This window comes from Caballeronia sp. LjRoot29, from assembly GCF_964252755.1.
Classification (GTDB): domain Bacteria; phylum Pseudomonadota; class Gammaproteobacteria; order Burkholderiales; family Burkholderiaceae; genus Caballeronia.
In genome coordinates, this window is the sequence record NZ_CAXUPU020000009.1 from 57,477 (window position 1) to 169,253 (window position 111,777).

The 111,777-nt window shown below is 60.0% G+C and carries 115 protein-coding genes, 2 tRNA genes, 3 pseudogenes and 1 riboswitch (1 of these 121 cut by a window edge); of the genes and pseudogenes, 60 read left to right on the plus strand and 60 right to left on the minus strand.

Going from position 1 to position 111,777, the window contains the following annotated elements; genetic code table 11:
- Positions 1-95 precede the first annotated feature (95 nt).
- Both ACSQ83_RS12850 and trxA read left to right on the plus strand, forming a co-directional pair.
- Positions 96-992, plus strand: a complete 897-nt coding sequence (locus ACSQ83_RS12850) for a pirin family protein (protein ID WP_436228382.1) — start codon at positions 96-98, stop codon at positions 990-992.
- A 150-nt stretch (positions 993-1,142) separates the two neighbouring features.
- Positions 1,143-1,991, plus strand: coding sequence for a thioredoxin (gene trxA / locus ACSQ83_RS12855; RefSeq protein WP_414949517.1), 849 nt, complete (start codon positions 1,143-1,145; stop codon positions 1,989-1,991).
- Positions 1,992-2,126: 135 nt separating this feature from the next.
- Here the strand turns inward: trxA and ACSQ83_RS12860 are convergent, their stop codons facing one another.
- Positions 2,127-2,987, minus strand: coding sequence for a tRNA threonylcarbamoyladenosine dehydratase (locus ACSQ83_RS12860; RefSeq protein WP_436228383.1), 861 nt, complete (start codon positions 2,985-2,987; stop codon positions 2,127-2,129).
- A gap of 341 nt (positions 2,988-3,328) precedes the next feature.
- Here ACSQ83_RS12860 and pdxH point away from each other — a divergent pair, with 341 nt between their 5' ends.
- The 3 genes from pdxH (at position 3,329) to ACSQ83_RS12875 (ending at position 6,549) form a co-directional block, all read left to right on the plus strand.
- Positions 3,329-3,985, plus strand: a complete 657-nt coding sequence (pdxH, locus tag ACSQ83_RS12865; RefSeq protein ID WP_436228384.1) for a pyridoxamine 5'-phosphate oxidase — start codon at positions 3,329-3,331, stop codon at positions 3,983-3,985.
- 204 nt (positions 3,986-4,189) lie between these two features.
- Positions 4,190-5,404 carry a class I SAM-dependent methyltransferase gene (locus ACSQ83_RS12870; RefSeq protein ID WP_436228385.1) on the plus strand — a complete coding sequence of 405 codons (1,215 nt, stop codon included), beginning with the start codon at positions 4,190-4,192 and terminating at the stop codon, positions 5,402-5,404.
- A 62-nt stretch (positions 5,405-5,466) separates the two neighbouring features.
- Entirely contained in the window at positions 5,467-6,549 is a 1,083-nt protein-coding gene (locus ACSQ83_RS12875; RefSeq protein ID WP_436228386.1) for a DUF72 domain-containing protein, read from the plus strand.
- Positions 6,550-6,603: 54 nt separating this feature from the next.
- Here ACSQ83_RS12875 and msrA read toward each other — a convergent pair whose 3' ends face one another.
- A complete protein-coding gene (msrA, locus tag ACSQ83_RS12880; protein ID WP_436228387.1) occupies positions 6,604-7,164 on the minus strand; it encodes a peptide-methionine (S)-S-oxide reductase MsrA in 561 nt (186 codons plus the stop codon).
- Between the two features lie 254 nt (positions 7,165-7,418).
- Here msrA and ACSQ83_RS12885 point away from each other — a divergent pair, with 254 nt between their 5' ends.
- Positions 7,419-7,928: a flavin reductase family protein gene (locus tag ACSQ83_RS12885; RefSeq protein WP_436228388.1), complete on the plus strand. Its 510-nt coding sequence runs from the start codon at positions 7,419-7,421 to the stop codon at positions 7,926-7,928.
- Positions 7,929-7,942: 14 nt separating this feature from the next.
- Here the strand turns inward: ACSQ83_RS12885 and ACSQ83_RS12890 are convergent, their stop codons facing one another.
- Both ACSQ83_RS12890 and ACSQ83_RS12895 read right to left on the minus strand, forming a co-directional pair.
- A complete protein-coding gene (locus tag ACSQ83_RS12890) occupies positions 7,943-8,449 on the minus strand; it encodes an Lrp/AsnC family transcriptional regulator (protein ID WP_414949525.1) in 507 nt (168 codons plus the stop codon).
- A gap of 141 nt (positions 8,450-8,590) precedes the next feature.
- Positions 8,591-9,427, minus strand: a complete 837-nt coding sequence (locus ACSQ83_RS12895) for an IclR family transcriptional regulator (protein WP_436228389.1) — start codon at positions 9,425-9,427, stop codon at positions 8,591-8,593.
- 99 nt (positions 9,428-9,526) lie between these two features.
- Here ACSQ83_RS12895 and ACSQ83_RS12900 point away from each other — a divergent pair, with 99 nt between their 5' ends.
- Positions 9,527-10,717: an acyl-CoA dehydrogenase gene (locus ACSQ83_RS12900; RefSeq protein ID WP_436228390.1), complete on the plus strand. Its 1,191-nt coding sequence runs from the start codon at positions 9,527-9,529 to the stop codon at positions 10,715-10,717.
- Positions 10,718-10,826: 109 nt separating this feature from the next.
- Here the strand turns inward: ACSQ83_RS12900 and ACSQ83_RS12905 are convergent, their stop codons facing one another.
- A complete protein-coding gene (locus tag ACSQ83_RS12905) occupies positions 10,827-11,468 on the minus strand; it encodes a peroxiredoxin (protein WP_436228391.1) in 642 nt (213 codons plus the stop codon).
- Positions 11,469-11,867: 399 nt separating this feature from the next.
- Here ACSQ83_RS12905 and ACSQ83_RS12910 point away from each other — a divergent pair, with 399 nt between their 5' ends.
- The 3 genes from ACSQ83_RS12910 to ACSQ83_RS12920 all read left to right on the plus strand — a co-directional run bounded on the left by ACSQ83_RS12910 (position 11,868) and on the right by ACSQ83_RS12920 (position 13,382).
- Complete coding sequence (locus tag ACSQ83_RS12910) at positions 11,868-12,170, plus strand: DUF883 family protein (RefSeq protein WP_436228392.1); 303 nt, start codon at positions 11,868-11,870, stop codon at positions 12,168-12,170.
- Between the two features lie 234 nt (positions 12,171-12,404).
- A complete protein-coding gene (locus ACSQ83_RS12915; protein ID WP_436228393.1) occupies positions 12,405-12,785 on the plus strand; it encodes a phage holin family protein in 381 nt (126 codons plus the stop codon).
- 87 nt (positions 12,786-12,872) lie between these two features.
- Positions 12,873-13,382: a DUF3318 domain-containing protein gene (locus ACSQ83_RS12920; RefSeq protein ID WP_436228394.1), complete on the plus strand. Its 510-nt coding sequence runs from the start codon at positions 12,873-12,875 to the stop codon at positions 13,380-13,382.
- A gap of 15 nt (positions 13,383-13,397) precedes the next feature.
- Here the strand turns inward: ACSQ83_RS12920 and ACSQ83_RS12925 are convergent, their stop codons facing one another.
- The 3 genes from ACSQ83_RS12925 to glyA form a co-directional block, all read right to left on the minus strand.
- Positions 13,398-13,589 (minus strand): hypothetical protein, encoded by a 192-nt coding sequence (locus ACSQ83_RS12925; RefSeq protein WP_436228395.1) that lies wholly within the window; start codon positions 13,587-13,589, stop codon positions 13,398-13,400.
- A 419-nt stretch (positions 13,590-14,008) separates the two neighbouring features.
- Positions 14,009-14,491, minus strand: coding sequence for a transcriptional regulator NrdR (nrdR, locus tag ACSQ83_RS12930; RefSeq protein ID WP_414949532.1), 483 nt, complete (start codon positions 14,489-14,491; stop codon positions 14,009-14,011).
- Between the two features lie 3 nt (positions 14,492-14,494).
- Positions 14,495-15,742 carry a serine hydroxymethyltransferase gene (gene glyA, locus ACSQ83_RS12935; protein ID WP_436228396.1) on the minus strand — a complete coding sequence of 416 codons (1,248 nt, stop codon included), beginning with the start codon at positions 15,740-15,742 and terminating at the stop codon, positions 14,495-14,497.
- A gap of 163 nt (positions 15,743-15,905) precedes the next feature.
- Positions 15,906-16,005: riboswitch (ZMP/ZTP riboswitch) on the minus strand.
- Between the two features lie 336 nt (positions 16,006-16,341).
- On the opposite strand from glyA, the gene ydfG reads away from it, so the two are divergent.
- The 9 genes from ydfG (at position 16,342) to ACSQ83_RS12980 (ending at position 23,097) form a co-directional block, all read left to right on the plus strand.
- A complete protein-coding gene (gene ydfG / locus ACSQ83_RS12940) occupies positions 16,342-17,088 on the plus strand; it encodes a bifunctional NADP-dependent 3-hydroxy acid dehydrogenase/3-hydroxypropionate dehydrogenase YdfG (RefSeq protein WP_414949535.1) in 747 nt (248 codons plus the stop codon).
- A gap of 112 nt (positions 17,089-17,200) precedes the next feature.
- Positions 17,201-17,716, plus strand: a complete 516-nt coding sequence (gene ybgC / locus ACSQ83_RS12945) for a tol-pal system-associated acyl-CoA thioesterase (RefSeq protein ID WP_436228397.1) — start codon at positions 17,201-17,203, stop codon at positions 17,714-17,716.
- Positions 17,717-17,906: 190 nt separating this feature from the next.
- A complete protein-coding gene (tolQ, locus tag ACSQ83_RS12950) occupies positions 17,907-18,584 on the plus strand; it encodes a protein TolQ (RefSeq protein WP_299705389.1) in 678 nt (225 codons plus the stop codon).
- Between the two features lie 10 nt (positions 18,585-18,594).
- The gene (gene tolR, locus ACSQ83_RS12955) at positions 18,595-19,041 is read left to right on the plus strand and encodes a protein TolR (protein ID WP_299705386.1); all 447 of its coding nucleotides are present in this window, start codon (positions 18,595-18,597) and stop codon (positions 19,039-19,041) included.
- Positions 19,038-20,135, plus strand: a complete 1,098-nt coding sequence (tolA, locus tag ACSQ83_RS12960) for a cell envelope integrity protein TolA (RefSeq protein ID WP_436228398.1) — start codon at positions 19,038-19,040, stop codon at positions 20,133-20,135. The genes tolR and tolA overlap by 4 nt, the downstream gene beginning before the upstream one ends.
- A gap of 115 nt (positions 20,136-20,250) precedes the next feature.
- On the plus strand, positions 20,251-21,543 hold the full coding sequence (tolB, locus tag ACSQ83_RS12965) for a Tol-Pal system beta propeller repeat protein TolB (protein ID WP_436228399.1): 1,293 nt from the start codon (positions 20,251-20,253) through the stop codon (positions 21,541-21,543).
- A gap of 44 nt (positions 21,544-21,587) precedes the next feature.
- Positions 21,588-22,094 carry a peptidoglycan-associated lipoprotein Pal gene (pal, locus tag ACSQ83_RS12970; protein WP_299705380.1) on the plus strand — a complete coding sequence of 169 codons (507 nt, stop codon included), beginning with the start codon at positions 21,588-21,590 and terminating at the stop codon, positions 22,092-22,094.
- A 27-nt stretch (positions 22,095-22,121) separates the two neighbouring features.
- Positions 22,122-22,871 (plus strand): tol-pal system protein YbgF, encoded by a 750-nt coding sequence (ybgF, locus tag ACSQ83_RS12975; protein WP_414949540.1) that lies wholly within the window; start codon positions 22,122-22,124, stop codon positions 22,869-22,871.
- Positions 22,872-23,021: 150 nt separating this feature from the next.
- A tRNA-Lys gene (locus ACSQ83_RS12980) sits at positions 23,022-23,097 on the plus strand.
- Positions 23,098-23,187: 90 nt separating this feature from the next.
- Here the strand turns inward: ACSQ83_RS12980 and ACSQ83_RS12985 are convergent.
- The 6 genes and pseudogenes from ACSQ83_RS12985 to ACSQ83_RS13010 form a co-directional block, all read right to left on the minus strand.
- Positions 23,188-23,502, minus strand: a pseudogene (locus ACSQ83_RS12985) (ATP-binding protein); the annotation flags it as partial.
- A gap of 282 nt (positions 23,503-23,784) precedes the next feature.
- Complete coding sequence (locus ACSQ83_RS12990) at positions 23,785-24,054, minus strand: hypothetical protein (protein ID WP_436228400.1); 270 nt, start codon at positions 24,052-24,054, stop codon at positions 23,785-23,787.
- A 471-nt stretch (positions 24,055-24,525) separates the two neighbouring features.
- Positions 24,526-25,200 carry a hypothetical protein gene (locus ACSQ83_RS12995; RefSeq protein ID WP_436228401.1) on the minus strand — a complete coding sequence of 225 codons (675 nt, stop codon included), beginning with the start codon at positions 25,198-25,200 and terminating at the stop codon, positions 24,526-24,528.
- Positions 25,197-25,637 carry a hypothetical protein gene (locus ACSQ83_RS13000; RefSeq protein WP_436228402.1) on the minus strand — a complete coding sequence of 147 codons (441 nt, stop codon included), beginning with the start codon at positions 25,635-25,637 and terminating at the stop codon, positions 25,197-25,199. Before ACSQ83_RS13000 ends, ACSQ83_RS12995 begins: the two co-directional genes overlap by 4 nt.
- A 220-nt stretch (positions 25,638-25,857) precedes the next feature.
- Complete coding sequence (locus tag ACSQ83_RS13005) at positions 25,858-26,043, minus strand: hypothetical protein (protein WP_436228403.1); 186 nt, start codon at positions 26,041-26,043, stop codon at positions 25,858-25,860.
- Positions 26,044-26,208: 165 nt separating this feature from the next.
- Positions 26,209-26,688, minus strand: coding sequence for a helix-turn-helix transcriptional regulator (locus ACSQ83_RS13010; RefSeq protein ID WP_436228404.1), 480 nt, complete (start codon positions 26,686-26,688; stop codon positions 26,209-26,211).
- 264 nt (positions 26,689-26,952) lie between these two features.
- Between ACSQ83_RS13010 and ACSQ83_RS13015 the strand changes: the two genes are divergently transcribed.
- Positions 26,953-27,351 (plus strand): DUF3293 domain-containing protein, encoded by a 399-nt coding sequence (locus tag ACSQ83_RS13015; protein WP_436228487.1) that lies wholly within the window; start codon positions 26,953-26,955, stop codon positions 27,349-27,351.
- Positions 27,352-27,405: 54 nt separating this feature from the next.
- Here ACSQ83_RS13015 and ACSQ83_RS13020 read toward each other — a convergent pair whose 3' ends face one another.
- The 6 genes from ACSQ83_RS13020 to ACSQ83_RS13045 all read right to left on the minus strand — a co-directional run bounded on the left by ACSQ83_RS13020 (position 27,406) and on the right by ACSQ83_RS13045 (position 30,999).
- Positions 27,406-27,738 (minus strand): DUF4148 domain-containing protein, encoded by a 333-nt coding sequence (locus ACSQ83_RS13020; protein ID WP_436228405.1) that lies wholly within the window; start codon positions 27,736-27,738, stop codon positions 27,406-27,408.
- A gap of 145 nt (positions 27,739-27,883) precedes the next feature.
- The gene (locus ACSQ83_RS13025; RefSeq protein ID WP_436228406.1) at positions 27,884-28,228 is read right to left on the minus strand and encodes a hypothetical protein; all 345 of its coding nucleotides are present in this window, start codon (positions 28,226-28,228) and stop codon (positions 27,884-27,886) included.
- A 147-nt stretch (positions 28,229-28,375) separates the two neighbouring features.
- On the minus strand, positions 28,376-28,930 hold the full coding sequence (gene bamE, locus ACSQ83_RS13030) for an outer membrane protein assembly factor BamE domain-containing protein (protein ID WP_436228407.1): 555 nt from the start codon (positions 28,928-28,930) through the stop codon (positions 28,376-28,378).
- A gap of 43 nt (positions 28,931-28,973) precedes the next feature.
- The gene (locus tag ACSQ83_RS13035) at positions 28,974-29,894 is read right to left on the minus strand and encodes a peptidoglycan DD-metalloendopeptidase family protein (RefSeq protein ID WP_436228408.1); all 921 of its coding nucleotides are present in this window, start codon (positions 29,892-29,894) and stop codon (positions 28,974-28,976) included.
- 56 nt (positions 29,895-29,950) lie between these two features.
- Positions 29,951-30,127: a hypothetical protein gene (locus ACSQ83_RS13040; protein ID WP_436228409.1), complete on the minus strand. Its 177-nt coding sequence runs from the start codon at positions 30,125-30,127 to the stop codon at positions 29,951-29,953.
- Between the two features lie 212 nt (positions 30,128-30,339).
- Complete coding sequence (locus tag ACSQ83_RS13045; RefSeq protein ID WP_436228410.1) at positions 30,340-30,999, minus strand: VTT domain-containing protein; 660 nt, start codon at positions 30,997-30,999, stop codon at positions 30,340-30,342.
- 292 nt (positions 31,000-31,291) lie between these two features.
- On the opposite strand from ACSQ83_RS13045, the gene mutL reads away from it, so the two are divergent.
- Both mutL and miaA read left to right on the plus strand, forming a co-directional pair.
- Positions 31,292-33,292 carry a DNA mismatch repair endonuclease MutL gene (mutL, locus tag ACSQ83_RS13050; protein ID WP_436228488.1) on the plus strand — a complete coding sequence of 667 codons (2,001 nt, stop codon included), beginning with the start codon at positions 31,292-31,294 and terminating at the stop codon, positions 33,290-33,292.
- Positions 33,289-34,227, plus strand: coding sequence for a tRNA (adenosine(37)-N6)-dimethylallyltransferase MiaA (gene miaA / locus ACSQ83_RS13055; RefSeq protein WP_436228411.1), 939 nt, complete (start codon positions 33,289-33,291; stop codon positions 34,225-34,227). Before mutL ends, miaA begins: the two co-directional genes overlap by 4 nt.
- Before the next feature lie 21 nt (positions 34,228-34,248).
- On the opposite strand, the gene pyrF is transcribed toward miaA, so the two are convergent.
- The 18 genes and pseudogenes from pyrF to mpl all read right to left on the minus strand — a co-directional run bounded on the left by pyrF (position 34,249) and on the right by mpl (position 52,319).
- Positions 34,249-35,064 (minus strand): orotidine-5'-phosphate decarboxylase, encoded by an 816-nt coding sequence (pyrF, locus tag ACSQ83_RS13060; protein WP_436228412.1) that lies wholly within the window; start codon positions 35,062-35,064, stop codon positions 34,249-34,251.
- 99 nt (positions 35,065-35,163) lie between these two features.
- Positions 35,164-36,273 carry an aldose 1-epimerase gene (locus tag ACSQ83_RS13065; protein ID WP_436228413.1) on the minus strand — a complete coding sequence of 370 codons (1,110 nt, stop codon included), beginning with the start codon at positions 36,271-36,273 and terminating at the stop codon, positions 35,164-35,166.
- Positions 36,274-36,432: 159 nt separating this feature from the next.
- A complete protein-coding gene (locus ACSQ83_RS13070; protein WP_436228414.1) occupies positions 36,433-37,311 on the minus strand; it encodes an SMP-30/gluconolactonase/LRE family protein in 879 nt (292 codons plus the stop codon).
- Positions 37,308-38,099 (minus strand): SDR family NAD(P)-dependent oxidoreductase, encoded by a 792-nt coding sequence (locus tag ACSQ83_RS13075; RefSeq protein WP_436228489.1) that lies wholly within the window; start codon positions 38,097-38,099, stop codon positions 37,308-37,310. The genes ACSQ83_RS13070 and ACSQ83_RS13075 overlap by 4 nt, the downstream gene beginning before the upstream one ends.
- A gap of 17 nt (positions 38,100-38,116) precedes the next feature.
- Positions 38,117-39,109, minus strand: coding sequence for an L-arabinose ABC transporter permease AraH (gene araH / locus ACSQ83_RS13080; protein ID WP_436228415.1), 993 nt, complete (start codon positions 39,107-39,109; stop codon positions 38,117-38,119).
- A 26-nt stretch (positions 39,110-39,135) separates the two neighbouring features.
- Positions 39,136-40,653, minus strand: coding sequence for an L-arabinose ABC transporter ATP-binding protein AraG (gene araG, locus ACSQ83_RS13085; RefSeq protein ID WP_436228416.1), 1,518 nt, complete (start codon positions 40,651-40,653; stop codon positions 39,136-39,138).
- A gap of 88 nt (positions 40,654-40,741) precedes the next feature.
- Positions 40,742-41,752: an arabinose ABC transporter substrate-binding protein gene (locus ACSQ83_RS13090; protein WP_299709134.1), complete on the minus strand. Its 1,011-nt coding sequence runs from the start codon at positions 41,750-41,752 to the stop codon at positions 40,742-40,744.
- Between the two features lie 108 nt (positions 41,753-41,860).
- A complete protein-coding gene (locus ACSQ83_RS13095; RefSeq protein WP_414967453.1) occupies positions 41,861-42,631 on the minus strand; it encodes an SDR family oxidoreductase in 771 nt (256 codons plus the stop codon).
- A complete protein-coding gene (locus tag ACSQ83_RS13100) occupies positions 42,628-43,305 on the minus strand; it encodes a 2-dehydro-3-deoxy-6-phosphogalactonate aldolase (RefSeq protein ID WP_436228417.1) in 678 nt (225 codons plus the stop codon). Before ACSQ83_RS13100 ends, ACSQ83_RS13095 begins: the two co-directional genes overlap by 4 nt.
- Before the next feature lie 10 nt (positions 43,306-43,315).
- Positions 43,316-44,344, minus strand: coding sequence for a 2-dehydro-3-deoxygalactonokinase (locus ACSQ83_RS13105; protein WP_436228418.1), 1,029 nt, complete (start codon positions 44,342-44,344; stop codon positions 43,316-43,318).
- On the minus strand, positions 44,341-45,294 hold the full coding sequence (locus ACSQ83_RS13110) for an IclR family transcriptional regulator (RefSeq protein ID WP_436228419.1): 954 nt from the start codon (positions 45,292-45,294) through the stop codon (positions 44,341-44,343). The genes ACSQ83_RS13105 and ACSQ83_RS13110 overlap by 4 nt, the downstream gene beginning before the upstream one ends.
- Before the next feature lie 324 nt (positions 45,295-45,618).
- Complete coding sequence (locus ACSQ83_RS13115; RefSeq protein ID WP_436228420.1) at positions 45,619-46,143, minus strand: type II toxin-antitoxin system HicB family antitoxin; 525 nt, start codon at positions 46,141-46,143, stop codon at positions 45,619-45,621.
- 60 nt (positions 46,144-46,203) lie between these two features.
- Positions 46,204-46,381: pseudogene (locus ACSQ83_RS13120) on the minus strand (type II toxin-antitoxin system HicA family toxin).
- 128 nt (positions 46,382-46,509) lie between these two features.
- Positions 46,510-47,232, minus strand: a complete 723-nt coding sequence (gene mtgA, locus ACSQ83_RS13125) for a monofunctional biosynthetic peptidoglycan transglycosylase (RefSeq protein ID WP_436228421.1) — start codon at positions 47,230-47,232, stop codon at positions 46,510-46,512.
- 49 nt (positions 47,233-47,281) lie between these two features.
- Complete coding sequence (gene aroE / locus ACSQ83_RS13130) at positions 47,282-48,142, minus strand: shikimate dehydrogenase (protein WP_436228422.1); 861 nt, start codon at positions 48,140-48,142, stop codon at positions 47,282-47,284.
- The gene (locus tag ACSQ83_RS13135; protein ID WP_436228423.1) at positions 48,139-50,238 is read right to left on the minus strand and encodes a ribonuclease catalytic domain-containing protein; all 2,100 of its coding nucleotides are present in this window, start codon (positions 50,236-50,238) and stop codon (positions 48,139-48,141) included. The genes aroE and ACSQ83_RS13135 overlap by 4 nt, the downstream gene beginning before the upstream one ends.
- Before the next feature lie 96 nt (positions 50,239-50,334).
- A complete protein-coding gene (locus ACSQ83_RS13140) occupies positions 50,335-50,922 on the minus strand; it encodes a YqiA/YcfP family alpha/beta fold hydrolase (RefSeq protein ID WP_436228424.1) in 588 nt (195 codons plus the stop codon).
- Positions 50,919-52,319 (minus strand): UDP-N-acetylmuramate:L-alanyl-gamma-D-glutamyl-meso-diaminopimelate ligase, encoded by a 1,401-nt coding sequence (gene mpl, locus ACSQ83_RS13145; protein WP_436228425.1) that lies wholly within the window; start codon positions 52,317-52,319, stop codon positions 50,919-50,921. Before mpl ends, ACSQ83_RS13140 begins: the two co-directional genes overlap by 4 nt.
- A gap of 181 nt (positions 52,320-52,500) precedes the next feature.
- Between mpl and ACSQ83_RS13150 the strand changes: the two genes are divergently transcribed.
- The 10 genes from ACSQ83_RS13150 (at position 52,501) to ACSQ83_RS13195 (ending at position 61,439) form a co-directional block, all read left to right on the plus strand.
- Positions 52,501-53,151: a UDP-N-acetylmuramate--alanine ligase gene (locus tag ACSQ83_RS13150; RefSeq protein ID WP_436228426.1), complete on the plus strand. Its 651-nt coding sequence runs from the start codon at positions 52,501-52,503 to the stop codon at positions 53,149-53,151.
- Positions 53,148-53,699 carry a TlpA family protein disulfide reductase gene (locus ACSQ83_RS13155; RefSeq protein ID WP_436228427.1) on the plus strand — a complete coding sequence of 184 codons (552 nt, stop codon included), beginning with the start codon at positions 53,148-53,150 and terminating at the stop codon, positions 53,697-53,699. Before ACSQ83_RS13150 ends, ACSQ83_RS13155 begins: the two co-directional genes overlap by 4 nt.
- A gap of 203 nt (positions 53,700-53,902) precedes the next feature.
- A complete protein-coding gene (gene aroQ / locus ACSQ83_RS13160; RefSeq protein WP_436228428.1) occupies positions 53,903-54,391 on the plus strand; it encodes a type II 3-dehydroquinate dehydratase in 489 nt (162 codons plus the stop codon).
- 155 nt (positions 54,392-54,546) lie between these two features.
- Complete coding sequence (accB, locus tag ACSQ83_RS13165; protein ID WP_436228429.1) at positions 54,547-55,029, plus strand: acetyl-CoA carboxylase biotin carboxyl carrier protein; 483 nt, start codon at positions 54,547-54,549, stop codon at positions 55,027-55,029.
- A 186-nt stretch (positions 55,030-55,215) separates the two neighbouring features.
- A complete protein-coding gene (accC, locus tag ACSQ83_RS13170; RefSeq protein WP_299713772.1) occupies positions 55,216-56,598 on the plus strand; it encodes an acetyl-CoA carboxylase biotin carboxylase subunit in 1,383 nt (460 codons plus the stop codon).
- Between the two features lie 24 nt (positions 56,599-56,622).
- Positions 56,623-57,525 (plus strand): 50S ribosomal protein L11 methyltransferase, encoded by a 903-nt coding sequence (gene prmA, locus ACSQ83_RS13175; RefSeq protein ID WP_436228430.1) that lies wholly within the window; start codon positions 56,623-56,625, stop codon positions 57,523-57,525.
- Between the two features lie 45 nt (positions 57,526-57,570).
- Positions 57,571-58,896: a zinc-ribbon and DUF3426 domain-containing protein gene (locus ACSQ83_RS13180; protein ID WP_436228431.1), complete on the plus strand. Its 1,326-nt coding sequence runs from the start codon at positions 57,571-57,573 to the stop codon at positions 58,894-58,896.
- A gap of 186 nt (positions 58,897-59,082) precedes the next feature.
- Positions 59,083-59,583: a thiol peroxidase gene (tpx, locus tag ACSQ83_RS13185; protein ID WP_436228432.1), complete on the plus strand. Its 501-nt coding sequence runs from the start codon at positions 59,083-59,085 to the stop codon at positions 59,581-59,583.
- A 291-nt stretch (positions 59,584-59,874) separates the two neighbouring features.
- Positions 59,875-60,810, plus strand: a complete 936-nt coding sequence (locus tag ACSQ83_RS13190; protein ID WP_436228433.1) for a carbohydrate kinase family protein — start codon at positions 59,875-59,877, stop codon at positions 60,808-60,810.
- 152 nt (positions 60,811-60,962) lie between these two features.
- The gene (locus ACSQ83_RS13195; RefSeq protein ID WP_436228434.1) at positions 60,963-61,439 is read left to right on the plus strand and encodes a glycine zipper 2TM domain-containing protein; all 477 of its coding nucleotides are present in this window, start codon (positions 60,963-60,965) and stop codon (positions 61,437-61,439) included.
- Positions 61,440-61,736: 297 nt separating this feature from the next.
- On the opposite strand, the gene ACSQ83_RS13200 is transcribed toward ACSQ83_RS13195, so the two are convergent.
- The 4 genes from ACSQ83_RS13200 to ACSQ83_RS13215 form a co-directional block, all read right to left on the minus strand.
- Entirely contained in the window at positions 61,737-62,450 is a 714-nt protein-coding gene (locus tag ACSQ83_RS13200) for a histone H1-like repetitive region-containing protein (RefSeq protein ID WP_436228490.1), read from the minus strand.
- Positions 62,451-62,480: 30 nt separating this feature from the next.
- Complete coding sequence (locus ACSQ83_RS13205) at positions 62,481-62,795, minus strand: hypothetical protein (RefSeq protein WP_436228435.1); 315 nt, start codon at positions 62,793-62,795, stop codon at positions 62,481-62,483.
- Positions 62,796-63,022: 227 nt separating this feature from the next.
- A complete protein-coding gene (locus ACSQ83_RS13210) occupies positions 63,023-64,318 on the minus strand; it encodes a ribonucleotide-diphosphate reductase subunit beta (RefSeq protein WP_299717101.1) in 1,296 nt (431 codons plus the stop codon).
- 804 nt (positions 64,319-65,122) lie between these two features.
- A complete protein-coding gene (locus ACSQ83_RS13215; protein ID WP_436228436.1) occupies positions 65,123-65,341 on the minus strand; it encodes a DUF3820 family protein in 219 nt (72 codons plus the stop codon).
- A 135-nt stretch (positions 65,342-65,476) separates the two neighbouring features.
- Here ACSQ83_RS13215 and ACSQ83_RS13220 point away from each other — a divergent pair, with 135 nt between their 5' ends.
- Positions 65,477-66,874, plus strand: a complete 1,398-nt coding sequence (locus ACSQ83_RS13220; RefSeq protein WP_414967444.1) for an MFS transporter — start codon at positions 65,477-65,479, stop codon at positions 66,872-66,874.
- Between the two features lie 272 nt (positions 66,875-67,146).
- On the opposite strand, the gene ACSQ83_RS13225 is transcribed toward ACSQ83_RS13220, so the two are convergent.
- The 4 genes from ACSQ83_RS13225 to ACSQ83_RS13240 form a co-directional block, all read right to left on the minus strand.
- On the minus strand, positions 67,147-70,161 hold the full coding sequence (locus ACSQ83_RS13225; RefSeq protein WP_436228437.1) for a ribonucleoside-diphosphate reductase subunit alpha: 3,015 nt from the start codon (positions 70,159-70,161) through the stop codon (positions 67,147-67,149).
- 708 nt (positions 70,162-70,869) lie between these two features.
- Positions 70,870-71,454, minus strand: a complete 585-nt coding sequence (ampD, locus tag ACSQ83_RS13230; protein WP_436228438.1) for a 1,6-anhydro-N-acetylmuramyl-L-alanine amidase AmpD — start codon at positions 71,452-71,454, stop codon at positions 70,870-70,872.
- Positions 71,451-71,756, minus strand: a complete 306-nt coding sequence (locus ACSQ83_RS13235; protein ID WP_436228439.1) for a PP0621 family protein — start codon at positions 71,754-71,756, stop codon at positions 71,451-71,453. The genes ampD and ACSQ83_RS13235 overlap by 4 nt, the downstream gene beginning before the upstream one ends.
- Positions 71,757-71,807: 51 nt before the next feature.
- A complete protein-coding gene (locus ACSQ83_RS13240) occupies positions 71,808-72,767 on the minus strand; it encodes a cytochrome C assembly family protein (protein ID WP_414949600.1) in 960 nt (319 codons plus the stop codon).
- 111 nt (positions 72,768-72,878) lie between these two features.
- Between ACSQ83_RS13240 and ffh the strand changes: the two genes are divergently transcribed.
- On the plus strand, positions 72,879-74,246 hold the full coding sequence (ffh, locus tag ACSQ83_RS13245; RefSeq protein WP_414949601.1) for a signal recognition particle protein: 1,368 nt from the start codon (positions 72,879-72,881) through the stop codon (positions 74,244-74,246).
- A 131-nt stretch (positions 74,247-74,377) separates the two neighbouring features.
- Complete coding sequence (locus ACSQ83_RS13250; protein ID WP_299713931.1) at positions 74,378-74,929, plus strand: hypoxanthine-guanine phosphoribosyltransferase; 552 nt, start codon at positions 74,378-74,380, stop codon at positions 74,927-74,929.
- Between the two features lie 142 nt (positions 74,930-75,071).
- On the opposite strand, the gene ACSQ83_RS13255 is transcribed toward ACSQ83_RS13250, so the two are convergent.
- Positions 75,072-75,683: a MarC family protein gene (locus tag ACSQ83_RS13255; protein ID WP_414949681.1), complete on the minus strand. Its 612-nt coding sequence runs from the start codon at positions 75,681-75,683 to the stop codon at positions 75,072-75,074.
- Position 75,684: 1 nt separating this feature from the next.
- Positions 75,685-77,433: a proline--tRNA ligase gene (locus ACSQ83_RS13260; RefSeq protein ID WP_436228440.1), complete on the minus strand. Its 1,749-nt coding sequence runs from the start codon at positions 77,431-77,433 to the stop codon at positions 75,685-75,687.
- Between the two features lie 240 nt (positions 77,434-77,673).
- Between ACSQ83_RS13260 and ACSQ83_RS13265 the strand changes: the two genes are divergently transcribed.
- Entirely contained in the window at positions 77,674-78,324 is a 651-nt protein-coding gene (locus ACSQ83_RS13265; RefSeq protein ID WP_436228441.1) for an RNA pyrophosphohydrolase, read from the plus strand.
- A 179-nt stretch (positions 78,325-78,503) separates the two neighbouring features.
- Complete coding sequence (locus ACSQ83_RS13270; RefSeq protein WP_436228442.1) at positions 78,504-79,058, plus strand: CNP1-like family protein; 555 nt, start codon at positions 78,504-78,506, stop codon at positions 79,056-79,058.
- A 147-nt stretch (positions 79,059-79,205) separates the two neighbouring features.
- Here ACSQ83_RS13270 and proB read toward each other — a convergent pair whose 3' ends face one another.
- The 4 genes from proB to rplU all read right to left on the minus strand — a co-directional run bounded on the left by proB (position 79,206) and on the right by rplU (position 82,297).
- The gene (gene proB, locus ACSQ83_RS13275; RefSeq protein ID WP_436228443.1) at positions 79,206-80,324 is read right to left on the minus strand and encodes a glutamate 5-kinase; all 1,119 of its coding nucleotides are present in this window, start codon (positions 80,322-80,324) and stop codon (positions 79,206-79,208) included.
- A gap of 48 nt (positions 80,325-80,372) precedes the next feature.
- Positions 80,373-81,497 carry a GTPase ObgE gene (gene obgE / locus ACSQ83_RS13280; RefSeq protein ID WP_436228444.1) on the minus strand — a complete coding sequence of 375 codons (1,125 nt, stop codon included), beginning with the start codon at positions 81,495-81,497 and terminating at the stop codon, positions 80,373-80,375.
- Between the two features lie 181 nt (positions 81,498-81,678).
- A complete protein-coding gene (gene rpmA / locus ACSQ83_RS13285) occupies positions 81,679-81,939 on the minus strand; it encodes a 50S ribosomal protein L27 (protein ID WP_031360734.1) in 261 nt (86 codons plus the stop codon).
- A 43-nt stretch (positions 81,940-81,982) separates the two neighbouring features.
- Complete coding sequence (gene rplU / locus ACSQ83_RS13290; RefSeq protein ID WP_056354755.1) at positions 81,983-82,297, minus strand: 50S ribosomal protein L21; 315 nt, start codon at positions 82,295-82,297, stop codon at positions 81,983-81,985.
- 288 nt (positions 82,298-82,585) lie between these two features.
- On the opposite strand from rplU, the gene ACSQ83_RS13295 reads away from it, so the two are divergent.
- The 5 genes from ACSQ83_RS13295 (at position 82,586) to ACSQ83_RS13315 (ending at position 86,210) form a co-directional block, all read left to right on the plus strand.
- Complete coding sequence (locus tag ACSQ83_RS13295) at positions 82,586-83,578, plus strand: polyprenyl synthetase family protein (protein ID WP_089162438.1); 993 nt, start codon at positions 82,586-82,588, stop codon at positions 83,576-83,578.
- A 31-nt stretch (positions 83,579-83,609) separates the two neighbouring features.
- Positions 83,610-83,686 (plus strand) — tRNA-Pro (locus ACSQ83_RS13300).
- Between the two features lie 224 nt (positions 83,687-83,910).
- A complete protein-coding gene (locus tag ACSQ83_RS13305; RefSeq protein WP_436228445.1) occupies positions 83,911-84,663 on the plus strand; it encodes an integrase in 753 nt (250 codons plus the stop codon).
- On the plus strand, positions 84,621-85,526 hold the full coding sequence (locus ACSQ83_RS13310; RefSeq protein ID WP_436228446.1) for a site-specific integrase: 906 nt from the start codon (positions 84,621-84,623) through the stop codon (positions 85,524-85,526). The genes ACSQ83_RS13305 and ACSQ83_RS13310 overlap by 43 nt, the downstream gene beginning before the upstream one ends.
- Positions 85,527-85,943: 417 nt before the next feature.
- Complete coding sequence (locus ACSQ83_RS13315) at positions 85,944-86,210, plus strand: hypothetical protein (RefSeq protein ID WP_436228447.1); 267 nt, start codon at positions 85,944-85,946, stop codon at positions 86,208-86,210.
- An 8-nt stretch (positions 86,211-86,218) separates the two neighbouring features.
- Here the strand turns inward: ACSQ83_RS13315 and ACSQ83_RS13320 are convergent, their stop codons facing one another.
- Positions 86,219-86,554 carry a hypothetical protein gene (locus tag ACSQ83_RS13320; protein WP_436228448.1) on the minus strand — a complete coding sequence of 112 codons (336 nt, stop codon included), beginning with the start codon at positions 86,552-86,554 and terminating at the stop codon, positions 86,219-86,221.
- A 679-nt stretch (positions 86,555-87,233) separates the two neighbouring features.
- On the opposite strand from ACSQ83_RS13320, the gene ACSQ83_RS13325 reads away from it, so the two are divergent.
- From ACSQ83_RS13325 to ACSQ83_RS13340, 4 genes are all read left to right on the plus strand, one after another.
- Positions 87,234-88,274 (plus strand): hypothetical protein, encoded by a 1,041-nt coding sequence (locus ACSQ83_RS13325; RefSeq protein ID WP_436228449.1) that lies wholly within the window; start codon positions 87,234-87,236, stop codon positions 88,272-88,274.
- Between the two features lie 25 nt (positions 88,275-88,299).
- Entirely contained in the window at positions 88,300-88,587 is a 288-nt protein-coding gene (locus ACSQ83_RS13330; RefSeq protein WP_436228450.1) for a hypothetical protein, read from the plus strand.
- 1,023 nt (positions 88,588-89,610) lie between these two features.
- Positions 89,611-89,982: a DoxX family protein gene (locus ACSQ83_RS13335; protein ID WP_436228451.1), complete on the plus strand. Its 372-nt coding sequence runs from the start codon at positions 89,611-89,613 to the stop codon at positions 89,980-89,982.
- Positions 89,983-90,083: 101 nt separating this feature from the next.
- A complete protein-coding gene (locus ACSQ83_RS13340; RefSeq protein ID WP_436228452.1) occupies positions 90,084-90,611 on the plus strand; it encodes a M48 metallopeptidase family protein in 528 nt (175 codons plus the stop codon).
- A gap of 5 nt (positions 90,612-90,616) precedes the next feature.
- On the opposite strand, the gene ACSQ83_RS13345 is transcribed toward ACSQ83_RS13340, so the two are convergent.
- A complete protein-coding gene (locus ACSQ83_RS13345; RefSeq protein ID WP_436228453.1) occupies positions 90,617-92,158 on the minus strand; it encodes a DHA2 family efflux MFS transporter permease subunit in 1,542 nt (513 codons plus the stop codon).
- A 154-nt stretch (positions 92,159-92,312) separates the two neighbouring features.
- On the opposite strand from ACSQ83_RS13345, the gene ACSQ83_RS13350 reads away from it, so the two are divergent.
- Both ACSQ83_RS13350 and cls read left to right on the plus strand, forming a co-directional pair.
- The gene (locus ACSQ83_RS13350) at positions 92,313-92,756 is read left to right on the plus strand and encodes a MarR family winged helix-turn-helix transcriptional regulator (RefSeq protein ID WP_436228454.1); all 444 of its coding nucleotides are present in this window, start codon (positions 92,313-92,315) and stop codon (positions 92,754-92,756) included.
- A gap of 217 nt (positions 92,757-92,973) precedes the next feature.
- Complete coding sequence (gene cls / locus ACSQ83_RS13355; protein ID WP_436228491.1) at positions 92,974-94,251, plus strand: cardiolipin synthase; 1,278 nt, start codon at positions 92,974-92,976, stop codon at positions 94,249-94,251.
- A 41-nt stretch (positions 94,252-94,292) separates the two neighbouring features.
- Here cls and ACSQ83_RS13360 read toward each other — a convergent pair whose 3' ends face one another.
- The 3 genes from ACSQ83_RS13360 to ACSQ83_RS13370 form a co-directional block, all read right to left on the minus strand.
- A complete protein-coding gene (locus ACSQ83_RS13360) occupies positions 94,293-95,081 on the minus strand; it encodes a hypothetical protein (RefSeq protein WP_436228455.1) in 789 nt (262 codons plus the stop codon).
- On the minus strand, positions 95,078-95,536 hold the full coding sequence (locus ACSQ83_RS13365) for a hypothetical protein (protein ID WP_436228456.1): 459 nt from the start codon (positions 95,534-95,536) through the stop codon (positions 95,078-95,080). Before ACSQ83_RS13365 ends, ACSQ83_RS13360 begins: the two co-directional genes overlap by 4 nt.
- Before the next feature lie 149 nt (positions 95,537-95,685).
- The gene (locus tag ACSQ83_RS13370) at positions 95,686-96,933 is read right to left on the minus strand and encodes a CaiB/BaiF CoA transferase family protein (protein ID WP_436228457.1); all 1,248 of its coding nucleotides are present in this window, start codon (positions 96,931-96,933) and stop codon (positions 95,686-95,688) included.
- Between the two features lie 242 nt (positions 96,934-97,175).
- On the opposite strand from ACSQ83_RS13370, the gene ACSQ83_RS13375 reads away from it, so the two are divergent.
- The 4 genes from ACSQ83_RS13375 to ACSQ83_RS13390 all read left to right on the plus strand — a co-directional run bounded on the left by ACSQ83_RS13375 (position 97,176) and on the right by ACSQ83_RS13390 (position 99,636).
- A complete protein-coding gene (locus ACSQ83_RS13375; RefSeq protein ID WP_436228458.1) occupies positions 97,176-97,544 on the plus strand; it encodes a COG4315 family predicted lipoprotein in 369 nt (122 codons plus the stop codon).
- A gap of 138 nt (positions 97,545-97,682) precedes the next feature.
- Entirely contained in the window at positions 97,683-98,201 is a 519-nt protein-coding gene (locus tag ACSQ83_RS13380) for a sigma-70 family RNA polymerase sigma factor (RefSeq protein WP_031360721.1), read from the plus strand.
- Positions 98,198-98,992, plus strand: coding sequence for an anti-sigma factor family protein (locus tag ACSQ83_RS13385; RefSeq protein WP_436228459.1), 795 nt, complete (start codon positions 98,198-98,200; stop codon positions 98,990-98,992). The genes ACSQ83_RS13380 and ACSQ83_RS13385 overlap by 4 nt, the downstream gene beginning before the upstream one ends.
- 74 nt (positions 98,993-99,066) lie before the next feature.
- Positions 99,067-99,636, plus strand: a complete 570-nt coding sequence (locus ACSQ83_RS13390) for a YbhB/YbcL family Raf kinase inhibitor-like protein (RefSeq protein ID WP_436228460.1) — start codon at positions 99,067-99,069, stop codon at positions 99,634-99,636.
- A gap of 24 nt (positions 99,637-99,660) precedes the next feature.
- Here the strand turns inward: ACSQ83_RS13390 and ACSQ83_RS13395 are convergent, their stop codons facing one another.
- The 3 genes from ACSQ83_RS13395 to ACSQ83_RS13405 form a co-directional block, all read right to left on the minus strand.
- Entirely contained in the window at positions 99,661-101,112 is a 1,452-nt protein-coding gene (locus ACSQ83_RS13395) for a glycosyltransferase family 2 protein (RefSeq protein ID WP_436228492.1), read from the minus strand.
- A gap of 65 nt (positions 101,113-101,177) precedes the next feature.
- Positions 101,178-101,780 carry a cytochrome b gene (locus ACSQ83_RS13400; protein WP_414949631.1) on the minus strand — a complete coding sequence of 201 codons (603 nt, stop codon included), beginning with the start codon at positions 101,778-101,780 and terminating at the stop codon, positions 101,178-101,180.
- Between the two features lie 177 nt (positions 101,781-101,957).
- The gene (locus tag ACSQ83_RS13405; protein WP_436228461.1) at positions 101,958-102,926 is read right to left on the minus strand and encodes a LysR family transcriptional regulator; all 969 of its coding nucleotides are present in this window, start codon (positions 102,924-102,926) and stop codon (positions 101,958-101,960) included.
- A 118-nt stretch (positions 102,927-103,044) separates the two neighbouring features.
- On the opposite strand from ACSQ83_RS13405, the gene ACSQ83_RS13410 reads away from it, so the two are divergent.
- From ACSQ83_RS13410 to zapD, 8 genes and pseudogenes are all read left to right on the plus strand, one after another.
- Entirely contained in the window at positions 103,045-104,397 is a 1,353-nt protein-coding gene (locus ACSQ83_RS13410) for an MFS transporter (RefSeq protein ID WP_436228462.1), read from the plus strand.
- 1 nt (position 104,398) lies between these two features.
- Positions 104,399-105,409: a hypothetical protein gene (locus tag ACSQ83_RS13415; RefSeq protein ID WP_436228463.1), complete on the plus strand. Its 1,011-nt coding sequence runs from the start codon at positions 104,399-104,401 to the stop codon at positions 105,407-105,409.
- Positions 105,410-105,595: 186 nt separating this feature from the next.
- A complete protein-coding gene (locus ACSQ83_RS13420; RefSeq protein WP_436228493.1) occupies positions 105,596-107,266 on the plus strand; it encodes a tannase/feruloyl esterase family alpha/beta hydrolase in 1,671 nt (556 codons plus the stop codon).
- 115 nt (positions 107,267-107,381) lie between these two features.
- A complete protein-coding gene (locus ACSQ83_RS13425; protein WP_436228464.1) occupies positions 107,382-108,671 on the plus strand; it encodes an HlyC/CorC family transporter in 1,290 nt (429 codons plus the stop codon).
- A 210-nt stretch (positions 108,672-108,881) separates the two neighbouring features.
- Positions 108,882-109,435 (plus strand): annotated as a pseudogene (locus ACSQ83_RS13430) (ATPase, T2SS/T4P/T4SS family); the annotation flags it as partial.
- Between the two features lie 54 nt (positions 109,436-109,489).
- Positions 109,490-110,404: a prepilin peptidase gene (locus ACSQ83_RS13435; RefSeq protein WP_436228465.1), complete on the plus strand. Its 915-nt coding sequence runs from the start codon at positions 109,490-109,492 to the stop codon at positions 110,402-110,404.
- 26 nt (positions 110,405-110,430) lie between these two features.
- A complete protein-coding gene (coaE, locus tag ACSQ83_RS13440) occupies positions 110,431-111,054 on the plus strand; it encodes a dephospho-CoA kinase (protein WP_436228466.1) in 624 nt (207 codons plus the stop codon).
- A gap of 156 nt (positions 111,055-111,210) precedes the next feature.
- On the plus strand, positions 111,211-111,777 hold the 5' portion of the coding sequence (gene zapD, locus ACSQ83_RS13445; RefSeq protein ID WP_031360708.1) for a cell division protein ZapD. It continues 189 nt past the right edge of the window; 567 of the gene's 756 nt are visible here — the first part of the coding sequence; its start codon is at positions 111,211-111,213; the stop codon falls past the right edge of the window.

Sequence of the window (111,777 nt, forward strand, 5' to 3'; positions counted from 1 at the left end):
CCCTGCCGAATGGCCTATCGCGCGGATACCGCTTGCGTACTTCCACACGGTGCCCAGTAGAATTGCAGTTCCGAGCACGCAACCCGGACGTCCTTATGTCTTCCACAATCCAAGCGTTCCTCAAGCCGCATCAGCACGACGTCGGTAACCTCATGGTGCGTCGGGTACTGCCTGCACCGGCTGCCCGTACTATCGGACCATTCATATTCTTCGACCATATCGGCCCTGCAACGCTCGTGCCCGGCGTCGGGCTGGACGTGCGCCCCCACCCGCACATAGGCCTCGCGACGGTCACGTATCTCTTCGAGGGGGCGATCATGCATCGCGACAGCGTCGGCTCGGTCCAGAAGATCTCGCCCGGCGACGTGAACTGGATGACGGCCGGCGGTGGCATCGTGCATTCCGAGCGCACGCCCGACGAGGAACGCGCCGCCGGGCAGACCATGCATGGCATCCAGACGTGGGTTGCGTTGCCCGTCGCGGAAGAGGAGTGCGCGCCGTCATTCGAGCACCATCCGGCCGCGACGCTCCCTCAGATCGAAAGTAATGGCGTGATCTTGCGGGTGATTGCCGGCAGCGCCTTCGGCGAAACGGCGCCGACCACCACGTTCTCTCCCACCCTCTATGTCGCGGCGCGATTTTCGGCGAACAGCGCCGTGACACTCGACACGGAGCATGAGGAGCGCGGGGTGTATCTGCTGGAAGGCGATCTCTCCATTGACGCAGACGTGCTCCCCGCCGGACAGATGGCCGTTTTGAAGCCGGGGATGTCCGCCGATCTGCGCAGTACGGAAGGCGCCATCGCAATGCTACTGGGCGGCGCGCCGCTGGACGGCCCGCGCTTCATCGAGTGGAATTTCGTCTCGAGTTCGAGGGAGAAAATCGAGGCAGCAAAACTGGCGTGGAGCGAACAGCGGATGGGCCAGGTCCCCGGTGAAACCGAATTCATCCCGTTGCCGCCGCCGCGCCGCCAAGCCAATCCGCCTGAATAGACGTGAAGCTTGGGACTGGTGAGGCCTAGAATCCGCACCCCAAGCCTTCAACTGAATCAGGCACGCACCCGGTTGAACTTGGCCGGCTTGCCCCAAGATAATCGTTCATCTCGAATTGTTCATCGTTTAAGCGTTTTTTGGAGGAACACCATGGATACAACACTCGCCACGTTCGAACAGGACGTAATCGCCGCGTCCACGCTTGCACCGGTGCTCGTCGATTTCTGGGCGCCGTGGTGCGGTCCATGCAAGACGCTCGGCCCAATGCTCGAACGGCTGGAAGCAGAAGGCGCGGGCAAGTGGAAGCTGGTGAAGGTCAACGTGGACGAAAATCCGGAACTGGCGCAGCACTTCCAGGTGCGCAGCATTCCGCACGTGGTCGCGTTCGCGGACGGCCATGCCGTTGACCAGTTCATCGGCGTGCTGCCGGAAGGCCAGTTGCGCGAGTTCATCGACAAGCTGGTTCCGGACGGTGCGGAAGCCGAGCGGCGTGCCGCCCATGCGGCGTACGAGGCCGGCGACGCCGATCTCGCTATCGACCATATCAAGGCAACGCTGGCGCTGGACCCCGGGTATGACGACGCGCGGCTGGACTTGATCGAGTGGCTGCTTGCCGCGAGCCGCACAGACGAAGCACGCGATGAAGAGAAGCTGCTGTCGCCGAAAACCACGCAAGGAATCGACGCTCGTTACAACGCGCTAAAGACCGAACTGGACGCCGCCGATGCTGCGGAGAGTCTGCCGCCCGCCGACGCCCTGATCGACGCTGTAAACGCCAATCCGGACGATCTGGAGGCCCGTTTCGCGCTGGCCAACCGGCTGATTGCCGGCCGCGACTACAACGGCGCGCTGGAGCAATTGTTCGCGATCGTGACACGCGACCGCAAGTTCATGGACGACGTGGGCCGCAAAACCATGCTGTCGGTATTCGGCCTGGCGGCGCATCAGCCGGAAGTGGTTTCGCAATGGCGGCGTAAATTGAGCGCGGCGATTAATTAACGGAAACCGATGCGAATTAACGCATTAAGCGTCTGAAGCCAGAAACCTTTCAAATAGTTTAATTTGATATAGACGAGCAGGGCACCGTAAAAAATGGCGGCTTGAAAGCGGCCATTTTTTTAACTGAAGCGACATTCAAGCCCGGCCCGCGATCTTTCTTAATACATAGGCCGCGGCGGCGAATCCGAAACTCGCCGTCACGCAGACACTCGATCCAAACCCCGCGCAATTCAATCCAACCGGTCCCGCGACGGCAGGTAGCGCATCGTCCGATCCGGCCGCTTCGCCGGCATCGGGAACGGGTACTTCCGGGTAGATCAGCGGCTCGTCGGAATAGACCGCGTTCACCTTGAACTTCGCTTTTGGACCACGCGGAAAGCCGTGCGATTTGCGCAGTTGGCCGCGCACTTTCGAGAGCAGCGGGTCCTGAATCGTGAGCGCCAGATCGTCGATACGAATCCGCGTCGGATCGAGCTGCCCACCCGCTCCGCCAACAGTGATCAATGGTTGCCCATGCTCGACGCACCACGCAATTAGCGCGGTTTTCGTACGCACGCTGTCGATTGCATCGATGACGAAATCGAAACCGCCGCCGAGCACCGAATCAAAATTCGCGGGCTCGATAAAATCCTCAACCTGCTCCACGCGGCACGCCGGATCGATCAGGTGGATACGCTCGGCCATCGCGCTGACCTTGGCCTTGCCGTAGTTGCCATCCAGCGCGTGGACCTGGCGGTTCGTATTGCTTTCAGCCACGTTGTCGAGATCGATCAGAGTCAAACGCCCGATCGCATTGCGCGCGAGCGCTTCGACCGTCCAGGAGCCCACGCCGCCAATCCCGATCACCGCAACATGCGCGCGTTCGAACGCCGCGAGCCCGGCCGGGCCATACAAGCGCGCCACGCCGCCAAAGCGCCGGGCGCGGTCGGCGGCTTCAAACTCCGGCGCGGTGGAGGTAAGATTTAAAGTGTCGGCGGAGGCAGGAAAAGCGGTCATGATCAGGTAGCCGGCAGGGTAGCAGAACAAGCAAAAACAAGGCAAGGAAGCATCGGGAAATCGGCAAACGGCGCCGGTTCGCGCTGACGCGCTATCACAACGATAGAACCGGATATCAGCAAGAATCCGCCGAATTGCGTATTCTGCCTTATCGAAGATTGGGCGTAAGAAACCACCGGCCAATTTTTGAAAGCAAAATGAAAATAATTGCCGAGTTGAGTCAAATTCTGTCGCCCGGGAAACATGATCTAAATCATTCAAGATCAAAGGGACGTTGGCAGTAAAGCGCAGAATTTGACGAGCTTGGCTATACTAATGCGATTGAAGCGTTTGCATAAAAAATGACGACCCTCGCTGATCTTCGAAAGAATTATTCCGTCGGATCGCTGGAAACATCCGACGTGGATCCCAACCCGATTCGACAATTCGAAGCGTGGTTCGCGCAGGCGCTCGACGCACAATTACCCGAACCCAATACCATGACGCTCGCGACTGTCGACGAGCATGGCCGCCCATCGGCACGCATCGTACTGATCAAGGGCGTAGACGACCGGGGTTTCGTTTTCTTCACGAATTACCTCAGCCGCAAGGGTCATGAACTCGCGAGCAACCCCGCCGCGAGCCTGCTGTTTTACTGGATTGAACTCGAACGTCAAGTGCGTATCGAGGGCTCCGTCGTCAAGACAAGTCCGGAAGATAGCGATGCGTATTTCGCGTCGCGCCCGCTTGGATCGCGAATAGGCGCGTGGGCGTCGGAGCAAAGTGAAGTGATCGAAAGCCGCGCGGTGCTTGAAACCCGCGAGCGCGAATTGATTGCGAAATACGGTGACAACCCGCCGCGTCCGCCACATTGGGGCGGCTACCGGCTCGTCCCCGACACCATCGAATTCTGGCAGGGCCGTCCGTCACGGTTGCATGACCGTGTCGTCTATAAACGTGCTGCACACACGCTTGGGGCGAACGGCCAGCAATGGCAAATCGTCCGCCTATCGCCTTAGCCTTAGCAAGACTTCGACTTTCACCGGGTTCCTCGTGGACCCGTATTGACTGAACCCGCATTCATCCGCGTCTCGTTGCGGCGTGTGCGGGCGGTGAGGGTGAGAGAGAAAGGCAAGACAGAAAGGCATCGCGAGCAATGTGGAAAACGTGCAGTGCAATCGACCCGGTTTAGCTTCATTTTCATCTGAGCGCGGAGAACGAGCATGTTTTGGGAGAAAAAGCTGACGCAGTGGGTACAGGAAATTCGGGACCGGGCGAACCTGCCCGCCCGCTTGGTTCTGTGGGATGGACAGCAACATGACTTCGGAAGTTTCGCGGCGCCGCAAGTCACACTACATGTGAAGAGCGCGACCGCCCTGCCCTATCTGCTCGAACCGAGTCTCGACAATCTCGGTGAAGCCTATGTGAAGGGCAAGATCGACATCGAAGGCAAGCTGTCGGACATCATCAACATTGGCTACGGCTTGGCCAAGAACACGGTCACGAGCGCGAGCAAGCTGGCGCGCGTGCGGCGCTACTTCAATCATACGAAGGCGTCGGACAAGAAGGCCATTCAGTACCACTACGATGTATCGAACGAGTTCTACGAGCTGTGGCTCGACAAGAACATGGTCTACTCGTGCGCGTATTTCGAGAATGGCGATGAAGACCTCGCGACCGCACAGATCAAGAAGATCGACCACATCCTCACGAAGATCCAGTTGCAGCCAGGCCAGCGTCTCTTGGACATCGGCTGTGGCTGGGGAGCGCTTGTCTTGCGCGCCGCCCAGAAATTCGGGGCGAAATGCGTGGGCGTCACGCTCTCGCAGAACCAGTTCGACCTCGCCACGAAGCGCGTGAAAGACGCCGGGCTGGAAGGCCAGATCGAGATCCGCCTGCAGGATTATCGCGACGTGCAAGGCCAGTTCGACCGGATCACCAGCGTCGGCATGTTCGAGCACGTCGGCCGCAAGAACCTGCCCGGCTACTTTGCCAAGGTGCGCGATCTGCTGGTCGACGACGGCATTGCGATGAACCACGGCATCACGTCGACTGACTTCGATAGCGGCGAAACAGCGCTTGGCGGCGGCGAGTTCATCGACCGCTACGTATTCCCGGACGGCGAGCTGCCGCACATCGGGCTTGCGCTCGAAGCGCTGCAGGAAGGCGGCCTGGAAGCCGTCGACGTGGAAAGCCTGCGCCGCCACTACGCGCGCACGCTCGACATCTGGGCGGAGAATTTCGAGGCGAAGGCGGAGCAGGCGAAGGCGCTCGTCGACGATGAAAAATTCCGCATCTGGCGCGTGTATCTTGCGGGTTGCGCGTACGCGTTCGAGAACGACGACGTGTCGATTTATCAGATCGTGTGCCGCAAGGCCGGGCGCAGCGCGAAAACGCTGCCGTGGTCGCGCCGTTATATCTACGATAAACCGCTCTGAGTTCAACGCCTGATCCTGCCGCTCCTCAAGAACCCGCATCCGACGACGAACCGGATGCGGGTTTGGAACCGCACCTGCAATCCGCGCCGCAGGTCGATTTATTCGGCGCGGTGGAAGAGCCGGAAACGTGCGCAAGCAAACCTGCTTCTGCTGCCCCATCTCCCACCAAACCGAAATCACGCGCCGGAGTTTTGCCCGCTGCCGCCGCGCCTGAACATCACGCGTTAGCTCAACGTCTTCCGGACACCGTTCATATCGGCCCATCGACGTGGTCGTTTCCCGGCTGGCGTGACATCGTCTATGGCGACGAATACTCGTCCCAGAAACTGTCTCGCGATGGCCTCAACGCGCTCGGCGCGCATCCGTTGCTGCGATGTGTATCGATAGACCGCTCGTTCTATGGGCCGCTGTCGGTAGCCGACTACGCGCGCTATGCGAACCAGGTGCCGGCGCACTTCCGCTTCATCGTCAAGGCGCCCGCTTCCGTCACCGATGCCACCGTCCGTGGCGACAAAGGCGCCCCCGCCGGCGACAACCCCGCGTTCCTGAACGCGCAAATTGCCATCGATGAATTCGTGCAGCCGTGCATCGCCGGTCTGGGTGAAAAAGCCGGCGCGCTCGTGTTCCAGATTCCGCCGTTGCCGGATGCGCTGATCGTCGATCCAACCGCATTCCTCGAGCGCTTGTCCGCGTTCCTCAACGCGTTGCCGGCGTTGCCGGGTGAAAGTTGCTATGCGGTTGAATTGCGCGACGCCATCATGCTGACGCCGCGGTTTATCCGCGTGCTGCGCGATGCAAGGGTCCGATATTGCGTCGGCATTCATGCACGCATGCCCGATCCACGGCGTCAGGCAAAAGCGCTCGCGCTGCTGGACGAAGGTGGGCTCGGGCCGCTGATCGTGCGCTGGAGTTTGCACGGCGGATTCAAATACGAGCAGGCGAAAGCGAAGTACGAGCCGTTCGATAAACTCGTCGATGAAGATCCGGACACGCACGAAGCACTCGCCGAACTCGCGCTGCGCTACGCGCTCGCCGGACAGCCGGTGGTGATCGCGGTGAACAACAAGGCGGAGGGTTCGGCGCCGCTGACTTGCTTCAAGATCGCGATGTACCTGGCGGCTGGAATGCCGCTCCCGCGAGAATAAAAAACGGGCTTCGATTTCGCGAAGCCCGCTTTGACTCTACGTGGCACCAAACGCTCAGCGTTTCAGCCGATGCGCGAACTTCTGTCTGAACTTCGCCACCTTCGGCGCGACCACGAACGCGCAATATCCCTGATTCGGGTGCTGCTCGAAGTAGTTCTGGTGATAGTCCTCGGCCGGAAAATAATTGCCGTTCAACGGCGTGACTTCGGTGACGATCTTGCCATCGAAAACGCCTTCCTTCTGCAATTCGTCGATCACGTCCAGCGCGATCTTCCGCTGTTCGTCGGAGTGCGTGAAGATGGACGACCGATACTGCGTGCCAACGTCATTACCTTGCCGGTTGAGTTGCGTTGGATCGTGAGTCGCAAAGAAAATCTCCAGCACGTTGCGATACCCAATCACCGCCGGATCGAATTCGACCTTGATGACTTCGGCGTGGCCGGTCGTCCCGTCGCAGACTTGCTCATACGTTGGGTCTTTCACCTGGCCGCCGGCATAACCCGATTCCACCGACAGCACGCCTTTCACGCCTAAAAAAACCGCTTCGGTACACCAAAAACATCCGCCGCCAATGGTGGCGGTTTCGCGCTTTGCCTGCTCGTCATGTTGCGTCATGCTGGCTCCTGGTTCGTGTCCCGCGAGAGCTTTCAAATGCGTGCGGAAGCCTGTGAATCAACCCTGCCAGCTTACTGGTTTTCGGTTGTCCGCGTTGGCTGTACGGCCTTTAGCACAGAGGCGAACGAGTCGATTCCGATAGAATCGTAACAATCGCAATCCTCCGATGACTTCGAAAACTTCATCCGGCTTATTGTTCAGCTATTGTTTGCCGCCTGGATTCCGCCGATACCGTCGAACCTGAACCTATCCCGATGAAACGCGCCAATCCACCGAATTTCGACGCCGCCGCTTTCCGCGACGCTCTCAGCCAGTTTGCCACCGGCGTCACCGTGATCACCACGCGCACCGAGTCCGGCCAGTTGATCGGCATTACCGCCAGCTCGTTCAATTCTGTCTCGCTCGATCCGCCACTGGTGCTGTGGAGCCTCGCGACCAAATCCGCATCGATGCCAGTCTTCCAGGCCAATAGTCACTACGTGGTCAACGTTCTGGCCGCGACCCAAGTCGATCTTTGCAAACGCTTTGCGACGGTCAAGGGCGACCGTTTTGCCGGCGTGTCACACGCCGCGGGCGACACCGGCATGCCGGTACTCGATGGCGCGCTCGCCTGGTTCGAATGCCACAATCGCAGCCGTTATCAGGAAGGCGATCACGTGATCTTCGTGGGCCAGGTCGAGCGATGCGGCGTGCATGAGAATGCAGCGGAGATTGCCCCGCTCGTGTTTCAGGCGGGGCAGTTTCATACACTTGGATCGTTGTAACCGGCGCAGTCAGCCTAGGCGGAACCGGACACGCTGCCCGTTCTGTCGATCAGGGCGACCGGCACGCCCGCTTCGTCCTTCATGGTCTGAAGCACGATGTTCGAACGGATATCGATCACACCCGGTGCCTTGTACAGCTTGCTCAGGATGAAGTCCGAGTAGTGCTTGAGATTGTGTGCAAGCACCCGAAGCACGTAATGCGTGTCGCCGGTTACAACAAACGCGCCTACCACTTCCGGCCATTCCCGCACCGCGGCGGCGAATTTCTCGTGCCAGTTTTCCTGGTCGTTACGCATGGAAACGTGGACGAACGCCTCCAGTTCCACGCCGAGCCGTTCCCGGTCCAGACAGGCGCGATAGCTCGCGATTACCCCTTCTTCCTCGAGCAGCCGCATGCGCCGCAGACATGCCGACGGCGAAAGCGAAATACGCTCAGCCAGATCGAGGTTGCTGATACGTCCATCTTCTTGCAGCACCGACAAAATACGGCAATCCGTTGCGTCCAGTGAGAACCCGGTCATTTTTTAGTCTCCCTGCGGCTGTTTCATCGAATTATGTTCTAAGAGCCATGTTTTTGGGATGTTATTTCTAAATCACTTTTTGAACAATTTCGACCCGATTTCACTATTAAGCGGCTTTATTCGGGCTCAATCAGGCGTCCTTCACGCCAGTCGCGCCGCTAACGTCCGTAGCTTGGGCGCAACAATATTGCGGAAATAGGCTTCATCCATCGACGATGCCGGCCCGCTGCTGCTCAGAACCAGCCATCGCCCGTTGCGAATATCGCGTAAAGGCGCGGCGATCGCGTTCACATCGGCATGCCAGTCGCGAAACGAATAACAACAGCCATCGCGGGCGTAATCGTCGATCGCCTCTTTCGCCGCCTTCACCAGCCGCGCGCCGTCTTCGCCGTTTTTCACCGCTGCCGCGCCGAGTTCTTTGAGCAAAGCCGCCCGCTGATCCGGTTCCTGCACCGCCAGATACGCGCGCCCCATTGAGCTGGTCAGCATCGACAGCCGTGAACCGGGAGTCAGACCCAGTGTCAGCGCCGTCTCGCTGCGGATGGTCTCCAGATAGATCATGTCGAGCCCATCGCGGCATCCTAGCGACACCGCCGCTCCAATTTCCCGCGCCAGAACCCGCATGTGCGGACGCGCCAGTTCCAGCGCATCGGCGCCGGCCAGCAACGCGAAGCCCAGCGACAGCACGCCCGTGTCGAGCGCGTATTTGCCGGCCGGTTCGTCGAAACGCAGATAACCCAGCGTGGTCAACGTGTATGCAAGCCGGTTGACGGTGGCTTTGGGCAGGCCGGTTCTATCGACGAAATCGCGGTTGCCCAGCAAGGTCTCGCCCGGACGGAACGCTCGCAGCATTTCCAGGCCGCGAGCGAGCGCGACGACAAACTTGCGTTCATCGATTCCTTCTGATGAATTGGCAGACTCCGCGGACGATTCGGAAGACGTCGGCGACTCGGAATTCCGGATGGAAGTGATCGGCATTGGATGCTAGACTCAGTTCTAATTTGCAAAACATTGTTCCGCCTAGCGGAACTAGAGTCAAGTCCGAAAATCGGGAATAGAGGAAACAGGAGAAAGAACATGGCCGATGACGCCCGCTTCAGTTGGGAAGATCCGTTGCTGCTCAACCAGCAACTCAACGACGAAGAACGCATGATCCGCGACGCGGCGCACGCCTATGCGCAGGACAAGCTGCAGCCGCGCGTGCTCGACGCGTTCCGCAACGAACACACGGACGTGGCGATCTTCCGTGAGATGGGCGAACTTGGCCTGCTTGGCCCGACCATTCCCGAACAGTACGGCGGTCCGGGTCTCAACTACGTCAGCTATGGGCTGATCGCGCGCGAAGTTGAACGCGTGGATTCGGGTTACCGGTCGATGATGTCGGTGCAATCGTCACTCGTCATGGTGCCGATCAACGCATTCGGCACTGAAGCGCAGAAGCAAAAGTACCTGCCGAAGCTGGCGACCGGTGAATGGATCGGCTGCTTCGGGCTCACCGAGCCGAACGCCGGCTCCGATCCGGCCAGCATGACAACGCGCGCTAAAAAGGTGGACGGCGGTTTTTCGATCTCCGGCCAGAAGATGTGGATCTCGAATTCGCCTATTGCCGATGTGTTCGTCGTGTGGGCGAAGCTGGAAGAGGATGGCCGCGACCTGATTCGCGGTTTCATCCTGGAGAAAGGCTGGAAGGGCTTGAGCGCGCCGGCCATTCACGGCAAGGTCGGCTTGCGGGCATCGATTACCGGCGAGATCGTGATGGACGAAGTCTTCGTGCCGGAAGAAAACCTGATGCCGAACGTGAGCGGGCTCAAAGGACCGTTCACCTGCCTGAATTCGGCGCGCTATGGAATCGCGTGGGGTGCGCTGGGCGCGGCCGAAGCGTGCTGGCACATGGCTCGTGAATACACGCTCGATCGCAAGCAGTTTGGCCGTCCGCTTGCCGCGAATCAGTTGATTCAAAAGAAACTCGCCGACATGCAGACAGAAATCACCCTCGGGCTTCAAGGCGTGCTGCGTCTGGGCCGCATGAAGGACGAAGGCACGGCGGCGGTCGAAATCACGTCGATCATGAAACGCAATTCGTGCGGCAAGGCGCTGGATATCGCGCGACTGGCGCGTGACATGCTCGGTGGCAATGGAATTTCAGACGAATTCGGCGTGGCGCGTCACCTGGTGAATCTTGAAGTGGTGAACACGTACGAAGGCACGCACGATATCCACGCGCTGATCCTGGGGCGTGCTCAGACAGGGATTCAGGCGTTTTTCTGAATTCGTTCCTATCGGGGTCTTGAAGGTTTCTCAAGGCGGCCGAAAAGCAAAAAAGCCAACGTGTTTCATGCGCTGGCTTTTTTGCGTCTTTACGTTTTCCAGCTGGCGCTTACTTTTTGTCCGGCTGCGGCGTCAGGCGCAAATACGGGCGCACAGCCTTGAAACCCTTCGGGAACTTGCGCTTGATTTCCTCCGGATCTTGTAGCGACGGAACGATGATCACGTCGTCGCCCTGCTTCCAGTTACCCGGCGTTGCGACCGAATGGCTATCGGTCAGCTGCAGGGAATCGATCACGCGCAGGACTTCATCGAAGTTCCGGCCGGTGCTCGCCGGATATGTAATGGTCAGGCGAACCTTCTTTTTCGGATCGATGACAAAAAGCGAGCGCACTGTCAGCGTGGCATTCGCGTTCGGGTGAATCATGTCGTAGAGCTCCGACACTTTGCGGTCACCGTCGGCCAGGATCGGAAAGCCGACATTCGCCGCCTGCGTCTCGTTGATGTCCTTGATCCACTCCTTATGCGACTCCACGGTATCGACTGACAACGCAATCGCCTTCACATTGCGTTTCTCGAACTCGCCCGCCAGCTTCGCGGTCAGGCCCAGTTCCGTGGTGCAGACCGGCGTGAAATCGGCCGGATGTGAAAACAGCACGCCCCAGCTATCACCCAGCCACTCGTGAAACTTGATTCGGCCAACGCTTGAATCCTGTTCGAAATCGGGCGCCGTGTCGCCTAGACGCAAGCTCATGATGTGTCTCTCCTCGAAGTAATGCACCGCGTTAGTCGTCGCGCCGTGCAGGTCTGGTGCAGGTTGATTGCAGGGAGCCCGGCAAAATTAAAGCATACGGGAGTAGACCTGCACAACGAACGAACATTCCGTCACATCGTCATGCATTTTTGTAATTTTTCGGCCTCGGCCAGAATGTCCCTGGCTGCAGCATTCACTGATCGATGCGACATTACACGCCCCGTTCACGCAATGGCTGGCGTGTAAGCGGTGACGCAATGCCCTTTTGAAAATCCTTATGATGCATTTTGTGACAGCAGGAACAAATCCTGCATGACTTGTTTCAGGGGCCGGATGGACGCTAATTAGCACCCGCTTCTTTGGTACGATTGGCGTTGCCTCACCTGTTTGGAGCCATCAATGTCACAAACCAATAAGGAGCGATTCATGTCGGATATTAAAACCGTTCTCGCAGACGCCGAAGACCTGTTGAAACAGGCCGCAAGCGCCACAGGCGAGCGTGCATCCGAGTTGCGCGAGACCGCTCTGACCCGCTTGAAACAAGCGAAGGAAAAGGCTGCCGACGCGCAGGTCGTGGTGATCGAAAAAGGCAAGAAAGCTGCTCGTGCCACCGACGACTTCGTTCACGAACGCCCGTGGGCATCAATCGGGATTGCTGCAGGATTAGGCGTGGTCGTTGGTTTGCTGATCAATCGCCGCTAACTTTCACAATTCCAGAGGTCAGGTTAGCCATGGGCCTGGTGCGGTTCGCTATTTGCTGCATTTGCTGCCATCAGGGCTAACTTCGCATGGCTGACTTCGCCGGTAAAAATCGTAATCGCCTGGGACCGTCGGGGCCTTGCTGACCGGCGTCCAGCTTATCAGACCGGCCGGCGCTGCTATGCGACCCGGCCGGAACCTTCGCGCCAAAAATAACGCGCTCCTCGCGCTCAAGCCATGACGACAGAAAGGCAATCTCAGCACGATACGCAAGGGCCGTTGCGCCGCATTGTCACTTCCGTGTTCGCCATATTCGAAACTCGCCTGGAGCTGATCGGCATCGAGCTCGCGGAAGAAAAGGAGCGGCTGATCGGCGTACTGTTCCTCGGTCTTGCCGCCATGATGCTCACCATGATGGCGCTCATCACGCTCACGGTGCTGGTCGCCATCGCGTTCTGGGACACCTACCGGTGGCAGTCGCTAGCGGGGATCACGATTGCGTACGCGCTGGTTGCCGTGTTTTGCGCCATTCGGGCGCGCGCCGGCCTGCTCAATGCCCCGAACGTCTTCGACAGTACGATCGCCGAGTTCAAGAAGGACCGCGACACCTTCAATTGACATGCGCTAAGGGCTCACCTCATGGCGACGCCCGCGCAGTATGAGAAAACAATATTCATCGACGACTTTCCTAGAGCCCGCCACGCCATGAGTCACTACGACGACACCTTCAAAGCCCAGAAGCGAGCGACCGCGCACAAGCTGAGTACGCCTCACATGCGCGCCTTGCGTAAGGAATTGCTGATCGCGCGGGCGGACGTCGAGCGCATGGAACTTGCGCAAGCCAGCGCCGATTTACGTTACAAGTTCTCTCATTTCAGCGTCCTGAGTTTGCTGATGCCGGGGCGCCGCAAACGCGGCCGGGCATCGAGTGGCAACGGCTTTATGAGCCGCTTGGGTGGGGTCAGCGGCCTGTTCAGCGGCGGCGGAGGCGGAGGCCTCGGCCTGTTGCTTAAGCAATACCCTGTTGTGAGTTCGCTCGCTTCGCTGGTGCTCACCAAACCTGTGCGCTCCCGGCTGCTCGCGAGCGCGAAGCCGATACTCAAGTGGGGCGGGTTGGGCCTGGTGGGGTGGGAGGCGTATCGCGTGTGGCAGCAGATCAAGTCGAATCCGGACAAGCCAGTGGCGCCCGACGTTGTTGTCGATCCGGACGCTTGAAGCGCTAGGCCTAGTTCATTTTCCACTCCAGAACGCCGCCACTTTGGGCGGCGTGAGTTTTTCCGCCGACCGATTTGACCTGACACCCGTCGCATCCAGCGAATAGATTCCGCACACGTCGTTTGCGTCGATCGGCTGCGCTTCAATCGAATACCCGCCGTTCTGCTCTGTCTCGCCGCGCATCCGCAACACGTAAATTGGCGGCACCCCACGCCGGCGCCTGGTTCCAAGCCAAGCGGCAGCTTGGCAGCAACGTCATTGCCCGAACCCGTTCGCGCACTCTCCACGTATTGAGCGGCGCGATACAACGTGCTCACCGCGTCCAGTCGATGCCCTCTTGCCACCTGTTCCCGATAAACCGGCATCGCAAACGCAGCGATGATCGCCGCCATGCCGAGCGTGATCATCCGTTCAAGCAGCGTGAAGCTCGACCAGCGTGAAGCCTGACGGACATCTTCAATTCATCTGCATCCCTTATTGATTGGACTGAATCAACGCTCAATCTACAGAGAATTTTCGATGTCCGCCATTAGCCGATCGGTCGAGTATCGGACGTGCGAAAGCTTCGACATACTATCGAAACGATCCCAGGCTAGCGAGAGAGGACCATCGAAATGCAGAAACGCTCAGCGTTTGCGGGGACTGGTTTTGCGCGGCGCGGCGCGCCGGAATTCCTCGAGCACGTCCTCGAATTCGGACACGTCTTCAAAGCGTTTGTAGACCGAAGCAAAACGCACGTACGCAATGGTGTCCAACTGGCGCAGCTCGTTCATCACGAGTTCACCCAGACGGTCGCTGCGAACTTCGCGTTCGCCGCTGCCAAGCAATTGGTATTCGACCCGCGCAACGGCGGCGTCGACTGCGTCAGCCGCAACCGGACGCTTGCGCAGCGCCAGTTGCATGCTCGCTACAATTTTCGCGCGATCAAATTCGGTGCGGCTGCCATCCTTCTTTACGACCGACGGCAACGCGAGTTCCACGCGCTCATACGTGGTGAAGCGTTTGTCGCAAGCGGGGCAACGCCGCCGCCGGCGAATTGCCGCCCCGTCTTCCGACACGCGCGAATCCGCCACTTGCGTGTCTTCATGCCGGCAAAAGGGGCAGCGCATGGCTTAGCCGTAGACCGGGAATTGCTTGGTCAACGCGGCGACCTTCGCGCGCACGCGCTCGAGGTTGGCTTCGTCTTCCGGCGCATCCAGCACGTCGGCAAACAGGTTGCCCACCTGCTCGGCCTCAGCCACGCCAAAGCCGCGGGTGGTCATGGCCGGCGAGCCGATACGCACGCCGCTCGTGACGAACGGCTTTTCCGGATCGTTCGGAATCGCGTTCTTGTTCACGGTGATATGCGCCTTGCCGAGCGCAGCTTCCGCTGCCTTGCCGGTAGTGTGCTTGGCGCGCAGGTCGACGAGCATCACGTGGCTTTCGGTGCGGCCCGAGACAATTCGCAGGCCACGCTTCACCAGCGTTTCGGCGAGCACCCGCGCGTTGTCCACGACTTGCTGCTGATACGCCTTGAATTCCGGCGACAACGCTTCCTTGAACGCAACGGCCTTACCGGCGATCACGTGCATCAGCGGACCACCTTGAATGCCCGGGAAAATGGCCGAGTTGATTTGTTTCTCGTACTCGGCCTTCATCAGGATCACGCCGCCACGCGGACCGCGCAGGCTCTTATGAGTCGTGGTCGTGACGAAATCCGCGAACGGCACCGGGTTCGGATAAACGCCGGCTGCGATCAGACCGGCGTAATGCGCCATGTCGACCATGAAATACGCCCCAACGCTCTTCGCAATCTTCGACAATCGCTCGAAATCGATCTTCAGCGCGAATGCCGAAGCGCCCGCCACGATCAGCTTCGGCTTGTGCGTTTTGGCGAGCTCTTCGGTCTTGTCGTAGTCAATGTCTTCAGCTTCGTTCAGGCCGTAGCTGACCACGTTGAACCATTTGCCCGACATGTTCACCGGCGAGCCGTGCGTGAGGTGACCACCTTCGGCCAGGCTCATGCCCATGATGGTATCGCCCGGCTTGAGCATGGCGAAAAACACGCCTTGATTGGCTTGCGAGCCGGAATTGGGCTGCACGTTGGCGGCTTCGGCGCCAAACAGTTGTTTCACGCGGTCGATAGCCAATTGCTCGACAATATCGACGTACTCGCAGCCGCCGTAATAGCGCTTGCCCGGGTAGCCTTCCGCGTATTTATTGGTGAGTTGCGAACCCTGAGCGGCCATGACAGCCGGGCTCGTGTAGTTTTCCGAGGCGATCAGTTCGATGTGATCTTCCTGGCGCTGGTTTTCCTGTTCGATCGCCGCGAACAATTCCGGATCGACTTGAGCGATAGTACTTTGGGCTTTATCAAACATACGTTTTCCGTTGAATGGATGCCAGTTGACCGGATCGCGCGTGCGCATATGCACCGCGTTCGCCTACAGCGCGAAGCACGATGGGTCCCAAGCGAGGCGGAAGAGAGAAGCTCCGGTTACGCGAGACGGACAGCCACCGGCAACGCAACGAGCGCGTGCGGATCTCAGCTGCCCAGGCGAACGGCAAAACGACACCCTGCGCTTCCCGGTGGGTTAGTCCACCTTGAATCCGAAGATCCTTGTCGCCAGTTACGCAGGGCTGGAGCGCCCTAGTTTAATGGGCTGCCTGAGAATAGGCAACTGCCGGAAAACGCCTTAAACAGGTGCTTTCAAGGCCATAAAGTACCGTCGGCCGCGGCGTGCGAGGTGACAAAGGGGCTAAAATTGCCGGCCGGGAGCGGAATTTGCGCTGCTTGGCGGTCCCGTGCAGTCGTCCCGTGCAGTCGAATTGAATGATTCACTGGCATAAAAACTGGCAACTTGTCGCGTCGCAGCAATGGAAGTACGCTGTCCGGCTTTCCCGCACGCGCCCAGGCGCCGCCGCGCGAAACACTCGCTTTCCATAACCTGAACAGCAACCTTACAACCGGAATCCGCACATGATCGTATTTGTCACTGGCGCGTCCGCCGGCTTCGGCGCAGCTATCGCCCGCACGTTTGTAAAAGGTGGCCATCGCGTGATTGCAACCGCGCGCCGCAAAGACCGTCTGTTGGCGCTATCGCAGGAACTTGGCGACGCGCTGCTGCCCGTCGAACTCGACGTTCGCGATGAAGCCGCGATCAAATCGGCTGTCGCGGCGCTCCCGGAAGCCTTTTCGCAGATCGACGTGCTCGTCAACAATGCCGGCCTGGCGCTCGGCCTGGAACCGGCACAGCGCGCGAGCCTCGACGACTGGAACAACATGATCGATACCAATTGCAAGGGACTCGTCACGGTCACGCACGCGTTGTTGCCGGGCATGGTCGAACGCAATCGCGGGCACGTGTTCAATTTGAGTTCGGTCGCGGCGACGTATCCCTATCCGGGTGGCAACGTCTACGGCGCGACCAAGGCGTTCGTGCGCCAGTTCAGCCTGAACCTGCGTGCAGACCTGAACGGCACGGCGCTGCGCGTAACCGATATCGAACCGGGCCTGTGCGGCGGCACTGAATTCTCGAACGTGCGCTTCAAAGGTGACGACTCGAAGGCGGCGAACGTCTACAAGGACGTGCAACCGCTGACGGCCGAAGACATTGCCGACTCCATCTATTGGATCGCCACCCGCCCGGCACACGTGAATATCAACACGATCGAGCTGATGCCGGTCGCGCAGTCGTTCGGGCCGCTGAACGTGCATCGCGGCTGATCCAGGTATCCGTGAATACGACCGGCGCTCAGTCGATGGTTGCCGGAAAGCAGCAACCGGCAGCACGATTCGACGGACGTTTCGCGGCTTCCGGTAAAATGCGCGGATGAACATGTCCACCAGCGAGCCTCAGCAGGCGAAAGGCCTCTTGACCTTCGATTGGCCGCTCCGGGTCTATTACGAAGACACCGACGCTGGCGGCATCGTCTTCTACGCGAACTACCTGAAGTTTTTCGAACGGGCGCGCACTGAATGGCTGCGCGCGTGCGGCATCGATCAGCGTGTATTGGCCGCGTCAGACGGCGTATTGTTCGTCGTCAAGCGCACGGCGGTGGAATACTCGGCGCCGGCGCGCCTTGACGATGTCGTTCACGTGATGAGCCGGATCGAGCGTATTGGCCGGGCATCGGTGGATTTCCATCAGGAAGCCTGGCGAGACGGCATCTTGCTCGCGTCCGGCAACATCAAGGTGGCGTCGGTCAGTCTCGGCGCCATCCGCCCGGTCGGCATTCCCGCCTGCGTGCTCAACGGGTTGCGTCGCGGACCGCAAGAGTCTGTCTCAATTAACGCGTCAACCGTGCCGATGTCAGCACCGTTTAAAACATCTTGTTCAGAAAAACCCATGTAGACAAAGACCCTTTGACTCCACAAGACCTGAACTGAACCGAATCGAGCCCGCGTGCCATCAGGCATGCGGGCACAGAAGTACCGAGCATCTGCTGGCAGGCCTGCCTACGCTTTCAGTCATTTATCGAAAGCCTGACAGTTCCCGGCCAGCGCGCCTCGGACGCCCCTTTGGGACGTAACAGCGGACTTTTATGAACACTACACAAGACCTGTCGATCATTTCTCTCGTCATCCATGCCAGCCTGTTGGCGCAGGCCGTCATGGCGCTGTTGCTGATACTGTCGTTGTTGTCGTGGACCTACATCATCCGCAAGTGGTTTGCCATTCGGCGTGCGCGCAATCAGACCGAGCGCTTCGAACGGGACTTCTGGTCGGGCGGGGACCTGCAGGCGCTTTATCAAAGCGCTGCCAACAACCGCCACACCATTGGCGCGCTCGAGCGGATCTTCGAATCGGGCATGCGTGAGTTCCTCAAGGGCAAAGAGCGCCGAATGAACGATCCGGCGGCCATTCTCGACGGGTCCCGCCGCGCCATGCGTGCCGCGTTCCAGCGTGAAATGGATGTGCTTGAAGTGAACCTCGCGTTTCTCGCGTCGGTGGGGTCGGTCAGTCCGTATATTGGTTTGTTCGGCACAGTCTGGGGGATCATGAATTCGTTCCGCGGCCTCGCAAACGTGCAGCAGGCAACGCTTGCGAACGTGGCGCCGGGTATTGCCGAAGCACTTGTTGCAACGGCAATCGGCCTGTTCGCAGCAATTCCGGCGGTGGTGGCGTACAACCGATACGCACACGATATCGACCGCCTGGCCATCCGCTTCGAAACGTTTATCGAAGAGTTCTCGAACATCTTGCAGCGTCAGGCTCACTAAGGAGTTCAGAATGGCCGGAGGTCCAATGCGTTCCAGCATGCGCGGCAGTTCACGGCGCGCCATGTCCGACATCAACGTCGTGCCGTACATCGACGTCATGCTCGTGTTGCTCGTTATTTTCATGGTGACCGCTCCGCTCGTCTCGCCGTCCATCATCAACCTGCCAACGGTCGGTAATGCAGCGCCGCAGGAGCAAACGCCCCCCGTCGTGGTCAATATCAAGGCCGACGGCAGCATGAACGTGCGCTACAAGGACGACGGCGGCGCGGCGCAGCAGCAGAACATGACCGAAGGCGACCTCAAGACTTTCGTGCTGAATCGGCAAGAGTCGCATCCCGACCAGCCGGTCGTGATTGCCGCCGACAAGACCGTGAAATATGAAGTCGTCATGAACGTAATGTCCGATATGAAGGCGCGAGGCGTCAAACGAGTCGGATTGTTAGTTAAATCGCAATGATGAATCAGCAGCCCAGCGGGCACCCAGGCGCGCGGACCAGCGCGCGCCCCATCCGTCCGCCGCGTGAACGCGGGACATGGAAGGCGTTCGCGCTCGCCGCGCTGATGCACGTGCTGCTTGGCATCCTCCTGTATCACGGCGTCAACTGGCAAAACAACACCCCGGCGGGCGCCGAGGCGGAGCTGTGGACCGAGATCCCGGATCTGTCGGTGCCTACGCCCCGCGTTACGCCGCCGCCCGCCCCGCCGATCAAGGTGCAGCCCGCGCCGCCGCCGGCGAAGGACGAGGACGCTGACATCGCCTTGCAGGAAAAGAAGCGTAAACAGCAGGAGGCGACAGCGCGCGCCGCGCAACTCGCCGAACAGCAGCGGGCGCAACAGCTGGCCGATCAGGAAGCCGAAGCGAAGCGCCAGCAGCAGCTCGCAGCACAGCAGGCCGCGCAGCAAGCTGCTTTAGCCGCGCAAAAGGTGGTTCAGGACAAGCAAAAGCAAGCCGATAAGCAAAAGCAGCTCGCTCAACAAAAGCTCGAGCAGCAGAAGACGCAACAGGCTAAAGAGAAGGAAGCTGACGCAGCGAAAGCCGCGGCGCAGCAGAAGGAAGCCGAAGCGAAGGCACAAGAACAGGCAGACGCCAAGGCCAAGGCTCAGGCGGATGCGAAGGCTAAAGCCAAGGCCCAGGCCGACGCGCAGGCGAAGGCCAAGCTTGATAAGGAACGTAACGCCCGTTTGGCAGCGCTGCAAGGTCAGGCTGGCGGGGGCACGAGTTCAAGCGGTGACGGGCTCGCCAAGAGTGGCACGGGTCACGGCGCGGGTGGGACGGCAACGTCGGCGGGCTATGCGGAGAAGGTGCAGCGTCGCGTGCGTCCGAACATCGTGTGGGCGGGGGAAACGGCGGGACTTGAGACGGTGGTCTCGGTACGCGTGTCGCCGTCGACGGGTACGTTGTTGTCGTCAACGATTCAGCGCTCGAGCGGCAATGAGCAGTGGGACCAGGCGGCGTTGCGCGCAGTTCAGCGCTCGGATCCGATGCCCCTGGATACCAACGGCCAGGCGCCCGGCACGTTTACGATCACATTGCGTCCGGCGGGTGGTTGAACAGACATGGTAAAACGACGGTGCACAGTGAGCCCTAACGGGAACGAATTGTGCATCCGGCGGTCTGTTCTGCTGCCGCCGGTAGTTTAAAAATCGCTTTTCTGGAACCAGATACATGAGTTTGATGACGAAGCTTGGCCTGAAAACACTTGTTGCATCCTGCCTGATCGCCGCGGGCACCGCTGCCCACGCGCAGTTGAACGTGCTTGTCACGGGCGTGGGTTCTACCCAATTTCCTATTGCCACCGCCACGTTTGCCAACGAAGCCAGTTCGCCGCAGCAGATCAGCGCGATTGTTCGTCAGGATTTGGCGCGCAGCGGGAAATTCACGAATATTGATGCGGGCGGTACGCCTGTGTCGGAAACGGACTCGGTCGATCTCGGCAGCTGGAAAGCCAAAGGCGCGGACGCGTTTGTCTCCGGCAGCGTGAATCGCCTGCCGAACGGTCAGTACGAAGTGCGCTTCCGGCTATACGACACGGTCAAGCAGCAAAGCTTGGGCGGCCTGTCGCTCGTCAGCCCGGAAAGCGGCCTGCGCATGAGTGCGCACAAGATTGCGGACTATATCTACGCAAAATTGCTGGGTGATCGTGGTGTTTTCGCGACGCGCTTGTCGTACGTGATCAAGACCGGCGGCCGGTATCAGTTGCAGATTTCGGACTCCGATGGTCAGGATGCGCGTATTGCGCTGTCCAGCCCCGAACCGATCATCTCGCCGGCGTGGTCGCCTGATGGCACCAAGGTCGCGTACGTCTCGTTCGAAAAGAAAAAGCCCGTTGTTTATATCCACGACCTGCCCACAGGCAAGCGTGTGATCGTATCGAATCAGAAAGGCAATAACAGTGCACCGGCATGGTCACCGGACGGCCGCAAGCTCGCGGTCGCCTTGTCGACTACCGGCAACACGCAGATTTTCCAGGTGAACGCAGACGGCAGTGGTTTGCGTCGCCTGACGCAGGGCAGCTCGATTGACACCGAGCCGGCTTACTCTCCCGATGGCAACACGATTTATTTCACGAGCGACCGCGGCGGCCAGCCTCAGATCTACAAGATGTCGGCGAACGGCGAAAGCGCCGGCCAGGCACAGCGCGTCACATTCACGGGCAATTACAATACAAGCCCGCGAGTGAGCCCGGACGGCAAGCAGATTGCGTACATTTCGCGTGTTGGCGGCGCCTTCAAGCTGTATTTGCTGGACCTCGGGTCCGGCACGGCGACGGGCCTGACCGACACCACGCATGACGAATCGCCCAGTTTCGCGGCGAATGGTCAGTACATCCTCTACGCCACCCAGGTGGACGGGCGTGGCGTGTTGGCTGCCGTATCGACCGATGGTCGTACGCGGCAAGTCTTGTCGCTTCAGGGGGGCAGCGTACGCGAGCCATCCTGGGGTCCGTTCATGCAATAAACCTCACGCAATAACTTAAGCAGCAACACACAAGGAGAGTAACCATGATGTCTAAAATTCGTTTCGGCTTTGCAGTGGCGATGGTCGGTGCATTGGCCGCATGTCATTCAGGCGTCAAGCTGGATGAAGGTGCAAACAAAGGCGCGATCGGCACGCAACCCGACGCGAACGCCGTTCAACAGGTCAACGTCGACCCGCTGAACGATCCGAACAGCCCGCTGGCAAAACGCAGCATTTACTTCGACTTCGACAGCTACGCTGTTCGTGACGACTATCAGCCGCTGCTGCAACAACACGCGCAGTATCTGAAAAGCCACCCGGATCGTCATGTCCTGATCCAGGGCAACACCGACGAACGCGGCACGAGCGAGTACAACCTGGCACTGGGCCAGAAGCGTGCAGAAGCGGTGCGTCGCGCAATGTCGCTGCTGGGCGTAGCCGATTCGCAAATGGAAGCCGTGAGTCTGGGCAAGGAAAAGCCGCAGGCAACCGGGCATGACGAGTCGTCGTGGGCGCAGAATCGCCGCGCTGACCTCGCTTATCAACAGTAACGTAACCAGTCACGGGTGAGTCGCCGTATGTTGTATCGCTTCCCCTCGCTGCGCGCGGTCGCAGTTGCATGTTTGTTAGGTTCGGCCGTGGTCGGCGGGTCGGCGCACGCGGCGTTGTTTGATGACAATGAAGCACGTAAAGCCGTGCTCGATTTGCGCACGAAAACGGACAGTCTGGCCAGCCAGTTGTCCGCCGCTCAGCGCACGATCCTCGATCAATCGAATCGTCTCGACCAGTTGAATCAGCAGGTCGCTACGCTTCGAGGCCAGAACGAGGACTTGGCCAACCAATTGACGACGGTGCAAAAGCAGCAAAAGGACTACTACACCGACCTCGATGGCCGGTTGAAGAAGTTCGAACCGCAGCAGCAGACGGTGGATGGCGTGCAAGGGACGGTGCAACCCGGCGAGACTGAATCGTTCAACGCGGCGTCAACGCAGTTCCGTAACGGCGACTTCAAGAATGCTGCGGCGTCGTTCAAGACGTTTGTCGCCAAGTATCCGGACAGCCCTTACCAGCCGACCGCGCAATATTGGTTGGGTAATGCGCAGTACGCTCTGCGTGATTACAAGGGATCGACAGCAACCTGGCAAAATCTGGTGACGAAATATCCGACGCATCCGCGGGCAGCCGATGCGCTGCTCGCGATCGCGAACAACCAGATTGAACAGGGTCAGAAAGCGGCCGCGAAAAAGACGCTGGATCAGGTCATCTCGCAGTACGGTGGAACGGAAGCCGCGCAGTCGGCTCAAAGTAAGATGTCGCAGGTGAAGTAAGCGAAGCTGGTCTTTGCGCCTCTCGTTGAAAGAGCCCGTAGCGTGGTTGCTGCGGGCTTTTTCTTTAGGTTTTTCTCCGTTCCATGATGCGGTGCTTTTTTACGCTCCGTTGACAAGTTATGGTACGTGTGACTATAATTTCGGCTCTTTGGGTCGTTAGCTCAGCTGGTAGAGCAGCGGACTTTTAATCCGTTGGTCACAGGTTCGAATCCCGTACGGCCTACCAAAGACATGAAGGGCTCAGCGCAAGCTGAGCCCTTTTTCGTTTGCTCCGCAAAAGCAACCCCGCTCCTCAAAGTCATAATTTGCAGGCCCTCTAGCTTTCGACGCTGAGCTCGAAGATCGTCGAATGGTGTACGAGCCGGTCAATCGCGGCCACTGTCATGCCCGGGTCAGGGAAGACGTCATTCCAGCCGGAGAAAGGCTGGTTGGCCGTGTTTAAAAGGCTTTTGCGCTCGTACCTCTCGGCGGTCGGTTCGAATAGCACGCTGGTTCCAGCCTGGTCCTTTCTCGCGTACATCAGGTCGTCCAGATTGATGAGGTCGAAACGATCGAGCTTGGCGAGTGCAGAGGAAAGCTGCAGGCTCTTGCGCGCAGCCCCCAGCTTCTGTCCAAGTTCGCTCGTACGGGTGACCTCTCAGGCCGTTCAGATTCGGCAGCACAAGCGGAGCGTTCTGGAAGATGCAGTGAACCCGCTGGACGTCACCCGCAGGTCGCAGGCGCGTCAAGTTGCGTGGTTGCGCAATGATGTGGATCCGTTGTGTTTCGCGGGTCCAGGCATCTAGCGCTGGTTTGACGCGTAGCTCGAGCGGTAACGGTTCGAGCTCGACGGCCGGCGGATAGGTCGGCTCGGTACCAGGTGTCCGGCGCGTCGCCACCGATGGCGGGTCCTCTTCGAACATATCGAACTGGGTCATGACAATGCCTTTTCGGCCGCCACGAGAGCGGCGTTGAGATCTGCCATTGTCTGGTGGGTTCCACCCTTGTCCGGATGAGCTGCGCTTGCCAGGCGCTTAAAAGCCGCCCGCATCGTCGCCATGTTCCGTTCTGTCGCCGCGACGCCGAGCAGCTCGCGCCACGTCTTCGTGCCCGGTGGCACGGGCAACGCCTTGAATCCCACAACCGTCGCGCGGACCAGCGCCAAGGTACCGTGAGGCAGCTCGACGCGACGCGCCTCGAGCACGTGATGATCGCCTGCCGGTTCGCCGCCGGCGTCTGCCCGTAGCCATCAACGGGGATGCAGGAGTGCGCCCCGTCCCGGGTGAACCATACGGCCACTCCAGGATCCTTAGGAAGGTCTGCGCCAAGGGTGACGTTTGACGAAAGCACGATGTCGACGAGCGGTCGCCCACTGTCTGCGCGGAATCGGCGAAGCGAGTCCTGGACCTTCTTAAGCGCGCCGGTGACCGTGGTCTTGAAGGCCGCTTTTACCGGCGCGTCGCGCGCGGCATCAAAGGTGGCCACGCAAGCGGATAGGCAGTCGTCATTCGCTGTATTCCTCAAGTCATTGAGGCACACGAGCATCAGGCCAATATCGCCGCTGGCCAGCGATCGTGTCGCGCGCTCGAGCGAGGCCTTAATCATCAATGGCTGAGGATCTCAGTCACTCGCGGGATTTCTTCGGGCAGCACGTCGCCCAGTGTCTTTGTTTCGCTCATGGTTTGATCCTCTTAAATTCCACCACCCAGACCCAAGGGTTGAGGTCCCATCCATAGCCACGCTTGGCATTCAAGGTGTTCCAGAGCGACATATATGATCCAATCGGGTTACCCGATGCGCTGCCGTCCTCGTAGTAGTCCCGCCACATGTCCTGGAAGTCAGGGTCATCGGTCTTAAAAGACTCGATGCCTTCGGCGATCGCATCGGCTTCGCTGATGTCCTGCAACCGCTCGACGCGCACACCAATGTTCTCCAGCCAGATCCGCGATGCCCACTTCGGCATGAACATGCCTTGACGCCACGTCCCGCGCGGGCTAAATGCGTGCGCTGGCTCGGCGCGGTCCGCTTCGAACCAAAGGCCACCATTGTCTTGTAACCAGGTGCCGGGGTCCAGCTCGCGCGGCGCAAAGACGTCTGCGCGCGCGCCGACTGCCCACCGTTCCCGCACATACAGACGGTCGCCCGGCTGGCCGTAGGGTGAGTAGATTGTGATGTTCTGCAGGCGCGGACATAGCAGACCATCCAGCGGCCGCCTAAACCATTCGCCCATGAGGTTGCCTTTGTCGCTCACCTCCGGCTGTGCGCTAACGACTCGTCGGGTTTGCGTCTTGCTGCCGTCGAGCAGCGCTCGCACCATGGCGGCGCTGAATAGAATCGGGATTTCTTTCATCGCGTGATCCCGCGCCAGGTGAAATCGCCCTTGTCTTCGACGACCGCCGGTTCATCGTCCTTGCAGGCACACTCGAGCCCAATCAGGCGATCAGTGCCGGGGCGCCCGAAATAGCGAACAAAGCCATTAGGCACGTGGTTGTCTTCCTCGGTCTCGAGCAGATCGAACTGAGCACACACCCAAGGCGCGTCAGCTGTTGTGCACCGCTCGGGCACTCGATTCATCGGCTGCAGGCTGATGCTGACGTGAAACTCTGATCCCTCGTCCATTCCGCCCTCGGCGGCAGCGGCCTCCACTGCGCTGATAACGTAAAGAGCAGATGGCCAGTGATACCAGGTCTCGCTCTCAAAACCGCGCGCGACGCGTGCGTCTGGAGCGGGACCCTGAACCCAGCCGGATCCGGATGGGCGCCGTGGCTTAATAATTGAATGTTTCATTCCTTTGTTCCTTTCGCCGCGGTGGCAAGCGCGGCAGTGATTGCCCCGGAAACGGTATCGACTCGGCATCGACGAAGGAACGCTTCGCTTCGCGAGCTGGGAAGTGGTTCATACACCCATTCGCCGCGTTTCGACAGGCATTCGCGGCCCTTCATGACCCTCCGGCGATCGGGCCCACCGACCTGCCGTGCGCGTTGGACTTGCTCGCACGCGCACCTGGTCAATCGCCGACATAGCGGCGCTCAACGACATGTGCCAGATCCACACCGACTTTCGCGATGTCCTGCGTGATAGTCGTGAGGCAGCGGCCAGGGGATACGATCTCGACCGAAAGTGCCGCGACTACCGGAACAGTCGGCTCCCGCTGGTCAGCGGCGTGCTGATGCGCAAACGCTAGGATATTCACCTGCCCCCTCAGTACTACCGACAGCGCAACGAGCCCACAGTGCAACTAGGACGATGCGAGCGGACAGCCGCAGTTAGCGCCAGTGCATCGGAGCCAGATGCGAACAGATCACCGCCGCCAAGGACACCGCAGCGCTCCAGACCTGTTCCATCGCGGCCCCAGTCATCACTCCCACACCCGACGATAGAGATGCAGGTCTTTCGACCACGCAGCGAGATTTTTCCAGATCTTCTTAAGCGCGACGCCCGACGATCTAGCCGCCTCCTCAACAGCTTTAACCACAACCGGCACAGGCACCTCATCCAGAATGACGGAAACCTGCGGCTCATAGCCGGCGGGAATTTCTCCCGTTGCGAATGCGCGAGCAAGTTGGGCTTCCGTCAGCTTCCCCTTGTAGCTCACGTTCGCGCTAACGGATGCCTTGAACAGCCCCTTTTGTTCGGGCCTCGGACTGGCCGTCAGTTCGATCCCAAGAACAGTGAGAAGCGAGATAAGTTTGTTGATTCCCAGATCCTTCACCTTGCCAGTCTCAAGCTGGTTGACCGTGAACCGGGAGAGCCCGCTAAGCTTCGCGAGTTGCGCTTGCGTCAGGTCGAGCTCCGCCCGCCGTCTCGCGACTGACTGACCAATCTCGTAGAGTTGCATGATTACTCCTGCGCCAGAACGGAAAACACGATATCGAATATGTAAAATATATCCTACATTTTTGCGCAGGTATCTCGGCCGCAACATCTAATTGATCTGCCAGTTCCGTAACGTGTAACGTCGCCTCGCTATCAGACTAAACGCGCCCAAGCGCACGCAACAACGCACCGCGGCAGTCTGATACGATTTCTACAACATACGGACGGCTCTCGCAGCAACGCCAAGGAGATTGCTTTGCAATTCAATTCGGCCATCGACCCGGACATGCTCCGGGCTTATGAGGAAACCCATTATCGTGTCTTGGGCGATGCCCCGGTAACGCTACGTGTAGGGCACGCCAATCCCGATCTGGCCAAACTTCATCGGACCTTCGGCGTCGACTGTAGTGCGTTTATTACCGCGGCGAATCCGTTGAGCACATTGACCAGCACAACGGTGAACGCGGCCCGGCAAGCTGCACTTGCTGAGCAGCTTGCAATAATGAGCCTGCGTTTTATCGAAGGGATCGGCGAGCATCCTTCGGGAACATGGGCGGGTGAACCGAGTTTCCTCGTCCTTGGCCTGAAACTTAGTGATGCCAAACAACTTGGTACGAGACACGCGCAAAATGCAATCGTATGGTGCGGTTCAGACACCGTGCCTCAACTGATCCTGCTACGATAATTCGTGCAAGCGGTTAATGTGGCGCACCCTAAAATTCTCAGACCAGTGCCGCTATCAAGAACCCGCGTAGATGTTGCAGAAGCTGTACGGCCCGACACAGGCTTCGTGACTCGGGCTGCCCATATTCGCCGAGCGCGACGAGCTGGCGCTCGAGCCGGCTGCAACGCCGCCATAGGCCGACGCGCCTTGCTTTGCCTGCGTGACCTGATTTGTATAGATGCGAGCGACATCGGGATACGACGCGTTGCTAACGCGCTGTGACCCGTCTTGTTGCGCTTCAACGAGTTGCTGACGGACATCGGCGCGCGTCAGTCCTTGAGACTGAGCAAATGCGCTTGACGATGCGAGAACAGCGGCGGACATCACGAACAGGGCGATCTTTTTCATTTTCGACTCCAGAGTGTTTAACGGGTTGGTACTAGGGCGAACCCATTTTTTTCCCGTCTATTCCGGATAAATCGAAAATAATTTGCGAGGGTGCCGGGCGACGCTTAGCGCTGAGTTGCACTCGTCATTAGTGTCAGATCGAGGACTACCAGCCGTCGCGTGCGATTGCTTCTTCTGTACGATACGGTGTCGGCGCGTCGTACACGCCTTGACGCATGCACTCAGCACACCATCGTCGCGTGGCAACTTCCGCTTGCACGTCCCAGCTATGTCCGAACGCGCATTCCCATCGCAACGGCGTGATGGCATCGACATAGCTCGCCGACAGCAATCTCCCGCCCCGCTCCTCAGCAAGCGCCTTGAGACGCTCGGTATGCTGCTCGCGGCGCTGCGAAGCGCAGTTCATGCAGCGCACGTTCTGCGCGGCGCTGACGCCGTCGTCCCACGCGTGGCCCGCGCTCGCATTGCCAGCCCGCGTTAGCCATTTCATGGGTCCCAAGCGTTGCAAACGCCACCGCCCGGTCCGCGCGATGGCTTGCCGCCAGCGCCATGAGTGCCTCGCGCTCAGGCGCGTGTCTTGATTTGTGGTGATCCATCGGTATGGGTACCGCGATGTTGAAACGCCCCGCCACGCGACTCAATGCTTTCCGCCGCCCAGCGCTTCCGATCGCGACGTCGTCGTCACGATGCCATCGGGGCCGAAATGCGCATTGAACATGGCGTCACGCGTCACGCCGCCCTCTTCCCAATGCCAGCTCCACACGCGCTCTTGCTTGAGCGGATATTCGGCGATGGTCGTCGGCTTGCCCAGCAAGCGCCGCACTTCGTCCTGCGACATGCCCGGCCGTATCTTGGCGATGTTCGCAGCGGTCAGCACTTGCGTGACCGAAACGAACTTGCCGTTACGGTCGATATCGACGAAATAGGTGTTCGTCCCCGCCGGACCACGCGGATATTCGAAGCGCTTCGAGCCGTCGGTATAGTTGCGCGTCGTTTCGGGTTCGCCCATCTGGTCGAGAATCTGCGCCTCGGTCGTCACGCCCGGCGTCAGGTCCTTCAGCAGCAAGGTGTCCGGTTTGACGGCGTTAAAGAACGCTTTGAGCTTGTTCATGGCATCCGCGTTTTGCTGGTCGTTGCAGCCCGCAAGCAGCACGGCAGACACGCACGCGGTGGCGAGCAGGAACCGTTTCATATCGGCCTCGCTCCCGTTGCACGCGCGCTCTGCACCGTGTTCATCAGCCGGCCTTCTTCAATGATGGCACCGGATCCACGGCCTGCCCCGACTTGCGCAGTTCGAAGTGAAGCAACGGCTTGTTGCTCGGCCCGTTCCCCATTTCCGCGATATTCGCACCCTGGCGGACGGTATCGCCTTCCTTCACCAGCAGCTTGCCGTTGTGCGCATAGGCAGTCAGGAAGTCGTTGCTGTGCTTGACGATGATCATCTGGCCGTAAGCGCGCAAACCGCTGCCCGCATACACGACCCTGCCCGCCGCCGCGGCTTTCACCGGTTCGCCGAGCTTGCCGCCAATATCGATACCCTTGCTGCCGCCTTCGCCGAACTTCGTGATCACGTCGCCTTGTGCCGGCCACGTGAGCCACGCGCCCTTCGAGTTGATTGCGGGCGTGCTGGTGTCGGCCGGGGCGCTGTTGTTGCTCGCGGTCGCGGCCGGTGCGCCGATGATCGGCGGCCCGGCCTTCGATGGCGCCGCCGATGAAGCCTGTTTGCTCCAGTCGTCAGCGCTGGCGGCCGTGCCCGTGCTACCCGACGGCGCGACGCGCAACAACTGGTCGATGTTGACCTGTTTGCTTTCGGGCAGGTTGTTCCACTTGATGAGGTCGGACGGGCGCTGCTTTTGCGCACGGGCGATGCCATAAAGCGTATCGCCCGGCTTCACGCGATAAAACCCCGGCCCGGCATCCGCCTGCACCGGCGCGATGGCGGACGGTCCAGCCGCTGACCCGGCGCCCGGCGGCGTAGTAGGGATCACCGCTGGCGAACTCGCGCCGCCCGTGGACTGCTCGACGATAGGCGCGGGCGTCATCGCCGTCCCGCAACCGGCTATCGAAACGGCCACGCCAATGGAAACGAGCGCACCGAGCACTCCCCCGCGGCCGTTGACGGCCCATCCTGAATTACCTGAACGCGATACCGCCATGCTTGCCGTCTTCCCTGACTTCCAGATATTGATATTTCCGGGCTGCTTCCGAGCGCTCAGAACCGCATGCCGGCGCCACATCCGCCAAAAGCCCCGCCGTTCGTCGCGCTGCCGCCGCAGCCAAAAATCCCGCAGCCGGAGAGCAGCGCCGTTACACCCAGCACCGCCACCACCAGCCTGAGACGGCGCCAGTTACGCACCGCTCCCGATTCACTTCTTGTTCGTTCCAGCATTTGCTATAAGACCTCGCCAACCTTCGCCAGCATAAAACATTTAACGTTTATTCACGAAATACCAGCGTCGTTCATCTCGATATTCGAAACACCGAGCCAACAATTCGGCATTCTAACCTTTTACGTTTTGGCGGCGAAGACGCCGGCAGGCCGAATACTTTGCCCGTCATATTCACGCTTTTGAACCGCGCGCTTGAACCAATCAATCAGGCTTAATTACCCGATTTACGCCGCATGACTTTCCACAATGCGCCCAGCGCAATCGGCACGATTGCCGCGCACACGCCGATCAGCGCGATCACGTTCAGGTACTGGCGAATAAACGGAATATTGCCGAAGAAATAACCGAGCAATACGAGCAGCAATACCCAGAACAGTGCGCCGAGTATGTTGAACAATTGAAAACGCGAAGCTTTCATCGCCGATGCGCCCGCTACAAATGGCGCAAACGTCCGCACGATCGGCACGAAGCGCGCGAGAACGATGGTTTTGCCGCCATGGCGCTCATAGAAACCTTGCGTCTTGCGAAGCGCTTCGCGATCGAGGAAACGTTCGAGCACGGGAATGTGGGTATCGAAGACCTTGGGGCCGATCGCGCGGCCAATCCAGTAATTCACCGTGTTCCCGAGGATCGCCGCGATCAGCAGCAGCACGATCAACGCACCGAGATCCATTGATCCGCTCGCCGCAAACGCGCCGCCGATGAACAACAGCGAATCGCCCGGCAGGAACGGAAACACCACGAGTCCGGTTTCGCAGAACACGATCAGGAACAGCACCGCGTACACCCAGCCGCCGTAATGCTGGATGAAAAATCCAAGCGATTTGTCGATATGGAGAATAAGACTCAGGAATGACAGCAGCGTATCCAAAAGAGGGCCTCGACCAAGATGAAATAAGCGGAAAACTGGCAACGACTGCGTGCATGCGCGGGCATATCGTTGCAAAAACGTTGCGATAAAAACAGTCGCGCCATGATACCGAACTCGACGCCCGAAAATTCGCGAAGCGCGGTCTCATTGGCGGGTTTTCACGCCAATCGGCCGGTTTGCGCCGCTCCGCAACGCGTAGACCAGCTCGCCGTTCGATGACTCCGGCGAACGCGTAGTGGCAGACCGGACGGCGGCGAAATCGTTCACGGGCGTGAAGCTTTATAATTTCGGCATGCCCGATCTCATCGATTCATCCGACACGATTTCCGATTCCGCCGCCGCCGGGCGCTTGCCGCGCGCCTCGCGCGCCATACAGCCACTGCCCGACCAGCTGATCAGCCAGATCGCGGCGGGCGAGGTGGTGGAACGGCCGGCGTCCGTGGTCAAGGAATTGCTCGAAAACGCGCTGGATGCCGGCGCGTCGAGCTTGCGAATCACGCTCGACGAAGGCGGCGTGAAACGCATCATGATCGTCGACGATGGCTGCGGCATTCCCCCCGCCGAGCTTTCCCTAGCTTTGTTGCGCCACGCCACCAGCAAGATCCGCTCGCTCGCCGAGCTGGAAGCGGTGGCGTCGCTGGGGTTTCGCGGCGAGGCGTTGGCGTCGATTGCATCGGTGGCGGAGCTTTTCATCACCAGCCGGACCGCGACTTGCGCGCATGCTACGAAGATCGATGCCCAGACCGGCGCTATTTCGCCGGCGGCCGGAACGATCGGCACCACGATGGAAGTGCGCGAGTTGTACTTCAACACGCCCGCGCGCCGCAAATTCCTGAAAAGCGAGCAGACCGAACTCGGGCACTGCCTCGAAGTGATCCGGCGCGTGGCGCTGGCGAGGCCGGACATCGCGATATCGGTGATTCACAACGGCAAAGCCGTCGAGCACTGGAACGCGTCGGACCCGTCCACGCGCGTGGCAAAAATTCTCGGCGATGTCTTCGCCACCGCGCATCTGCCGCTCGACGAACGCGCCGGACCATTGGCCGTGTATGGCTGCGCCGGCCTGCCCACCGCGAGCCGCGGCCGCGCCGACCAGCAATACTTCTTCGTCAACGGACGCTTCGTGCGCGACAAGCTGCTGACGCACGCCGTGCGCGCCGCGTATGAGGACGTGCTGCACGGCAACCGGTATCCGTCGTACGTGCTGTTCCTCGATTTGCCGCCGGAATCCGTCGATGTGAACGTGCATCCATCGAAGATCGAAGTACGTTTCCGCGATTCGCGCTCGATTCACCAATACGTGTTCCATGCGGTGCAGCGGGCATTGGCGCGTAACGCGGGGGCATCGCCGGAAACGACGGCCGGTGGTCACGCCGCGCAGCTGGAGCCGACGGGAATCGCTTCGTTTAGTGCACGGCCGTATGCGGGCGCGGGTTTCGGTGGTGCGCTGAACAGCGACTCAACGCCCGGGCAGAGAAACGACACCGGTACGAACTGGCTGCGGCAATCTCGGATGACGCAAGGCAATCTGCCGGTTGCGCAGCCGCTGGCGCTCTACGACGCGCTGTTCGGCCGCCGCGATGTGAACGCAGGCACGCCGCAGGGCGCGACGCTTGCCGGCAGCGTAACGACAGACACCTATTCCCCGAATCAGCCCAGCGCTCCGCTCTACGCCTCGATGCCCGGCGCGCCGGATATGGCTGCCGATGAGCAGCCGTTGGGCTTCGCGCTCGGCCAGATTCACGGCATCTATGTGCTGGCGCAGAATGCGCAGGGTTTGATCATCGTGGACATGCACGCGGCCCACGAGCGCATCCTCTACGAGCAGTTCAAGAACTCGCTGGCTGACCGCGCAATCGCGGTTCAACCGTTGCTGATTCCGGTGACGATGACCGTCGATGCCGTCGAAATGGGCGTGGTCGAGGAAGAACGCGAAGTACTCGACGCGCTGGGATTCGATCTGGCGATTCTGTCGCCGGGTTCGATCGCGATCCGCGCGGTCCCTGCGCTGCTGAAAGATGCCGATTTGCAATCCCTCGCGCGGGCGGTGATTTCGGATTTGCAGGCTTACGGCGGCTCGCGGGTGTTGACCGAGCGCCAGCATGAATTGCTCGGCACGCTCGCCTGCCATCATGCGGTGCGGGCAAACCGGCGGCTGACGCTGGACGAAATGAACGGCCTGCTGCGCCAGATGGAAGCCACCGAGCGCGGCGACCAGTGCAACCACGGCCGTCCGACCTGGTTCCAGTTGACCCTCGGCGATCTCGATCGACTTTTCATGCGCGGACAATGAGCGCGCGGCGAATTGCTTGTTTGCTTGGGCCGACAGCATCGGGGAAAACGGCTGCGGCTTTGGCGTTCGCACAGCGCCGGCCGGTGGAAATCATTAGCGTTGATTCGGCGCTGGTTTATCGCGGCATGGATATAGGCACGGCTAAACCGACTGCGGAAGAACGCGCGCTGGCGCCGCATCATCTAATCGATATCATCGATCCGACTGAATCGTATTCAGCTGCTCAATTCCGCAATGATGCGTTGAAGCTGGTGGCGGAGATTGAAGCACGTGGACGCATTCCGTTATTGGTCGGCGGAACCATGTTGTATTACATGGCTTTGACGCGCGGCTTAAATGATTTACCGGAAGCGAATCCGGAAATGCGCGCGGCACTCGATGAAGAAGCCGCACGCGATGGCTGGCCGGCCTTGCATGCGCGACTGGCTGCGATTGATCCGGAAACCGCAGCGCGACTCGCGCCCAACGATTCGCAGCGAATCCAGCGTGCGCTGGAAGTGTTCCTGCTGAGTGGCAGGGCTTTATCCGCGATATTGAAAGACCCGAAAAAGAGTCAGGAAAGCGAACCTGAATTTGTCCCGATCGCGCTGGAGCCATCAGATAGAAGCGTGCTGCATAAGCGGATAGAAAAGCGCTTCGACGATATGTTGAAAGCGGGCCTGATTAAAGAAGTCGAGGCGTTACGCGCGCGGGGTGATTTAACGCCGGCCATGCCATCAATGCGCTGTGTGGGATATCGGCAAGTCTGGGAATACCTGGACCGGACTATCGACTACGCAACCATGCGCGATAAAGGCGTGTTCGCGACGCGTCAGTTGTGCAAACGCCAACTGACGTGGCTGAGAAGCATTGAGAATCGAACGATTGTGGATTGCGCCGTAGAAGGCGCCACCGAGGCGGCGCTGGCTCAAATTCAGAAGGCCATTGATGGATAACCAGATCGACGAGAAAACGCTTCAAACCACCGCGTTAATCGCGTCCCGCGTCCGGCGCGCCGCTTCGGCCGCGGCATCGGCAAAATCATCGCCTTTGCCGGCATAGATAATCGCGCGCGAGGAATTGATCAGCATTCCGCCTTTGCCCGACGAATCGCGTCCGGCACGAACAGTCGCTTCAACATCGCCACCTTGAGCGCCAATGCCCGGAATCAAAAGCGGCATATCGCCAACAATTGAACGCACGACCTCAATTTCGCGAGGAAACGTCGCGCCAACCACAAGCCCCAACTGCCCGTTCGCATTCCACTTCTCAGCCGCAAGCCGCGCCACGATCTGATAAACCGGTGTTCCATCGACTTCAAGAAACTGCAGATCCGAGCCGCCGGCATTCGACGTGCGGCACAGCACGATCACACCCTTTCCATCATGTTCCAGGTACGGCTGAACCGAATCAAACCCCATGTAAGGATTGACGGTAACGGCATCGGCTTTATATCGATCAAACGCTTCAATGGCGTATTGCTCGGCGGTGCTGCCGATATCGCCACGTTTGGCGTCCAGGATCACCGGCAATCCCGGATGCCTGGCATGAATATGCTCGATCAACTGCTCAAGCTGATCTTCCGCCCGATGCGCGGAGAAATACGCAATCTGCGGTTTAAACGAACAGGCATAGGGCGCCGTCGCGTCGACAATGTCGCGGCAAAATTCGAAGATTGAATCAGCACGCCCCTTCAACGCACCCGGAAACTTTGAAGGCTCCGGGTCGAGCCCGACACAAAGCAGGGATTGGGTCCGCGACCACGCGGCATTGAGCGATTCGATGAAAGACATGGGCATCCGGGGCGAGAAGGCTGAAGAAGGCTGATAAGCGATGCCGCATTTTAACGCGCCGCCGCCACGTTCCTTCACGCGCAGCGATCCCGCTAATCGCTAACGCGCCGCCACCGCCGTCTTGCGCGCTTTCTGCCCTGCAGGCTGCTTCGGCCGTCCACGCCGCTTCGCTTCCCCCGACCGTTCAACCGTAAAGCTGAACTCGCGGGTCAGGCGCTCGCCTGGCGCCAGCACCGTCATGCCGTGAGCTGCGCCGCCGCCGGGCAGATTCACCGCGTTGATCGGGTGATCGACGGGTTCAAAGCAGAAGAAATTCTGACCAGCCGGCGCGTAGAGCACGTAGTAGTCGGTATCGGCGCAAATGGTCAGCGACAAGCGCCGCTTCGGCCACATCACGCTCGTACGCCCGCTCCACCCGGTGAACGCGTTGTTCACCATCGCGGCGGGCATGGGGTAAGCCACGCCGAATTGCCACGCGGGCGGCGCCGGAACGTGACGGATTGGCAGGAAATCGTCGCCGCAAAGCCACAAGCCATCGGCGGCCGCTGACAACTCGGTATCGGCTTCGCGGGTGAGGAACGGATGCAATCCAAGCCCGAACGGCAACGCATCACGCCCTGTATTCTCGACAGAGAGCGTCACCACCAGCGTCGACGCTTCCAGCATGAACGACTGGCTCGCCGTGTACGAATAGGGCGAGCCATTGCGACGATCGAGCGTCAGCCGCACATGCGTCGAGCTCTCGGAGGCCACGTCCCACGCGCCCAGCCAGCCATCGCCATGAAGCGGCAGCGGCTCACCGGGCCGGTTGCACGGCACATCGACACCGCGGCCGAGAAATTGAAACCGCCCGCCGCCGATGCGATTCGAATACGGCAGCAGCGGATAACACGCGAGTTCATTCGGATCGGTGGCCGCGCTCGGTGCGAGGCACGGCCGGAAGACGGGCACGAGCGCGCCGTCGCTGCGCCAGTCGAAGCGTGTGATACCGCCGCCAAGCGCCGGCGCGACATCGAGACGTAGTTGCGCGTTAGCGAGCGTGATGCAACCGTTGACGCCCGCGCCACCCATCGCGACGACCGACGTGGCGGGTCCCGGGCGAATTGGCGGCTCAGTTGCGGCCGCGAGCTTCGATCGGCGGCTGGGCACGGCTGGCCGGGACGACGCTGGTGGTGGCGTGGAGCTTCCTGCTGGGCGGGCAACGGTCATGGTGGCTGACTCCGAACGAGAGGCGATCAATCCCGTGGTCCTGGCCTGAGGCGCCAGCGTGCCCGGGATGCTGCGGGCAGCGCGTCATGCGCACCGCCTCATATTTTTGCTGCGGCTCTGCAGCGCGACGCGTATAGCGCACGCCGCATCCACATCCGCTCAATGCGTATGGTTATGCCCGCGAAACACCGGCTCGGCGATACCCGTTGCCAACGGTGTCGCAACAAAAATCCCACCCGCGTGCGGATCGTCCAGCAACGCGTCCGCATCTAATCCGACCCGCGCACTCGTGATGTATGCGGTGTCGAGTTGCGCGCCACCGAATGCGACGCAGCTCGGCTGCGCCGTCGGCACGTCGATACGCGCTGTCTCGCGGCCATCGGCGTCATAACGCACTACACGCCTGCCGCCCCACTGAGCGTTCCACAGGCCGCCATCGCTATCGACGGCAGACCCGTCCGGCTCACCGGTCGCATCCGTCAACTCGACAAACACGCGCTGGGCGCCAAACGAATCGTAGTCACATACGCGAATCACGCGCTCCGGCGAATCGCAGAAATACATGCGCGATCCGTCCGGACTGAACGCGATGCTGTTCGAAATCGCGCACTCGCCAAGCGGCAAGCGCTCGAGCGACAAATCCAGGTTCAATCGATAAAACCCGCCAATCTTCTCCGCCGTCGCCACGTCGTGTTTCGTCCCGAACACAAAGCGGCCCTGGCGATCGCATTTGCCGTCGTTGATGCGCGTCGGCAGATCGGCTTCCACCGTCATGATCGTTTCGATCACGCCAGTCTTCAGGTTAAAAAACGCCAAACGCGAAGCCAGGCCGAGCAGTAGCATGTCAGCATCGGCGCATAACGCGAAGCACGCAAGCCGTTCCGGCATGTCGAACGAAACGCTGCTGGCATCGCGGGGATCGTAGCGCCACAGACGCTCGCCTTCAATATCCGTCCAGTAAAAGCGCCCGGTTTCAGCGCACCACGTCGCGCCTTCACCCAGCGCACACTGACTGTCGACCAGCAGATCCGCTTTCATGCCCAGCCTCCGTCAATGACCACTTCCTGCGCGGTCATCATGCTGCTGTCATCCGATGCCAGGAACAACGCGGCGCGCGCGAGATCCACGGGCAGCAATTCGGCATCGATACACTGGCCGTCCTTGATCGCGCGGCGGCCGGCGTCGTCAAGCCACAGACGACGTTGCTTGTCGGTCATCACCCAGCCCGGCACGAGCGTGTTGACCCGGATATTGAACGGGCCGAGATCGCGCGCGAGGCCATTCGTCATACCTTGAATGGCGGCCTTTGCCGTGGTGTAGACCGGGAAATTGCCTTGTTTAAGCATCCAGCTAATTGAGCCGAGATTTACGATCGACCCGCCGCCAAGCTGCTTCATGTCGTCGATAACCGCCTGCGCCGCGAAAAACTGATGGCGCAGATTCACCGCGATACCCGCGTCGTAGGACTCGGGCGTGACGTCCTCGATCTTGTGACGCTTGTCGTTCGCCGCGTTGTTCACGAGCACGCCGATAAGCCCCAGCGTGCTGCGAACATCGGCGATGCCTTTGCGCAACGCGTCGATATTCGTGAGATCGACGCGCAGGAACATGGGCCGGAACTGACCATCGGCCAGATCCGCGCCGAGCTGATCGGCGAGCGCCTCGCCGGCGTCCGTATCGATATCGAAGAAGGCGACCTTCGCGCCCTGATCGAAGAAATGCTCGACGAACGCCGCGCCAATGCCCGTTGCGCCGCCGGTGATCAGCACGACTTTTCCGGCAAGGCTCGGATAGCGCGCGAGGTTTTTATCGACTGAACTGGCCATTTGCTTCAACCCCACATTTAGTCTCGTGAGCCGCGATTCTTCAACTGATCGAGCAGCACTGCGGCAAGCAGGATCGCGCCGCGCACGAGGTACTGATAGAACGCGTCTATGTTCATCAGGTTCATCACGTTCTCGACCGTACCCATGATCAGCACGCCGATCACCACGCCCGAGATGGTCGCGCGGCCACCCAGCAGCGACACGCCGCCGAGCACGCACGCGGAAATCACGTTGAGCTCGAAGCCGTCGGCGGCGTTCGGTTGACCCGACGTAATCCGTGACGCCAGGATCACCCCGGCGAGCGCGGCCACCGCGCCCTGGATCAGGAAAATCCAGACACGCGTGCGTTCTACATTAATACCTGCCAAACGTGACGCTTCCGCGTTACCGCCGATCGCGAGCGTATTCCGCCCGTACACCGTCTGATTCAGCAGCACGCCGAACACGATAAAACAAGCCAGCGTGACCCAGATCGGCAGCGAGACGCCGAACATGGTCAAGCCGCCAAGCGCAATAAACGTATCCGACGACACGCCCACCGCCTGCCCGTGCGAGACGATAAACCCAAGCCCGCGCACGACTTCCATCGTAGCCAGCGTAGTAATCAGCGCGTTGATCCGCAAGTACGCAATGACCGCGCCGTTCACGAAACCGATCGCCGAGCCCGCCGCCACCGCCGCGATAATCGCAATAAACGTGTTACCTGTCGCGTTCAACACCATCGCGCAAAGCACGCCGGCGAACGCCACCGTGGACCCGACCGACAAGTCGAAATCGCGCGAGGCGAGGCAGAACATCATCGTGCAAGCGACCATGCCGATCTGCGAAATCGACAGGGCCAGGCCGAGCATGTTCTCGATCGAGAAGAAGTGATCGACCGTGAGCGACATCGTGATGAACATCAAGACGAAGATCACGACGAGACTGTATTCGGTGATCTGCTGCCACCACTTCTGCTTGTCGTTTTTCGCTGGCACCAGCGTGTTGGTAATGTTTTCCCTGACTTCCATGATGTCCTCCATCTCCACTTTTTGCTTCAGGCTGCCTTCGCAGTCGGTTCCGATTGCACAGGCAGCGCAAGATTCAGCACTGATTGTTCGTTCGCGGTGCCACGCGGCAATTCGCCCGCGATCCGCCCTTGCCGCATCACCACGATCCTGTCCGATACGCCGAGCACTTCCGGCAACTCAGACGAAATCATCACGATCGCGCAGCCGCGTTCTGCCAGTTGATAGATCACGTTATAGATCTCGTGCTTCGCGCCCACGTCAATACCGCGCGTGGGTTCATCGAGGATCACGACTTTCAGTTCCGGCTCGGCGAGCCAGCGCGACAGAATGGTTTTTTGCTGATTGCCGCCGGAGAGAAAACGAATCTTCTGCTTGCGGCTCGGCGTCTTGATCTTCAGCAACTGGATGAAACGCTCGGCCGTTGCGGCTTCTTTCTTGCGATCCAGGAAGAGCCCGGCGCGCAAATAGTGCCGGCGACACGAGATGTTGATGTTCTCGGACACCGACGCCATGGCCACGATGCCTTCTTCTTTCCGGTCTTCAGGACACAACACGATGCCGTGCCTGATCGCTTCGCCCGCGCTGCGAACCTTGATCGGCTTGCCATCGAGTGTGATCGTGCCGGCCTTCTTGTGATCCGCGCCGTAGACCAGGTGCATCAGCTCGCTGCGCCCCGCGCCCACCAGTCCGAAGAAGCCGACAATCTCGCCGCGGCGCACTTCAAAACTGGTCGGTTCACGCAGCGAGTGACCTTCGATATTCGTCACGGCGAAACGCACGTCGCCGAGCGCACGCGGCTTGTAATCGTAGATATCCGAAATTTCACGCCCGACCATTTCCTGCACGAGCGTATCGCGCGGAACCTCGGCGAGATTCGGGTGCGACGCGATCTTGCGGCCATCGCGGAAAATCGTGCATGTATTGCACAGCTCGTAAATCTCGTCCATGCGGTGCGAGATGTAGATCAGCGCGCGGTTGTCCGCTTTCAGATCACGCACGAGCTTGAACAGCACTTCCGTCTCGCGATGCGACAGCGACGACGTGGGTTCGTCGAGCGCAATCACGCGGGCATTGCGCAGCAACGCCTTGCAGATTTCCACCATCTGCCGTTGCGCGATGGAAAGCTTCTTGAGCTTCGCGTTCGGGTCGAGATCGACACCCATTTGCAGCAAGCGCTCGCGCACATGCCTTTTCCCTTCGCGCTTGTGCACCCAGCCGAACGTGTTCGGCAAAGAACCGAGCAGCAGGTTCTCGGCCACCGTGAGATCGGGCACGTACTGCAATTCCTGGTGAATCACCGCGATACCCGCCGCAATCGATGCAGCCGCGCTACCGAATTTCACCTCGTTGCCATCGATCAGGACACGCCCGGAATCCGGCTGATATTCACCGCCCAGCACTTTCAGCAAAGTCGATTTGCCCGCGCCGTTCTCGCCCATCAAGCCATGCACTTCGCCGGCGTTGACGTCAAACGACACGCCGTCGAGCGCGCGCACGCCTGGAAAAACCTTACCGATATTGTCAAAACGCAGCGTCGCTGACACATCGCCTCCTTGGAATTCGTGCGGATCGCAACGCCTCGAAAGACGCTGCGATCCGTGTTGCTCTACCCATACCTGATACGAAAAGACCTTACTTGGCCGATGCCAGGCCCATCTTCTCGCGCACTTCGCCTACGTTGTCACGCGTTGCCAGCATGCCGGTCGTCAGCGTCACGAGCGGCGGTTCCTTGCCGTCCTTGATCCACGTGTACATGAGTTCCGACGTTTCCTCGCCATGACGCTTCGGGCTGATGATCACCGTGCCGTAGAAGCCGGTCGGGTTCGGTTTCTTGAATTCGTTCAACGCCGAATCCGAGCCGCCGATACCCACGCCAATCATGTTGTCCGCCTTGAAACCACGGCCTTCTGCAGCACGCACGGCGCCGAGCACGGCTTCGTCGTTCAGGCCGAACGCCACCCAATGCTTGAACTGGGTGTTTTTCGTCAACGCGATGTTGGCTGCGTTGAAGGCGTTTTCCGTATCGGTCTTGGCTTGCGGCGCCATCACGATATTGGCCTTCGGAAAGCCCGCTGCAACCAGCGCCTCCACAGCACCTGCGGTGCGGTCATGCGCCGTCGGAAGCTGTTCATACGTCACGTCGATAGCGCCAACTTCGGCCATGTTCCAGCCGCGCTTCTTGATCTCGGCAGCAATGCCATCGCCAACCTGCTTGCCGATGTTGAATGCCGAAATGCCCATGTACGGAACCGATTCAATCGGCTTGCCCGAACCATCGACCAGGCGGTCATCCACCGTCATCATCTTGAGCCCGGCAGCTTTCGCTTTGGCAACAATGCCCGGTCCGAGCTTGACGTCAGGCGTGCAGATCACGAAACCCTGGGCCTTTTGCGCGGCGAGGTTATCGATCGCGCTCATCACCTTTTCGCCCGACGGCGCGCCGATCTTCACCAGGGTGAAGCCCTTCGCCTTGGCCGCCATTTCGGCGAATTTCCATTCGTCCTGGAACCAAGGTTCTTCCGGCTGCTTCACGAGGAAGCCAATCTTGACGTCATCGGCGGCTTGCGCCACCGGCGCCGTGAACAAGGTCGCGCTTGCTGCGGTGGCCGTGGCAACGAGCGTGAGGAACATTCTGCGTTTCATGGTCTGTCTCCTGACTTGACTGTCTAGTTGGTACGAAGGTATTGGCCGCGTCTTGTTGTAGTGACGTCGCACCGCGGCCAGTGCGTCATCCTTTACTGCTGAATCGGTCTAATCGTGATACAGCGCCGAGCGCCCGCCATCCACCGTGATGCAACTTGCGTTGATAAACGGCGCTTCGTCGGACGCGAGGAACACGGCGGTCATCGCCACTTCCTCCGGCTGGCCGATGCGCTTCATCGGTTGAAGATCGAGCGTCGCCTGTTTTGCCTTCGCTGGATCAGCCTGTTCGTTCCACCAGTCGTGCGTGAGTTGCGTCTCGATGTAACCCGGCGCGATCGCATTCACGCGAACCTGCCGCCCCGCGTATTCGATACCCAACGCCCGCGTCAATCCAATCACGCCATGCTTAGCCACCGGGTACGGAAAACAACCCGGGATGATCTTGAACGCGTGCGTAGAAGCAATATTCACGATGCTGCCGCGCCCGCGTTCGACCATGCCCGGCAACACCGCGCGGCAGCCGTTCCAGACGCCGTCGAGATCGACGGCAAAGCAACGGCGCCAGTCATCGTCGGTCATGGTCAGCGGATCGCAGAACACGTTGATGCCCGCATTGTTCACCAGCACGTCGACCGGACCGAACTTCACTTCGGCTTCACCGACCGCGTTCTGCACCGAAGCGCTCTGCGTCACATCCGTTTGCACCGCGAGCACGTTGGCCGCTGTTCCGATCCGCGCCGCCGTTTCCCGCGCTAACGCAATATCGAGTTCCGCCAGCACCACCGACGCGCCTTCGCGAATGAACGCGCCGGCAATCGCCGCGCCGATGCCGCGCCCGGCGCCGGTAATGACCGCGACCTTGCCTGCGAGCCGGTTCATTTCTTCTGGCCTCGCGCAACCGCTAATCCATTGATGAACGCCTTCGCGTGCGAGGCCGTGGTCGCTGCGCTCTGACCGGGTTTGTACAGCGCTGAACCCAGACCGAAACCATTTGCGCCCGCCGTCAGGAAAGGACCCATGTTGTCCGGCGAGATTCCACCGACCGGCAAGAGCGGCACTTGCGCCGAGATCACCGCGCGCCATGCCTTCACCACATGCGCGCCAAGCTGCTCGGCGGGGAACATCTTCAATACATCCGCACCGTTTTTCAGCGCGAGGAATGCTTCGTTCGGCGTTGCGACACCCGGCGAACACGCAAGACCTTGCGCCTTCGCGGCGCGCACGACATCGCCGTCGCTATGCGGCATCACGATCAACTCGCCGCCGGCATTCTTCACTTGCGCGACGTAATCCGGATGCAGGACCGTACCCGCACCGACGATCGCGTCGGCGGGAAGTGCCTTGCGGATCGCCGTGATGCTGTCGAACGGCTGCGGCGAATTCAACGGCACTTCCATGATCCGGAAGCCCGCTTCGTACAATGCGAGGCCGTGATCCGCCGCGTCCGCCGGCGTCACGCCACGCAGGATCGCGATCAGCGGACACAGACCGAACGCGGCAGCGAGGCCGGCGTGCGGCGTGTAAGGCGCGGGGAGGTTGATATCGATTTGCATGGTCCTGCTCCTAATTAGATGCGCTCGCCGTCGACTGGATCAGCCCGGCTTGCAACGCGATCCGATGCAACCCGCGCTCGGTTGCGTGCGCGACGGTCCGCGCATCGTGGCAACCGAAGCGCGCGAGCGCATGGCGATAACGTTCGCACAGCGCGTCGTTACCAATCAGCCTTAACGCCTTGCCAGCGAGATCCGTTTGCTCGCGCGCCAGCACTTCGTTGAGGCCGCGTAATTCGTGGCCGATCAACAGGCCCGAGAGGTAATCCGCTTGTTGCTCCGGCTGCAATTGCCCGGTCAGTCCTAACGTGCGAGTGCTGAAAATCGTCGCGAGCATTCCTGCGTGGCCTGAGTCCTTGGCGGTATCGACACCGCGAATGAACGCGTCCAGATCTGGCTGCACGGTCGCGCGCATCGTGCGGCCGAGGATGGTGTGATCGCGCAGGGCGCCGAACGTCTCGCCGGTCATGAACGTGTAGAACCGCTCAATGCGTCCCTTCGATACCACCGCCCACTTCGCATGCGTTCCCGGCAAGCCGATGAGACCGCCGTGCGGTCCCTGATCCAGCGTGGCGTCGCTTGCGAGCGCACCGAAAATCTGCGTTTCTTCGCCGCGCATCACGTTGGGCAACGTGCCGTCTTCCAGCACGCCCGGCACGATGTGAACCGTGACACCCTTGAGCGTTCTCACGCGCACGATGCCCGCGACCAGCGCGGCGGGATCGGCGGGCGTGGACACGTACGGCGCTTCCATCCAGCCTTGCGCGCTGCCAACCATGCCCGCCGCGATCACCGGAAGCGCTGCACTGCCGGCGAGCCATGCGCCGCAGGTTTCTTCGAAGACCGCGTCGAAGCCGCCTTCTGCTGCGGGCTTCGGCAGATTCATGATGCCCGCCGACGATGCCCGCGTATCCAACACCGCGCCGCTTGCGTCGAGCAGATAAGCCCTGAGCGACGTGGTGCCCCAGTCGAGCGCGATGAGCGCCGGTGCTTCGTCAGCGCGGGCTGATTGCGTCTCGGCCGATGTGTCGATCCGCGTCATCGTTTGATCCTGCGTGTTGCGGGCTGCGGAACACGCCAGCCGAGTTCTTGCGAGATCGCGCGCGCTTCGCGCTGCACGACCGGAATCAGTTCTTCCATGCGCTCGGACGGCATGTAGGGAATCGTGCTGGCCACTGACAGCGCCGCCACGATCGCACCCGATGCATCACGCACCGGCGCCGCGACGCAGCGGATCGATGCTTCGTTTTCCTCGAGATCGAAGGTGAAACCGCCTTGCGAATAACGGGTCATGCGCTGGATGAAGGTATCGATGTCAGGCTGGTGATCGGGCTTGAAACTCACCTTCGCGAGCACGCGATGCGACGCCTCCACCAGCTTCTTCCAAGTCTCGGGCGGCAGGTCGAGCATCATCGCTTTACCGATTCCCGTCGATGCCAGCGGCATCCGGTGCCCCACGCGCGAGCGCATTTCAAGGCCGCGCGTGCCGGGAATCTTGTCGATGTAGAGCACGTCGTCGCCGTCGCGCACACCGAGGTGAATGGTGTCGTGCGTGTGTTCGGCGAGCACTTGCAGATGCGGACGCGCGACCGCGGTGAGCGGCATTTGTTCGAGCGCGATGGTGCCGAGTTCGATCAGCTTCGGCCCGAGCAGATAACCGCCGCCGACCTGGCGCAGATAGCGCGCTTGCACCAGCGAGCTCACTAGCCGATGCGTCGTGCTGCGGGTGGTGCCAAGCGCCGCGCCGATACTGCGCAGATCGCGCGCGCCGCCGGCTGCGGCTTCCAGGATCGCGAGGCCGCGCAGCAGCGTTTGCGTGCCGGCTTGCTGGGGCGTGAGGTCGAGCAATGCGGCGGCCGAAGCCTGGGCGTCGTTCGGCTCGTTCGCTTCGTTAGCGGCGTCGGCTGGTTTTGTCTCGGGCGACGCCAGCTTGCCGGCTGTGCGGTCCATCGACAATTCATGCTCGATGGCGGGGTTCAGGGTCTTGGTCATGGCACTCGATGTTCGCGGCTTGAGGATGATTGAGCGTTCGTTCACGACGCGCGCTTACCGGGCCGATAGCGCGCGGAGAAGCGTCGCGCAGGAAACGGCGCGGGGAATCATCGATAAGGAGTGCGAGACACGCGAATGCGGATGCGAGCGCGCTGGTTGCGCTGGTTGCGCTGATGTCGCTGACGTTGGCATGACTTGTCTCCGAGTGCTTTTGTCGTTCCACACGGCCTACGGGAAAACCCCGGGGGCGGTGAAACTGCCGTTTTGGCTGTGATCGGATTTTAGAGCGGGGCGTCCGGATTATTCAATATGTGATTGATGTGTTCACATATTGGGAGAACGGAATGGAGTTTTCGTGAGGGCATCGAAAACGAAAAACCCCGTCTGGGCGGACCGTCTGGGCGGGGTTTTGGGGTAAGAGTCTGCGAACGTGCGCTGCGTCGACTTATGCGGGTGTTTTTTCTTCTTCCCGAATGGTATCAAGCGCGACACGCGCGAAAAATCCGCTGCGTGTTTCGTGATGCTTGCCAGCATATGCGCCAATCTTTCTAAGGATAAACGCGGCAAGCTGATATTTACTCGTTCGGGCTGGGTATCGAACTTGGCCGGATCGACGTCGACGAGCGCCCAGACCGCGCCCGCATATTCCGGTTGATGCACAAGTACTTCGACCGGCGTAACAGATAGGTCAACCTCCTCACCGCATTCGACCAACGTGGAGATATGGCTTTCGATTGCCTCACGCGTGTTGTGGATCGCCTGCTCGATCGTGTCTCCCCACGGGTGACAGCCGGCAATGTCCGGCACAATCACGCCGTACACGTTGCCCTCGTCCTTGTGGATCGCCACTGGAAATCTCATACATTTCACCTCGATAGGGTGCTGCGATGCTGAAGCAAACCGACGACGTTACAAGCCGGCCGATTTCAAAATGCTTCTCAACGTTCCTAGTGGCAGGTCCGGGTTTAGGATGCGGGACGGTCACCAACCCTGGCTTGCCCGGGTGTTTGAAATGATGATGGCTGCCTTTTGTTCTAATCAAACTCCATCCGTCCGCTTCCAGCTTCGGGATCACGTCTTTTCGAATTCATAGGCGTTTCGGGGATCGTGTGTATTTATACACACGATCCGTACGATACTTGTTTCAACGCCAAATTGAGTGAAAACCGGAAATGATCCAGCAGACCCTTCCGGTACGTCGAGCACGCATGCCCCTCACTGCGGCAACTCCGCCGCCCCCATCCGCCGCGCAATCACCCCCGCGCGCTGCGACAAATACGCGGACCCTCTGTGTTCATCGAAGTATTTCGGCCGCGGCAACATCACCGCGAGCCGTGCCGATTGCCACGCGGTCAGCTTCGACGCCGACGTCTTGTAGTAGTAATGCGCCGCGGCTTCAGCGCCATAAACGCCATTGCCCCACTCCACCGAATTCAGGTAGATCTCGAAGATGCGTTCCTTGTCCATCCAGAGCTCGAGCATCGATGTAATGACAAGTTCCTGCGCCTTCCTCACGTAACTCTTTTCCCGCGATAAAAACAGGTTGCGCGCCAGTTGCTGCGAGATGGTCGAGCCGCCCGCGACTATCTTGCCGCGCGCCTTGTTCTTCTCCCAGGCTTGCAGGATGGCATCGGTTTCGTAACCGTTGTTGTTGACGAAGTTCGCGTCCTCGGACGCAATGATCGCGCGCTTCAGGTTGCGCGAAATCTGGTCGTAGGGAATCCACGTGCGTTGAATAGAAAGATCCGGACGATCCTGCGCAAGCCGCCACGCGTCGGAACGCATGAACGCCGTCGATGAAGGATTGACGAACGTATAAATCCCGACCATCGCGAAGAAGTAGAGCTGCGTGGCAATGGCGGCAATCGCCATGACCGAAATGCCGTAGACAATCCACCGAGCCGGCCCGAGACGAACGGGCGATTTTGTTCTTGTCATCGTGCTTCTTTTGGTTGTGACGGAACGGCGTGCTGATTCACGCACTCAACTAAACCTTCGTCGATAACTCCAGCCTCAACGCACGCAGCACCGCGCCGCTGTCCGGGCGCACCCCGCGCCACAAGAAAAACGATTCAGCCGCCTGTTCGACGAGCATCCCAAGGCCGTCCGCCGAACGCGCGCCGAGGCTTTCTGCATGGCGCATGAACACGGTCTGCTCAGCGCTGTACATCATGTCGTAGGCGAGCGTGCCCGGGCCGAACGAACCGTCATCGCAATCGGGCAGCGAGTCGTCGAGACTGCCGGCCGTCGCGTTCACGATGACATCGTAGGGACCCGCTTCCACGCTATGCGCCGCGCCGCCGGAGAAACGCACATGCGCGGCGCGGGCGGCATCGGAGAAATGATCGACGAGTTGCAGCGCCTTCGATGCCGTCCTGTTCACAATAGTCAGTGCCGCGACGCCGCCATCCAGCATGGGCAGCACGACGCCGCGCGCCGCACCGCCCGCGCCCAGCAGCAACACGCGCGCGCCCTTCAATCCCACGCCCAGGTTCCCTTCGATATCACGCACAAGGCCCACGCCGTCGGTGTTGTCACCGAGCACGCCATCAGCATTGAACGCCAGCGTATTCACCGCGCCCGCGGCAGCGGCGCGCGGCGTGAGCGTGTTGGCGAAAGCGTGCGCGTCGAGCTTGAATGGCACCGTCACGTTCATGCCGCGACCGCCGGATTCGATGAACGCGCGGACATCGTCGGCAAATGCGCCGATGGTTCCCAACACGCGCCCGTATTCGATCGCCTCGCCAGTCTGCTCAGCGAAACGCGCATGGATCCACGGCGATTTGCTGTGAGCAACCGGATTGCCGATCACGGCATACGGGTCCCGAGACGCCCGGCCCGATGTCATCGCGTAGGCTCCGTCGTGTCGGGCGTGCTTTCGCCAGCGGGCTCTTCCGTAGGGGCAGCCGCGGCCTCAGCATCTGCAGTCTCAGAAGCTTCCGCCTGCGCCTCAGCTTCGCTCTCGGCGCTCAAATCTTCCGCTTCGATCAACTCTTCTTCCGCCTCGTCCTGCTGCGCTTCGGCGTCTTGCGCTGAGGTCTGAGCAGGCGCGTCGATCACATGCAGCAAACGGCACGACGCTTCGACCGTGAGTTCATCGAGACTCATGACGTCGAGCATCACCTTCGTCCCACGTGCGTGCACGCCAAGCCCGGGCACGTGCAGCATCAACGGGATTTCATCGAGGCGCACGAGATCGTCCTTTACCACCGACGCCGCCACGTGCTTCTTGTTCTCCTGCTTCAACCAGCGCAGGCACCAGAAATACTCCATGCGCCGCTGATAATCGGCGTAGGCGGAATACTGGTCGTCGAAGCCCTGAACAACGGCGAACAGATCGGCGTCTTTCGGCTTGAACGGCGCGACCAGCGCAGCGGTCACGCCGTGCCGAACACACGCGAGCAACTGCCACTGATTGACCAAATCGACGTATCGGCGCAACGGCGACGTGCTCCACGCATATTGCGCAACCCCCAGCCCTTCGTGCGGAGCAGGCGTGGTCTGCATGCGCGTGCGCTTCGGTCCCGGTGCGCCAAATCCGCGTTGTGACCGATAAATCCCCGGCACGCTGTGATCGTTGAGAAACGCGCCCCACGACGAATTCGCGAGAATCGCCAGCTCGGCGACGATCAGATCGAGTGGCGATCCGCGCCGACGCGGCGTGATCGTGATGTGCTCGCCTTCCACGTAGAAATTGAAGTCGTTGTTGCGCTGCACTTCGCGCCGCAGACCGTACCCAGCGCGCGCTTCCTGGCGTTTTTCGAACAGCGCCTGCGCGAGCGGCCACAGCACCGCGATGTCATCCTTGTGCGGATATTCGCCGCTCCCCGCCGCGAGCGATTCCTCGGTGACGTGCTCGTCCAGATGGTTGTGTCGAAGATTGCTCTTCACGAACACCCGCTCGGCGCGCGTTTCGGTTGCGACAATCTCCTGCGTTTCCCGATTTACGATGATGTAGAGCGACAACGCCGGCCGCATTCCGCCTTCGGCCAGCGTGAACGCTTCCACGACGCTGTCCGGCAGCATGGTGATCTTGTCGCCGGGCATGTACACGGTGGACAAGCGCGTGCGCGCGATTGCGTCGATCATGTCGCCGCGCGAAATCCCCAGCGCCGGTGCCGCGATGTGAATACCCACGCGCACGCGGCCGTCGGCGAGATGCTCGACGGAGAACGCATCATCAATTTCAGTGGTGGTGACGTCATCGATCGAAAACGCCTGCACGTCCGCTTCCGGTAAATCGTCGGGAAGCGGCGGCACGGTGACCGGCGCGAAGCCCGTCCCGTGCGGGAAAAATTCCGACAAGAACCGCGCTTCGTGCAACGCACGCGCCGACGGAATGCCGCCCACTTCCAGCATCAGCCGCGCTTGCGAAATTCCGCGAGCGGCAGCGGCCGCTTCAAGCGCCTTATATTCGATAGAGTTCTTATCCGGCTTCGTCAGCAAACCAATCGCCTTGCCGGCGAGCGCCTCGGGTAACTTGCCGGCGACCAGCTCGTCGACATAACCCTCTTGCACCAGCGCCAGTTGCCGCTTCTTTTCCAGCCCGGCCAGCGCCATCTGCAACTGTTCCTGCGGCGCGCGCTGATATTGCCCGCGGCCCTTGCGGCGGAAATACACCGGCGAACCATGCATTCGCAGCACGAGCGCGGCGCGTTCGGTCGCGCCGAATTTATCGCCGAAATAATCCGCGCCCAATTCCGCGAACGGAAATTCTTCGTCCGGCGCGCACTCCCATAGGAAATCGAGATCGATGTCCTGTGCAATGGCATCGGCCTGTTGCATCAGGTCGGCGGCGTTCGGTTTCTCGAATTCGATCAATACGTCTTTGGCGCGCACTTTCGCGCGCCGCCCGCCCGGCAACTCGACCTGAAACGCATCGTTCTGCTTCGACAGAACGGCGCCGGCCTTGAAACTACCTGATTCCTCAAAAAAAACGTTCACTCAATACTCTCGAAAGACTGTTGGTCGACGCGGCGTTCAGCCGGGTTTGCGTCCCGTACGAAGCCAAGCCAACATAAAAGGAAACGCTCAGGGTCTTCAGGCCGCGACAGCGGGCGGCCGAGCCTCGCAGAACGCGAGCACCTGGTCCAGGTAACTGGGAAAGTCGCTGATCGCGTGATCGCTGCCCTGGATCAGCGTGGTCCGCACGTCCGGGTAATGCGCGAGCATGGTGCGGTAGTCGAGCACTTCGTCGCCGGTGGCTGCAATCAGATAGTAGCGGTCCGGCCGGGTGATCGATGTAACGGTAAGCGCACGCAATTCATCAATATGACGCGGCTCGACCACGATACTGCCGCCGCCATGCCACAACGGCTGTTCGCCGAGATAACCGCTCAGGTCCTCTTGCGGCACAACCGCCGGATTCAGCAGCACCGCGCGCCAGCCGTGTTTTTCGGCGAGCCATGTTGCGTAGAACCCGCCGAGCGAACTGCCGATTACCGTGATTTCATCGTCATGCGCTTGCGCCGCGAGCGTTTCAGCCAGCGCAATGGCTTCTTTCGGCGACACCGGCAACATCGGACATTGCCATTGGTCGATCAGTCCAAGCTCTTCCAGCCGCGCGCGCATCACGCGAGCCTTGAACGATTGTGGCGATGACCGAAAGCCGTGCAGATAAAGAATCACACCCGCTCCTTGATGTCCGGCCGCGCGGACAGTGCATCGAGCAGCTTCTGATGCACGCCGCCGAAACCGCCGTTGCTCATCACCAGCACGTGGTCGCCCGGGCGCGCCGCTGCGACGATCGACTTGACGAGCATCGCGAGGTCGCTGAACGCCTGGGCTTTATCGCCGAGAGGCGCGAGTGCCGCTTGCAGATCCCAGCCGAGTTTGTCGCGGCCTTCGTGCGCGCCGTAGCCGAAAACCAGGTCGGCATCGGCGAGACTGGCCGGCAATTGCGCTTTCATCGTGCCGAGCTTCATGGTGTTCGAACGCGGTTCGAGGACGGCCAGAATACGGCTATTCGCGCCAATACGCGTCCGCAATCCCGCCACTGTCGTTTCAATCGCGGTGGGGTGATGCGCGAAGTCGTCGTAGACGGTCACGCCGTCCACGCTGCCCTTCACTTCCATCCGGCGTTTCACGTTCCGGAACGTGCTCAGCGATTGCGTCGCCTGCGCGGGCGGAACGCCCACTGAACGCGCCGCCGCAATCGCCGCCAGCGCATTCATTCGATTGTGCTCGCCTTGCACTTGCCAGTCGACCACGCCCTGGCGCTCGCCTTCCCAGTAGACGGCGAACTGCTCGTCGACGGCAACGCCATCGCTCGCGGGCAGCGCTTCCCAGCCGCCTTGCACGCCGAAGCGCTCGACGCCCGACCAGCAACCGCGCGTCAACACGCGCTCAAGCGCGGCTTCGCGGCCGTTCGTCACGATCCGCCCGACGCCCGGTACGGTACGCACCAGATGATGAAACTGGGTCTCGATAGCACCCAGATCCGGGAAGATATCGGCGTGATCGAATTCGAGGTTGTTCAGCACCGCCGTGCGCGGCCGGTAATGAACGAACTTGGAGCGTTTATCGAAGAAAGCGGTGTCGTATTCATCGGCTTCGATGACAAAGAAACTTGAATCCGTCAGCCGCGCCGAGATGCCGAAATTCAGCGGCACGCCACCGATCAGGAAACCCGGGTTCATGCCGGCATCTTCGAGCAACCACGTCAGCATGGAACTGGTGGTGGTCTTGCCGTGCGTGCCGGCAACCGCGAGCACCCATTTGCCGTTCAGCACATGCTCGCCGAGCCATTGCGGACCGGACGTGTAAGGCAAGCCGCGATCGAGGATGATTTCCATCAGCGGATTGCCGCGCGTAACGACGTTGCCCACTACGTATAAATCGGGTTCAAGCGCAATTTGCTCCACGCCATAACCTTCGATCAACTCGATGCCCTGCGCCTCGAGCTGGGTGCTCATTGGCGGATAAACGCCGGCGTCGCAACCCGTGACGCGGTGACCCGCTTCGCGGGCGAGGACCGCGAGGCCACCCATGAATGTGCCGCAGATACCGAGGATGTGAATGTGCATAAAGCGTGTGTTCGTGGCGGGAGGGGCCGTTAGCACGGGGGGAATGAGTGAGGTATTCCGGCGCCCGGAGCGGTACATTGTAACCGACGGATGGGCTTGGTTTTGGCCAACGGCGGGCCGGCACCGCCCCGGCCCCAGCCCCCTGACGTGATCGAAAACCTATCTCCGGTATCATTCCGCCATGATTCGCAAATCACATTTCGATCCGCTGCGCGTACGCGAAGAAATCGCCATCGCGGCGGCGCGGCTTATCGCCGAAGATGGCCTCGACTATTCCACCGCGAAGCGCAAGGCCGCCCGCCAGGTCGTTGGCGAAACACGCATTGGCGGCGAATGGCTACCGGATAACGGTCAGATCGAAGACGAAATCCGCGAGTATCAGGCAATCTTCCAGAGCGAAAGCCAGCCCGCCGTCCTGCGCCGCATGCGTGAAGTCGCGCTCGAATGGATGCAACGGCTGCAGCCGTTCAACCCGTATCTGACCGGCGCCGTGCTGAATGGCACAGCAGGCGAACACTCGGACATCCACCTGCAATGCTTCTGCGATAACCCCAAGGAAGTCGCCATTTACCTGCTGAACGCGAACGTTCAATACGACGTCTCCGAGACGCGGCATTTTGCCGGCCGCGGTTACGTCGAAACCCTGAGCTTCCTGATGCGCCCCTCGCGCGACGAAGAGCCCATGGGCATTCACATCGCGCTCTACGACACCAACGACCTGCGCGGCGCCGTTCGCGCGGACGGCCGAGGCAAGCTTGCGCGTGCAAGCGCCACCGCCGTACGCGCATTGCTCGACGAGCCGCCCGCACCCACACCGACCAGCTCCCTATGAATTCAATGCGCATTGTTGCCGCCGTCGTTATCGCCATTGCGGCAACCGGCGGCGGCTTTTACGCCAGCCACCTGATGACGGGCGGTGAAACGAGCCAGGCATCCGAAGGCAGCACGAAAGCAAGCGGCAATGCCGTCGATGATCTCTGGAAAGCGCAGTTACAAACTGCCGCCGGAACGCAGCAGGCGCTGGCGTCGTTCAAGGGCAAGCCGGTCGTGGTGAATTTCTGGGCGTCGTGGTGCGGCCCCTGCGTGAAGGAAATGCCGACGCTCTCGGCGATGCATCGTGAATACGAACAGAAAGGGATTACGTTTATCGGCCTTGGCGTCGATTCCGAGAAAAACGTCAACGCGTTCCTTCAGAAGGTACCGGTCGATTACCCCATCTATATTGCCGGCTTCGGCGGCGCCGATCTTGCCCGCAGTTTCGGCAATAACGCGGGCGCGCTGCCCTTCACCGTGGTGATCGATGCCAACGGTGTGATTCGTTCGACAAAACTCGGCGAGGTCGATCCAAAAGAGCTGAAAGCGACGCTCGACGCCTTATAAGACGGCCGTTTGATCCTCCGCAAATCGATATCGATCGCGGGGAGATGCCGTCATTTCCGGAAACTTTGCACGAAAATACAGGCAAAATGCGGGTATCAGACCCGCGTTGCCCCTTGAATCGGGCGTTAGCCGTGCCGTAAAACTAGACAAAATTCTCTAAAGGGCGCTAAAGTGCGCCCAACTCCGCACAAACCAAAGCCACTATGTCTCGATTGCTGGTCCTGCACGGCCCAAATCTTAATCTGCTAGGCACCCGCGAACCGGAAGTCTACGGGCGGGTAACGCTGGCAGATATCGATAAGGCGCTCGCAGAAAAGGCACAGGCGGCCGGCGCGGAATTGTCTTCGTTTCAAAGCAATCATGAAGGCGCGATCGTGGACCGCATTCAGCAAGCGCGGACCGAACAGGTGGATTTCGTGCTGGTCAATCCCGCTGCCTATACGCACACGAGCGTCGCGATCCGCGATGCCCTTGCGGGCGTGGCGCTGCCGTTCATCGAGATTCATTTGTCGAACGTGCACAAGCGGGAAGCTTTCCGGCATCACTCCTATTTCTCCGATCTGGCCGAAGCCGTGATTTGCGGCCTGGGCTGGAAAGGCTATCTGTACGCGCTCGATTTCGCCCTCGAGCGTCTTGCTACGAACGCTGCGGTGAAATCAGCTGGACAGTCAGCTGAGAAGCCACGCGCTTGAGCCGCGATCCGCTCAAGCCAATTGAACTGTTCGCACAACGTGATGCGGAGGCCGCGTCTGCAGCATCGGACAACGCTCCCGTCAGCGGCACCCAACTACCAAGTCAAGCACCGGAAAAAGCTTCCGGTCACCAAGCATTGAAAGGGGAATTTTCGATGGACCTTCGTAAACTTAAAACGCTTATCGACCTAGTCTCGGAATCCGGCATCTCGGAGCTGGAAGTTACCGAAGGCGAAGGCAAGGTTCGCATCGTCAAGAATGCCGCGCCCGTCTACATGCAGGCTCCGCAGTACATGCAGCAACCGATGCAGCAAGCGCCGCAATACGGTCAGCCGGGCGAAGCAGGCAACGCGGGTGTTGCCGCCGGCGCCCCGGCTACGCCCGCCGCCGTCGTGCCGCAAGGTCATGTGGTGACGTCGCCAATGGTCGGATCGTTCTATCGCGCGCCGTCGCCGGGCGCCGACGCGTTCGTGCAGGTCGGCGATACGGTCAAGGAAGGACAGACGCTTTGCATTATCGAAGCAATGAAGCTGCTCAATGAAATCGAGTCGGACAAGTCGGGCGTTGTGAAGGAAATCCTGGTCGAGAACGGCCAGGCCGTCGAGTACGGTCAGCCGCTGTTTTTGATCGGCGACTAATTTCCCCGCGATGCCGCCGGACCAAAAGCGCACTCAGCTGTCATGCGTCTATCCGGTGGCCGCAGCACTCGGGCGCTCGCTTGAATAGTTTGATTACTCAGACTGACGAGCGAGACGCGCCGCCGATCTCCCAGGACCGCCGCGGGCAACCGTCCGGGCGTTCCATCGATGAGTCGAAACCTTGCTATGTTTGAAAAAATCCTCATTGCGAACCGTGGTGAAATCGCGCTCCGAATCCAGCGCGCGTGCCGCGAACTAGGCGTCAAGACGGTCATCGTCTATTCGGAAGCCGATAAAGAAGCCAAATATGTGAAGTTGGCCGATGAAGCCGTGTGTATCGGACCGGCTCCGTCCAACCTCAGCTACCTCAACATGCCGGCGCTGATCAGCGCGGCCGAAGTCACCGATGCCGAAGCGATCCATCCCGGCTACGGTTTCTTGTCGGAAAACGCGGATTTTGCGGAGCGCGTCGAGCAATCCGGCTTCGTGTTCATCGGACCGCGTCCGGAAACCATCCGTTTGATGGGTGACAAAGTCTCCGCCAAGCAAACGATGATCAAGACGGGCGTGCCATGCGTCCCGGGTTCTGAGGGCGCGTTGCCCGAAGATCCGAAGGAAATCGTGAAGATTGCGCGCGCCGTGGGTTATCCGGTGATCATCAAGGCAGCAGGCGGTGGCGGCGGGCGCGGCATGCGCGTGGTGCACACCGAAGCGGCGCTGGTGAACGCGGTGAACATGACCCGCGAGGAAGCTGGCCGTGCGTTCGGCAATCCGCAGGTCTACATGGAGAAATTCCTGGAGAACCCGCGGCACATCGAAATCCAGATTCTGGCGGACTCATTTCGTAACGCAATCTGGCTGGGCGAACGCGATTGCTCCATGCAGCGCCGTCACCAGAAGGTGATTGAAGAAGCGCCGGCACCGGGTATTGCACGCCGCCTGATCGAGCGGATTGGCGATCGCTGCGCCGATGCCTGCAAGAAGATGGGCTATCTGGGCGCGGGTACGTTCGAATTCCTGTACGAGAACAACGAGTTCTATTTCATCGAAATGAACACGCGCGTGCAGGTCGAGCATCCGGTGACGGAGTTGATTACCGGCGTCGATATCGTGCAGGAGCAGATTCGCATTGCTGCCGGCGAAAAGCTCGCGTTCCGCCAGAAGGACATCGTGATTCGCGGTCACGCGATCGAATGCCGGATCAACGCGGAAGATCCGTTCAAGTTCACGCCGTCGCCGGGACGCCTCACGTCGTGGCACTCGCCGGGCGGTCCGGGAATTCGTGTCGATTCGCATGCGTACAACGGCTATTTCGTGCCGCCGAATTACGATTCGATGATCGGCAAGCTGATCTCGTACGGCGCGACGCGTGAGCAAGCAATCAACCGCATGCGTATTGCGTTGTCCGAAATGGTCGTGGAAGGTATTTCGACCAACATCCCGCTGCATCGCGAGATGATGATCGACGCGAAGTTCGTTGAGGGCGGCACGAGCATTCATTACCTCGAAAACAAGCTCGCCGCGCGCAAGGCGGCGGCTGCCGTCGCTGCGGAAGATGCGGCGCAATAACGCATTAAGCAAGGTTTCAAGAAGATGAGCTACCGGGAATTGATCGCCGAGCTGGACCGGGAACATGCCGAAGCGTTGTCGGATGCGCTGCTGGATTTGGGCGCGTTGTCGGTATCGGTGGAAGACGCCGACGCCGATACCCCCGACGAGCAGCCGTTGTTCGGCGAACCCGGCCTCACGCCGGATCAAAAGGCGTGGAACCGCTCGCGGGTCGTCGCCCTTCTCGCCGATGACGTCGACCCCGCCGTGCTGCTTGCGGCCGCGGCCAATGAGATCAGCTTGAAAGACACGCCGGCCTTCACGTTGCGCGATGTTGAAGATCAGGACTGGGTGCGCCTCACGCAATCCCAGTTCGATCCTATCCCTATCGGCAAGCGGATCTGGGTCGTGCCGTCGTGGCATGCAGCGCCCGATCCCGACGCGCTCGTGCTCGAACTTGATCCAGGTCTCGCGTTCGGTACCGGCAGCCATCCGACTACGCGGCTGTGCATGGAATGGCTCGAGCAATCGGTTCAACAAAACCAGTCCGTGCTCGATTACGGTTGCGGTTCCGGCATCCTCGCGATCCTGGCGAAGAAATGCGGCGCGAACCCGGTGATCGGGATTGATATCGATGCGCAAGCGGTGGAATCCGCGCGCCAGAATAGCGAGCGCAATCACGCGGATGTCACCTACGGCCTGCCCGCCGATCTCCCCGAAGGGCAATTCGACATTGTGGTTGCGAACATCTTGTCGAACCCGCTCAAGCTGATGGCGTCGATGCTTTCAGCCCGCGTGACACCGGGCGGTCGCATCGCTTTGTCGGGCATTCTGGCCCGTCAAGCCGATGAAGTTGCCGCGGTCTATGCACGCTGGATCGACATCAGCGTATGGCAGGAACACGAAGGCTGGGTGTGTCTTGCCGGTACCCGCCGCGAAAGCCTTTAGAATAGCGCCATCGTCCATCTACCGGCCTCTGGCCTTCGGCTACATATGGCGCTGGCAACCCGCTGTCCCCACTGCGAAACAGTTTTCCGTCTGGACCCACATTTGCTCGCACCGCACGACGGCCGCGTGCGGTGCGGTCATTGTCAGGAAATCTTCGATGCAGCGCATTATCAGTTCGATCGCGACGAAACCGTCATGGCCGCGCTGGCTGCAACCGCGCCTAACTACGGAGTAGATCCGGCAAGCCCGTGGGCAGAAAAGTCGAGTGCTGAGGTCTCCGGCGACAACCGTGACGCGCTCGGCATTCCCCTGCATCCGTTCGTCCCCAAAACCGCCCTGGCCCCGCAGGTCGAAGCAGAACCCACTCCCGTTGAGCGCGCTGAACCCCTCGCGGGAAGCGCGGCCGCCGACGCAGTTTCGCGCGCGCGGACGGAGAGTGAGCTTCCGGCGGAAGACCGCATCGAATCCCCGTGGCAAGCGGTGAATCGCGCTGAGACGGACGCAGCGCAAGCTCAAGCACCGGCAGACTCCCCCGCTCGCGCCGAACCGCGCACCGATCCTTTCGTGGTTCGCAACGATGGCGATTCGTTGAAGGAATCGCGCACCGATCCGTTCATCGGCCGCACTGAAAACGAAGCGCTGAACGAGTCCCGTGCTGAGTCGCGCACCGAACCGTTTGTCGGCCGGAGCACGCCGCAAGCAGAGCCGGAAACGCCCCCGCCGCGCCGTCCTGTCGAACCTGTCGATACCCGCATTGCAGCCACTGCGCCTTGGGCAGCAGACCCGGTGGAGCCTCGCTTTGGCAACGCGGCTGCGTCGTCTGAACCTGCTTTTGCGCCCACCTCCGAGCCGTTCCCGGTTATCCGTGAAACGCGTGCGCCGGACCGTTCTGGCATCGCGCGGAAGATCATCGGCTCGCTGATCGCGCTGGCACTGCTTGTCACGCTGATCGCGCAGGTCGCGTGGTGGCAACGGGAGACCGTGATGGTCTACTGGCCCGCCTCGCAAATGCTCTTCGCGCGAGCGTGCGAGCAGATCGGCTGCGTGGTCGAGCCGCCGCGGGATATCGACGGCTTGCAGATTGAAAACTCCGGTCTGCGTCAGGTAGACGGGTCGCACAAGCTTGAACTGAAACTCTCGCTACGCAATCGCTTCGACGTAGCGATCGCCTATCCGGCGCTGGAGCTCACCCTCCTCGACGACAGGAACAACGTCGCGATCAGGCGCGTCCTGTGGCCGCAAGATTACGCGCGTCCGGGCACGGTGATCGGCGCGGGTCTCGCCGCCCGCAGTACGCAGCCAGTCATCGTTCGGCTCGATACCGGCGACGCGGTCGCGGCGAATTATCGCGTGCAGATTTTTTATCCCTGAACGATGCTGACTTACGCGAGTCTGCTGACGCGGGTCCGCTACACGTCTTTCCGCTTGAGCGCTTCCGACGCGTTTTTCCGCGCGTTTCTATAATTAGCCAGTCGCTTTTCCCGCGCGTGTCGCTCGACCGTCCCCGGCCGAACGACGCGCATATTCCCTGAACATCAGACACTTTCTGGAGTAGACATGAGCCAAGTTACCCTCGGCGGCAACCCGATCGACGTGGCAGGCACGTTCCCGGCAGCCGGCGCACAAGCGGTCGATTTCACCCTGGTCGGCAAGGATCTGGGCAACCTGACACTGGCAAGCTTCGCCGGCAAGCGCAAAGTTCTGAACATCGTGCCGAGCCTCGACACGCCGACGTGCGCCACCTCCACGCGCAAGTTCAACGTTGCCGCAGCCGGCCTCGACAACACGGTGGTCGTGGTCGTGTCGGGCGACCTGCCGTTCGCGGCAACGCGCTTCTGCACGACGGAAGGCATCGAAAACGTGGTGACGGCATCGACGTTCCGCGGCCATGACTTCGCGAAAGCGTACGGCGTCGATGTCACGAGCGGACCGCTAACAGGCCTGACGGCGCGCGCAGTCGTCGTGATCGATGAAAACGACAAGGTGCTGTACTCGGAACTTGTGCCGGAAATCAAGAACGAGCCGAACTACGACGCAGCACTGGCCGCGTTGAAGTAAGCATCGAAGACGCGGGTCGCCGGTCGCGGGTCGAAGCGCATCTCTATCCCGATCTGGGTTCGCCCCTCGCCGCGCCGGATAAACACCCGAAGCAAGACAGGTTATTCAGTCAGCCGTGGCGGCTTCGCCTGCCACGGCCGTAAGCGGCAATGCGCATCCGTGACGGGGTGGAACACCCGCTGCGTGACGAATGCGCAGCGTTTCATGCAGGCATGCACGGTACACAGGAACTCAAACCTGCGCGCACTTCACCTTCGTACTTCGATCAATTTAATTTCAGGGAATTCGCCAGTGTCTACGCTCATCTGCGGCTCGCTTGCCTACGACAACATCATGACTTTCCAGGGCCGCTTCGGCGACCACATCCTGCCGGACCAGGTGCACCAGTTGAACATCAGCTTCCTCGTCCCCACGATGCGGCGAAATTTCGGCGGCTGCGCGGGCAACATCGCCTACGCGCTGAAGCTGCTCGGCGGCGACGCAAAGATCATGGCGACACTCGGCGAAGCCGACGCCCAGCTTTATCTCGATCGATTCGACGCACTGGGTTTGTCGAGGGAATATGTGCGCGTGCTGCCCGACCAGCACTCGGCGCAATGCTTCATCACGACCGATCTCGGCAACAATCAGATCACCGCGTTCCACCCCGGCGCGATGATGGATTCGCACCTGAACCACGCTGGCGAAACCAAGGGCATCACGCTGGGCATCGTTGCACCGGACGGTGCTGACGGCATGCGTCAGCACGTCGAGGAACTGGCGGCAGCGGGCGTGCCCTTCGTCTTCGATCCAGGCCAGGGCCTGCCGATTCTCGAAGGTGTGGAACTTCGTCGCATGATTGAACTCGCCACTTACGTGGCAGTCAATGATTACGAGGCGAAATTGCTGAGCAACAAGACCGGCTGGTCGATCGAAGAAATGCTGAGCCGGGTGCAAGCGCTCGTGATTACGCGCGGCGAACACGGTGCGCAGATTTTGCACGCTGACGGTATCGAAGAAATTCCAGCCGTGACGGCGCGCAAAGTCGTCGACCCGACAGGTTGCGGCGACGCGTTCCGCGGTGGTTTGCTGTACGGCATCGAGAACAAGCTGGGCTGGGCAAAAACCGGTCGTCTCGCCAGCCTGATGGGCGCGCTGAAAATCGAACATCAGGGACCGCAGACGTATGCGCCCACCCGCGCCGAGATCAGCGAGCGCTTCGAACTGGCTTTTGGTTCGGCACTCTAACGGTTTTGGTCCGTGCCGTGCAGGAGGTCGAAATGAGCGCGATTGAAATGAGTCATTGAAGCGGATTTGGGCGATGCTTGGGGCAATGACGTGCTCTAGCAGGCTGTTGGCCTTTTCGGGCAACAGCCTGCTGTAATTTTGTGGAGTGAAGAATGAAGATGACAAGTCGTATGGCGCTGGCAGCAGCGCTGATTAGTACCGTCGCCATGACGGGATGCGCCCATAACAGCAGTTCGCCCGACGTCTACACCGCGTCGCAAGCCCAGCGCGAAGAGACGGTCCGCATGGGTACCGTCGACAGCGTGCGCGGCGTGAAGATCAGCACGAACAACGGCCAGCCTAGCGGGCTTGGCGCTATCGGCGGCGGCGCACTGGGCGCAGTGGCAGGCAGCGCGCTCGGCGGTGGGCGTGGCTCGATCGTGACAGGCATCATCGGCGGGATCGCGGGTGCAGTGGCCGGCAATGCGGTCGAAAACGGCGTCGCCACCCAGAACGGACTGGAGATCACCGTGCGCCTCGATAACGGCGACATGCGTGCCATTACGCAAACCGCGACCGGCGAAGTGTTTCAGGCGGGTGAGCGCGTGCGGTTGTTGTCGAGCGGTGGTGTGACGCGAGTGACACACTAACGGATGAACAACGTGCCGGCGTGATTGCATCGATCATGCTGGGGAAGCAGAAAAGCGCACGCGCCTTCGGGCGCATGCGCTTTTTTTTCATCGATGTGTCTGGTGTGCCTCAGGTGTCTTTTGATACGTGTTTGCTGAGAGACCCGCCGCTGCTTCACACCCTCTCCCCATCTGACAGCCGATAAAAAACCCGCTGCCGGCTATCGCCGGGAGCGGGTTTGGACCGCGTAGCACTACGCGGTCACGAGACACATCGCGTGTGTCGAGGCACTGCCGCAGTACTGTTACAGCCTGCGCTTACGGACGGCTGCCCGTCGGGAACGGCCATGCAGCGGCCGGATTCAACGCCGTCTTGACCGTTGCAGCCGGGGCCGGCGCTGCAGGTGTCGTTGCCGTCGTTGCCGGTGCTACAGCAGCCGTCTTCTTCGCAGCGGCAGCCTTCTTGGCCGGAGCCTTTTTAGCGACCGGAGCGGGTGCTGCAGCAGGAGCCGCAGCCGGTGCAGCAGCTACGGCAGCCTTCTTCGCAGCAGGGGCAGCCTTCTTGGCGGGCGCAGCCTTCTTGGCGGCCGCCTTTTTGGCAGGTGCCTTCTTAGCAGGCGCCTTTTTAGCAGCGGCCTTTTTAGCGGCAGCCTTTTTGGCAGGGGCCTTTTTAGCCGCAGCCTTCTTGGCAGGCGCCTTTTTAGCCGCAGCCTTCTTAGCAGGCGCCTTCTTGGCCGCTGCCTTCTTCGCCGGAGCCTTCTTGGCTGCAACCTTCTTCACTGCAACTTTCTTGGCCGCAACTTTCTTCGCCGGAGCCTTCTTGGCTGCTACCTTCTTGGTTGCAACCTTCTTCGCTGCAACCTTCTTCGCCGCGACCTTCTTCACTGCGACTTTCTTGGCTGCGACCTTCTTCACTGCAACTTTCTTGGCTGCCGGCGCCTTCTTCGCTACCGTTGCCTTCTTGGCAGCCGTTTTCTTAACAGCCGGTTTCGCTGCAGCTTTCTTTGCGACGGATTTCTTGGCTAATGCCATCATTTTCTCCTTCAGGTTTCAAGATGAGAGTCAGTTCAAACAACACCCTTCGTCAAAACCCGCTTCCCGCGTGGGCTTCTCAGGACGCACGCTGCGAAGCGGATTATTCATCGGCGTACGCTGATGGAGCCTGCTTACGCTAATGAATACGGCAAGGCGCGCGGTGCCACAAGGCACCGCGCGCCAAATTAAGTCAGCACCAGAAGAAGGTGCCGGCAATCGCTTGATCGGGCCGTCGGCGCTGCCGACGGCATATTTCGGGGGGAAGTTTGCCCGTCCCACTGAAGGGTCCGCAAAACGCCTGTCATCTTTTTGGGCTGTTAAGCCGCAAGGCGCACTTTGCATCAGGCGACCGTTCTCCTAAACCTGTTGGCCGGCGCGCGCGCAATCTTGATCGCACGCAATGGCGCCGGTTTGCCATTCATCCCGCATTCATCCTGCGCATTTGTCCCGCGCGTTTGTCCCGTCTACTCGGCGCCCGCTGCGGGCGCCCGGTCTTCATTTGATTCGTGCATCTGATGCGGGCGGCAATGCGTCCATTGCCGCCGGCTGACGTTGATTCGCTGACTGTCTTATTCCCAGGTCAGCGCGCCGCCCGTTTGATACTCAATCACTCGCGTCTCGAAGAAGTTGCGCTCCTTCTTCAAGTCGATCATCTCGCTCATCCACGGGAACGGATTTTCTTCGTTCGGGAACAGCGGGTCGAGGCCGATCTGCTGGCAACGACGGTTACAGATGAAACGCAAATAACTCTTGAACATGGAAGCATTCAGACCAAGCACGCCGCGCGGCATGGTGTCTTCTGCGTACCGGTATTCCAGTTCGACGGCTTCCTTGAAGATCTCGCGGATCTCCGCGCGAAACTCCGGCGTCCATAGTTGCGGCTCTTCCAGCTTGATCTGGTTGATCAGGTCGATGCCGAAGTTGCAGTGCATCGACTCGTCACGCAGGATGTACTGATACTGCTCCGCCGCGCCCGTCATCTTGTTCTGGCGACCCAGCGCCAGGATCTGCGTAAAGCCGACGTAGAAGAAGAGCCCTTCCATCACGCAAGCAAACACGATCAACGACTTCAGCAATTTCTGGTCCGCTTCAAGCGTCCCGGTCGTGAAGGCGGGATCGGTGAGCGTGTTGATGAACGGAATCAGGAACTCGTCCTTCGCGCGAATCGAGTCAACCTCGTGATACGCGTTGAAGATTTCGCTCTCGTCCAGACCCAGCGATTCGACGATGTACTGATACGCGTGCGTGTGGATCGCTTCCTCGAACGCCTGGCGCAGCAGGAACTGCCGGCACTCGGGCGCCGTGATGTGGCGATACGTCCCGAGCACGATGTTGTTGGCAGCGAGCGAGTCGGCCGTGACGAAGAAACCGAGGTTACGTTTCACAATCCGGCGTTCGTCGTCGGAAAGGCCGTTCGGGTCTTTCCACAGCGCGATGTCGCGCGACATGTTCACTTCCTGCGGCATCCAGTGGTTAGCACAACCCGCCAGATACTTTTCCCACGCCCACTTGTACTTGAACGGCACCAACTGATTCACGTCGGTCTTGCCGTTGATGATGCGCTTGTCCGCCACATTCACCCGCTTTGCACTGGCCGCCGCGATGTCGCTGGCGCTGGGTGCTGCGGGAGCAACGAAGTCGCTCGCAAAAATATTCGGTGCGGCTGATGTTTGATGAGCCGTTTGAAGAACGCCATGACCAGCGGCTTGCGTGGCTGCATGCGAAGTGACTGGAGCTGCAGCGCGCGATGCTTGGCTGACTGCTTGGCTGAAACCCGCAACCTGCCCCGCCGGGTTACGCAACGTGTTGTGTTGCGAACCATTCGAGGGAGTTACGGCAGTGGTCTCGTCATCCCAGTTGAGCATAAATTCTCACCATCAATTTAGATCGGTTTGTACCATCTTTCCATGAGCGATAAAAGAGCTTGCCCATAAAAATCCTGTTTTAGTGTTGACGCTGCTACTTGCATACAACACTTTGCGTTGAGCTCACTGCTTGAAGCTTCATGCGAAGTCTCTTTGAACGTGTTCGATGCAGTGCTTGCTCAGTGCTCCTTCAAGCTCTTTCAGTGTTGCTTTTGCTTGGAGCACTGCATCGTCCGGCTCTGCTGTGAATCGTGCTGCATGCTGTGTTGCGTTGGGTCTTACGTTAGGTCTTGCGCTGGATCTTGCGTGCGAAGTTAGCGTGGTCGTGAAGCGTGGAAACTAAAGTGGAAACGCAAGCGTGAGATCGAACAGCTTGCACTGCATGACTGCTTCGATAAAAACCCGGCGTGTCTCTCTCGCGTCTTTCGCGTTTCACTCACCTTCGCGACTCGTTCGAAGCGGTTGAAACAGCCTTCCGATCGTGAGCTTCGGCGCTTCGCTTCAAGCCACTTTTCGAGTGCGTCGCGGTGCTGAAAAATCCGTTGCACCGAGCTTGCGATTACACGTGTCTTGCAGCGGAAAAGAGTGGTCGGCGCGTCTCGTTTCCATGTCGAAAGTGTAGCACTCGATGCCGTCATCGCAAAGGCAAAACCACAAAATATTGGGTGTTCTACGCTCGTGACGACTACCTATAGTGCAAACGACTACGTCATGCAAGAGCTGATTTCGAGCGTGAAAATACGCTTTTGTAACCACTGGAAGCGTAGGCAGATCATCCGCCCGCAGTCGCTTGCACGCGGCCTCTCAACCTCGCTGACTGCGCAGCGGCGTCAGCAATTCGCGCAAGTTGTTGTGATCGATTTCGTGCATCAACGCGAGCAGCCGGCCAAGTTGTCCTGCAGGAAAACCCTCACGCGCAAACCATGCAAGATAGTGACCGGGCAGGTCCGCAAGCAAGCGATCCTTGTACTTTCCATAAGGCATTTTCTGCGTGACGAGACGCTGCAAATCTTCCGGGTCCATCGTCGTTCTCCTCGGGTTTTATCGTCGCTGAATGTCGCTTGCGCGTCGGTCATGTCGGCACTTCGCGATGTCGCTGTCATGATATCGATGCCATAATCCCAGCTTCCCGCCGCGAAGAGATCCCTTCCGTTCTCCATGTCGCTAGCCATCAAAGCTTTCGTTGCCCCTCTCATCGTCGCCTGCGCGATGTTCATGGAAAGCGTCGATGCCAACGTCATCGTCACCGCAATCCCCGAAATGGCCAAAGCATTCGGGCGCGATCCCGTCACGCTGAAGATCGCCGTCACCAGCTACGTGCTTGGCCTCGGGGTCTTCATCCCGATCTGCGGCTGGGTCGCCGACCGCTTCGGCGCGCGCACCATCTTCCGTCTCGCTATCGGCATCTTCGTCGCCGGCTCGCTCTTGTGCGCCGCGTCCACCTCGCTGATCCCGTTCACGCTCGCGCGCTTCGTGCAGGGCGTCGGCGGCGCGATGATGGTGCCGGTCGGGCGGATCATCATCTTCCGCTCGGTACGCCGCTCAGAATTCATCCGCGCGATGAACTACCTCTCGCTGCCCGCCATGCTCGGCCCCGCCGTCGGGCCGCTGCTGGGCGGCTTCATCACCACCTATCTGCACTGGCGCCTGATCTTCTTCATCAACATCCCGATCGGCATCCTTGGCATCTACCTGACGAACCGTTACATCGGTAATGCGCGCGAGCCGCATCCCGGACGGCTCGACTGGTTCGGTTTCTTTTTGTCAGCAAGCGGCGGCACATTGTTCCTGCTCGGGCTCTCGTTGATCGGCGGCGAGCTGGTCTCCAACCTGACCGCGACGAGCATGACGCTGGGCGGCGTGGCTTTTCTCATCGTGTATTTGCTGCACTCGCGACGCGTAAAAATCCCGCTTCTCGATTTGCGTTTCCTGCGTGTGCCGACGTTCCAGGCGAGCGTGATGGGCGGCTCGCTGTTTCGCATCGGCTTGGGCGCCGTGCCGTTCCTGCTCCCGCTCGCGATGCAGGAAGGGCTCGGCATGAGCGCGTTCAAGTCCGGCTCGATCACCTGCGCGTCTGCGTTCGGCGGCATGTTCATGCGCTCGCTCGCGTCGCGCGTGCTGCACCGGTTTGGCTTCCGGCAGACGCTGATGGTGAACGCGGCGCTGTCGGGTATTGCGATTGCCGCCTGCGGCATGTTCTATCCGGGAACGCCGACGTGGGTCATCTGGTCCGTCGTACTGCTGGGCGGTTTTTTCCCGGCGTTGCAATTCACGAGCCTCAACTCGCTGACGTATGCCGAAATCGAAAGCCGCGACGTGGGCCGCGCGACGAGTCTCGGGAGTTTTATCCAGCAAGTGTCGCTGGGGTTGGGCGTGACAATCGGCGGGATCGCGCTGCAGATTTCGCATGAGCTGCAGGGACATCCGCACATCGTCTGGTCGGATTTCTGGCCGGCCTTTGTGGTCGTCGGATTGTTCTCGTTCCTTTCGATACCGATTACCGCGAAGCTGGGACACGACGCCGGGCACGAGATATCGAGAGGCACGCGCGGGTGAAGCGGTGTGCGGGGCTTGGTTAAATGCGGTGACAGCACATCCAGCCCAAGCCCAAAAGCCGATTGCGGAAAGAGCAATTGCATCGGTCCCGTAAGCCGAATCTCAGGCTCTGCAAGCAACGGGAACTCAGCAACCACAAATACAAAAGGCCGGTTCCGAATTCGCCTGCCCTTTCCGCTGTGGAAAGAACCAACGTTTCGTACCGGCCGTCAATCCCACCGACTATCCGACTAGCGAGAGGCCGATTACATCGGCCTCTCGCCCATTACAACTTACTGGCAAGCCTCGCACTCGTCGAAGCCCGCATCGCCCGGACGCATCATGCAAACCGGACCATCGGCTTCCTGTTCCGCCGCAGTGGCAATCGCCGGCGCCGCAACCGCAGCGGCGTTGAAACCACCCGTCGACGATCCATGCGAACCCTGCGAACCGAAACCGTTGCCGTTCGCGCCTGAAGCACCGCCCTCGCCGTTCCCCGAATTACCCGACGGCACCGAGTTCAGCTGACCGTGAGCGACCGTCGACTTCTCGACGTGGGTGGCAGCCATCGTGCGGAGGTAGTACGTGGTCTTCAGGCCGCGCAGCCACGCCAGCTTGTACACCTCGTCCAGCTTCTTGCCCGACGCGCCGCCCATATAGATGTTCAGCGATTGCGCCTGGTCGATCCACTTCTGGCGACGCGATGCCGCTTCCACCACCCACGTAGCATCGAGTTCGAACGCCGTTGCGTAGATTGCCCGCAGGTCAGCCGGAACCCGGTCGATACGCGACAACGTGCCGTCGAAGTACTTCAGGTCCGAGACCATCACTTCGTCCCACAGGCCGCGTTCCTTCAGGTCACGCACGAGGTAATCGTTCACGACCGTGAATTCACCCGACAGATTCGACTTCACGTACAAATTCTGGAACGTCGGCTCAATACATGCCGACACGCCGATGATGTTCGAAATAGTCGCGGTCGGAGCGATTGCCACGCAATTCGAGTTGCGCATGCCGTAGGTGGCGATCCGCGAACGCAGCTCGGTCCAGTCCATCGACGCGCTGTCGTCCACTTCCACGTACCCGCCGCGGGCTTCGGCCAACAACTTCAGCGAATCCTGCGGGAGAATGCCGCGATCCCACAGCGAGCCGCGATAGCTCGAGTAACGGCCGCGCTCTTGCGCCAGTTCCGTCGATGCGTAGTAAGCGTAGTAGCAGACCGCTTCCATCGATGTATCGGCGAATTCGACTGCTTCCTTCGACGCATACGGCGTGCGCAGCAAGTGCAGGCAGTCCTGGAAGCCCATGATGCCCATGCCGACCGGACGATGCTTCAGGTTCGAATTACGTGCTTTGGCGACAGCGTAGTAATTGATGTCGATCACGTTGTCGAGCATGCGCATGGCGACGCTGACAGTGCGCTTGAGCTTCTCGTGGTCGAGCGCCAGCGTGCCGTCGGCCTGATTCTTCATGTGCGCGACGAGGTTCACCGAGCCGAGGTTACACACGGCGATTTCGGTGTCGCTGGTGTTCAGCGTGATTTCCGTGCACAGGTTCGACGAGTGGACAACGCCCACGTGCTGCTGCGGCGACCGGATGTTGCACGGATCCTTGAACGTGATCCACGGGTGACCCGTTTCGAACAGCATGCCCAGCATCTTGCGCCACAGTTGCGCAGCCGGAACCTTCTTGAACAGCTTGATCTCACCGCGTGCGGCTTTCTCTTCATACGCCACGTACGCTTTTTCGAACGGTGCGCCGAACAGGTCGTGCAGGTCCGGGCAGGTTGCTGGCGAGAACAGCGTCCAGTCGCCGCCTTCGTGAACGCGCTTCATGAACAGGTCGGGAATCCAGTTCGCCGTGTTCATGTCGTGCGTGCGGCGACGGTCATCGCCCGTGTTCTTGCGCAGTTCCAGGAATTCTTCAATGTCCAGATGCCACGTTTCCAGGTACGCGCAGACCGCGCCCTTGCGCTTGCCGCCCTGATTCACCGCGACGGCCGTGTCGTTCACGACCTTCAGGAACGGCACCACGCCTTGCGACTTGCCGTTCGTGCCCTTGATGTGCGAACCGAGCGCACGCACGCGCGTCCAGTCGTTGCCCAAGCCGCCCGCGAACTTCGACAGCAGCGCATTTTCCTTCAGCGCTTCGTAGATACCGTCGAGATCGTCGGCCACCGTCGTCAGATAGCACGACGACAATTGCGAACGGCGCGTGCCGGAGTTGAACAGCGTTGGAGTGGACGACATGAAGTCGAAGCTCGACAGCACGTTATAGAACTCGATTGCCCGCGCCTCGCGGTCAATTTCGTTCAGCGCCAGGCCCATTGCAACGCGCATGAAGAACGCCTGCGGCAATTCGATGCGCTTGGTTTCGTTGTGCAGGAAGTAGCGGTCATACAGCGTCTGCAGGCCGAGATAGCCGAATTGCAGATCGCGGTCAGCGTCGAGCGCGGCGCCCAGGCGCTTCAAGTCGTACTGCTGGAGTTTTTCGTCGAGTAGTTCCGCTTCCACGCCCTGCTTGATGAACAGCGGGAAATATTCAGCGTAACGCGTGGCCATTTCGCCTTGCGAGACGTCTTCTTCCAGGATTTCGCGACGGATGGTGTGCAGCAGGATACGCGCGGTGACCTGGCTGTACGCCGGGTCCTTTTCGATCATGGTGCGCGCGGCAAGAATGGCCGAGTCGTAGACTTGCGCCATCGGCACGCCGTCGTACAGGTTCTTCACCGTTTCCGCGACGATCGGGTCAGCGTTCACTTCGCTGCCGAGATTCACGCACGCTTCGTTGATGCGCGCCTTCAACGCGTCGAGATCCAGCGGATGCGACACGCCGTTATCGATCACGTTGATGCCCAGCGCGTTCGCGCGCGTTTCCGGTGCATGCGCGCGCTCTTGCGTGCGCTTCTCGCGATACAGCACGTATGCGCGCGCCACGTTGTGCTCGCCGCCGCGCATCAGCGCGAGTTCGACTTGATCCTGGATATCTTCGATATGAAACGTACCGCCGTTCGGACGGCTGCGAACCAGCGCCCGGACCACGCTTTGCGTCAGTTGTTCGACCAGCTCGCGCACGCGCGCCGAGCCTGCGCCCTGACCGCCGTTCACCGCAAGAAACGCCTTCGTCACAGCGATGGAGATCTTCGACGGCTCGAACGACACCACGGTCCCGTTGCGGCGGATGACTTTGTAGTCGGCCAGTGTGGCGTCCGGCGCGAGCGAGCTGTTGCTCGGCTGCTGACCCTGTACGCCGATGGGCCGCACGGAGGCGCCCTCGTAGGAAGTCGTGGCGTTGTCGGTGGTTTGCATGTGCAAATCTCCAGGTGTTCGATAGTGCGGAACGTCCGCGGATTGTTGAGATGCGTGCCGCGCGTGGTGGTCGCCTGATGCTGCTTTGTTGCTGCTCACTACTGCGTTTTCCTACCTTGCCAACCACGCACGACGATGAAATTGAAAACTGAAAATGGCTTTGCCGGGAAAATCGCCGGTGCCGTTCTTGCGTCTGGTCCAATGATTTTTCCATGGACCAGTACGCTTCAAACCGACGAAGACAACCTCTCTTGCGACGCCTGTTTGCCTCGGTCTTTCAAACTGCATGCCGACGTTTTTACGCGACAAATCAGTTGCTTATCCGGTGTTTTCTTCTATGGCCGGGAAAGCATACGGCGCCGGCTCTACGAGCGGGGCGCCGCTTGGACAACACAACATATAGTGCGAAATACGTCCCTGAGCACCAAGTATAGTGGCATTCCGCACAGTCTCAAAAACTTTTATTTGCTGAAGAATAGCCTTGGAGGGTTGACTTTTGAAATGCCAAAGTCAGATAAGGGATAGCGCGCCAAGGTGCCGGGAACACACGCAAACTCGCTGCAATGCAAAAAGAAAGCGGCGCGGATTCATTGGCAGCGATCAGGCATGGCTGGCGCCAATCCAGCGAACGATGGCAAGCCGCAGCGCGTCAAAATAGCTCACGTCGCTCAGTGACTCACTTGCAATCAAGGGCAAGCGAGCATCGAATCAAACGTCGGCGAGATAGGGAAAGTACCGAGGCGGAAGTTGTGTATCGCGTTGCAATCGCGACCATTCAAAGTACGGGCCGGGATCCGTTTTACGACCCGGTGCGATGTCCGAGTGACCGGCTAGTGCTTCGATCGGATAACGTCGGGTGAGCGCCTGGATTACATCGTTGAGCGACGTGTATTGCGCGTCCTCGAACGCACATCGATCACTGCCCTCCAGTTCGATGCCCACCGAAAAGTCGTTGCATCGTTCACGGCCGAGAAAGCTCGACACGCCCGCGTGCCATGCGCGCTCGTTGCACGACACGTACTGCTCGATGCGGCCATCGCGATGAATCACGAAGTGCGACGAGACCCGCATGCCGCGCAAGTGGTCGTAGTACGGATGTGCGTCGTGATCGAGACGGTTCTGGAAGAACTCAGTGATCGCGTTGCCGCCGAATTCATCGGGCGGCAAACTCATATTGTGAACCACAACGAGCGTGGGCTCGATCCCCCCCGGACGCGCTTCGAAATTCGGAGACGGCAGCTGCAGCGCCGCCGTGTACCAGCCGTCGGCATCGATCAGACCAGCCACGCTCATCGGGCGTCGCGGCCGGTGGGATGAGAGGCGTAGCGATGGGCGTGATCGGAACAACAGAAGCGATGCCCGGCCGCGACAATCGCTTCGCTACTCGGCGTATGCACGCCGCATTCGGCGCAGCGCACGAGGGCATCAGGGAGTTGCGGCGCGGAGCTCGAAGCCGATGGGCCACGAGAAGCGCGCGTGGCGCCTCCACCTTGTGGACCTGTTTGCGCGCCGGCGGGAGCCTGGGCGCGCTTGAGCTTCTTGAACAGCCACTGGCTCGCGAAGAACACAAAAATCAGCAGAAGAAGTTGGCGCATGATCTTACTAATAGTAGAGGCAACAAATGCCCGGGGTTTCGGCTAACCGCGTCAAACGACCGCTCGATGCAATAACACTTCAAACACGAAGCGGCTGCCCACATAAGCGAGCAGCAACGCGACGAACGAAGCGAGCACCCAGCGCAACGCGGCGCGACCGCGCCAGCCCGACACGCGGCGAGCGGTCAGCAGCGCGCCGAACATCAGCCACGACAAAATGGCGAACACGGTCTTGTGATCGAGTTTGAACGCTTTATCGACGAGTTGCTCGTTGAACGCGACCCCCGATATAAGCGTGAGCGTCAGCAGCACGAAACCCGCAGCAATCAGGCGGAACAATAATTTTTCCAGCGTGAGCAATGGCGGGAGGGTATCGAGCCAGCTCGACACCCAGCTATTCGATGTATGCCGCGTGCTCGTTCCGCGCATGTTCTGCAGACGCTTTTCGACCATCAGCATGAGGATGGCGTGAAGCGCGGCAATCGCGAACAGCCCGTACGCAATATTCGCAATCAGGAAGTGCAGCTTGAACATGGGCGCAGCGGCATACGGCAGCACGCGTACGCCGCCAAAAATCAGCGGCATGACCGAAGCCACGCAAGCTAGCGGCAGCACGAGCAAGCGCAAGCCGTCGAGCGGAAAGAAAAAGCTTTCTATCCAGTAGATGCCAGCGCCCAGCCAGAACATGGCGGAGAGTGCGAAGGCGAAACCGAACACCATCGCGTTCTGCGGAAAGATGGTGGTGTGCAGCAAGACGCCGTGTACGAGCAACGCGACGCCGAGCAACACGCGCCCCATCGCGCTCATGCCTGACGCCTTCGATGCCCGGCCGCGCCGCATGGAGTCGGCCATGCCGGGGTTCATTCCGGTCGTCATGCCACCCGCCAGGCGACCGCCCGCCGGCATGCCCGCCAGCGCCGGCTCGACGGCCGTGTTGCGATGCGCGCGCCAGCCAGCTACGGCAAGTCCGCCGTAGAGAAGCGCAGTGAGGGCATACAGTACAATATCCATGTTCGAAGTTTACACCAGGCCCTGAAGCCACGACGTCTTCCCCCTCTTGCCAGGTCGTCTTGAAGCAAGAGCCGCCAGGACGCCGGTACTCATACGCTCTCACACGCTCCCATGCTCGACACACTCACTACACGGATGGCGCGCGTCGTCAAGACGCTGCGCGGCGAAGCCCGGCTCACCGAGGCTAACACGCAGGAAATGCTGCGCGAAGTACGCCTGGCGCTGCTCGAGGCCGACGTCGCGTTGCCGGTCGTGCGCGAATTCATCGCGAAAGTGAAGGAGAAAGCGCTCGGCGAAGAAGTGCTGTCCAGCTTGTCGCCGGGTCAGGCTCTCGTTGGCGTGGTGCAGCGCGAGCTGACGGCGATCATCGGCGGGGATTACGAGGGTAAGGCCGTCGAGCTGAATCTCGCGGTCACGCCGCCGGCAATCATCCTGATGGCCGGCTTGCAAGGCGCGGGTAAAACCACCACGTCAGGCAAGCTCGCCAAGCTGCTGCGCGAGAAACACAAGAAAAAAGTGCTGACGGTTTCCGTCGACGTGTATCGTCCGGCCGCTATTCAGCAGTTGAAAACGGTGACCGAGCAAGTCGGCGCGGACTTTTTCCCGTCGGAGCCGGATCAGAAACCGGCCGATATCGCCCGTGCGGCGGTGGATTGGGCGAAACGCCATTTCCACGACGTGCTGATCGTCGATACGGCCGGCCGGCTCGGTATCGACGAAGCGATGATGAAGGAAATCGCCGAGCTTCACGCCATCCTGAAGCCCGCGGAAACGCTTTTCGTCGTCGACGCCATGCTCGGCCAGGACGCCGTGAACACCGCGAAGGCGTTCAGCGACGCGCTGCCGCTGACCGGTGTGGTGCTGACCAAGCTGGACGGCGATTCACGCGGTGGCGCGGCGCTTTCCGTGCGCCATGTGACCGGCAAGCCGATCAAGTTCGTGGGTGTTGCCGAAAAACTGGACGGGCTGGAAGTGTTCCACCCGGACCGGATGGCGAACCGGATTCTCGGCATGGGCGACATCCTTGCCCTGGTCGAAGAAGCGCAGAAAGGCGTGGACGGCGCGGCTGCGCAAAAGCTCGCCGATAAAGTCAAGAAAGGCGGCGATTTCGACCTGAACGACTTCCGCGCACAACTTGCGCAGATGAAGAACATGGGCGGTTTGTCGTCGTTGATGGACAAGCTGCCGGCGCAGTTCCAGCAGGCCGCGGCGGGCGCGAACATGGGCATCGCGGAAAAACAGATGCGCCGGATGGAAGGCATCATCAATTCCATGACGCTAGTGGAACGCGCGAAACCCGACCTGATCAAGGCGCAGCGCAAGCGCCGTATTGCAGCGGGCGCGGGCGTGCAGGTCCAGGAAGTCAACCGCATGCTCGCTCAATACGAACAGATGCGCGGCATGATGAAAAAGCTCAAGGGCGGCAATCTGCAGAAAATGATGCGCGGCATGAAGGGCATGATGCCCGGCATGCGTTGAAGTTTTTGGTCTCGGCCCAGCTTCGATTTTTTTGGCCCGCGTTTCGTTGAGGAACGCGGGTTTATTATGTGGTGGCGCGCGCTCTGCGCCTCGTTTCCCTTTTGTAGCTCTACACCCTCGCCGCCTGCCCTATGAATCGCGAAGAAGCACTCCACATTTTCAGCCACTCCGAAGAGATTGTTTCGGCGCAGGACGTGACCGCGTCGATCGAAAGCATGGCGAAAGCCATCGGAGCGAGCACCGGCGAAGAGTTTCCGCTTGTGCTGTCCGTCATGGGTGGCGCGGCCGTGTTCACCGGCATGCTGCTGCCGCATCTCGACTTTCCCCTTGAGTTCGACTACATCCACTTGACGCGGTATCGGAACACGACCAAAGGCGGCGACAAGATGGAATGGCGCGTGGCGCCGGCGGAAGCGGTGAAAGATCGCGTGGTACTGGTGCTCGATGACATCCTGGATGAAGGCGAGACCATGGCCGCTATCCGCGACCGCATCATGGCCATGGGCGCGAAGAAATTCCTCTCAGCCGTGCTGTGCGAGAAGCTCATCAATAAAGAGAAGCCGTTGCGGCCGGACTTTTGCGGCTTCGAAGTGCCGGACCGGTATGTGTTCGGCTGCGGCATGGACGCGAAGGGATACTGGCGCAACCTGCCGACCATCCGGGCGCTGACGGAAGGCGCGTGATGTGTCGCTGAGGATTGAGGTGCGGCGATTGGCCGCGTCAGCTACCTAGCGGTGAACGCAAGGCACCGAAGATTAAAAGGCCGTTTCAACGTAAGTTGAAACGGCCTTTGTACTTTCATCGTCCGGAACATCTTCAGTCAGCTCAGCTACTCGCAGCCAACTGATGCACAAACGTCCGTATTCCGGTGAGGATCATTTCCACCGATATCGCGACCAGCACCAACCCCATCAGCCTTTCAAACGCCGTGACCGCGCGTTCGCCCAACCAATGCTGGATCTTCTCGGCCAGCACCAGCACGACCGCGCAGACCATCATGGTGACCGTCAGCGCGCCGACCCATTCCCACATCTGCCCGGGTGCCTGCGATGTCAGCAACATCACCGTCGCCAGCGCCGACGGACCGGCCAGCGCGGGAATGGCCAACGGCACGATCAGCGGTTCGCCACCGCGTGAATCACCGCCCATCGGACCATCGGGATGCGGAAAAATCATGCGCAGCGCGATCAGGAACAGCACAATCCCGCCGCCCAGCCGCAACGATAAATCCGTCAGGCTCATCGCGCGAAGAAAGCGGTCGCCGACCAGCATGAACACCAGCAAGATCCCAAAGGCGATGGCAACTTCCCGCAAGATCACCACCCGCCGGCGTTCCTTTGCCACACCACGCAATGCGTTGATGAAGATCGGGATATTGCCGAGCGGATCGGTGATCAGGATGAGCAGCACCGTCGCCGAGAGGAAGTTGTACTGCACGTTACTGGGCCACTCCACGGGCCAATGCAGCGCGCACCTTCTCGATCACGATGTTGGCCGCGTCGTCCACCGGCAGCAATGTAGCTTCAGCGTCGCGTCGTGCCTGGTATTCGAGCTTGCCGTCCTTGAGTCCGCGGTCACCAATCACCAGCCGGTGCGGCACGCCAATGAGTTCCCAATCAGCAAACATGACGCCGGGGCGCTCGCCGCGATCATCGAGAACCACGTCGATGCCCGCAGCCTGCAGCGCCGCGTAGAGCTTGTCGGCTTGCTCGCGAACGGCGTCGCTGCGGTCGTAGCCCATCGGGCACAACACGACTTCGAACGGTGCAATCGATTCCGGCCAGATGATGCCCTTGGCGTCGAAATTCTGTTCGATCGCAGCGCCCAAAATGCGCGTGATACCAATGCCGTAGCAGCCCATTTGCATGGGCGCGGGCTTGCCGTTTTCATCGAGGAACGACGCACCCATGGCATCCGAATACTTCGTGCCGAGCTGGAACACGTGACCCACTTCAATGCCGCGGCAAATTTCCAGCGTGCCCTTGCCGTCCGGCGACGGATCGCCGGCCAGCACATTGCGGATGTCCGCCACGACCGGTTCCGGCAGATCACGTCCCCAGTTCACGCCGGTGGTGTGATAGTCGACTTCATTCGAGCCCACCACGAAATCGCTCATGTTCGCGACCGTCCGGTCCGCGATCACCTTGATCGGCTTCTTCGTATTGAGCGGGCCGAGATAACCGGGCGGCGTGCCGAATGTATCGATAATTTCAGCTTCGGTAGCGAAGCGATAACCCGCCAGACCTGGCTGCTTGTTCGCCTTGATGTCATTCAGCGAATGGTCACCGCGCAACATCAATAGCCAGATGGTCGGCTCGGCACCTTCGTTTTCCGTCGCGAGGATGATCGACTTGATCGTGCGTTCCAGCGGAATGTTCAGCAGTTCCGCGACCGCTTCGCACTTCGCCTTGCCCGGCGTGGCCGTCTTCTTCATCTCTTCGGCAGGCGCCGGGCGCGTTGCATTCAGCGGCAGCGCATCGGCGGCTTCCACGTTTGCGGCGTAATCCGAGGTCGGGCAATACGCGATAGCGTCTTCGCCGGTATCGGCGATCACGTGGAATTCATGCGAACCGCTGCCGCCGATCGAGCCGTTATCGGCCGCGACCGCGCGGAATTCCAGGCCAATACGCGTGAAAACACGCACGTAGGCATCGAACATCTTCTTGTACGACTCGGCGAGGCTCGCCTGGTCGCGATCGAAGGAATACGCGTCCTTCATGATGAATTCGCGCCCGCGCATCACGCCGAAACGCGGCCGGATTTCATCGCGGAACTTGGTCTGGATCTGGTAGAAATTGACCGGCAGTTGCCGGTAGCTCTTGATCTCGCGCCGCGCGATGTCCGTCACCACTTCTTCGTGCGTCGGTCCGAGCACGAAGTCGCGGTCATGGCGATCCTTGATACGCAGCAATTCCGGACCGTACTGGTCCAGGCGTCCCGATTCCTGCCAGAGTTCGGCCGGTTGCACGCCGGGCATCAACAATTCGAGCGCGCCGGCCCGGTTCATTTCTTCACGCACGATCGCTTCCACCTTGCGAATGGAACGCAGGCCGATAGGCAGATAGCTATAGATACCGCCTGCCACGCGGCGAATCATGCCCGCACGCATCATGAGTTGGTGGCTGACGATTTCCGCGTCGGTGGGAGCTTCCTTCAGGGTGCTAATAAAGAAACGGGATGCTTTCATTCAAAAATTTTCCAATGCGGGAGCGCGTCGATTGAATGGGTTTGTCGCCCAAACCTGCGGAACATGCAGAACGTGCGGAACAAGTGAACGACGGGACAGCGATGCGGTAAGGCGTTAGCCACCCGCCCCAGCATCCCGGGCACCGAAGCGAAACGAACCCCGATTCGGGTTCGTGCCGGTGCGCCAGGCCCGTTATCTGTTTATAATCAAAGCAATTTTAAAGGATTCGAAGGTGGTTGTATGCTGGATCGTGAAGGCTTTCGCCCGAACGTCGGCATCATCCTCTTGAACGCGCACAACGAAGTGTTTTGGGGCAAACGGCTGCGTGAACATTCCTGGCAGTTTCCGCAGGGGGGCATCAAGTACGGCGAGACCCCCGTGCAAGCGATGTATCGGGAGTTACACGAAGAAACCGGTTTGCTTCCGGAGCACGTGAAGGTCGTGGGTCGGACCCGCGACTGGCTGCGTTATGAGGTGCCGGACAAGTTCATCAAGCGCGAGGTGCGCGGGCATTATCGCGGACAGAAACAGATTTGGTTTTTGTTACGCATGGTAGGCCGCGACTGTGACATTTGTTTGCGTGCGACTGATCATCCGGAATTCGATGCCTGGCGGTGGAATGAGTATTGGGTCCCGCTTGATGCGGTGATCGAGTTCAAGCGGGATGTTTATCAGCTTGCGCTCACGGAACTTTCGCGCTTTCTCAGGCGAGCAGTTGTGCGTGCTGAGCGCGCGGAACGTATGGCGCATCACGCCAATCGTTATCCGCGTGTGATTCAGGGCATGACCATGGAAGATGCGACCGTTTCTGCTAACGGTGGTGTCATTCAGGCAGAATGTTCGGTGACCGAAGAGCTGCACATCTACGCACAACGTCCTTCGCGGGATTAGGACGTGTGTTATCCGAAGCGGCGGTGCGGCAACGCACGCCGCTTTTTTTCGTGCAGCGTCGGAGGATGGGTTTGCGTGTTTGACATGCCGGCGTTTCCCTTCATGGGGCAAAACGCGGCGTAATCACGCGGCACGATCAATTTGCAGTCGCTTCTGCATCAACCTCGGGAAATCAAGAATTGAAAGCCATTGCATTGTTCGCGGCATCCGCGGCAGCCCTTGTCGTGCTCGCCGGTTGCGGCAGTTCCAAACCGTCCAACAAGGACAACAGCGCGTTTGTCTACCTCATGGACCGCGCGCCGAATTGGACCGAAAACAAGGTCGATACCCTGCCTCCGCTGCCAAAAGATGCCAATCTCCTGGAAATTACGGTGTCGAACAATACGCCGCTGAGTTTTTTCATCGATAAAAACTCGCTCACCGTAGGTACCGACGGCGTGATTCGCTACACAATCGTCGTGAAAAGCCCGGCTGGTGCGCGCAACGTCAACTACGAAGGCATTCGCTGCGACAACTATAACTGGCGCCTGTATGCGAGCATTAATGAGGACCAGACCGACTGGGACCGCACGGTCGAAAACGATTTTCGACGGATTGAAAACGGCGAGTTAAACGCCTATCACGCCGCGTTGTATCAGGATTATTTCTGCGTGAACAAGCTGCCGTCAGGGCCAGCCCAGCAGATTTTGTCGAATATCCAGGCGAAGCGGACGGCAGTTTCGAACTATCACTGAAGCGGATGACTATTGAAAAAGCCTGCTGCGTGTGACGGTCAGTGGGCTTTTTTCTATATTTCCGTTGAGAATTTGCGACTCTTGAGGAAATAAACGAAAAATCCGCCAATTGGCGGATTTTTCGCTTCAGAGCCCCAACGTGGTTGCTTATGCCAAAACCAGGTTGTCTCGATGTATCAACTCAGGTTCGAGCATATATCCCAGCACCGTTTCGATTTCACCACTCGGCCGGCGCTGAATCAGCCGCGCTTCAGAGCTGCTGTAGTTCGTGATGCCGCGCGCCACTTCCTGACCACCCGGATTCATGCACGCAATCACGTCGCCTCGCGCGAACGCGCCCTGGACATCGATCACGCCGATCGGCAGCAAGCTTTTACCGTCTGCGGTGAGCTTTTCGACCGCACCGTTGTCGATAACCACGTGGCCACGCACCTGCAAATGATCGGCCATCCATTGCTTACGGGCCGCCATGCGGGCTGTGCGCGCCATGAGTTGTGTACCGATCATCTCGCCCGACGCCAGCCGGGTCAGCACATCCGACTCTCGCCCGCTAGCGATGACCGTATTCGCGCCGCTATGCGCCGCGCGTTTCGCGGCGAGAATCTTGGTCAGCATGCCGCCGCGCCCCAGGCTAGAACCCGCGCCGCCCGCCATGGCTTCGAGTTCGGGCGTGCCCGCGTCAGCCTGTTCTACCAGCGTGGCCATGGGGTCGCGCCGTGGGTCGGCGGTAAACAGGCCGCGCTGATCGGTGAGGATAATCAGCGCGTCGCCTTCTATGAGATTTGCCACCAACGCGCCGAGCGTGTCGTTATCGCCGAATTTGATTTCGTCGGTTATGACGGTGTCGTTTTCATTGATGATGGGCACGCAACCCAGACGTAGCAAGGTGAGCAGCGTTGAGCGTGCGTTCAGATAGCGTTCACGGTCGGCGAGATCGGCGTGCGTCAGCAGAATCTGCGCGGTCCGCATGCCATGTTTAGCGAAACTGCTTTCATAGACCTGCGCCAAACCCATCTGCCCGACCGCCGCTGCAGCCTGCAACTCGTCAATTTCACGCGGCCGCTTCGTCCAGCCCAACCTATGGATACCCTCAGCAATTGCACCGGAACTGACCAGAACGACTTCCTTGCCCTGCCCGCGCAACGCTGCAATCTGCGCGGCCCAGCGCGCGATGGCCGCGTGGTCGAGCCCACGCCCGTCGTTGGTTACCAGGCTCGATCCCACTTTCACTACGAGTCGCTTCGAAGCGGCTATGACGGAACGCATCTGACGCATTTCTCCTCGGATTTGCCTCGAAAATCACGGGCCAGACTTTTACGCTTCGTCTTCGTCGATCTCCGGCGCGCGCTGCGGCGCCGCGACGGCGGGTTCATCGCGGAAACGGACATCCGCGGCGAGATCTTCGGCTTCCGCCGCCCGCGATGCATCCGAGTTCTTCGAGATGTAATCGAAGATGGCGTAGGTCAGGCTTTCGCAACCTTGTCCTGTGAGCGCGGAGATTTCGAACACCGGACCGTCCCATTCATAACGCTTGATGAAGTCGGCGACGCGCGATTTGCGTTCGTCGTCCGGCACCATGTCGAGCTTGTTCAGCACCAGCCAACGCGGTTTTTCGTATAGCGCTTCGTCGTACTTGCGCAATTCGTTGACGATCGCGCGCGCTTCCACGACAGGATCGACCGCGTCGTCGAACGGGGCCAGATCGACGAGATGCAGCAGCACGCCGGTGCGCTGCAAGTGCCGCAGGAAGCGGTGACCCAGACCCGCACCTTCCGCCGCGCCTTCGATCAAACCCGGAATATCTGCGATGACGAAGCTCTTTTCCGGTCCCACACGCACCACGCCGAGATTCGGTGCGAGCGTGGTGAACGGATAGTCGGCAATTTTCGGCCGCGCATTCGACACCGCCGTGATGAACGTGGACTTGCCCGCGTTCGGCATGCCGAGCAGACCGACGTCGGCGAGCACTTTCAACTCGAGGCGCAACATACGCCGGTCGCCCGGCTTGCCTTCGGTCTTCTGACGCGGCGCGCGGTTCGTACTTGACTTGAAGTGCAGGTTGCCGAGACCGCCCGCGCCGCCGTGCGCAATCAACACGCTCTGGTTGTGCTCGGTCAGATCGGCGATCAACTCACCCGTTTCCGTGTCCGCGATGATCGTGCCGACCGGCATGCGCAAAATGATGTCGTCGCCGCCCTTGCCGTAACAGTCGGCGCCGCGGCCGTTTTCGCCGTTGCGCGCCTGGTGTTTCTTCGCATACCGGTAGTCGATCAGCGTGTTGATGTTGCGGTCTGCAACCGCATACACGCTGCCGCCCCGGCCGCCGTCGCCGCCATCCGGTCCGCCGAACGGGACGAACTTCTCGCGCCGCATCGACGCGCTGCCATCCCCTCCGTCGCCGGCGATGACTTCAATTCTCGCTTCGTCAATGAACTTCATGAGTTGCTCCGTCCCGTGTTTCAGCGGTGTTCCGCTATTCTGCCGCGACCAGCCGATGCCAGCCACTAGACCATTCGATATATGTCACTGCCTGGCCGCGTCAATCAAGCCAGCCAATAAAAAAAGCCCCGCGAACTTCGCGGGGCCTTTTCCGGTCCTGAAGCCCGTGCCTGATTACACCTCAGGCAGCCGGGACAACGTTGACCAGATGCTTCTTTGCTGCGCCCTTCGTCGAAAACGTGACGTGGCCGTCGGTCAGCGCGAACAAGGTGTGATCCTTGCCCATGCCGACGTTATCGCCCGGGTGCATGCGCGTGCCGCGCTGGCGAACAATGATGCCGCCTGCGTTGATAGCCTGGCCGCCGTAAACCTTCACGCCAAGGCGCTTTGATTCAGAGTCGCGACCATTGCGGGATGACCCGCCTGCTTTTTTGTGTGCCATTTAATAGCTCCTTGACCGTTTAGCTTAATCGACTCGACGACGCTTACGCGGCGTTGATAGCGTCGATACGCAGTTCGGTGTAGTTCTGGCGATGGCCAGCGTGCTTTTGGTAGTGCTTCCGGCGACGCATCTTGAAGATCGTGACCTTCTTGTGACGACCTTGGGACACGACGGTACATGTGACGGAAGCCCCACTGACCAGCGGTGCACCGAACTGAATCGATTCACCTTCGCCTACTGCGAGAACCTGGTCGAGCGTGATTTCAGCGTCAATGTCTGCCGGTATCTGTTCTACTTTCAATTTTTCGCCGACAGCAACCTTATACTGCTTGCCACCGGTTTTTATGACCGCGTACATTGAGAACCTCACTCTGAATTCATTTTTCCGCACACCGTGCGCGAAAACGCGTGATTATACAGAGAGTTAGGCTCTCCGTCAAAACCTTGTGCGTCGCGAAAACTGGGGCGCTTCAGACCGGACAGAGCAACGTACACGGACCATGCGCGCACCATTATCGCGATTTTGCCGCCTGACGCCGTCCATCAGGCTTGTCGCAGCGCCCCGCGCGGTTCATCCGCGGCGTCTTTAGAGGCGGCTATCGGCCGATTCGCCTTATAATTCGCGGCACTACCCTAATTGCCGATCATGTCGTCCACTGCCATTTCCTCCCCAAACGCCGCCAACGTGCTCGAGCCTATCGCCGAGGACATGCAGCAGGTCAATCGCGTCATCCGGCAGCGCCTGGCGTCCGAAGTGATGCTGATCAACCAGATTTCCGAGTACATCATCGGCGCCGGCGGCAAACGGCTCCGGCCCGCGTTGCTGTTGCTGGTCGCCGGCGCGCTCGGCGACACCACCGGGCACCGGCATGAGCTGGCCGCGGTGGTCGAGTTCATTCATACGGCCACGCTGCTGCACGATGACGTTGTCGATGAATCCGATCTCCGGCGCGGCCGCAAGACCGCGAACGCGCTGTTCGGCAATGCGGCAAGCGTGCTCGTCGGCGACTTCTTGTACTCGCGCTCCTTCGAAATGATGGTCGGCGTAGGCAAGATGCGCGTGATGGAGATCCTGTCGGTTGCGACCAACGTGATCTCGGAAGGCGAAGTGCTGCAGTTGCTCAACATGCACGATCCGGACGTGGACGAAGCGCGTTACATGCAGGTGATCCGCTACAAGACGGCCAAGTTGTTCGAAGCAGCGGCGCAACTGGGCGCGGTTTTGTCGGGGTCGGATGCCCGCACGGAAGCGGCGGCGGCGGAGTTTGGCCGGCGCATCGGCACAGCGTTCCAGATCATGGACGACTGGCTCGATTACACCGGCACGGCCGAATCGATGGGGAAAAACGCCGGCGATGATCTGCGTGAAGGCAAACCCACGCTGCCGCTCATCTATCTGATGGAGCACGGTTCGGCTGAACAGGCAGCGCTTGCGCGCGAGGCGATCGAACAAGGTGGCACCGATAAATTCGACACCATCTTTGAAGCCATCACGACGTCGGGTGCGCTCGATCACACGCTCAAATGTGCGCGTCAGGAAGCTCAGGCAGCAGCGAATGCAATTTCTTCGTTTCCAGATTCCATTTTTAAAGAGAGCCTGCTAGAATTATGTTCTTACTCGACGGCAAGACAGTCCTGAAAAGGAAACGAACCGTCTCAGAGTGAACATTCGGGGTGTAGCTTAGCCTGGTAGAGCGCTACGTTCGGGACGTAGAGGCCGGAGGTTCGAATCCTCTCACCCCGACCAGAATTGCCTTATAAAACAGCGGACTATATGTCCGCTGTTTTTATTTGCGCTGGCCCGTAGTGGCAATGCAGTGGCAATAGCCGCGCGTTTGCCTCTGCGAAATATTCATCGAACGAAAAATGTCCACGATTACTGGGTCATTTCAATCTTCGCTGACACCAGCAAAAAATCATGGGCTCTCGCTCAACATATACCGTGCTCCGCAGCAACTTGGAGTACGGACAATGGCGTCCATCGAGAACCGCTCGAGCTATAAAGTTACCGTCAAGCACCGTGACGACCTTACGCAGACATTCGCCCATAACGCCAAGAAAAAAGCCAAGGCTTACTTCGATGCGTTGGTCAAACAGCGATTCAAACCAAAGCTCTCACGCCTCAATGATTCCTTCGTCGTTCGCACGCGCAGCGTGTCCAACAAGAACCTGACTTTAGTTGCTCACAGCGAAATCGAGGCCAATGACATCAAGCTCCGCCTTGAAACCGAGCAACGGCACGGACTATTCATTGATTACGCAAAGGCGCGTAAGACGACGCTCGCCGACCTCTTGATTCGTTACCTGCGCGAAGAAGTGCCCCGCCATCAAAGTTTCGAGCTCGAGGCGTACAAGATTAGCGGGTGGTTGGAGGATGCCGGTCTCGAGCGCCAAAACCTAGCCGAGATTATCGCTAGTCACCCGAATCCTCACAATAAGGTCAGGAAGACCGAACTGCGCAAGCCCACCGGCGCGCGGATGGGACAAGCCTCCGAAACTTGTAAGTTCATCCGCAAGGGCTTCGCCGAGGTTGTCCCAGACGATTTCACGGACTTTATCGACGAGCGCCGTCAGGTGGTAGAGCCATCCACGGTGGACCGGGAAATGGACATCTTCTCGGCGGTCTGTCGTATCGCGATTAATACCTGGCGCATCCACGTCGCCAAGAGTCCGATGGATGTGTGCCCCGCCCCCGTTATTTCAACGAGCGCGACCGCCGTCTGAAGGGTGACGAGGAGAGCCGTCTGCTCGATGCTGGCCGAAAAGAAGACCGTGAACACTTTGTCGACCGGCGACTCGAGCAACTGATGACCGCCGAACGTCAAGAAGCAAACAACGCCCGTACCACGTATCGTCGCAAGCAGGTCGTAAAAAGCGCTCCGCAACTGTACCAATGCGAGGCCGAGACGACTTACCAGCACATCGCCCTGCTTGAGACTTTTCTGCAGTTTCAGCTCATGACGGACGCAAGGCGCAGTGAAACGCTGACATTGACATGGTCCCGCATCGACTTGGAAAGGCAGTCCGCATCCCTCCCTGAAACCAAGAATGGGCGCCCACGCGAGCTCGCCCTGCGCAGCGACCTGGTCGCATTGTTGCGTGAGTTGCCTCGCAGCGGCGAACTCGTCTTCCTGATTGGCGTCGATGGGTTGCGAAAGGCCTGGCAGCGAATGTGTCAGCAAGCGTGTCTCACCGGCGACCAAGAGCTGCGGATTCACGACTTGCGGCATGAGGCCATCTCCCGGGTGGCCGAGGCCAGCAGCAACACCCCAGGTGGATTCTCGCTGGTTGACCTTCAGCATTTTAGCGGGCACCGCGACGTGCGAATGCTATTGCGGTATGCGCATCTGTGCACGCAGAACCTTGCCAAGCGGCTGGACGCAGCTTTTGCTTCGGACTCGCAGTCCATCACCCACCATGGGCGACGCCGGCTCACGGGAGGCTCACCAATTACGCTGAGCGAAATTTTGGTTGAATCGACGGTCGTGTCAGCAGGTAAGGCCGCCGGTAACAACGACCTTGACGATATGCCTCCGACTACCCCCACCAATGTCGTGCGTATCAACTTCGGTCGCAATGTGGCGTAACGCTTCCGCCTCCCGAACCCTGTGTGGCGACGTCCATGAAAAGACTGGGCATCGAGGACGATGTCCGGTCTTTAACTTTATAGCGCCTGCGCGATGTCGTCTCTTCTGCCTCATGACCGCACGGGTCAGAGTCCACCGTTTCCCTCCACTAGGGGCGCTTACGGCACTTCACCTCGCCGGGCCGCTGTGAACTCTTTCGCAAACGCTCCCACTCACCTGCCGGTGATTCGATTCCAGAGCCGTCGCTGGCTGACGGCATTCCCCCTGTTGCAGCTGATGCAACCTCTGCCGTAACGGGGTGTGACCTGCGGTGTCCCGGAACGCGACTTGCTGAAAATGGGCCTCGACAATCATCTAGGAGAAGACAATGGCAGGTGACTTCGATAGGTAAGCGTCATTCCACAGCTGCAGGATGCAATGCCCCAATCCAAACGCGCACAACCGAATGCTGAAAGTCGCCGCTCACCGGAAGCTCAGGCGCTCGCGCGAGTGGCCTCGGCCGCGCGTGAGGTGCAGGCCGTGTCGGCCGCGCTGGAGGACCGTTACGCACGCGACGACGTTCAGCCGGCATCGCTGTTGGAGCTAGCTCGTTTTTCGGCCGCGATGCAGGAATTGAAGGACGCCCGCGAAGCGTTCGACGTGCTTATTGCCATCAACTTTGGTCGTTCTTCGGGCAGCGAGTGACTTGTCGCTCACGCGGGCGCGAACACCGCTCCGACGCCCGCGATATGGGCGAAGCTTCGAAAGAACCGATACTCATGTTCGCCAATTGTTAGTTGATTCGTCCCGGACTTTGTCAAATCGAGTATCTCGTCGGCCATGGCTGACGAGATACTGCCGCAGCTCTGCAAATCCTTGAACTCCTCCGAGGGCTCGCCCATCAGAATGGATGCGACGTCAGTCTTGCGTCGCATCATTACGAGGGACATTCCTGCGTCGAGCGAGAGTTCAAGGTATTTGGCGAACGTCAGCAGCGGCTCTGATGACTCGCCTTGCGCGCCGCTGACCAGGTCAGACACAGTAGTCATCGATTCTTTTTCCTGAACGAATTGCAGTCGGCACCGGAGGTGGCAATTGCCCCGTTTTGTGTTTGGCCAGGGCGGTGATGTCTTCGGTCCCTGGGACACGAACAACAAGACAAGGTAACTTTCGCTCAATCATCCTATTCTGGCAAGCCGCGGGCGATAAGTATCCAGAACGGCAAATGGACCGACTCACGCCTAGCTCAGTGACTCGATGTGGCCCGCAACAAGTCAGCGGCGGCTCAACCGGAGAGGAGTCGAGTGCTACTCTTACGAGAACGGAAAAGGCAAAACCATGACGACTGGCGGCCAGGTCCTGTACTTGTACCGATGCCCGTCATGCGGGCACAGAGGTTGGCTCCATCTCGACGACGATTCGCACAACGGCGGCGCTAACGATTGCGACGTCTGTAAGACGCCGTCCGCTCGAATGGGATGGCGGCGTGCGACTGTCTTCTGGTAATGAGGGGACCGTTCCGGGTCAGAATGAACCCTTCGATTAACTCGGACCCTCGAACGACCTACCTGAGTAGGGGCTTTACCTTTGCCGCGCCGCGGCGGTATCATGTGGTTTCATTGGTTTTGATACTTCTCAAAATAAATGATACTGCTTGATACCGACGATTCCGACCCCTGGCATTTTGCCCGACCTGACCTCGCGGCCGGGTATCTCCAGGCGTTCGACTTGAAGCTGTCGTCGGCTCGCGGCCTGTTTGCGCGCCGAAGAATGGGAAAGACCGAGTTTCTCCGTCGCGACCTGCTTCCGGCCGCAGTGGAGAGGGGTTATTTCGTTGCATACACCAACCTCTGGGACAACCGGTCCGCACCGGACGTGGCACTGCTCAGTGCTCTGGCGGAGGCGCTCGAGCCGCAAGGTGTAAGGGCGGTGTTCGCCAAACTCGGCAAGCCCATCAAGAAAATCAAGGCAAGTGCGAAAATTGCTGGCGCTGAGGGCTCGCTCGAGGCGGAACTGGCGTCTGCCGGCGACAGCGCGTTGGCATTGCGCGAAGTTCTCAAGCAGGTCGATAAGCAGAAAAGGCCGCTCCTGCTCGTCATTGACGAAGCACAGGTTCTGGCACTCGCGGACAACAGCGTTTTCGCGCACGCGCTGCGGGCAGCGCTCGACATCCGCAAGGACCGCATCAAGGTGATTTTCGCGGGCAGCTCCGAGACGACGCTACGGGAGATGTTCGCGCGTGCCTCAGAGCCGTTCTACAACTGGGCAGCGCTCGAGCCGTTCCCGTTGCTTGGCCAGGAATTCGTCGCCTTTACCGTCAAATTGCTGAACAGCATGGCCCGCAATCGGTTGACCATCGAGCAGGGCGTGTTCGCGTTTGAGGAGTTGCATCGCACGCCGGAATTTTTCAAACGGTTCATTGAGCGCTACATGCTCTATCAGCTGCAGGGTGTCGAAGCCGCACTAACACACACCAAGGCATCCGTTTTTTCGGATAAGCATTTTCTCCGGCAATGGACCGAGCTAAATCCGGCGGACCAGGCTGTCGTTACGATGCTTGCACGGGGCGAGACCGACGTGCACGGTTCGACCGGGCTTGCGCGTCTGAAAGAGTTGACGGGTAAGCCTGCGACAAAGAACACTGCGGCGCACGCGCTGCGTCGTCTGCAGGCTCAGAGCATCGTCACCCGGCTCGCAGTCGGGGATTACCGTATTGAGGACGAGGCATTCGCTGAATGGATACGTCGGCGCGCGAGCCGGCACTCCTGAGCCCGGCGCGATACCCCTGAGGTCAATGAATCTCAGCGAAGTCAACCATGACCCAAATACCTTGGCGCTTGCGCGCCGCCTTTCGAAGCCGATTATCATCTTTGACCTGGAGCACACCGGCTCGGCCGGCGAGCACCGCTGCATCACCGATTTCGGAGCCATCCTGGTTACGCCGGACGGAGACATCTCCACTCTACGCGTCACTGGTGAAGCCACCCAAAGGCACGCAGTTCAACCCAATTGTTTGTCGGCTTACTGGGATATTCCCGCACACCGTCGAGGATGCGTCTGGCTGGGAGAACGCGCTTCATGAGTTTGTGCTGCGGAACCAAAGCGTGCTGTGGGTCGGATTTAGCAGTCGCTCGAGCGACACACCGATTGTCTACAAGGAAACCCTTGATGACGAGATTCCATACAAGCCCCAGGCACACAGCTTCCGCGCTGTGTATAACCTCCGGAAAAGACACGCTACTAAGCGGGGAGTACGCCCGACACGTCCTGACTGACCAGCCGTTGAATAACGCTTGCCTTCCAGGCAATACAGCGCGGACCAAGGGGAACCGGCTGCGGATAGGCCGCCGTTCTTTAATCCCCCGTACCAAGTAGCACGGGACACAGGAACAAGCGCCAGCATTTCAGGAAGGCGCAAAAGAAATCATGCAGATTTTGCCAGTGACCATCTCCACAAAACGCCCTTGGAAATATGTCCTCTATCCACGAATGGGTCGTGGAGACGCTGCCTGAATATTTTTTCCTGGAAACTGCCGGGGTCGGGCCTGCCGAAAGCTATCGTCTGATGTTAGCGATGGAAGTATCACTCGCCCTCAGTCGAGCCGTCAAGCAGTTGCAGCGTCAACGGAAGCTCCCTCAAATATCCTGGGACAGAACGGCCGGAACACCAGCGGTGCTATATGGGCGATGGCCAAGGCAAATCGGTGGCGAACGTCGACGATTACTCTTCAGACGAAAACAGGTGGCAAATCAGTGCCAATGTCGCACTGATTGCCACCAAATCAAGGACATCGGCCGGCCATCGAGCTACACTAACTTATTGATATATAATGAAATCCCTTACCGCGGGGCACGGATAATCAAAGCGAAAGCACGGTCGGGACGTAGAGGCCGGAGGTTCGAACCCTCTTACCCCGACCAGAATTGATAAAAAACCGCCCAGCTTGCTGGGCGGTTTTTCGTTTTGGACCATCGATTTTCGCAGTCTCGTGTCTTGGGCTCTCGTGTCAAACCTGGCGCAAGGTTCGCGCTGTCATCGAATAAAACTCAACCACACGGCGCTTGCTCATTCATGTCTTCACTCAGATTTTCATCGGCTAGAAGAATGTCTGCGGGCCAGCGCATTGGACTGTGGTTCGTATTCTTGTATTTCCTGATCGGGGGCGCCTGCCACTTCTTGTACATGCCGCTCTTCGTGCAAATCGTGCCGCCTTATATTCCCTTCCCGCTTCTGGCCGTCATTGTGAGCGGCGTGTTCGAGTTGCTGGGTGCGGCAGGCGTGATGATCAAACGCACGCGAAGTGCAGCGGGCATTGGGCTGACGTTACTGACCATTGCTGTTACGCCCGCCAACATATTCATGTATCAGCACGCGGATCAGTTTCCACAAGTTCCATCGTGGCTATTGCTCGTGCGGTTGCCGTTGCAGCTTGTGCTGATTGCTTGCATTTTATGGAGCACGCGAGAGCGCGCTTAGCGCGATTCGCACTTGGCTCGCTGAACTAACCACTGCGTGACGTGATGCCCGAGCCGCGCTCCTATAATGCCGAAGGCACCACTTGGCGGTCACGACCCATCATGCTTCCTCTGAAATACCTCAGCGCCTATCCGCAAACGCTCCAGGATAAAGTCCGCAAACTTATTGCCGACCACCAACTCGGCAAGTATCTCGACGACCGGTATCCGCACCGCCACGCCGTGCAATCGGACCGCGCGCTGTATCAATACGCCACGGATCTCAAGCAGGAGTTTCTGCGCGTGGCGCCGGCTATCGATAAGGTGATGTACGACGCGAAACTTGACGTACTGCGTCATGCGCTCGGTCTGCACACAGCCATATCGCGCGTGCAGGGGGGCAAGCTCAAAGCGAAGAAGGAGATTCGGGTCGCGTCGCTATTCAAGGAGGCGGCCCCGGAATTCTTGCGCATGATCGTCGTGCATGAACTCGCGCATTTGAAGGAAAGCGACCACAACAAAGCGTTTTACAGGCTATGCGAGTTCATGCAGCCTGGGTATCACCAGATTGAATTCGATCTGCGCATCTACCTGACCCAACGCGACCTTTCACGCGATTCGTCCGCTTCGTTGAATTCGTCCATCAAGTAATTGCGTCAATCCGCCGCCGCGTGAGCGAGGGTTTCGCTGGAAACACTTCGCATTGGCCGGATCAGCAATAGCAGCGGTACCACCAGCAAGGTCGCGACGAACATCAGCTTGAAGTCATTCAGGTACGCGATCATCTGCGCCTGCTGATTAATCGATTGATCCATCAGCGCGAGACTCATCTGCGATCCACTTTCGAGCATGGGCTGCATCGACGGATTGAACACGTTCACGTTCGCTGCGAGATCTGCGTGTGCGACCTGCGTGCCACGCGTCATCATGGTCTGCACGATCGAGATGCCAATACTGCTGCCAATATTACGCATCAGGCTGTAGGTCGCCGTGCCGTCGGCGCGGAGTTCGGGCGTGAGCGTGGAAAACGTCAGCGCGCTCAGCGGCACAAAGACGAAACCTAACCCAAAACCCTGGATCACGCCGGGCCACACGATGTCCGACACCGACAGCACCAGCGTGTATTGCATCATCTGCCAGAGCGCGAACGCCGAAATAAGAAAGCCGGCGAGCAACAACAAACGCGCGTCGATGCGTCGTAACAACCGCCCGGCAACCAGCATGGCGACCATGGTTCCCGCGCCGCTGGGCGCCGTGACCAGACCCGTCGTGGCAACGGGATAGTTCATCAGGTTCTGCAACATCGGCGGCAACAATGCACGCGTCGCGTACATCACTGCACCAATCATGAAGATGAAAAACACGCCCGTCGCAAAATTGCGGTCCTTCAGCAGTTCGTACTTGAAGAATGAACGCTTGCCGGCGGTCGCGGTGTGCGCGAGAAAAAAGATAAAAGCCAGCACCGCAAGAATGGCTTCGATGCGGATTTCGAGCGAGCCGAACCAGTCGAGCTGCTCGCCACGATCGAGCATGGCCTGAAGTGCGCCGATCGCCAGACCCAGCGTGGCGAACCCGAACGCGTCGAATTTCACCCCGAGCTTCGCCGCTCGCGCTGGCAGGAAGGTCGCCACGCCAAAGAGCGCAAACGCGCCGATCGGCACGTTGATGAAAAATACCCAGCGCCAGTTGTAGCTGTCGGTGAGCCAGCCGCCGAGTGTGGGCCCGAGAATGGGCCCGACCATGACGCCCATGCCCCAGACGGCCATCGCCTGACCCTGCTTCTCGCGTGGATTGATGTCGAGCAAAATGGATTGCGACAGCGGCACGAGCGAGGCGCCGAAAATGCCCTGCAGCAGTCGTGACGCGACAATCTGCGCAAGGCTCTCCGATAACCCGCACAGCGCCGAAGCGACCGTGAAACCCGCGATCGATATGATCAGAAGCCGCTTCGTGCTCAGCCGATCGGATAACCAACCGGTCAGCGGCGTGGCAATCGCCGCCGCAACAATGTACGACGTCAGCACCCACGTGATCTCGTCCTGCGACGCCGACAACGTGCCCTGCATATGCGGCAGCGCGACATTGGCGATCGTGCTGTCGAGTGTCTGGATCAGCGTTGCAAGCATGATCGAGATCGTGAGCATGGGCCGGTTGAGCGGCGTGGCCGCCGCGCTTGCCGGCATCGATTCAGAAGACATTCAGGCGCCAATCCGGTTATCAAAGCGCTTACTTTAATAGTAAGCATGCTTATTATAAACAGGCTGATGATTGGAACAAGGACTCAAAAAACCCGGGGAAACCCTCGTCCGCTCGAGTGCGCGTGCGCGCGAGCTTCTTTCGTATAATCCGGGCATGGAAACGCACCTCGACAAGCGCTTTGGTTTTCTGATTTCGGACGTGGGCCGCTTGTGCAGCAAGCGCTTCGACGAACTCGCGAAATCGTCCCTCGATCTCACGCGGGCGCAATGCCGCGCGCTCGCCTATCTGTCCCATTTCGGCGATGTGAACCAGGCGCGGCTGGCCGATCTGCTTGAAGTCGCGCCGATATCGGCTGGCCGCCTGCTCGATCGCATGGAGGAAGGCGGCTGGATCGAACGTTTTTCGAATCCCGATGACCGACGCGAACGGACCGTGAGAATGACGGCGAAGGCTGAAGGCGCGCTGGGCAGGGCTCGCCGGGTGGGGGATTCAGTAGCCACGGAAGCGTTGGCAGGGCTCGATGCCGACGAGCGTGCGCAACTGATCTCGCTGCTGCAGCGCGTGCGCGTGAATCTGAGCACGATTGTGGACGAGTGAGCAACTTGGGAAGGGTCGGTCGCGCGATTGCCATGCAGCGGTCGCGTTCAGATCCACGCCCTTTAGGTCTATCAACGCAGCGCAATCTATAGGAGGTCCGACACTTGCTACAAAGCGTGTCGAATCGTCCGCCGCGCATCCTCGATGCTCGCGGACTCCCGCGACGCGTCCTCCTCTCTCCTGATTGCAGATCGTCTCCTCGGAATCCGACATGCTCCTGCTCGCCATAGCGCTTACGGTAGTCGTCACGCTCGTCGTGGTGCTGATCCTTGCGAACTTCGTTAGCGGCGAAAAGAAGGTCGAGCACAACATTGACCGGCTGTATGCCAGCGACGACCCGCAGTTCATTCGTTCAATGAGCCTTCTGCTAGGGCCGCCCGTGACGTCGGGCAACCGGTATGCCGTGCTGCTAAACGGCGACGAAATCTTCGCTTCCATGCTTGATGGCATTCAATCCGCCAAAGAGACCATTACCTTCGAAACGTTCATCTACTGGTCCGGTGAAATTGGCGCGCGATTTGCGAAGGCGTTGTCGGAGAAAGCGCGCTCGGGTGTGACTGTGCATATCCTGCTCGACTGGATGGGCTGCAAGAAAATGGACCACCGTTACCTCGACGAATTGCGGCAAGCCGGTGCCGAGGTCGTGCAGTATCACAAGCCGCACTGGACCGGACTCGGGAGAATGAATAACCGGACGCACCGCAAGCTGCTGATCATCGACGGCCACGTGGGTTTCACCGGCGGCGTCGGGATTGCCGAAGAATGGACCGGGCACGCGCAAGACGAAAAGCATTGGCGCGACACGCATTTCAGGGTGGAAGGTCCGGTAGTTGGACACATGCAGGCCGTCTTCATGGACAACTGGATCAAGGCGACCGGCAACGTACTGCATGGTCCCAAGTACTTTCCTGAGATATCCCCCTTGCCGCAGGGCGATGCGAGTAACGGTGTCGCGCACATGTTCAGCAGCTCTCCCACCCACGGCGCGGACGACATGGAACTGATGTATCTCATGGCGATCACCGCGGCCACGCACAGCATTCATCTGGCCAGCGCATATTTCGTCCCTGACGGCCTCGCGATCAACGCCCTGGTGGAAGCCGCTCGACGTGGCGTGAGAGTACGCATTGTGACGCCCGGCAAACGCATTGATACGCATACGGTGCGCGAAGCTTCCCGCGCCTGTTGGGGAGATCTGCTGGCCGCGGGTATCGAAATTCATGAATATCAGCCGACCATGTTCCATTGCAAACTACTCGTGGTGGACGATTACCTGGTTTCAGTCGGATCGACAAATTTCGATAGCCGCTCGTTCAAGCTTAACGATGAAGCGAATCTCAATATCTACGATCGCGAATTCGCTCGTCAGCAAAGCGCAATCTTCGACGCCGATATAGAAAAGTCGCACCTCGTCACGTACGAGGAGTGGCTGAATCGGCCGAGGCTAGAAAAGCTGATAGAGAAAGCGATGCCGTTGCTCGATTGGCAACTTTGAGCATCTACACGATTTCCCGGGTTCGACCTTCAGCGATGACCTCAATGCAGTGTCAGACTGCCGCCCGCTGCCTCAATCAACTTTCTCATGGGCCACGCCTGCGCATACTGGCCAATCACAGCCACTTCACGATCCGCCTGCTCGGGCTGCACACGGTCGTCCACCACCACGATGATTGGCATGTTGGCAGTCAGCGCATTGCCCCGCAGGTCCACAAGCTTGTAGAGCTCCGACGACGAAGCGTTGCGATGACATGAGATCACGTCGATCTGCGTGTCACCCTGCGACAGGTCGAAGCCATACTGACGGCCCGACACGCCCGCGGCCTTAACCGTGCTCCTGACTGCCAGGACATCTGGCTTCATTGCGTTGAGGTAAAGCCTTGTATCGCCGATCAGGCTAGGCTCGCGGACCGCGAAGTCCGTACTCGCGTTGTCGAACTCCCATCTGGCAAGACTCATCAATGCGTCGATATAACTCGCGAACCCCGACGCCATGTTGGCGATTTCAAACGTGCCTTCAATTTCGCCCTCATGCGTCACCTTGATATCAGGTTGCTTGATCGCTGCTTTCACGACCTGATAGTCCCGCAGATGAAACGAATTGATCTGGCGAGCGAAGCAGTGGAACAGCGTTCCCCCCGAATTAAAGAACCGTATCTGCTTGAGATCACCCTCACCCAGATACTCCGCGTAGATCTCGAATGGGTCGCCGCCGTAAAAGCCAAACGGGGTTTGGAGAACCATCATGGGCGGGTATTCATCTTCTAGTTGCACACAGCCGAAGCCGAGCTTTGCGCACACGTCCTGGCAGGACGACTGGATATTCATTTCGACTCCGGAACCGATGGGTCAGGCAAAACGCATGACAGCGTCAAGTTGGTCTTCCTGCAGAAGAGCAGCAGCGCGCTCGTGAAACTGATCGCAGACCATTCAGCGTGGCCAGCCAAACGATCGCGACCCACGTGCTCGTGTGGATGCTGATGGCCACCGACCGGTCGTCGACCGCTTTGGAAAACGTCGAGCTGGTACGCACGGCGATTCCCCCGATGCTGGGAGTAATACATGCTGAACAGGAATTGCTTGAGGTGCAGCCGGTGGCAGTACCGAAAAGACAGATCAGCCGTGATGCCCTGAACGCGTTTGCCTTCGGCGTCCGTGACGCCGAACTCGCACTTCGCCCAATTTACCGTTTGCTGCCGCCTTCTCCATCCCGTTAATGGATCGCCAAATTTGGTGAGGCTCAACAGGCGTTGCGCCTCGTCCCGTGGAAGATCGTCGATCATATGAGGTCATGGTTTGCATCCTGCGTGCTTGCGTGGATTTCACATGACCAACCATACCTTGACGCGCTTTAGGTGAGTCAAGGTGAACGTTGTCATAAAGTGTCGGCTCGCCGGACCGGCACACCTGACATCGCGAGGAAGCGATCAAGCTATCCGCCGATCACGCCCGTTCGCGTCAGCTCCTCAATCTGTGCATCGCCCATTCCAAGCACCTCGCGCAGCATGGCGCTCGTGTGCTGTCCAAGCGTTGGAGGCGCCCGATCGTACGCAACCGGCGTAGCCGATAACCGCAGCGGGCTCGCCACCGTCGGCGCGACGCCCGCGACAGGATGCGCTATTTCCCGCGCCGCGCCGCGAAACTGCGCCTGATCGGAATCGAAAGCCTGCGCGATATCGTTGATCGGCCCGCATGGCACGCCACACGCCTCGAGCGCGTCGACCCAAGCGTCGCGAGGACGCGTCATGAACACCGCGGCCAGTTGTGGCAACAATTCCGCCCGGTTCACGCTACGCCCGCTATTGGTGGCGAAGCGGGCATCGAGCGCCAGTTCGGGCACGTTCATCGCGGTGCATAGCGAACGGAACTGGCTGTCGTTGCCGCATGCGACGATCACATGGCCATCGCTCGTGGCGAAAGTCTGATACGGCACGATGTTCGGATGCGCATTGCCCATGCGCTGGGGCGCGATGCCCGTGGTGAGGTAATTCATCGACTGGTTGGCGAGCATGGCGAGCTGGCAATCGAGCAACGCAATGTCGAGATGTTGCCCAAGCCCGCTTTTTTCGCGCTCCATCAACGCGGCGAGCACGCCGGTAGTCGCATACATGCCGGCCATCAGATCCGTCACGGCAACGCCGACTTTTTCCGGACCGCCGCCCGCTACGCTGTCGGGTTCGCCGGTGATGCTCATCAGGCCGCCCATGCCCTGGATCAGGAAGTCATAACCCGCGCGCTGCGATAGCGGTCCGCTTTGACCAAACCCCGTTATCGAGCAGTAGACAAGTCGTGGATTGAGCGACGACAAACTCTCGTAGTCCAGCCCGTATTTCCTGAGCCCACCCACCTTGAAGTTTTCGACGACCACATCGCAGGACTTCGCAAACTCGCGGATCAACGCAGCGCCTTCAGGTGAACTCATGTCGATAGCAACCGACTGCTTGTTGCGGTTCGCACACAGGAAATAGGCGCTCTCCAACGTGTCTCGCCCCTCGGCGTCGCGCAGGAACGGCGGCCCCCATGTGCGGGTATCGTCGCCCGCGCCCGGTCGCTCGATCTTGATCACTTGCGCCCCGAGATCCGCGAGGTTCTGCGTGCACCACGGCCCCGCCAGCACCCTCGATAAATCCAGCACGCGAATGCCATCCAGCGGGCGCTTTCTCGATGTATTTGTATTCATGTTCGCGCCCGGGCTTTCCGGCATCGGTTGAGTCTTGCTGTCCTGCACCATTTCACCTCGCTCTTTTCACGCCGGGTTTTGGCTGATGCCGTCGATTGTAGCCAAGTCATCCGACAGGGCGTGTCGGCCGATCGACAGGTTCGAAATCACGTCAGCAGCCGAAATATTTGTCAGCCACCGGAATATTCGACGAGCACCATCCGTTTATCCCGTACCTGCACAAACGGAACGAGACAAACAACATGAGATTGCGAATCCCGATGCTCGCTGCAGCCCTCGTTGCGGCCTTCAGCCTGAATGCGCATGCCGCCCCGCCCATGGCGGTAAGCGGTATGTACACCGACGCGAAGGGCATGACGCTCTATACGTTCGATAAAGATCCGGCGTCCGGCGCGAGCGCGTGCAGCGGCGGTTGCGCCCAGGCGTGGCCCGCGGTCATGGCTGACGCCTCGGACAAACCCCAAGGTGACTGGACCATCATGCCGGCCGCCAATGGCGGCAACCAGTGGGCGTACAAAGGCAAGCGCGTCTACACGTTCGCGAAAGACCAGAAACCGGGCGATGCCACCGGCGACAATTTCAAGGACATGTGGCATACGGTCAAGCAATAAGCGTGAAGCAGAAACCATCAGGAGCGATGGAGACCAGCCTGAAGCGATCGATGGCCGCTGTCCGCGCGCCGGCGATATCGCCGGAACGTGAACAGTGGCCTGGATCGCCGGAAGTGAACCAGACATGAGCCAAGGCCGTTGAGCTTCGATACCGACCTCGTTGGGGTTCTCCCGCAGTTGCGGCGTTATGCGCGCGCGCTGACGGGGGACCGTGCGTGGGCCGATGACCTCGTGCAGGATGTGACCGAACGGGCGCTCGGCCGGTCGAAAGGATTTCGCGTCGGTAGTAATCTTCGCGCATGGCTGTTCACGATCATGCGCAATCTCTATATCGATCAGTTGCGCGGCCGGCGCGATATTGCCGTCGACGATGAAACCGCACCCTGGCGGCAGATGGCCGCGCCCGTGGGCGAAGTCGACGGGCTCGTGTTGCGCGACGTGCAACGCGCGCTGTATTGCTTGCCGGTCGAACAACGCGAAGTCATGCTGCTTGTCTGCGTGGAGGACATGAGTTATCAGGAGGCATCCGTGGTGCTGAACGTGCCGGCTGGAACGGTGATGTCGCGACTATCGCGGGCACGTGAACACATGCGTGTGCTGCTCGGTGAAGAACCGGGCCGCAAATCGGCATCGTTGAAAATCGTGAGTGGCACATGACGAATCACGAACGTCCGGAACAAGCAGATTCCAGCGCCGCAGCCGATGAGTTGCGCGCGCTGTCGGCGTTCATCGACGACGAAGCGCCGGAGGCCGAGCGCGCCGAAACCGCCGCGCGCATTGCCCGCGATCCGGCGAGTGCCGCGACGGTGGCCGCGTATCGCGCGCAAGACAATGCGCTGCGCGCGCTGTTTGCCGCCACGGCAGATAAAGAGCCGCAAATCGTGGTCGTGCGTCCGCGCAAGCGTTACCTGATGGCCGCAAGCTGGCTGGTGGTGGGAATCGCGTGTGGCTTCCTGATGCACATGCTGTTGCCGGTCCTCGGCCAGGAACGCCCGGCGCCCACGTTCGCGCAACGCGCGGATATCGCTTACGCCGTGTACGCGCCTGAGCAGCGGCACGCGGTGGAAGTCGCGGCGTCGCAGGAAGATCATCTGGTTACGTGGTTGTCCAAACGGCTCAACCGGACTTTGACTATTCCTTCGCTGCACGAATATGGGTTCGAGCTGGTCGGTGGCCGCTTGTTGCCCGGCGAGGACGGACCCGCGGCGCAGTTCATGTATCAGAACGCCAACGGCGAACGGCTTACGCTGTACATGACCGGCGGTTCCGGCAAGCACAAGGACGAATACGCCATACGGATGCTGCGCGAAGGCTCGCGACGAACTTTCTATTGGACGACGGATCACGCGGGTTACGCGCTTTCAGGGCAGATCGGCGAGGCGAAGCTGCGTGCCATCAGCTTCGATACCTGCGCGGCGTTAGGCGGCGATCCAAAGAAATGGCAGTGAGAAGGTGCCGGGGTCGCGGCGTTTGACGGTGGGTACTTAGCGCGAAGTTACCAATACTCAAGGCCAGAAGAACAATGAAAAATAGTCGAAGCAGCATGCGCCGCGCGAAGCGGCTTTTGCGCGTTGCCGCGTTCGGCGCAGGATGTTTGCTGAGTGTCGTAGCCATCGCCGATGAGCGCTTCACGCTGAGCTCGCCCGGCCTCACAGATAACGCCACCCTCGACTCCAGGCACGCCGCCAGCGCTCAGGATTGCGGCGGCAAGAATATCTCGTTGCCGCTCGCGTGGAGCAATGCGCCCACTGACACAAAAAGCTTCGCGGTCACTATCTACGATCCCGACGGCGCTCGCGGCTTGGGTATCGTGCACTGGATTCTCTACGGAATTCCTGCCGCGACGACCGCGCTCGGAGAAGGCGGGCCGCCGGCGGGGAGTATCGGCGGAATCAACCGGACGGGGAAGGACGGCTATTACGGACCTTGTCCGCCGCACGGCGATGCACCGCATCACTATGTCGTGCAAGCCTACGCACTGGATCTCACCGCCAATGCCCTACCCGCCGCACTCGATCGCGATGCTTTGATCGCAGCGATGAAGGGTCACGTGCTGGCGTCGTCGAGCATGGTGGTGCGGTACGCGCGCTGATGATCATCGCGCTTATGCCTTCAGTCAGGCCTCATCCGCGGCCGCGAGTCCCGCCCTCGTCTGAACGCGCCACGCACGTGAACCGCCGAGAAAGTCAACCCAGCCAAGCGCCGCGCCCGTATGGCGCAGCAACTGGAACGTGAACGGCTCGACAATCGCTGTCACAACCGCCATCCACAGGCTCGACCCGGCCGTGTCTCCGGTCCAGCGCCGGTACAAATGCACGGTCCACAAATGGAACGCGAAATCGATAAGAATCTTCGCGCCGATCACGCTGAAAATCGGCAGCACAATAGCGCCGCGTCGATCCACGATAAACCCCAGCAACAGCGCAAACGCCGTCAGCCCGTAGATAGGCTGCACGGTATCGAACGCCTTCACCGGCAGCATCAGCAGACCGAGCGTGCCGTAACGCCGGTTGCCGGTCATATCGCGATTCCAGTATTGCGTCTGCAAAAAGCCCGCGAACCAGCGCCGCCGTTGCCGCATGAAACCGCTGAACGAACTCGGCGCGTCCGTGATAGCGTGCGCGTTGCCGACCACCCGCACGTCCCAGTCGAGACCGTGATCGACAGAATGACGGCGCAGACGGTGAATCAGTTCGTAATCCTCGACCAGGCATTGCGGATCGAAACCGCCGACGGCCAGCAGCGCATCGCGACGAAATGAGGCGAACGCGCCCGAGATCAGCAGCAAGCTATCCGCACGCATCCACGCAAATCGCGCGATGAAATTACGGATGTATTCGTACGTCTGGAACCACTGGAAAAAGCGTCCGCTCATTGTTTTGCTGCACACCGGAACCAGAATGCCCGCCGCCGCAACCAGGTTCGGCTGCGATGCAAACGCGCTGCGCATGGCCAGAACGGCGTCGTCGGCAAGACGCGTGTCGGCATCGACGGTCATGACAATCGGCGTACTGATTTTTTCGATAGCCGCATTCAGCGCACGCGCCTTGCCGCCATGCGCCACGCGCAGCCAGAAGAGCGTTGGATGCAAAGTGGACGCCGCGCTCAACTCGCCTTCCACCGGTGCAACAAGACCAAAACGCTGCGTGAGAAGCTCGGCAGTGGCGTCCGAAGAACCATCGTCGGCAATCACGATTTGCGCCGCGCCGTGTGTTTGCCCGAGCAACTTTGCAAGCGTGTTGGGCAACACGGCCGCTTCGTTATGCGACGCCACGATCACGCCAAGCTGCGGCAAACCAAATTCGCGCTGTTTGCGATCAAGTGGCTTATGCGGCCGCACGAGCGTCCACGATTTCGCCGCGACGAACATCAGCAGCAAGGTGTCGTAGATCACGTAGGCAATGCCCGTGGACCATGCCACCACGCCGTGCAGGAAAAACGCACGGGCGAACAGCACAAGCCAGAGCAGCACCACGCCACCGTGAATCAGCACGCTCGCGAGCGTGATCGGGCGCGGCGCCAGACGCGGCGACGCCTGCGCGAGCGCCTCTTCCAAAGTCCGCTTCACAACGGCATCCGGTTGGGGCAACGTCTTTTTGGGTCGCATGGGGACGGCGTGAAGTTTTACATCCATCACGGCACCATCCGCGAGATCACCGACTTCTTGTCGATCCATTGATGCTTGAGCGCGCCGCCCACGTGCATCGCTAAAAGTGCGTACAGCGCGTAACCAAGCCACGCGTGCAGTGCGCCGAAACGATCGTGCAACGACTCCTTCAGCGCCGGATCGAGGTTCATCACGAACCCCACGCGCGGCCACGGAATCACGCCGAACAGATGCATCGGATGCGTAGCGGCGCCTTTCCACGCCGAGTCGTGCAGCCAGCCGGACAACGGCAAGCCGATCATCAGCAGATACAGCACAAAGTGCGCAATGTGAGCGGCCATGTGTTCCCACTTCGGAAACGCCTTCGGCAACGGCGGCGGACGATGCGACACGCGCCACAAGATACGCAGCAGCACCAGTCCGAGAACCGTGATGCCGATGGACTTATGGGTATCGACGATCGGACGGATCCAAGAATCAGGAAACGATTCCGCCGTCAGTCCCAGCACGACGTTACAGATAATCAGCAATGCGATCAGCCAGTGCAGGACCATTGCGGTGCGCGTGTAGCGCAGCGACGTCTCGGTTTGCGGTGGATCTGAAACCGCGTTGGCAGCTTGCGTGGACATTGAAACTCCGTGCGGGAAATGGGGATTGGCCGGATGGTTCTGCCACCTGCAGCGCCAGCTTGGTCTATTCAAGCCAAGTGCGACAAGTTGCAGACGACACGATCCAAACGCGCCGCGGCGCCCGTTTATTCCATCGATTCTGCGGGAAAACGCGAACTTGCGTTAGTCGACCGTTTGTCAGATGACGTGTTGAAAGGATTCGACGGATTCAGCGCCCTTGGTCGACGCATTTGGCGAGACGAAGGCCAGCACTGCTTGAGCGAATTGCAACGCAGCCGGATTCGCCGCGTCGCGTAGCGTGACAAGGTGGAGCGGCGCGGAGAACGCTTCGTCGCCGGCAACTGCGCAATACACCACGGTTTCCTGCTGGTATCGCTGCATGGATGCAGGCACGAGCGTAATGCCGCCGCCCGCCGCCACCAGATTGATGGCGCTCAACATGCGCGGCACTTCGCTCACCACCTCCGGCTTGAATCCCGCCTCCTCGCACGCGCGGATGAAGTCAGCGTACATACCCGGCGCGCCCGGTCGCCGAACGAAGATAAACGACTCGCCGGCGAGCGCCTTCAGCGGCACACGCGGTTGTTTGCCCGGACGCACGCCTTTTGCGGGTAGCAACGTGTGCCCAACCGGCAGCACGAGCACCATCCGCTCCTCGTGCAGCAAGTCGAAGCGCAGCTCCGCGGGCATCTCGATCGGCTTGCGCAGGATGCCTGCATCGACACGTCCATTCACCATCCGCTCGATGATGTCCGCCGCGTTGATCTCGTTCAGGTCGATGGCAATATCGGGATGCGTCGTGCGGAAACGGCGGATCGCGGCGGTGGCAAGCGGGTGAAATGCCGCCGAGCTCGTCAGCGCGATCCGCACGGATCCGAGTTGGCCGTTCGCCACGCGCCGGGCGTTGACCACGCCTTGATCGAGCGCATCGAGCACGGCGCGGGCATCGACGACAAAAGCCGCGCCCGCCGATGTCAGCTCCACCCCGCGCGGCAAACGCGTGAAAAGCGCAAAACCCAGCTCTCGCTCGAGCTCCTGAATCTGCTGCGATAACGGCGGCTGCTGGATATGCAGCCGTGCTGCCGCCCGCGTGAACTGGCGCTCTTCGGCGACAGTGAGGAAGTACCGCAGGTGACGCAGTTCCATCTGAATACCTCGCATACGCAGCAAATATGGCAATGCCATTCGATATGTATTTTACATTTGCCACTGCGTTTCGTACTCTTCGACTCAAATACACATAAATGCACGAATCCGGAGACATATGGAAACGACCTTCCCACCCAATTCGGCCGACCACGCGCCAGCTTCGCTGGCGTCGCTTAGCAAGGCGCAGATTCGCCGCGCCGTGCTGGCGTCGGTGATCGGCAATGGGCTGGAATGGTTCGATTTCCTGATCTACGGCTACTTCGCGAAAATCATCGCGCACGTGTTTTTCCCGGTCGGCAACACGGCACTTTCAACGACGCTGACGCTCGGCACATTTGCGGTTGGATTCATCGTGCGCCCGCTCGGCGGGATCTTCATTGGCGCTTATGCGGATCGCGTCGGGCGCCGCAAGACGCTTTCCATGCTCATCTTGTTGATGGCCGCCAGCACCTTGTTGATGGGCCTCACGCCCGGCTATTCGACTATCGGGTTTGCCGCGCCATTGCTGGTGCTGCTCGCACGCGTCATGCAGGGATTGTCGGTTGGCGGCGAGTTCGCCACGGCTGCCGCGATGCTCACGGAATACGCGCCGCGCGGCAAGAAGATGTTCTTCGGCAGCTTCCAGATGACTTCGCAGGCGGTGGCGCTCGTGCTTTCATCGGCGTTTGGCTATTTCCTGACATCGAATCTGGACCGGGCGTCGCTTGAGTCATGGGGCTGGCGCGTGCCTTTCCTGGTCGGCGCGCTGGTCGGGCCTGTGGGGTTTTATATCCGCCACAAGGTCGCGGAATCGCCCGAGTTCGCCGAGTTGCGTGAACGGCTTGGCCACGCGCCCCGGCAAACCATTCGCGGTTTTTTCCGGCAACGCGGCGACGCGTCGTTGTGCGCGATGGGCGTGATCATCGTTGGGACGGCAACGAATTATTTGTGGCACACGTTCATGCCGCTGTATGTCGAGCGCCAGTTGCACTTGCCGCTGAAGAACGCGTTGTTCGGTACGGCGGTTTCAGGGCTCGTCTCGATTGTGGGATATCCGCTCGCAGGGAAACTCGCGGACCGGATCGGCGCGTACCGGCTGTTCTTTCCGGTGACGATTGTCTGGGTCGTGATCGCATATCCGCTGTTTGCATGGGTGCTCGCGTCCCCAACACCCGGCCGCGTTTTCGCAGCGCAAATGGTCGCGACCGTGGTGCTGAGTCTGATGTCGGGGCCGCATCCCGGCATGCTCACACAGTTGTTCCCCACTGCCACGCGCTCTACCGGCGTCGCGCTTTCGTACAACATCGCGGTGACGCTGTTCGGCGGTCTTGCACCGCTGACCGTCTCCACGCTCATCACCGTGACTGGATCGAATATCGTGCCGGCGTATTACCTGATCTTCGCGGGTTTCGTGTCGCTTGGGCTGGTCGGGTTGACACGTTCCGGGCAGCGTCTGCGCCGAGATCCCGATGCCCTCCCGCTGGACTGAAATGAACTCCTCACATAAGGCTCGCAACGAGCACCCGGTAAGCGCAGTCGGCAACGAACGGCTGCGCGTGGTGACGTCGCGTGGTACGGGTACCGTACCGTTTTACCGGTCGATAGAAGAACGGAATGCTGCAAATATTTCGCGAATCGTGATCCTGTTGCACGGCCGTTTGCGCGATGCCGACGCTTATCTGCTCTCGGCGCAACATGCGCTCGCGGCGGCATCGACCGATCCCGCCCATACATTGCTGCTCGTGCCGCAGTTCTTGGCCGCTGCGGATATTGCAGAGCATGGCTTGTCCGCCGACACGCTGCACTGGGAATGGACTTCATGGATGGGTGGCGACGACGCGCTCGGTCCCACGCCGCTGAGTTCCTTCGATGTCCTCGATGCATTCATTGCGCAATTCGCGGATACCGCTCGTTATCCGGCTCTGCGCGACGTGGTGATCGCCGGGCATTCGGGTGGCGCGCAGGTCGCGCACCGGTACGCGATCGTGGGCGCTGGCTGCAACGTGGCCGGTGTGCGATGCCGGTATGTGATCGCGAATCCATCGTCGTATGTGTACTTCGATTCAATGCGCCCCTATGAAGACGGCGTTCTGCGTCCCGCCGATACCACCGCGTGCCCGGGGGTGGATGACTGGAAGTACGGCGTGCGGCGCGCGCCACGCTACGCGGAGTCCGCGTCATTCGATGCGCTCGAAACACGTTACGCCGCAAGCGACGTTATCTATCTGCTCGGTCAACAGGATTGCGATGCGCACCACGACGCGCTCGACCGATCGTGTGCGGCCGCAGCGCAAGGGTCTCATCGGCTTGCGCGCGGACGCTATTACTTTTCGTACCTCGAAGCCCGCCACGCAGGGCTTGGACATCGCTGTATGGAAGTCGCCGGCGTAGGTCACAACGGCGCTGCGATGCTCGGTTCGCACGAAGGCGTGCGAGCGCTGTTCGACGCACAGCGTGTTGCAAGCGTGGTCGATTCATCGATCGCCGGCGCGACGGACTAGACACAGCGCAGACCATCACGACATTCAAGAACGTTGCTTGGGCGACGGGAACGTCGTCGTCCATACGGTATGTGGTTTCTTTATTGGTTTACCGGCAAGCGTTCGTTTGGTTCGTTTGGTTCGTTTGGTTCCTTTAGCTCAATTGTCCGATGCAGCAGTGGTTAATAAACATACGGAGACAGCATGATGAAAAACACCCTCGCCGCTTGCGGCACATCCCTTCTTGTCGTTGCGCTGGCCGGTTGCGGCGGTTCATCGTCGAATAACGACGGTGCGCCTCCTACGCCACCGACACCGCCCATTTCGTCCGCCGCGGCATGCTCTGCCCTCAACGGAACCAAGATTGCGGCGACGTCGATAGGCGTTCCCAGCAACGGCGCCACGGTGGCAAGCGCGACACTGGTCGCGGCGTCGGCCACGTCTGGCGAGTATTGCCAGGTGAACGGCACCATTGCACCCGTCGATGCAACTGCGCCAAACATCAACTTCGAAGTCAACTTGCCGACAGCATGGAACAAAAAGGCGCTGCAATATGGCGGCGGCGGATTCGATGGCACGCTCATCACCGGCCTTGCCGCACTCGACATGGCGCCCGCCGGTTCATCGACACCGCTTGCCCGCGGTTACGTAACCTTCGGCGACGACTCCGGTCACCAAAGCAAAAGCATCACCGACGGCTCGTTCGCCGCGAACGATGAAGCGCTCGCCAACTACGGTGGCCTGACGCTTAAGAAAACTCACGACGTCGCCATGCTGCTGCTGAAGACACGTTATGGCGCTGCACCCACAAAAATGTATTTCTTCGGCAGCTCAACTGGCGGCCGCGACGGCCTCACCGTCATCCAGCGATGGCCGGCCGACTACGACGGCATCGTCGTCAACCGCCCCGCGCTTAACTACACGGGCCTGCGGCTTTCCAACGTCGTGCTTGGCCGCGCGCTTTATCTGAATGGCGGCGCGGGCTGGCTCGACGTGAACAAGACCGTGCTGCTCGAGAACGCCGTAACGAAAGCCTGCGACACGCTCGATGGCGTAGCCGACGGCATCATCTCGAACGTCGCGGCGTGCAAGCTTCAAACGCCCGCTGTGCTCACGGCCCTGCGCTGCGCGGCCGGCAAAGACACGGGAGACACCTGCCTCTCCGACGCGCAGATCGCAACCGTGAACACCATTGCCTCGCCAATGGTCTTGCCCTATCCGCTCGCGAATGGCGTCACCCGTTACGCCGGGTACAACATCCTCGCCGGTTCCGTATTTGCGGGTCAGTACACCACGCGCAACTTCGGCACGTCACCCATACCGGCCAACCCCGCTGGCAAGAACGACGCGAACCAGTGGGTCACCGGCGACCAGTGGGTGAAGTACTTCATCACGCGTATTCCTACGTTCAACTCCCTCACCTTCGATCCGCTGAATCCGGGTGCGTATCAGGCACAAGTCCAGCAAGTTTCCGCTGAAAGCGATGCGACCAACCCCGACCTCTCGGCGTTTATCGCAAAGGGTGGCAAGGCGATCATCACCCACGGTCTCGCCGATGAAATCGTCAGCACGGATTCGTCCGTGGATTACTACAACGCGCTGGTGCAGAAATTCGGTCAGGCTTCCGTCGATAGTTTCGTGCGCTTCTACCTGATGCCTGGCGTAGGCCACGGCACCGGGCCATTCCTGCCGCAAGTCGATTCCCTTGGCGCGCTCGAACAATGGGTTGAAAGCGGCACCACGCCGGAAACACTCACAGTCACTGACTCGACCGCTGCGACTGCCGGACGGTCGCGGCCGCTGTGCCGTTACCCGACCTGGCCGAAATATGCCGGTGGCGACGTAAATTCAGCCGCGAGTTTCAGTTGTAGCCAGTAATCAACGAGGGAGGACCGGACCGGTCGAACTAGCGTCCGGAAGGCTTGTTTAGCAAGAGAAGCAATCGCTTTCTGCTCTGCTATAGTCTTTCCCATCCTCCCTTTCCAGATCGCGCGTGGACCACATTCCCTTATGGGCGCAAATCTGCGCCATTTTTCTGCTGTTGTTTTTCTCCGCATTCTTCTCGATTTCCGAAACGTCGATGATGGCGCTCAATCGCCATCGGCTCAAACACCTCGCCAACCAGGGTTCGCTGCGCGCGCGCGTTACGCAGGGCCTGCTCGCCAAAACCGATCAACTGTTGAGCGTGATCCTGATCGGCAACAATCTGATCAACACGATCATTCCGGTGCTGACAACGTCCATCGCGTTGCGCACTTTTGGCCATAACAATGTGGTGCTGTCGATAACGACCGGAGTTGTCGCGTTCCTGATCATTGTGTTTGCGGAAATTGCGCCGAAGATTGTCGGCGCGACTTATCCGGAAAAGGTTGCGCTTCCGGCCAGCCTGATTTTGTCGCCGTTGATGCGGGCGGCCCGGCCGGTCGTCTGGTTCGTCAACCTGTTTGCGAACGGCGTGCTGAGGGTGCTGCACATCAACACGAAAGGAGGCCGGGACCAGCGGCTTTCCACCGAGGAATTGCGCACCATCGTGCTGGAATCGGGTAATTTCATGCCGACCAAGCACCGCAGCATCCTGTTGAACTTGTTCGATCTGGAGAACATCACCGTCGACGACGTGATGATCCCGCGCCGCCGGATTGAAGCCCTGGATTTCGATGCCCCCTTCGACACCATCCTGCATCAGCTCGAGACCTGCTATCACAACAAGCTCGTGGTGTATCAGGGCGACATCGACCGCGTGCTGGGGGTTCTGCACGTAAGAAAGACGCTCTCCGCGCTGCATAACCAGGAATTCGAGCGCGAGACCTTGCGCGAACTGCTGGCCGAACCGTACTTTGTGCCGGCAGGCACGCCCGTGTTCCAGCAACTGCAATTCTTTCAGGAGAGCCGGCATCGAATTGCGATTGTGGTGAACGAATATGGCGAACTGCAGGGACTGGTGACGCCGGAAGACATCATTGAAGAATTGATTGGCGAGTTCACCACGACCATTCCGCGCGGCGCTGGTTCGCGTGGCGGCTGGAACGAGGAAGGTGAATGCATTGTGGCGGGCAGCATGCCGTTGCGCGAACTGAACCGCTGGTTGAAACTGTCGCTCCCCACCGACGGCCCCAAGACGCTCAACGGCCTGATCCTCGAGACCCTGGAAGAGATTCCGGACGGCGACGTGAGCGTGCGTATTGCCGGCGTGCATTTCGAAGTCATGCGCAGCGACGACCAGGCGATACGCACCGTGAAAATATTCCGGCCGCAAGGCGTGGTGCTCAGAAAGCAGGGGTAGCGACGAAGTGGGGACCATGGGTAGCTCGGGTTCCGCGTCGGGTATCTGGGCGCATCAGCTTGCGCCGTTTCCGCCGCCATAAATCACCTGTCGAGCCGCGTTAGCCGTTCGGCCGGTTTTTTAGCATTGCCGAGCGTTAGCCGTTCGGCCGAGTTGGAACGAGGCGCGTGAAGGCAGAAGATCAGGGCATCCCGTTCGCCGAGCCACGCCATGCCGTCCTCCCTCCCCACTGCGTTTTCGCGGCCGACGCCGCAACTGTCCGCTCGTCCGGCCGATGCAACTCCGCACGCCGACAACGCACCCGCCGTTGCGTTGCTCACCGAGACCCCGTGTGAAGCCGCTGCACGCGGCGCATGCGATATTCACGTCGAACCGGGCGAGCACGAGCGGCGCATCCGCCTGCGCATCGACGGTGCATCGCATGCCTTTCTCAAGCCGCTGCCGCATCTGCGTGACGCGTTCATCACGCGGATCAAAGTGCTGGCGTGCGTGGACAGCGCCGAGCGGCGCGTACCGCAGGACGGACGTTTGCGATTGCCACTGGCGAACGGAAATCCGGAAGACTATCGCGTGAATTCTCTGCCGGTGCTGTTCGGTGAAAAACGGTGTTGCGCCGCCTGGAATCACTGCCGCCGGATTTATCGCTGGCGGCTTCGGGGCTTACCCTCGATCAGCAGAAGATCATAAAAGCCGCTGTTCACGCGCCGCACGGACTTGCGCTGGTCACCGGTCCTACCGGCAGCGGCAAAACGCTCTCGCTGTATTGGAATATGGTGTAGCTGGTGTAGGATCGCAGCCGAATTCAACTCAGGACAGCTATGCAGCCTTTGTATCAGGCGGAGTTTTCAGGCCGCTATCTCGACGCTTACAGTTCCGCATTCGGCGCGTTGCCGCTCGCGGCGCAGTATGGTTTCGCGTTTGTCCTCGGGCTGGTGATCGGCAGCTTTTTGACGGTTGTCGTGCACCGCCTGCCGATCATGCTGGAACGCGCGTGGAAGGCGGAAAACGCTATCAACAGCGAGGACTACGCGTTTACGGACGCGCCACCGACTCCCCGCTACAACCTCGCCGTACCCCGCAGCGCATGCCCGCACTGCGGCCATGTATTGCGTGCGTGGGAGAATATTCCGGTCGCGAGTTACGTGCTGCTGCGCGGCCGTTGCGCAAACTGCAAGGCACGCGTGAGCGCGCGTTATCCGCTGACCGAACTGGGGACCGCGCTGTTTGCGGCGCTATCGCTGTTTGCGTTCGGACCCACGCTGATCGCGCTCGCCGCGTTCGCTTTGTGCGCGACGCTGTTGGCTGCGAGCCTGATCGACTTCGATACCCGTTATCTGCCCGATACGCTGACCTTACCGCTGCTGTGGGCTGGCCTGATCGTCAATCTCGGCGACACTGCGTTCGTCCCGCTGCACGAAGCGGTGATCGGGGCGATCGCGGGTTATCTGTTTCTCTGGTGCGTGTATTGGCTGTTCAGGCTCGTACGCGGCGTGGAAGGCATGGGTTACGGCGACTTCAAGCTGCTCGGCGCGCTGGGCGCCTGGCTAGGCTGGCAAGCGCTGCCGCAGGTGGTGCTGGTGTCGGCGGTGGCGGGCGCCATCTTCGGACTGGCGGCAACGGGTATTGGCAAGATGCGATTTGAAGAACCGCTGCCGTTCGGGCCGTTTCTAGCGGCAGGCGGCGTCATTACGTTATTTTTCGGTACACCGCTTTACGCATTGTTCGGCGGATAAGCGCAACGAAAAAGGGGAGTTGAACGATGTTCAGCATCGGCTTGACAGGCGGAATCGGCAGCGGCAAGACCACGGTGGCGGATATGTTCGCCGTGCGGGGCGTGCCCGTCATCGATACCGACCTGATCGCGCACCAGATCACCGTACCCGGCGGCGTCGCCATGCCGTTGATCGAGAGCACGTTCGGCCCTGCATACGTCGCTGCCGACGGCTCGCTGGATCGAGCGAAAATGCGCACCCGCGTTTTCTCCGATAACACCGCCAAAGCTCAACTCGAATCGATCACCCACCCCCTGATCCGCGCCGAAAGCGAGCGTCAACGCAATGCAGCGCAAGGGGCTTATCACATCGTCGTGGTGCCATTGCTGATTGAAGCGGGCGACCGTGCGAGCAAGGTGCAGCGCATTCTCGTGGTCGACTGCCCGGTGGACACGCAGATCGAGCGCGTGATCCGGCGCAATGGCTTCACACGCGATCAGGTGCTCGCCATCATCGAGCGTCAGGCCACGCGTGAAGCGCGCGTGGCGGCCGCTGACGACGTCGTCGTTAACGACTCCGCGGCCACTCTGGAAACGCTGCAGCGCGAGGTAGACGCGTTGCACGTGCGCTATGTGGCAATGGCGTCCGGCAACAGCAAACCGCGTACCTAGCAAATGCACGCATTGCGTTCGAACTCATCACCAACGCCGCTGAAAATGCGCGCCAAATGTGATTAAACGTGCGGATTTGCCGTGAGTTTGATGCGGCATTAGAATGTCCTCACTTTCTGACATCGAACCTTTCGACCAACGCCGAGGCGAGCGCGCTTGATCCTTTACGAGTACCCCTTCAACGAGCGAATCAGAACGCTGCTGCGTCTCGAAGATCTTTTCGAGCGCTTCACCTTCTTTCTGACTCAAGAAGACCCGCGCGAACATCACGCTGCACTGACCACGTTGTTCGAGATCGCCGAAGTCGCGGGCCGCACGGATCTGAAAGCGGACCTGATGAAGGAGCTGGAGCGGCAACGCCAGACGCTCGCCCCATTCCGCGGCAACCCCGGTATCGAGCAGGATGCGCTGGAGTCGGTGCTGGGCGAAATCGAGCAGACTTTGGCCGGCCTCGGGCAGATGCAGGGCAAGACAGGCCAGCATCTGGCCGATAACGAATGGCTCGCGAGCATTCGCAGCCGTACGATTATTCCGGGCGGAACCTGCCGGTTTGACCTGCCGTCGTACTTCGCGTGGCAACAAAATCCAGCCGAGGAGCGCCGCGGCGACATCGCGAAATGGGTCACGCCCATGCTGCCCTTACGCGACGCTGCCACTATCGTGCTGCGACTCGCGCGCGAGTCGGGACAAGCGTCCAAAGTCATGGCAATGCAAGGCAGCTAT

Excerpts from the sequence above, each read along its gene's own strand:
- ACSQ83_RS12850 (WP_436228382.1), top strand. The coding sequence starts at position 96 with ATGTCTTCCACAATCCAAGCGTTCCTCAAGCCGCATCAGCACGACGTC.
- trxA (WP_414949517.1), top strand. The coding sequence starts at position 1,143 with ATGGATACAACACTCGCCACGTTCGAACAGGACGTAATCGCCGCGTCC.
- ACSQ83_RS12860 (WP_436228383.1), bottom strand. The coding sequence starts at position 2,987 with ATGACCGCTTTTCCTGCCTCCGCCGACACTTTAAATCTTACCTCCACC.
- pdxH (WP_436228384.1), top strand. The coding sequence starts at position 3,329 with ATGACGACCCTCGCTGATCTTCGAAAGAATTATTCCGTCGGATCGCTG.
- ACSQ83_RS12870 (WP_436228385.1), top strand. The coding sequence starts at position 4,190 with ATGTTTTGGGAGAAAAAGCTGACGCAGTGGGTACAGGAAATTCGGGAC.
- msrA (WP_436228387.1), bottom strand. The coding sequence starts at position 7,164 with ATGACGCAACATGACGAGCAGGCAAAGCGCGAAACCGCCACCATTGGC.
- ACSQ83_RS12885 (WP_436228388.1), top strand. The coding sequence starts at position 7,419 with ATGAAACGCGCCAATCCACCGAATTTCGACGCCGCCGCTTTCCGCGAC.
- ACSQ83_RS12890 (WP_414949525.1), bottom strand. The coding sequence starts at position 8,449 with ATGACCGGGTTCTCACTGGACGCAACGGATTGCCGTATTTTGTCGGTG.
- ACSQ83_RS12895 (WP_436228389.1), bottom strand. The coding sequence starts at position 9,427 with ATGCCGATCACTTCCATCCGGAATTCCGAGTCGCCGACGTCTTCCGAA.
- ACSQ83_RS12900 (WP_436228390.1), top strand. The coding sequence starts at position 9,527 with ATGGCCGATGACGCCCGCTTCAGTTGGGAAGATCCGTTGCTGCTCAAC.
- ACSQ83_RS12905 (WP_436228391.1), bottom strand. The coding sequence starts at position 11,468 with ATGAGCTTGCGTCTAGGCGACACGGCGCCCGATTTCGAACAGGATTCA.
- ACSQ83_RS12910 (WP_436228392.1), top strand. The coding sequence starts at position 11,868 with ATGTCACAAACCAATAAGGAGCGATTCATGTCGGATATTAAAACCGTT.
- ACSQ83_RS12915 (WP_436228393.1), top strand. The coding sequence starts at position 12,405 with ATGACGACAGAAAGGCAATCTCAGCACGATACGCAAGGGCCGTTGCGC.
- ACSQ83_RS12920 (WP_436228394.1), top strand. The coding sequence starts at position 12,873 with ATGAGTCACTACGACGACACCTTCAAAGCCCAGAAGCGAGCGACCGCG.
- nrdR (WP_414949532.1), bottom strand. The coding sequence starts at position 14,491 with ATGCGCTGCCCCTTTTGCCGGCATGAAGACACGCAAGTGGCGGATTCG.
- glyA (WP_436228396.1), bottom strand. The coding sequence starts at position 15,742 with ATGTTTGATAAAGCCCAAAGTACTATCGCTCAAGTCGATCCGGAATTG.
- ydfG (WP_414949535.1), top strand. The coding sequence starts at position 16,342 with ATGATCGTATTTGTCACTGGCGCGTCCGCCGGCTTCGGCGCAGCTATC.
- ybgC (WP_436228397.1), top strand. The coding sequence starts at position 17,201 with ATGTCCACCAGCGAGCCTCAGCAGGCGAAAGGCCTCTTGACCTTCGAT.
- tolQ (WP_299705389.1), top strand. The coding sequence starts at position 17,907 with ATGAACACTACACAAGACCTGTCGATCATTTCTCTCGTCATCCATGCC.
- tolR (WP_299705386.1), top strand. The coding sequence starts at position 18,595 with ATGGCCGGAGGTCCAATGCGTTCCAGCATGCGCGGCAGTTCACGGCGC.
- tolA (WP_436228398.1), top strand. The coding sequence starts at position 19,038 with ATGATGAATCAGCAGCCCAGCGGGCACCCAGGCGCGCGGACCAGCGCG.
- tolB (WP_436228399.1), top strand. The coding sequence starts at position 20,251 with ATGAGTTTGATGACGAAGCTTGGCCTGAAAACACTTGTTGCATCCTGC.
- pal (WP_299705380.1), top strand. The coding sequence starts at position 21,588 with ATGATGTCTAAAATTCGTTTCGGCTTTGCAGTGGCGATGGTCGGTGCA.
- ybgF (WP_414949540.1), top strand. The coding sequence starts at position 22,122 with ATGTTGTATCGCTTCCCCTCGCTGCGCGCGGTCGCAGTTGCATGTTTG.
- ACSQ83_RS12995 (WP_436228401.1), bottom strand. The coding sequence starts at position 25,200 with ATGAAAGAAATCCCGATTCTATTCAGCGCCGCCATGGTGCGAGCGCTG.
- ACSQ83_RS13000 (WP_436228402.1), bottom strand. The coding sequence starts at position 25,637 with ATGAAACATTCAATTATTAAGCCACGGCGCCCATCCGGATCCGGCTGG.
- ACSQ83_RS13010 (WP_436228404.1), bottom strand. The coding sequence starts at position 26,688 with ATGCAACTCTACGAGATTGGTCAGTCAGTCGCGAGACGGCGGGCGGAG.
- ACSQ83_RS13015 (WP_436228487.1), top strand. The coding sequence starts at position 26,953 with ATGCTCCGGGCTTATGAGGAAACCCATTATCGTGTCTTGGGCGATGCC.
- ACSQ83_RS13020 (WP_436228405.1), bottom strand. The coding sequence starts at position 27,738 with ATGAAAAAGATCGCCCTGTTCGTGATGTCCGCCGCTGTTCTCGCATCG.
- ACSQ83_RS13025 (WP_436228406.1), bottom strand. The coding sequence starts at position 28,228 with ATGAAATGGCTAACGCGGGCTGGCAATGCGAGCGCGGGCCACGCGTGG.
- bamE (WP_436228407.1), bottom strand. The coding sequence starts at position 28,930 with ATGAAACGGTTCCTGCTCGCCACCGCGTGCGTGTCTGCCGTGCTGCTT.
- ACSQ83_RS13035 (WP_436228408.1), bottom strand. The coding sequence starts at position 29,894 with ATGGCGGTATCGCGTTCAGGTAATTCAGGATGGGCCGTCAACGGCCGC.
- ACSQ83_RS13040 (WP_436228409.1), bottom strand. The coding sequence starts at position 30,127 with ATGCTGGAACGAACAAGAAGTGAATCGGGAGCGGTGCGTAACTGGCGC.
- mutL (WP_436228488.1), top strand. The coding sequence starts at position 31,292 with ATGCCCGATCTCATCGATTCATCCGACACGATTTCCGATTCCGCCGCC.
- miaA (WP_436228411.1), top strand. The coding sequence starts at position 33,289 with ATGAGCGCGCGGCGAATTGCTTGTTTGCTTGGGCCGACAGCATCGGGG.
- pyrF (WP_436228412.1), bottom strand. The coding sequence starts at position 35,064 with ATGTCTTTCATCGAATCGCTCAATGCCGCGTGGTCGCGGACCCAATCC.
- ACSQ83_RS13065 (WP_436228413.1), bottom strand. The coding sequence starts at position 36,273 with ATGACCGTTGCCCGCCCAGCAGGAAGCTCCACGCCACCACCAGCGTCG.
- ACSQ83_RS13070 (WP_436228414.1), bottom strand. The coding sequence starts at position 37,311 with ATGAAAGCGGATCTGCTGGTCGACAGTCAGTGTGCGCTGGGTGAAGGC.
- ACSQ83_RS13075 (WP_436228489.1), bottom strand. The coding sequence starts at position 38,099 with ATGGCCAGTTCAGTCGATAAAAACCTCGCGCGCTATCCGAGCCTTGCC.
- araH (WP_436228415.1), bottom strand. The coding sequence starts at position 39,109 with ATGGAAGTCAGGGAAAACATTACCAACACGCTGGTGCCAGCGAAAAAC.
- ACSQ83_RS13090 (WP_299709134.1), bottom strand. The coding sequence starts at position 41,752 with ATGAAACGCAGAATGTTCCTCACGCTCGTTGCCACGGCCACCGCAGCA.
- ACSQ83_RS13095 (WP_414967453.1), bottom strand. The coding sequence starts at position 42,631 with ATGAACCGGCTCGCAGGCAAGGTCGCGGTCATTACCGGCGCCGGGCGC.
- ACSQ83_RS13100 (WP_436228417.1), bottom strand. The coding sequence starts at position 43,305 with ATGCAAATCGATATCAACCTCCCCGCGCCTTACACGCCGCACGCCGGC.
- ACSQ83_RS13105 (WP_436228418.1), bottom strand. The coding sequence starts at position 44,344 with ATGACGCGGATCGACACATCGGCCGAGACGCAATCAGCCCGCGCTGAC.
- ACSQ83_RS13110 (WP_436228419.1), bottom strand. The coding sequence starts at position 45,294 with ATGACCAAGACCCTGAACCCCGCCATCGAGCATGAATTGTCGATGGAC.
- mtgA (WP_436228421.1), bottom strand. The coding sequence starts at position 47,232 with ATGACAAGAACAAAATCGCCCGTTCGTCTCGGGCCGGCTCGGTGGATT.
- aroE (WP_436228422.1), bottom strand. The coding sequence starts at position 48,142 with ATGACATCGGGCCGGGCGTCTCGGGACCCGTATGCCGTGATCGGCAAT.
- mpl (WP_436228425.1), bottom strand. The coding sequence starts at position 52,319 with ATGCACATTCACATCCTCGGTATCTGCGGCACATTCATGGGTGGCCTC.
- ACSQ83_RS13150 (WP_436228426.1), top strand. The coding sequence starts at position 52,501 with ATGATTCGCAAATCACATTTCGATCCGCTGCGCGTACGCGAAGAAATC.
- ACSQ83_RS13155 (WP_436228427.1), top strand. The coding sequence starts at position 53,148 with ATGAATTCAATGCGCATTGTTGCCGCCGTCGTTATCGCCATTGCGGCA.
- aroQ (WP_436228428.1), top strand. The coding sequence starts at position 53,903 with ATGTCTCGATTGCTGGTCCTGCACGGCCCAAATCTTAATCTGCTAGGC.
- accB (WP_436228429.1), top strand. The coding sequence starts at position 54,547 with ATGGACCTTCGTAAACTTAAAACGCTTATCGACCTAGTCTCGGAATCC.
- accC (WP_299713772.1), top strand. The coding sequence starts at position 55,216 with ATGTTTGAAAAAATCCTCATTGCGAACCGTGGTGAAATCGCGCTCCGA.
- prmA (WP_436228430.1), top strand. The coding sequence starts at position 56,623 with ATGAGCTACCGGGAATTGATCGCCGAGCTGGACCGGGAACATGCCGAA.
- ACSQ83_RS13180 (WP_436228431.1), top strand. The coding sequence starts at position 57,571 with ATGGCGCTGGCAACCCGCTGTCCCCACTGCGAAACAGTTTTCCGTCTG.
- tpx (WP_436228432.1), top strand. The coding sequence starts at position 59,083 with ATGAGCCAAGTTACCCTCGGCGGCAACCCGATCGACGTGGCAGGCACG.
- ACSQ83_RS13195 (WP_436228434.1), top strand. The coding sequence starts at position 60,963 with ATGAAGATGACAAGTCGTATGGCGCTGGCAGCAGCGCTGATTAGTACC.
- ACSQ83_RS13200 (WP_436228490.1), bottom strand. The coding sequence starts at position 62,450 with ATGGCATTAGCCAAGAAATCCGTCGCAAAGAAAGCTGCAGCGAAACCG.
- ACSQ83_RS13205 (WP_436228435.1), bottom strand. The coding sequence starts at position 62,795 with ATGCAAAGTGCGCCTTGCGGCTTAACAGCCCAAAAAGATGACAGGCGT.
- ACSQ83_RS13210 (WP_299717101.1), bottom strand. The coding sequence starts at position 64,318 with ATGCTCAACTGGGATGACGAGACCACTGCCGTAACTCCCTCGAATGGT.
- ACSQ83_RS13215 (WP_436228436.1), bottom strand. The coding sequence starts at position 65,341 with ATGGACCCGGAAGATTTGCAGCGTCTCGTCACGCAGAAAATGCCTTAT.
- ACSQ83_RS13220 (WP_414967444.1), top strand. The coding sequence starts at position 65,477 with ATGTCGCTAGCCATCAAAGCTTTCGTTGCCCCTCTCATCGTCGCCTGC.
- ACSQ83_RS13225 (WP_436228437.1), bottom strand. The coding sequence starts at position 70,161 with ATGCAAACCACCGACAACGCCACGACTTCCTACGAGGGCGCCTCCGTG.
- ampD (WP_436228438.1), bottom strand. The coding sequence starts at position 71,454 with ATGAGCGTGGCTGGTCTGATCGATGCCGACGGCTGGTACACGGCGGCG.
- ACSQ83_RS13235 (WP_436228439.1), bottom strand. The coding sequence starts at position 71,756 with ATGCGCCAACTTCTTCTGCTGATTTTTGTGTTCTTCGCGAGCCAGTGG.
- ACSQ83_RS13240 (WP_414949600.1), bottom strand. The coding sequence starts at position 72,767 with ATGGATATTGTACTGTATGCCCTCACTGCGCTTCTCTACGGCGGACTT.
- ffh (WP_414949601.1), top strand. The coding sequence starts at position 72,879 with ATGCTCGACACACTCACTACACGGATGGCGCGCGTCGTCAAGACGCTG.
- ACSQ83_RS13250 (WP_299713931.1), top strand. The coding sequence starts at position 74,378 with ATGAATCGCGAAGAAGCACTCCACATTTTCAGCCACTCCGAAGAGATT.
- ACSQ83_RS13260 (WP_436228440.1), bottom strand. The coding sequence starts at position 77,433 with ATGAAAGCATCCCGTTTCTTTATTAGCACCCTGAAGGAAGCTCCCACC.
- ACSQ83_RS13265 (WP_436228441.1), top strand. The coding sequence starts at position 77,674 with ATGCTGGATCGTGAAGGCTTTCGCCCGAACGTCGGCATCATCCTCTTG.
- proB (WP_436228443.1), bottom strand. The coding sequence starts at position 80,324 with ATGCGTTCCGTCATAGCCGCTTCGAAGCGACTCGTAGTGAAAGTGGGA.
- obgE (WP_436228444.1), bottom strand. The coding sequence starts at position 81,497 with ATGAAGTTCATTGACGAAGCGAGAATTGAAGTCATCGCCGGCGACGGA.
- rpmA (WP_031360734.1), bottom strand. The coding sequence starts at position 81,939 with ATGGCACACAAAAAAGCAGGCGGGTCATCCCGCAATGGTCGCGACTCT.
- rplU (WP_056354755.1), bottom strand. The coding sequence starts at position 82,297 with ATGTACGCGGTCATAAAAACCGGTGGCAAGCAGTATAAGGTTGCTGTC.
- ACSQ83_RS13295 (WP_089162438.1), top strand. The coding sequence starts at position 82,586 with ATGTCGTCCACTGCCATTTCCTCCCCAAACGCCGCCAACGTGCTCGAG.
- ACSQ83_RS13305 (WP_436228445.1), top strand. The coding sequence starts at position 83,911 with ATGGCGTCCATCGAGAACCGCTCGAGCTATAAAGTTACCGTCAAGCAC.
- ACSQ83_RS13315 (WP_436228447.1), top strand. The coding sequence starts at position 85,944 with ATGCCCCAATCCAAACGCGCACAACCGAATGCTGAAAGTCGCCGCTCA.
- ACSQ83_RS13320 (WP_436228448.1), bottom strand. The coding sequence starts at position 86,554 with ATGACTACTGTGTCTGACCTGGTCAGCGGCGCGCAAGGCGAGTCATCA.
- ACSQ83_RS13330 (WP_436228450.1), top strand. The coding sequence starts at position 88,300 with ATGAATCTCAGCGAAGTCAACCATGACCCAAATACCTTGGCGCTTGCG.
- ACSQ83_RS13335 (WP_436228451.1), top strand. The coding sequence starts at position 89,611 with ATGTCTGCGGGCCAGCGCATTGGACTGTGGTTCGTATTCTTGTATTTC.
- ACSQ83_RS13340 (WP_436228452.1), top strand. The coding sequence starts at position 90,084 with ATGCTTCCTCTGAAATACCTCAGCGCCTATCCGCAAACGCTCCAGGAT.
- ACSQ83_RS13345 (WP_436228453.1), bottom strand. The coding sequence starts at position 92,158 with ATGTCTTCTGAATCGATGCCGGCAAGCGCGGCGGCCACGCCGCTCAAC.
- ACSQ83_RS13350 (WP_436228454.1), top strand. The coding sequence starts at position 92,313 with ATGGAAACGCACCTCGACAAGCGCTTTGGTTTTCTGATTTCGGACGTG.
- ACSQ83_RS13360 (WP_436228455.1), bottom strand. The coding sequence starts at position 95,081 with ATGAATATCCAGTCGTCCTGCCAGGACGTGTGCGCAAAGCTCGGCTTC.
- ACSQ83_RS13365 (WP_436228456.1), bottom strand. The coding sequence starts at position 95,536 with ATGATCGACGATCTTCCACGGGACGAGGCGCAACGCCTGTTGAGCCTC.
- ACSQ83_RS13370 (WP_436228457.1), bottom strand. The coding sequence starts at position 96,933 with ATGAATACAAATACATCGAGAAAGCGCCCGCTGGATGGCATTCGCGTG.
- ACSQ83_RS13375 (WP_436228458.1), top strand. The coding sequence starts at position 97,176 with ATGAGATTGCGAATCCCGATGCTCGCTGCAGCCCTCGTTGCGGCCTTC.
- ACSQ83_RS13385 (WP_436228459.1), top strand. The coding sequence starts at position 98,198 with ATGACGAATCACGAACGTCCGGAACAAGCAGATTCCAGCGCCGCAGCC.
- ACSQ83_RS13390 (WP_436228460.1), top strand. The coding sequence starts at position 99,067 with ATGAAAAATAGTCGAAGCAGCATGCGCCGCGCGAAGCGGCTTTTGCGC.
- ACSQ83_RS13400 (WP_414949631.1), bottom strand. The coding sequence starts at position 101,780 with ATGTCCACGCAAGCTGCCAACGCGGTTTCAGATCCACCGCAAACCGAG.
- ACSQ83_RS13405 (WP_436228461.1), bottom strand. The coding sequence starts at position 102,926 with ATGGAACTGCGTCACCTGCGGTACTTCCTCACTGTCGCCGAAGAGCGC.
- ACSQ83_RS13410 (WP_436228462.1), top strand. The coding sequence starts at position 103,045 with ATGGAAACGACCTTCCCACCCAATTCGGCCGACCACGCGCCAGCTTCG.
- ACSQ83_RS13415 (WP_436228463.1), top strand. The coding sequence starts at position 104,399 with ATGAACTCCTCACATAAGGCTCGCAACGAGCACCCGGTAAGCGCAGTC.
- ACSQ83_RS13420 (WP_436228493.1), top strand. The coding sequence starts at position 105,596 with ATGAAAAACACCCTCGCCGCTTGCGGCACATCCCTTCTTGTCGTTGCG.
- ACSQ83_RS13435 (WP_436228465.1), top strand. The coding sequence starts at position 109,490 with ATGCAGCCTTTGTATCAGGCGGAGTTTTCAGGCCGCTATCTCGACGCT.
- coaE (WP_436228466.1), top strand. The coding sequence starts at position 110,431 with ATGTTCAGCATCGGCTTGACAGGCGGAATCGGCAGCGGCAAGACCACG.